Source organism: Vreelandella titanicae BH1, assembly GCF_000336575.1.
Taxonomy (GTDB): Bacteria; Pseudomonadota; Gammaproteobacteria; order Pseudomonadales; family Halomonadaceae; genus Vreelandella; species Vreelandella titanicae.
The window spans coordinates 172,088-285,258 of record NZ_AOPO01000005.1 but is presented as its reverse complement, the minus strand read 5'-3'; the positions used below and the strand labels follow the sequence as shown (position 1 = coordinate 285,258).

Genomic DNA, 113,171 nt, shown 5'->3' with positions numbered 1-113,171 from the left:
GCCCGGCACCGGCGATTTTGTGCTTGATAAAAATCGCTGACAGAGCAGGGGTAAAGGTCAGCGCCATTAACGCCGAAATGGCCACCGAGATCGCCACGGTAATTGCAAACTGCTGGTAAATCTGCCCGGTAAAGCCGCCCAGGAAAGCCACGGGTACAAACACGGCTGCCATGATCAACGAGGTCGCAATCACCGGCCCGCCGACTTCTTTCATCGCCCGAATAGTCGCGTCGCGTACACTGATATCGTCCTCTTCACTCAGCACGCGCTCGACGTTTTCCACTACAAGAATGGCATCGTCGACCACTATCCCTATCGATAGCACCAAGGCAAATAGCGTCAGCAAGTTGATTGAAAAACCAAACATGTAGAAGCCTGCGAAGGTACCTACGACCGCAACCGGCACCACCGACATGGCAATCACGGTGAAACGCCAGTTCTGCAGGAAAATAAACAGAATGACGATAACGATCAGAAAGGCTTCAATAAAGGTGTGGAGCACCGTTTCCACGGAGGCATCAATAAACAGGGTGGTATCATAAGGGGCAACATACTCAAGCCCGGGCGGGAAGCGACCGGCTAGTTCCTCCATGGTATCCCGCACACCCTGCGCAGTTTCCAGCGCGTTAGCACCGGGCTGCTGGTTAATAATAATCGGCGTCATGGTTGAGCCGTTCAAACGCGCATCAACCCCGTAAAAAGATGCCCCAAGTTCAATACGCGCGACGTCTTCCAAGTGTAGCGAAGAGCCGTCGTTATTGGTGCGTAGGTAAATATTACGGAAGTCGTCGACATTATTAAGGCGGCCGCCAGCGGTAATCGTATAGGTGTACGCACGCGGCTCACTTTGCGGCGTCGATGCCAAATTGCCCGCAGGCACTTCAGTATTTTGTGCCCTAATCGCGCTGGCCACTTCACTGGGCGTCAGGTCGTACTGGGCCAACTTATCCGGATCCATCCAGATACGCATGGCAAACTCGCCGCCGCCCAACACCTCGGCATTACCCACACCCGGCACCTGGCGCAGTTCATCAAGCACGTTAAGGGTCGCGTAGTTCTGCATATAGATGTTGTCGTAGTCGCCATCAGGCGAGGTCAACGCGATAAACATCAAAATCGAGTCAGAGCGCAGCTCAACGGTGACACCTTGTGACTGCACGGCCTCAGGTAACTGCGAAAGCGCTCCCTGAACCCGGTTGTTGACGTTGATGGTGTTAATGTCGCCGTCGGTGCCGATGTCAAACGCCACGCTTAAGCTCATGAGGCCGTTATCGGCGCTGTTGGAGGTCATATAAAGCATGTTCTCAACGCCGTTAATGGCTTCGGCGATGGGAGCCGCCACCGTTTGCGCAACGGTTTCAGCGTCCGCCCCAGGGAACTGCGCTTGCACCGATACCGTCGGCGGCACCACGCTGGGGTACTGCTCAATCGGTAGAATACGCATGGACATCACGCCCACCAACGTCACGATAATCGCCAATACCGTGGCAAATATCGGGCGGCTGATGAAGAAGTTAGAGAAGTTCATTATTGCGCACCCTCTTCTCCTTCAGCGGGCTGGTCATCACCTGCCCCCTCTTCCATTGTCTCTGCCGCTTCAGACTGCTGTTGGACCTCTTCTTGCTCCACATCTTCAACGATGTCCTCAGCGTTACCAGCAAACGGCTGAGGGTCAATCACCATACCCGGCTCTAAACCAGCGGGGTCGCCGACCACTACACGATCTCCTGGCTCAAGCCCCTCACGAATCAACTGCCATGGGCCAGCCACTTCGCCCAATGAAACAGTCCTTTCGCGGGCTTTGTCCTCGTCATCCAGGACAAACACTTGCGGGCCCATTAGCCCTTGGGTAACGGCAATTTCCGGGACTGCCATCACATCAAAACGCTTCAGGCCCTCGATGCGTACACGTACAAATTGGCCGGGCAGTACGGTCGCCTCAGGGTTTTCGAAGGTTGCGGATGCCTGCACGGTACTGGTGCCGCTATCGACTCGTGAGCCCAGGAAGTCCAAATGCCCTTCTAATTCGGAATCGCTGCCGCCACTCACGCCAGGAATGCTCAACCGCGCACGAATATCCGACGTATCACCGCCGTCACTCAACTGACGACGCAGCTCAAAGGCATCCCGCTGAGGCAGTTGGAAACGAACTTCCAGCGGATCCAGCGGGGTGATCGTAGCCAGCCCCGTACCCGAAGTCACCAAATTGCCCACGTTAACTTGGCTCAAACCGATCATGCCTGAGACAGGAGCCGTCACCTGGGAATAGCCTAAATCCAGGTTGGCACTGGTCAAAGCGGCTTCTGCTTGGGCGACGCTCGCCTGAGCTACTCGTTGGTCGGCCAACGCCTGATCATACTGCTGGCGACTCACTGAGTTTTGGCTTAATAACTGCTCGAAACGCTGGGCATCACGCTGGGCGCGGGCAAGCTCGGCACGAGCGCTCTGTAAATCGGCTTCACGCTGATTGACCGTGGCCTGGTAAAGATCGGGCTCGATGGTGTAAAGACGATCCCCCTCCTCCACCAACTGGCCGGGTTCAAAGTGGCGTTCCTCCAGAAACCCATTGACTCGGGCCACCAAAGTGACTTCATCATCACTGCGTAGCAGTGAGGGGTACGACTTATCCAACGGTATATCTTGACGCACCATTTCGGCCACTTCGACCTTATGAGGTGGAGCTTCTTGCTGGGCACCCTGTTGAGGCGCCTCGGCTTGTTCTTGACCGCAGGCTGAAAGTGCCAGCGCAGCTACTAGCGTCACCAGACTCGCTCGGCGTGAGTGAATCATCTTCTTCATACGTTGCATTCCCATATATCTTTTTTAAGGTGACCGATAGCACATGCGCACCTGAATCACTTCCAACCGACAAGCCATTACGTGCCAGGTTGGGGCGGTGCACCGATGTTGAGCGCGGACTCATAGCGGTCGTTGCCACCGCTTTCGGGCAAGGTGAAATTCACCTCATCGCCGGTTAACCACGCATTGACTTCTTCAATGGCGTCTACATCCAGGCGCCCGGCCTGCTGACGCAGTGAGAGCAGGTTAACGACATAGTCGTAGCGAGCCTCGGCGTAGTTGGCGATGGCGTTATACAAATTCTGCTCAGCGTTCAAAACGTCCACGATGTTACGGGTGCCGACTTCGTAACCGGCGCGCGTCGCTTCCAGCGCACTTTGGTTGGATACAATGGCCTGCTCGCGAGCCTCGACAGTTTCCACATCGTTGCTGACTTGAGTGTACAGAGAGCGAACCTGTTGAATTGACGAACGACGCTGGGACTCGAAATCATACTGGCTGCTTTCAAGTTGATAAGTCCCCTGGCGGATGCTGGCGCTGGTACTGCCGCCGGTGTAGACGGGTAAATTAGCGCGTATGCCTACTTGGCTAGAGGAGTCATTTCCAGTGGTGTTATCAATATCACTGTCGCCATACTGATAGTTGCCAAAGGCTGAAAGGGTGGGCAAACGACCCGCACGGGCAATTTCCACACCGCTGCGTGATACCTCAATCCCCGCCTGTTGCGCCAATACCTGAGGATTGCGCTCAATGGCTTGCTCTACCCAGTAGTCGCGGTTGCTGGGTTCCGGGAGGGCGATTGGCATACTGTCGCCCAACGCTTCAATACTGGCGTAGCGCTGGCCGGTCAGCTGCTCTAGTGCCTCAAATGCCACCTGCAGATTACTCTCTGCGGCAATGCGATCAGCACGGGACTGGTCAAAGGTAGCCCGGGCCTCTTCGACTTCGGTAATCGCAATCAAACCGACCTCAAACTGTTCGCCTGCCTGTTCAAGCTGACGGCCAATGGCTCGCTCTTGGGCAAAACGCGCTTCGAGGACTTCATAAGCCCGCAAAATATCAAAATAGGCGCTGGCCACGTCAATTAATAGCTGCTGTTCGGTAGCTGCCAGCAGGTATACCTGCTGGTCAATCTGCCGCTCGGCCTGAGTGACTTGGCGGCGCGTGACCTCATCATAAAGCGCTTGGGTGGCTTCGAGGGTGAGCGCTACGGTGTTGTAACGGTCATCACCAGCGCTCACATTACCCGTTCCAGCCCCTGTTCCCGCTCGGGATGAACCCTGACTTTCATATTGCTCGTTATGCGCCACGGTGCCCGAGGCGTTAATTTGGGGGAGTAACCCACCGCGGGCAACGTCTCTGCCTGCTTCAACACCCAAATACTCCGAGCGCGCCGAAGCAAGCTCAGCGTTATTATCCAACGCATCACGGGTAATCGTGATGAGGTCGGCGGCTTGAGCAGGCAATACAAAAGAAGCAGTAAATACCGCTAACAGTAGGGGTCGTAAAGGGGCATTGACTGCCCAGTGTGCCAGTCGCATGGGATTGCCTCTAGGTATCAGCGTCAGATGGTAAACGCGCTTAGTCTCTCAACCTGCTTGTCCTGCAGAAAATTAAGCCACTCGCACGTTAAGCCATTCAGAAAGATGAGCATTATAGTTACATTCATGTATGTATGCTAGCCTTGAACAATCTATAAATATGTGTGCAGCCTGTTGTCAAGTCGCATCCAACTTACCTTAGTCCAAAGCATGGTGGTTTGGCGATTAATGCGGCGCTCTTTTACGAAATTCCCGCGCATCGATACCCCATTTAGTTAGCCGCGAGGCCAGCGTAGTGGGTTTAATACCAAGCAGTTCTGCCGCGCCCCCGGTCCCAGAAATTTTACCTCTCGCCTGTTCCAGAGCGGCAATCGTGCTCGCCCGCCGACGTTGGCTCAGCGCCTGCTCAGTCAGCAGCGTTGCTTTACTTTGCTCTCCGCCGGTGTGGCGCAACGTCGGCATTGGTTGAGCACGCCCCATCGAGCGCGACGGCTCTCCCGATAGCAGGTCATCAAACATTAAGCGTCGATCCTGGGTCACGATGACTTGGCGCTCGATGATGTTTTCCAGTTCACGAATGTTGCCTGGCCATGGGTAGCGCTGCAGAATCTCCAACTGGGCGGGGGGAATGCGCACTCCCGGCTTATTAAATTTCAGGCAGGCACGCTGTAAAAAGTGCCGCGCCAGTAGCGGCACATCCTCAATCCGCTTGCGCAGCGGTACCGAATCAATAGGAAACACATTGAGTCGAAAATAGAGATCTTCACGAAAGTGGCCCGCATCGATCATGTCGCGCAGTTCGCGATTGGTGGCGGCAATCACCCGCACATCCACTTCGCGGGTACGGTTATCGCCTACGCGCTCAAATTGCTGATCCTGCAGCACCCGCAACAGCTTACTCTGCAGCTCCAGGGGGATTTCACCGACTTCATCCAAAAATAACGTGCCGCCGTGAGCAAGCTCAAAACGCCCTGGACGATCCTGTACCGCGCCGGTAAACGCGCCTTTCACATGGCCAAAAAACTCGCTCTCAAACAGATCACGGGGAATAGCCGCACAGTTCACGCGGATCAGCGGTCGATCGCTGCGCGTACTCCCCGCATGGATGGCGCGGGCAATCAGCTCTTTACCGGTGCCTGACTCGCCGCTAATCAACACGTTGGCGCTAGTGGGCGCAACCAGCTCAATCTGCTGAATCAGCTTGGCCACTGCCGGACTATTGCCGACAATATCGCGATGATTTAGCTCCGCTTTTATCTCTTCCTGGAGGTACTCATTTTCCAGTTCGAGGCGCTGCTTGAGTGACTCCACCTCAGCAAGGGCATCGCGCAACTGCTGCTCAGCACGCTTGCGCTCACGAATATCACGAAACAGCACCACCGCCCCGACCAAACGCCCCATTTCAAAAATCGGTGTACTCGTGTACTCAACGGGAATTGCCTCACCATTTTTGTGCCAGAACACCTCGTTATCGACATGATGCACCTGACCATCGCTAAACGAGGCGTGAATAGGGCACTGCTGCACCGGGAAGTGACTGCCATCGGCGTGGGTGTGGTGGAACATCAGGTGAGCGTCGTGGCCCACCATATCCTCGGTACTCCAGCCCAGAATTCGCTCGGCGGCAGGATTAACGAAGGTTGTTTTGCCTTCGGCATCCAGACCGTAAATCCCCTCGCCCGCTGCGCCAAGAATCAGTTGGTTCTGCTTTTCAATCCGCTCGAATACCTGCTCGACCCGCTGCCAACCCACCTCACCCTGGCGGTGCTGGCGGCCTAATTCCGCTTTTGCTCGCCGCTGCTCAGCTTTATTGCGGTCTATAAGCGTCAGCAACAGCTGTGAAGAGTCGTCGATACGCTGAGCATAAACCTCAACTCGATACGGCTGGCGCAGCATATCTAACATCACCAGGTCATCCGACCAGGCCGCTTTGTGTGTTAGCGCTTCATCGGTGAAGCTCACCCATAGTGACAGCGAAGCACCCAAGCGATGGCTAAACGGTGCCTCCAAAGGCATTGCTTCATCAATATTGAGCAGCGCGCAAGCGGCATAATTCGCAGCGAGCAGTTGGTCGGCAAACGGATCGACCAAAATCATCGCCAGAGGCGAAAAGCCACCCATCAACGCAAAAGCGTGATGACGTTCAGGCTCATCCATTAGTGTCGGTCTCAAATGAGTTGTCCCATCACCATTCAATTACCGCGCCAGTTACGACATTTCGTCACTAAAACAACGAAATATCGTAGTTTACGATATTTCGTAACACCTTAAACGCTCCAAAAACATCCTCTAAAAAATAAATTAATCCATTCAAAACAAAATATTAGAAATCATATGCGCGAGTTGGCACACAAATAGCACTGGATGGGTGGATAGTGCGATAGCGCCACACGCTTAATCTCTTTTGCACCAGGACGGCGCAGCCATCGGTTTTATTGCTCCTATCAGGAAACACTAAAACTCTTGGGTTAGGCGTTAATTAACCGAAATGACACAGGAGACATATTTATGTCTTATCTAATGCCCAGTGAATTTGTCACCAAGTTGGTGGATCAGGGTGAGTCAAAAGTCTATATGGGCACCCGGGATACGCTTATCCGCGCCTTTATGGCAGGAGCGACTCTGGCGTTGGCGGTTATTTTTGCCATCACCATCGCGACGCAAACAGGCCACTTTTTGATTGGGGCACTACTCTTCCCCGTGGGCTTTGTGATGCTCTACCTGATGGGCTATGACCTGCTCACCGGGGTTTTTATGCTGGTGCCAATTGCATGGCTCGACAAAAGACCCGGAGTGACACTGCCGCGCATGCTGAAGTGCTGGGCTCTGGTAGGGCTTGGCAACCTTGGGGGCGCCCTATTTATCGCCACCTTCGGCTACCTGAATTTCACCATGGGCGGCACAGAGGAGATCAACGCTGTCGGCCAAACGATGATGGCCGTTGGTGAAAGCCGCACGGTGGGTTATCAGGAGGCGGGGCTTGCCGGTTGGATTGTGCTTTTTCTGAGAGGCATGTTCTGCAACTGGATGGTATCCATGGGCGTGGTAGGTGCCGCCATCTCCACAACGGTTTCCGGCAAAATCATGGCCATGTGGATGCCGATTATTGTCTTCTTCTACCTTGGTTTTGAGCACTCAGTGGTCAACATGTTTCTGTTCCCAATTGGCCTCATGCTGGGCGCTGACTTCACGCTGTATCAATACATTATGTGGAACGAAATCCCCACGGTACTGGGTAACCTGGTAGGCGGCCTAACCCTGGTTGGCTTGGTTCTCTATACCACCCACGTCCGTACTCAGCCCAAAAAGGTGCTGTCTTGATCACAGCCTAATAGGCCAAAGCCCCCTTTATAGGAGAAACCCTAATGGATAAACTCGAAATGCGTCACACCCTGCTCGCCGCCAAAGCGCGTAAAAAAATGAGCTGGGAAGATATTGGCAAAGCGGTCGGCATGTCGCCGGTATGGGTGGCTTCCGCCTGTTACGGCATGAACAGCGCCAGCCAAGAGGTTGCCGCTAAGCTGTGTGACACCCTTGGCGTGGAGAGCGATGCGGCAGAAGCCTTAGTGGCCTTTCCCACTAAAGCCTGGGATGAAGCGATCCCCCAGGATCCATTTATCTACCGCCTCTATGAAGTCGTTGGTGTGTACGGTGAGACCCTAAAAGACGTGGTGCAGGAGAAATTTGGCGACGGCATTATGAGCGCCATCGATTTCACCATGGAGGTCGACAAAATCGAAGATCCCAAAGGCGACCGGGTACTATTAACCTTGAATGGTAAGTTTTTGCCCTATAAATCTTGGTAAAACCTAAATCCTGGTAACACATAGGTCCTGGTAAAAACATAAGCCCTGGTAAGTCAGGCGAAGGACTCAAGCCTCGCCACGCAGCGTTCAACCGCAGAACGATAGCCGGCACCGAACAGCACCAGGTGATTCAACAGTGGGTAAAGCTGAAACAGAGCTTCACGCCTCGGCCAGCTGGTCGGGGCGTCGCCGTTCCAGTAGGCGTCAAAAAATGCCTCTCCCGGCGAGCCAAATAGCGTCAGCATCGCCACGTCCACTGCCGGGTAGTGGCGATACACTGCCGGATCGATGATCGCCGGCCCTTTTGTAGTGAAGAGTACATTCCCTGACCACAAATCACCGTGCAGCAAGCTGGGCGGCGCATCGGGCAGCCAGCGCTCCAAATCGTGGGCCAAGCGTTCGATACGGCCACGCAGCTCGCTGTCCAATAGCCCACGCTGGTGGCACGCCTCACACAGAGGGAGCAAGCGGCGCTCGCGCTGGAAAGCTCGACCGTCGCTGAGCGGGGCATTCGGCTGGGGTGTGCGCCCACAAGCGTTATCCTGATGCCAGCCGTGGGCATCGCCAATCACGCTGTGCAAACCGCGCAGCCCTTCACCAAGCGCTGCTTCGCTCTTCTGCCCAGCGGGCACGGTGTCCAATGACTCCATGATCAGCCAGCCTTCTGCCAAACCTAACACCTCTGGCACTACCAGCGATGAACAGGCGCCACGCAACGCACGCAGCCCTTCGGCTTCGCCACGCAGCCGCGCCGTATCGTCGTGTTTAATCACCACCTGCCCCTGACGGGTCTCCAGGCGGTATACAGCAGCAATGTCACCCCCACTGAGCGACTGCAAATCGCCAGCGGGGGTTAATTCGATAGATTCCAACAGTTGGCTCAGGGTGGCATCCATAAGGCTTTCTCCCTGTACCCGAATGTATAACTGCGTCGGGGTTAGGGGCCCCTAACCCCGACGCGCTTAAGCTATGGGCTAGCTTATATTTCAGCCTAACCGCTTATCGATCAGGCTCTCTAACTCAAGCTGGTCGTCGTGGAAGCGGCGGATGCCATCGGCCAGCTTGTCGTTGGCCATGGCATCTTGATTGTGGCCCCAGCGGAAAGCGGCTTCGTTCAATGGCTCGGTAGGCTTGCCACTGCCCTCACTCGCTTGGATTTGCGCAGCAACGCTGCCTTCGGTGGCATCCAGCTCTTCCAGTAATGCAGGCGAAATGGTCAGCCGTGGGCAGCCTGCCAATGCAAGTACCTGCCCGGTATTACGGAAGCTTGCGCCCATTACCACGGTGTCGTAGCCGCCCTGGTTGGCACGCTGGCAAACGCCTTGAACAAACTTAACGCCCGGGTCGTTTTCCGACGTGTAGTCGTTGCCGGTCTCTTTTTTGTACCAATCGGTCACGCGGCCTACGAAGGGTGAAATCAGAAACACCCCGGCATCGAAACAGGCCTGGGCCTGGGCATCGCTGAACAGCAGCGTCAGGTTGCACTGAATACCTTCGCGTTCGAGCACCTCGGCGGCGCGAATGCCTTCCCAGGTAGACGCCAGCTTGATCAGCACGCGGTCACGTGACACGCCACGGGCATCGTACAGCTCGATTAACTCGTGGGCCTTGGCAATGCTGGCCTGGGTATCAAACGACAAACGGGCCGCCACTTCGGTGGAAACACGCCCCGGTACAACGGCGGAAATTTCACTGCCCATGGCCACCGCCAAGCGGTCAACGGCATGCTTGACCTGCTCTTCACGGCTGCCAACCGAGGCTTTTACATTGCTCAGCTCTTCGTCGATCAGCGCTTGATAACCGGGCAGACTAAACGCCTTGAGCAGCAGTGACGGGTTAGTGGTGGCATCCTGCGGCTGATAGCGGCGAATAGCCTCAAGATCACCGGTGTCGGCGACGACAAGCGAATGTTGCTTTAACTGTTGCAGCTGGCTGGTCATAAAATCTCCTTGGTATGCGTTTAAGCGCCGCCATGGCGTTGTTCAAGTGCTGCGCAGTAGCGCATATAAATCGGTTGGTACGCGGCCACTCGCTCAGGATGGGGGTCAGCAAGTGACTGCGCATCCAAGTGGACTAATCTTTCACACAACGTTTCCAGGGTTACGCCCTCTGAACGCTGGTCGCACCAGGCCGCCTGTATTGCGGCGCCAAGCGCGGCCGCATCGGTAATCTCAGGACAAATCACCTGGGTACCGGTAATGTCCGCGACCATCTGGCGCCAAACGGGGCTGTTAGCGCCGCCACCGATCAAACGAATCTGGCTGGCTCCGGCGGTTAAATCGCCCAACAATTCCAGCCCATAGCGTAGCCCGAAAGTGGCCCCCTCCACCACGGCCCGGCACAAATTAGCCTGGGTGGTATTCAGACTGGTCAGGCCAAGAAAGTCCGCGGAGGCGTCGGGCAACATCGGCACTCGCTCACCGTTGAAAAACGGCAATACGGTAACGCCCTCGGCGCCTATCGGCGCGCTGGCTACTTTTTCGCCAAAGGCTGCCAGATCCAAGCCAAACAGTTCGCGCACCCGCGTGGTGGCCGAAGTAACATTCATCGTGCAGATCAGCGGCAGCCAGCCACCGGTGCTGGAACAGAAGTTGGCGACCATGGCGTTATCGCATTCAACAGGGTTAGCCGAGTAAGCGCAAACGGTGCCGGAGGTGCCCAAACTCAGCGTGATCAGCCCTGGAGTAATATTGCCGGTGCCAATGGCGCCCAACATATTGTCACCGCCGCCGGAGGAGACGACAACCTGGTCGCCAAGCCCAAGCTCGCGGGCCACGGCCGGGCGTACAAAGCCTACCGGTTCATGGGCTTCCAGCACCCGGGGCAATACCCGCGCCGGGTCTAATTCTGGGGCCATCTCGGCAAAAACATCCATCTGCCAGCAACGCTTACGAGTATCGAAGTAGCCAGTACCGGAGGCGTCGCCCGCCTCAGTGACCCGTTCGCCGGTGAGCCAGAAATTAAGGTAGTCGTGGGGCAGCAGCAGGCTCTCGATGCGCCGATACGCATCCGGATGATGCTCGCGCAGCCAAACGATTTTAGACGCGGTATAGCCGGTTTGTAGCACCAGCCCCAGCTTCTCCAAACAGCCCGGCTCGCCGCCCAGGCGGGTAACTAAATCGGCATTCTGGGCGCTGGTCTCAGTATCGCACCACAGCTTGGCGGGATAGACCGGCACGCCTTCGCCATCGAGCGCGACCATGCCGTGCTGTTGGCCTGAGACACCAATGCCGCGCACTTGGCTAGCCGATACAGCGGCTTTATCCAACGCGGCAAAAAACGCCGCTTTCAATGCGGCTAACCACTCCGCAGGCGCCTGCTCCCGGCGGCCATTTTCGCCCTCTTCCAAGCGGTGAGGACGGCTTGCTTCAGCGAGAATCTTGCCTCGCTCAACGTCTACCACCACTACTTTGGTACTTTGGGTACCGCAATCCACCCCGATATACATCACACTGTTCCTTTGGACGACGCCAGACCCTCTAGCGTAGCGCGTGCGCCACGTTCGTGCAGTGAACTAAGGGCCGCTAAATAGGCTTCAACAAAGCGAGTGCTGTCGATTAAGTCACCAAACAGCTCGCGGTTTTCGATAAAGGCCGTTGGCCGTTGGCGGTTCTCGGCAGCAATCGCCATTAACGGCGCTTTCAAGCGATCGACGATATCAATGGACTGGCCCTGCTCGTCGACCCCTTCAGCGTAGCGCGCCCAGCTGGCCACCACGGCGGCGCTGCGCTCTATTTCTCCACCCTGGGCCAACTGTTGGCGAATCACCGGCACTAACCATTTAGGAATGCGGTCAGAGCTCTCGGCGCAAAGCCGTGCCAGGGTATCTTTGATTTGCGGGTTGGCGAAGCGCTCAATCAACGTTAATCGGTAGGTTTCCAAATCAACCCCCGGTACCGGCTCCAAGGTCGGCGTGCCCTCTTCGCGCATATAGCCCAGTAAAAAATCAACGAATAGCGGATCTTGGCACACCTCATGGGCGTAGCGGTATCCGGCTAAATAGCCAAAATAGGTCAATGCCTGGTGACTGGCGTTGAGCAGGCGCAGCTTCATCAGTTCGTAGGGTTCGACATCCTCCACGACTTGGACACCCACTTTATCAAACGCCGGACGCCCAAGGGGGAAGTGATCTTCCAACACCCACTGGGTGAAGGGTTCGCAGACTACCGGCCAGGCGTCCTCTACGCCAAAGCGCTGACTCAGTTCATCAATATCCGTGGGCGACGTCACCGGAGTAATGCGATCCACCATGGCGTTGGGAAACGCCACCTCACGGGCAAGCCAAGCGCCTAACTCGGCGTCCCGCGCCAGGGCATAGGCGCCAAACATGCGCTTGGCCACGTCGCCGTTGCCTTGAATATTATCGCAAGACATCACGGTAAATGGCGGGATACCCCGCGCACGGCGGCGGGCGAGCGCTTCCACCACCAGCCCGAAGCTGGTGGTGGGCTGGGTGGGGTTAGCAAGATCGGCGCGTACCTGGGGGTTATCGAGGTCGAATTCGCCGCTCACCGGGTGAAAATTGTAACCGCCTTCGGTCACCGTCAATGACACAATGCGAATCGCCGGATCAGCCATCTGCTCGATAACTGTCTCAGTGCCTTCCGGTGCAAACAGGTAATTCACCATACTACCAATGACCCGTGGCTCATACTGGCCATCGGGGTGTTTGACCACCAGGGTATAGAGATAGTCCTGCGCTGCCAGTGCCTGCTGCATGCGTTTGTCGCCGGGCATCACGCCCACACCAACAATGCCCCAATCCAGCGCTTCGCCCTGGTTCATCAATGCATCCAGATACATCGCTTGGTGGGCGCGGTGAAAGCCGCCTACCCCAATATGTACGATGCCGGGGGTGAGCGTCTTGCGGTCATATTGAGGTTTGGCAACGTAATTAGATTTGGCAACATCGTCGGTTAGCTTGCCCAGGTTGTGATTGTTAAGTCGGGTCATGGGACTCTCCAGCCAAGGCCTTCTTGGCGCGATGGGGTGAATAAAGGCAGGTAACAAGTGACGCTATCAATGGGTTAACACAAAGGGGCTAACACAAAGTACTAGTACTAGCGCCAGCGCTGGTCAGGCGTTAAACAGCAACTCTTCACTAATTGAGCATTAAGCATATCTTTGTGGTGGGTCCGCTCCAGCGCACCGGTGCGATCCTGGCCCATCTCAAGCCAGCGATTGATCAGTCGATCGACCAACACGACGTCATCAACGTCTAGATATAGCGTCCAATCGAACAGCGGTCGCAGCTCACGCCAGGGGGAGCGGTCAAGCAGCAAGTAGTTGCCCTCGACAATGACGATGCGCTGCTCAAGGGTGATTAGCCGTCCACCGGCACGGGCTAGATCCAACGGGCGGTCAAAAACCGGTACAGCTACCGGATGACCCCCTTGGCGGATGCGTTCGAGGTCACAGCGCAGCCCCTCTACATCGAAGGTATGGGGCGCGCCTTTTACCGGCACCTGCTGCTCGCCCAGCACAGCGTTATCGAAGTGGTAGCCATCCATGGGCACTAGCCCAGCTTGGCCCGGCAGGTGCTGATTAATGGCATCGCAGAGCTGAGCACTGCGATAGGATTTCCCCGCCCCCGGCGGCCCTGCCAGCGCGACCAGGTAGCGTGAGGCGCCTTCGGCGGCGCGAATAATCTGATGGGCTAAAGTATCAAGATCAGGGGTCATGGCCACCTCAGCTCATCCAGTTGCCGCCATCGACATTGAGTGTCTGGGCAACAACGTAATCACTGTCTTGGCTGGCCAAAAACAGCGCCGCACCGGTGTGGTCTTCGGGAAGCCCCATACGCCCAAACGGCACCGCCTCGCCCACCAAGCGCTTCTTCTCACCGAGCGGGCGGTTTTCAAAACGGGCAAACAGCGCGTCGACCTCTTCCCACATCGGCGTATCCACCACGCCCGGGGCGATGCCGTTGACGTTGATGCGGTGTTTGATGAGATCCAAACCACTGGATTGGGTAAGGCTGATGACAGCCGCTTTGCTGGCGCAGTAAACGCTTACCAGGGCTTCACCGCGGCGACCTGCCTGGGAGGCCATATTGATAATTTTGCCCCCCTGACCACGGGCCACCATCGAACGGGCAACCGCCTGCAGGGTAAAAAACATGCCTTTGGTATTGACCGCAAACTGCTTATCAAAGCTTTCCTCGGTCACCTCAAGCACCGGCGCCATATCAAAGATGGCAGCGTTGTTGACCAAAATATCGATACCACTGAAGCGCTCTATTACCGTTTTGACCATGGCGTCAATCGATGTCTGATCGCAGACGTTCAGCTCAACCCCCATCACTTTTTCGGCAGGCGCCTGTTGCTGCAGCGTCGCTAAAGCATCATCAATAGCGCCCCGATCGATATCCGCCACAACCACGCTGGCGCCTTCGCTTAAATAACGCTGGGCAATGGCTAGGCCGATGCCCCGCGCGCCACCGGTAATCACCGCGATTTTATTGGTTAGTTTCATCGTTATGCTCTCGTTAAGGCGAACAGCTGGAAGCCTTGGCTTGCCACTCGTCCACCAAGGCTTCCAGGCCGTGCATATGCTCTAAAATACGCCAGGCACCGACTTGAGTAAGGCGCGCCGCTTGATCAACATCCACATGGCTGGCGCCGACAAACCCAATCACGCACATACCTGCAGCACGGGCGGCCGTCACCCCGGCCACGCTATCTTCTACCACTAGACAGTCACGCGGCACTTGGCCTAAATGGGATGCCGCCAATCGGTAGAGTGCGGGGTCGGGCTTGGGATGCGCTACCTGATCAGCGGTAAAAATGGGCACCTCGCCAAACGCATCGGCCAACCCTGTGCTTGCCAGTGATGCCAATACGCGACTGCGTCGACTGTTGGAAACCACCGCCTTTTCCAAGGTAATGCCACGAATCGCCTTGTCGGCTCCGTCTATAGCTTTAAGCTCCTGCGCCAAGCGGGCCTCGATAGCGGTATCTACCTGTTCGGTGGCATCAGACGGCAGCGTGTGGGCGCTTAACGCTTCGAGATGAGCGAGAATAGCCGCCGTGGTCATCCCCAGCGCTTGGCCTAGTTCCTGGTCGATATTCAGATCGGGCAGCCAGCGGGAGAGATACTCCACCAGCGTACCTTCAGCCAGCGCCTCGCTGTCGACCAGCACGCCATCACAGTCAAAGATGAGTGTCCTCATGCAGGCTCCTCAGAAGGCGAACCGGGCGCGCGGTTATCGTGTCGGGTTAGCCCTGCCAAGGGGTGCTGTTGCAAGCTGGGCAAGGCCAGGCCGCCAGCGTCAAACAGGTGGGCGCGCTCGGGGGCAAAGCCGAAATGCACCGTATCGTTGACCCGATAGGCCACGTCGCCATCGGCCATAATCGTGATGAGTTCGTCGTCCATCTGGACATAGAGCGAGGTTTGGCCACCTAGCCGCTCCAGCACTTTGATCTCGCCGCTCAGGGGCCCCTGCTCTTCGAGCACTAAGTGTTCCGGGCGAACACCCAGCTCAAGAGGGGCGTTGGCCTCCAGGTGCTGACCGTCCACCGGCACGCTGCGTTCACCGCCGCCGGGCATACGAATCCCCACGCCTTCAGGCGAAACGCTGGTCAGCGTTACCGACAGAAAGTTCATTTTCGGCGAGCCGATAAAACCTGCTACAAAGCGATTGCGCGGATGATGGTAGAGCGCCATGGGCGAGCCCACCTGCTCGACCACACCGTCGTGGAGCACGACGATTTTATCCGCCATGGTCATGGCTTCGATCTGGTCGTGGGTGACGTAGATCATGGTGGCGTCCAGCTCATCGTGCAGACGCGCCAGCTCGATACGCATCTGCACCCGCAGCGCGGCATCCAGGTTGGAGAGCGGCTCGTCGAACAGAAAGATGCTGGGGTTACGCACAATCGCCCGACCAATCGCCACCCGCTGGCGCTGACCGCCGGAGAGCGCTTTGGGCTTGCGGTCTAACAGCGGCTCCAGCTGCAGAATTTTGGCCGCCTCCAGCACCTTGGCGCGTCGCTCTTCCTTGGGCACCCCGGCCAGGCGCATGCTGAAGCCCATGTTGCCCTCGACCGTCATATGCGGGTAAAGCGCGTAGCTCTGAAACACCATGGCGAGGCCACGGTCGGCGGGGCCAACGTCATTGATGCGCTGTCCGTCGATCAAAATATCACCGTCGGTCGCACTTTCCAGCCCGGCGATCATACGCATCAGGGTCGATTTACCGCAGCCGGAGGGACCAACGAAGACCACAAACTCTCGGTCATTGACCTCAAGATCGATGCCCTTGATCACCTCGGTGTCGCCGAAACGCTTGGTAATATTGTTCAGTTGTAGTGTTGCCATGAGGAATATCCTTTACTTGACGGCACCAAAGGTCAGGCCACGTACCATTTGTTTTTGGGTCATCCAACCAAGTATCAAAATCGGCGCAATCGCCATGGTGGAAGCGGCGGACAATTTGGCCCAGAACAGCCCCTCAGGGCTTGAGAATGAGGCGATATAGGCGGTTAACGGCGCAGCACTTGAGGTCGTTAGGTTGAGACTCCAGAACGCCTCGTTCCAACTCAAAATGACCGATAGCAGGCCCGTTGAGGCGATACCCGGCAGCGTGAGTGGCAGCAGCAGAAAGAACACTTCCTGGAAGGTGGAGGCGCCGTCCATACGCCCTGCTTCAAGAATGTCTTTGGGCATATCCTTGAAGAAGGTGTAGAGCATCCACACCACAATCGGCAGGTTCATCAGGGTATAGATGATGATTAACCCGGTGCGGGTGTCGAGCAGCCCAACGTCACGGAAAATGAGATAAATCGGCACCAGCACACCCACCGAGGGCAGCATTTTGGTAGAGAGCATCCACAGCAGCGTGCCTTTGGTGCGTTTAGTGGGCAAAAAGGCCATGGCGTAAGCTGAAGGAATCGCAATCAGCAGCGCGAAGAACGTTGAGCCAAATGCCACCGCAACGCTGTTGAGCGCAAAGCGTGCATAGCCGGAACGCGCGTGCACATCCTGGTAGCTCTCTAAGGTGGGCGAAAAAATCAGCGAGGGGTCGGCAATCGCCGCTGTTTCCGTTTTAAAGCCAGTCAGGATCATCCAGAAAATCGGAAAGAAGATCACCAGCGCCACCGACCACCCCAAAAGTGTCAGCAAGATGCGCTTGCTTTGCGTCGACCGCCACCCTGACACCGAGCGTGGCGCTGCGGTTTTGGAACTTAATGTTGTCATCGAAGTACTCCCAAGACACAAGTGCCGGTCTAATCTTCCAGGTTCTTGGCTACCATACGAACCAGGAAGATCGCCACGATATTGGCGAGAATGATCGCAATCACCCCACCGGCGGAGGCAGTGCCTACGTCAAAATCCAGCAACGCACGAATGTAAATCAGGTAAGCCAGATTGGTCGTCGCCAAGCCAGGCCCACCGGAGGTGGTGACGAAAATTTCGGCAAAGATGGTCAGCAGGAAGATCATCTCAATCATGATCACCACGCTGATGGCACGCTTTAGATGCGGCAGAGTGATAAAGAAGAAAATCGCCACCGGCCCCGCGCCGTCCATCCGCGCCGCTTCCACCTGATCCTCATCCAGCGACTGCATAGCAGTGAGCAGAATCAGCAGTGCAAACGGCAGCCACTGCCATGCAACGATGATCACAATTGACGTTAGCGGCAGCGAGGAGAACCAATCGACAGCGGGCAGGCCAATGGACTCAGACAGCCACGCCAGCACCCCGTTAGAGGGATGCATCATCATGTTTTTCCACACCAGGGCACTCACGGTGGGCATTACAAAAAACGGTGAGATCGCCAGCACACGAGCGATCCCGCGCCCCGCAAACTCCTGCTGAAACAGCACCGCCAGCAGGGTACCGCCCACCACGGTAATCGCCAGTACCCATCCCACCAGCAGCAGCGTGTTGCCCATAGCGGCCCAAAGGGCAGGGTCGGTGAGAAGGTATTCATAGTTTTCCAACCCGGCAAAGCCAGTCATACCGGGCATTAGCAGGTTATAACGCTGGAAGGAGAACCATAGCGTCATACCCAGTGGCACAATCATCCAAAGCAATAGCAACGTTACAGCAGGCGCTTGAAGCGAAAGCGTCCGTAGCCCGCCGACCGTCCGGCCAGAAGCACGTGTTTTATTCATGGAAATACCTGCAGAAACAGTGTGGGGGCAATGCCTGCCGGGTTAGCCAAGGCAGGCACTGCGGGTCACATCAGTCTAGATAACCGGCACGCTGCATGGTGCGTTCGGTGGCACGCTGAGCACTGTCTAGCGCCTGCTCCACCGTGGTGTCACCGGTCAACGCCGCGGCAATGGTTTGGCCTACCTGAGTGCCGATCGACTGGAACTCTGGAATGCCCACAAACTGCACGCCCACATAGGGATTGGGTTCCAGGGTGGAGTCGGTAGGATCGGCGTCTTGAATAGCCTTCAGCACGAAGTCTGCAAAGGGGGCTGCTTCGGTGTACTGCTCATTGGCGTAGGTCGACTCACGAGTACCGGGGGGGACACTGGTCCAGCCTTCGGTTTCACCGACCAGCTCAATGTACTCTTGCGAGGTCGCCCAGGTAATAAACTCAAGCGCCGCTTCCTGATTCTCTGAAGAGGCTGGGATAGCTAGCGCCCAGGACCACAACCAGTGTGAGCCTTTGGGTGTTTCTGCCACGGGTGCTGGGGCAAAGCCTAAGCTGTCCGCCACATCGGACTCATTGCCGTCATACAGCTTGCCCGCTGCCGAGGTGGCATCTACCCACATCGCGCAATTACCGCGGGAGAACAGCGCCAGGTTTTCGTTAAAGCCGTTGGAGCTAGCGCCTGGCGGGCCGTAGTCGTTGAGCAGATCGACATAGAACTGGATAGCGTTGACCCAGGCTTCAGAGTTGAGTTCAGGGTTCCACTCTTCGTCAAACCAGCGACCGCCGTAGGTATTCACCAGGGTGGAAACAAAGGCCATGTTTTCGCCCCAACCTGGTTTACCACGCAGGCAGATCCCTGCTACCCCCTCTTCACTGCCGTGCAGCTCGCCCGCCCACTCACGCACCTCTTCCCAAGTGGGCTGATCGCTCATTTCAATACCCGCTTTCTCAAACAGATCCTGACGGTAGTACATCATTGAGCTTTCGGCGTAGAAAGGCAGCGCATGCAACGTGCCATCCAAGCTCAAACCATCGCGCACTGAGGTCAGTAGATCGTCTTCGTTATAGTCGTCGGGCAGGTTATTCAGGGGAGACAGCCAGCCGCGCTCTGCCCAGATAGGCACTTCGTAAGTGCCGATGGTCATCACGTCGAACTGGCCGCCATCGGTGGCAATATCGGTGGTCATCCGCTGACGTAGCACGTTCTCCTCGAGCACCACCCAGTCCAGGGTGATATCGGGGTGAGCTTCTTCGAAAGCCTCGGTGAGGCTCTGCATGATCACCATATCGTTGTTATTGACCGTAGCCACGGTAATTTCGGTTTGCGCCTGGGCATGGCCCGACATGGCAATGGCGGCCGCTAGCGTGGTAACGGGCAAGTGACGTGCGAGTCGCATAAAGCACTCCTATGGGCTGGTATTGGCATTGTTGTCGCCTTGATCTTATTGATCATCTATCGAACAAATGATCGTACGTAAGCCCAAAAAAAGCAAAGCCGATTAGCTTAGACTTTACGCTAATTCATTACCCCTAACGCATGTTGCAGTGCACCCACTTAGGTTTTAAAGACCTAGAGCGGTTTGAAAGCCCTAGAGTGCTTCAACGATCTGCCGAGCAGCCACTTCGTCAGTCACCAAGCCCTTCAGCCAGCCGCCGCGCAACGCGGCGTGAATCGCCGGGGCTTTTTCGCGGCCACCGGCAATCGCCACCATATGATGCTTACCAAAACGTTCCAGGGGAAGGCTGGTAACTCGCCGCGTAATCGAACAGTCGATCACCTCGCCGTCACGGTTCAGCGGCCAGCCTAGCAACTCCCCTACCGCTTTCAGTCCCAGCAGTTCATCCAGCTCGCTTTCGCTAATAAAATGGTCTTGAAACAGCGTGGCCTGGCGGTCGATGCGCCCAACGCCGATAAAGGCAGCTTCTGACTGCCGCGCCACATCGGCAATCGCCGTAAAGAGACGCTGGGCCAGCATTGCCTCTTTTTCAGCCAGCGACTCTGCCACCACCGGCGCGGGCAGTAAAAAGCGCTCACCACCGGTTTTATCCGCCATCACCATTACTGCATCGTAGCGGTTGGCCGAACCATCTCGGGCGACATTACCCACCAGCGACACAAAGCGATGCTGGGGCCGCTCAACACGACTAAGTGCTTCCACCGCTGCCCGCACCGAACGCCCGGTGCCTAGCGACAGAGTCAACGGTTCGATGCGTTCAACCAGCTGCGCAATGCGCTCGGCAGCGGCGACTGCCAGGTAGGAGGCGGCGCCGTCGGCTGCGTGGCTATCGGCAGGTACCACTTCACAGAAGGTCAAGCCAAAGTGATCACGCAGCGTGCTGCCCAGCGCCATACAGTTAGAGATAGGATGATCAATATGTACTTTGACTAACCCCTCCTGGCGAGCCAACGCCAATAAACGCTGCACACCGGGTCTTGAGACACCCAGTTGGCTGGCGATCTCATCCTGAGTCATTCCACCTACATAGGACATCCACGCGGCTCTGGCCGCCTGATCCAGCTTTACCTCAAATTTATCCATAGGATGGCTCATCTAACAGTCGTGGGTAAACGTCATAAAAGCATCATCATACAAAGCCAAGCCCGCGACCAGTAGTCGCCTATCCGCTAACATAGCCAGAGTTCAACGTTTCACACTGGATTGATCGTTTGGAGGTACAGTATGTATAAGCTCGCATTTTTTGTCCCCGTAGAAGATGCCGAAAGCGTTAAGCAGGCGGTATTCGAAGCCGGAGCCGGGCGTATAGGAGCGTACGAACACGCCTGTTTTCAAACCCGAGGCACGGGGCAGTTTCGCCCAACGGAAGGCGCCCACCCGCACATCGGCTCGGTGGGCAGCTTGGAAAAGGTCGAAGAGTTCAAAGTCGAACTGCTCTGCGATGAAGCGCACATTCACGGCGCCATCGCGGCCTTGAAGCTTGCCCACCCCTACGAAGAAGTCGCTTATGATGTGTGGCAACTCGCCGACCTATAACCAGACTTTTAAATAAAGTATTACGCACTGCCAAAGTAACGCTCACGATCTTCTGGCGTTACCATGCTGATATGCAGCGGAAATTCATTGCGGGGGCGGTCGGCGTAAAAATGCTTGAGGGTGCGTTCAATCGTCATGAAGGCCAGCTCATCCCAAGGGATTTCATGCTCTTCGAACAGCGCGACTTCAAGGCTTTCCGGCCCGGCGCTGAAGCCGCCGACTAGCTCGGCACGAAAAATCATATACACCTGATTGATATGCGGCAGGTCAATCAGGGTGTAGAGGTTGGCCAGTTCGACCTCGGCACAGGCCTCTTCACGGGTCTCTCTGGAAGCTGCCTGCTGGGTTGATTCGGCATTTTCCATATAGCCGGCGGGCAGTGTCCAGTAGCCTTTGCGCGGTGAAATCGCCCGCTTACAGAGCAGTACTTTACTACCGCTGACGGGCAGCGTGCCGGCCACGATGCGAGGGTTCTGGTAGTGAATCGTGCCGCAGGCATCGCACAAGTAGCGAGGCCGGTCATCGCCTTCCGGGACGGCAAAACGTACTTTATCACCACACTGGCTGCAAAAGTTCATCGCGTATTCTCAACGGCTAGTGAATAGAAGCCTCGACGCGCTTGACGCCAATGACCGCTGCTGGGTAAAAGAGAACAAAGTAACGGGATACCCCATGTTAGAGAAACTGCGTAAACAGCTGCAACAGCTGACTCCTCAACGCTTGGATCACATCGTGATGCCCGAGGCCGCCGTGCTGTTGCCGATTGTCGAGCGCCCAGCGCCTACCTTGCTGTTTACCCGGCGGGCCAGCCATTTGAGCACCCATAGCGGCCAAGTGGCGTTCCCAGGCGGCAAGCGCGAGCCCTTTGATAGCGACCTTTACGCCACGGCACTGCGCGAGGCAGAAGAGGAGATTGCCCTCGACCCCGCTCTGGTGCAACCCCTGGGGCGGCTGTCGGACGTTATTTCGCTGCACGGTATTCGCGTTACCCCCTGGGTGGGCATTATTCCGCCGGATTTACCGCTGATTGCCGACCCCGGCGAGCTAGACGCTATTTTTGAAGTGCCGCTAAGTCACTTTCTAGACGATCACCGCACCCATACCGACGTGATTACCGTGGATGGCGTTGCCCACTACGTGCCCAGCTATCATGTGGACGGCCATGTGATCTGGGGATTATCTGCCATGATGCTGGTCGAGTTACTGGCCGAGGGCTTCGGTATGCCAATTGATTTATATCAGCGCCCCCAGGGGCCGCTGCGCCACCACCCTGAGCGCAAAAACCGCCTATCGACACCCTCGACAACCGTTTCCAGTTCGGCGCCATCGAGATCCAACCAATGACACCCAGTGTTGCTACATCTTCACCTGCGCTTCAGCCCACGACGCAGGTCGCTCTTGTGGATGCGCTGGTTGAACAGGGCTGGTATGTGGGCCGCGGGGTTATTGACCTGGAGCTATGCGGCGCGCTGAATAATGAGCTTCTACACCGGGCGGCCTATAACGGACTGGATGAAGCGGGCATTGGCCGCGGTCAACAGCACCTGCTGCGTAAAGATATCCGCGGTGACGCTATTCACTGGCTTGATCGAGAAAGCGCTGCCCAGCGGCGTTACTTAGACGCCATGAGCGAGCTACAGCAGGCGCTTAACCACGCGCTGTTTTTGGGCTTATTTGAGTACGAAGCCCACTTTGCCCACTACCCGCCCGGGGCTTTTTATCAGCGCCACCTGGATAGCTTTCGTGGTCGCGCTAACCGCGTGATATCCACGGTCGGCTATTTGACGCCGGACTGGCCCAGCGACGGTGGCGGTGAGATGGTGATCTACCATCCGGACGACCCCTGCCAAGAGGTCGCCCGGGTGGTACCCGAAGCGGGTACCTTCGCCTGCTTCTTGTCTGAGACCATTCCCCACGAAGTACTGCCTACTCGCTGCCCGCGTACCAGCATCGCGGGCTGGTTTCGGCGCAATGCATCGCTGGGTGGGGTGTTGGATCCAGCACGCTAGCGCTGCACGATCGTTTAGCTAATCGGCACAATCTGGCCATTCGCTCGCTCTAATATTTCACTTACCTGCTCGTAGTTGGCGCTGGAGGCACCACTACCGTCATGCTTTTCAATTAAGCCAACAACGTTTAACAGCGTTTCCATACCAAATACTTGTTCATCCGTCGCAGTGAAGGCTTGTATGTAACGCTTCCCCCCTTCACCCCAGCCGACTTTGATTGGTGAATCGATAATATTGACCTGGGTGCCTACCGGTACCCGCCAGAAGACCGACTCAATATCTTCCGGGTGCATTCGTATACAGCCACGGCTGGCACGCATACCGATGCCATCTGGCTGGTTAGTGCCATGGATCAGGTAACCGGGAATATCCAGCAAAATAGCGTATTCACCCAAGGGATTATCGGCGCCAGGGGGAACCACCGCAGGGGCTGGGTCGCCCTGCTCGGCGGCTTCACGACGAATCGACTCAGGTGGATACCAGGCCGGGTTTTCAAGCCGCATGGTGGTTTCGGTAATTCCCAGCGGGGTGTTATAAGCATCCCGCCCGATACCAATAGGGTATGTTTCGACCCGCGGCGTCTCGCCCTCTGCTACCTCGGGGTAGTAGTAAAGGCGTAGCTCTGCCACGTTAATCACAATGCCGCTACGCGTCTCATCGGGAAGAATATACTGCCCGGGGATCGTCACCTCGGTGCCTTCTCCCGGTACCCAGAGGCTGGTATCCGGGTTGGCCATACGAATCTCTTCGTAGCCCACGTTGTGTGCCCGGGCAATATCCAGCAGCGTATCCTCTTCGGTCGCCGTGACGGTATACATCTGGCCCACCATATTGCCCTCTTCAGGCAGCAGAAAATGCCCTTTGGGCAGCTCGCTGCTATCGGCCACTGCGCTTGAGGCTAATAGCCAAGCGCCTAGCGCAACGCTACTGACGCAGAGCTGCTTAATAATCTGCAAAGGGTGGGAAGTCATGGTCTGGGGTCTCCTTTTTATGCGACCTCACTTTTATCAAACCAAGAATAAAAAGTGAGCCATTTGGGGACGAATATGAACACTGAACGAGGGCGGGTCAACTCGACAGACTGCCGCACGACGGCGCGGTGTAGGCCCATGAGGGCGGAACAGCAGCGGTTATGTTACTTAAAAGTTTCACTTGAAAGGTTGTATTTTTGAACACAGCGACTAATCTGATAGTCGTCTTGGCGCAGTGAAGCGCAAGATAGCGTCAATTATCCTAGTGCATTAAATAACCAGGGTAATTAACACACTTAGGAATAATAGTATCGGCGTTGCTATCGCTTATTTTAGACGAAGCCAATACCGCCACTATTGATTTATTCGGGTTGTTACGCGGAGTCGTTAAGCCCAATAAAATCGCAAGGAGCAAGCAAAATGAAAACGATCAAACCCGCTATTCTAGGTACGCTCATGGTTCCGGCCTTTATGTTTGCCGCTGGCAGTGTAAATGCTGAAGAGAGTACCACCATGGAAGCAACTTACCTGACGGAAACGCCAGAAAACACTTTCCATGCTGACGCTTTAACCGGCAACCAAGTCAAAAGCAGCGTCGAAGATGACGAAGATATCGGCACCATCACTGATCTGGTAATCGGTGAAGACGGCCAAATCAATGCTGTTGTTGTTGGCGTTGGTGGCTTCTTAGGTATGGGCGAGAAAAACGTCGCTATTGAATGGGACTCGCTTGAGCTGACCAAAAACGAAGATGACGATGATTATGTCATTACCGTTAATGCGTCAGAAGATGCGCTAGAAGCAGCTGAAGAGTACAATCGCAACGAAGACGAAGACAACAAATAAGCACCAGTCAGCAAATAAAAGCCTTGGCAATTGCCAAGGCTTTTTTAATGCCTATAACTTAAAAAAATACCTAAGAGGCTAAAATTAGTTTAGTCAACAAAATGGCTCGCGCACACTGTTTATACGCGAGCCATCTCTATTAAAAAACTATCTTCTTATAAGCAAATCACAGTCTAAAAAAAATTTAGGCCTTCAGTTTAGCCGTCATGCTAATATCCGCATTAAGTACTTTGGAAACTGGGCAATTCGCTTTAGCCGTTTCCGCTGCTTCCTGGAATGCGGCGTCGTCAGCGCCACTGATCTCAGCCTCCACGTCCAGGTGAATTTTCGAGATACTGAACCCAGCATCGCTTTGGGAAAGAGTCACTTTGGCGCTGGTTTCGATGGCGTCAGCGGTATAGCCTTTCTCGCCCAAAATCATTGAGAGCGCCATTGAGAAACAGCTGGCGTGCGCTGCGCCAATCAGCTCTTCGGGGTTGGTACCTTTTTCATCTTCAAAGCGCTTGCTGAAGGAGTACTTGGCATCTAAAACGCCACTTTCGGTTGAAACGGTGCCTTTACCATCCTTGAGACCACCTTCCCAACGTGCGCTAGCTTTACGATCCATGAACAACTCCTTGTGTGTGCGATTATGCATAGACATGTTATCAGACAAGGCCTAACGGCAGTTGCCGCTCGACCACCTAACCAGCGTAGCTGATTTTCTCCTGTTCTGCCGAACCCGTGCTTCAATCACTTCCATCCCCTTCTATTCGGCCTTAAGCTAGTTAGCTACCTAACTGGATCACCTCTTGAACGTTAAGGACTCGCCATGTCGTCGGCTGATGCGCTGCGCTTGCTACTGCTCTCTTCGCTATGGGGCCTGTCATTTATCTTTATGCGCGTGGCCGCCCCCGAATTCGGTGCAGTGCCTTTAGTGCTGGTGCGCATGGGCATTGGCGCGCTGCTATTGATGCCGCTGCTGATCAGCCTGCACTACCTGAGACTCATCTGGCAGCATAAGGGGCCGCTGCTGTTTTTAGGGGTAGTCAATCACGTACTGCCTTTTTCACTGCTGGCACTTGCCACCACGCGCCTTGAAGCGGGCTTTACCTCGCTGATTAATGCCACCACGCCGATTTTCACTGCACTAATTGGTGCGCTATTCTTCGCTACCGCGATACAGCGCCAGCAGTACCTAGGACTTGCCTTGGCACTCCTGGGTGTTTATGTGCTCTCTGCCGATCGGCTCGATTTTGCCCTGGGCGGCGACGGCTGGTTCATTTTGGCCGTTTTAGGCGCCACGTTTTGCTACGGTATTGCGGGCAACTACTCAAAAACACGCCTTGGCCATCTACCAACCCGTGTGCTGGCCGCAGGCAGCAGCGCCATGTCGGCGCTGGTGCTGATGATTCCCGGCATATTGCTGTGGCCAAGCGAACCCATTAGCCCACTGGCGTGGGGCAATGCCTTGGCCTTGGCTGCGCTTAGCACCACGCTGGCTTTTCTGCTCTACTTTGGCTTACTCGCCAGCGCGGGCGCTACTGCCACCTCAACGGTCACTTTTCTGGTGCCGGTGAGCGCGCTGATATGGGGCTATCTGCTGCTTGGCGAAACGCTCAACCTTCAGATTATCGCCGGTATGGTGATAACCCTTATCGGCACGGCGATTGCCACTAAGCTGCTGCGCATTAAGCGTCGCGAGTCGCCGCCGCCAGTCTATCCCCCACACGAATAACGCTGCCTGCGCCTTCAAGCAGCGTGGCATTTTGGCCAAAATGCGCGCCTTTAAGGTTGGGTTGCGTATTGAGTTCAATCAAGGTTTTTAGCGGTTCAGCAGGGGCAGGCACTGCCGCCGTATGCTGATCGATGGTGGTGATTTTGCAGCGCTTACAGGGCTTACGTAACGCTAGCTGAAAGGTGCCGTTTTGCTGAGTCAACGTTGCCCAGCGATCTTCCGCCCACGCCTCGTCACTCTCTACGACGATATTAGGCCGAAAGCGGTTCATGGGCACAGGAGCATGCCCGCCTGCCACTAACGCTTGATTTAGAGCGTCTAACGACCCCGTAGTGGCAACCAAAAAAGGGTAACCGTCGGAAAAGTAGGTATGCGCCGCCCCGCCATCAAGGAAATCCTCTTCAACGGCACGGGTAAACTCGGTAGCAAAGCGCACCATGCTAAACCCCTGAACCTGCTCGCCTAGGGCGGCGACCAACCAGCGCGATACTTCATCGCTCTCCGGCAGAGCTTTGCAGTGGTCATTCCACACGCTGACCAGGCGCAAATTTCCCTCTGGCTCGGCCAGCGGTACGCTCATAGGCTCGACGTTAGGATGCGACAGCACCAAGTGCTCATCGGTCAGCGCGACCTCAACGGTGGCAAGCGCCGGGAGTTGGCGCTGGGTCACAAAACGCTGCTGCGCGTCTACCAGCATCCAGCGGCGATCCCAGGCTAGCCCGTGCTCTTGCAGCTCGCTTTGAGTCACGCTGATACCTTTTAGCGATTTGACGGGGTAAATATTGAGTTGAGTAATCTGCACGACGGCCTCGCGACAAAAGTAAAAGGCTACTTTAGTCATTTACGCCGCTAACGGCTACTTGATAACGCGCTCTATAAGGTCATCCCCACTTCAATACGATAGCCCAAATCAACCACTTTTTGGGTCTGCTTCTCACCGCGAAGCCGCGCTAATAGCTCCCCCGCAGCTGCTTCACCGATGGCCTGACGGGGGGTGACCACACTGGCTAGGCGTGGTGTCATTACATGGCCTACATCGTGGCCGTGGAAGCCCGCCAGCGCCATCTGCCCTGGTACGTCAATGCCCCGCCGCTGACACTCGAAATATGCCCCAACCGCGACGTCATCGTTGGTGCAGAACAGACCATCCGCCGTGGAGTAGTCAGTGATCACCTGTTGCAGCAGCGCCGCTCCCACACTGTAAGAGGAGCGCTGGGTGCTCTGCAGGGTAACGGGCGTCAAGCCGTGCTCTTCCATGGCACGGCGGTAGCCCTGTTCGCGCTGGCGAGTACGCTCATCCAAACGTACCGCCAGATATATCACCTGGCGCCGACCCCGTAAGATCATCTCGCTGACCATGTCGTAGGCGGCTTGAACGTTGTCGTAGCCCACCGCCTGTTGTAGCGGGGGGCGGTGGGTGTCCATGATTTCCACAATTGGAATACCGGCGGTTTCCAGCATTCGCAGGCTGCGCGAAGTATGGTCACGATCTGACAGAATAATGCCGTCGACATTATAGGAGAGCAACGAGGCCAGGCTGCGTTCTTCAAGCTCGGGGCTATAGCCATAGTGAGAAAGCATCAGGTGATACCCCGCCGGCTCCGTCAGCGTTTCGATACCGAGGATAACATCGGCGAATACCTGGTTGGTAAGCGATGGTACCAGCACCCCGATAGAGTGGCTGGTCGATCTGGAAAGCAGATCCGGCGCACGGTTGGGAATATAACCAATCTGTTCGGCAATCGAGAAGATGCGTTCGCGCAGGCCTTCCGAGACCGTTTCAGGGTCACGTAGGCAGCGGCTTACCGTCATTTTGGTAGCCCCTACGTGGTCGGCAATATCCTGCAGGGTGGGACGTTTTTTCTTCAAAAAGTAACTGCCTTATTCAAGGTGTAAGCATTGAGGTCTTCCCTAAAGCTGACCCCAATGCTTATTTTTCCTTTAACTTACTTCCTTTAAATGGGCGAGCGGCTGGGCGTCGGTAGCGTGGCAGCAAATTGCGTAATGATCGCTTGGGGCGATAAGGCAATCGAGGCATTGAAGGCCTCCTCTTCACTGGGCGGTTCCAGGTCGGCCAGTTGACTGGCTAACATGGTATCGCCTTTGAAGAAGTGTCCAGCCCGGGTTTCAAGCCGTTCAAGCAGTAGCTCCCGGCTGCCCTCTAAATAGAGAATCTGCAGCGCTGGGTCGCCTTGCCGCAGCCGATCACGGTAGCGCTGTTTTAATCCGGAGCAGGCAATCACCAGTGACTCCCCCCTTGCCCGATACTCGGCAAACAGCGCCGCCAAGGTGTCCAACCACTCACTCCGATCATCGTCGTTGAGCGGCTTGCCACTGGCCATTTTGGCCACGTTGGCGGGTGAGTGATAGTCATCACCATCGATAAACGTGGCACCCAGAGTCAACGCCAACTGGTGACCAATGTGCGACTTTCCGGAGCCGGACACGCCCATCACCAAAATACGATGCGAGTGGGTCTTCACTGCGGCTCTCCTATTCATTACCAAGAACCTTAATTGCCGCGCACGGCGGTAAGATCAGGCAGCCAAGTCACGATGCCAGGGAAAGCGATCAGAATTACCAGCACGACTAAGAGCGCCACATAGTAAGGCAGCATGGCTTTGACTAACGACTCCATGGAGACTTTACCCACACCACAACCTACGTAAAGGCAGGTACCTACCGGCGGGGTTAGCAGCCCAATGCCCAATACAAACGCCATCAGTACGCCAAAGTAAGCGGCATCAACACCTACCGAAGTCACGATCGGTGCCAGCATGGGCGCCATGATGACCATGGCCGGCGTTAAGTCCATTACGAAACCTACCAACAGCAGCAAAGTCGCCACAATCAGCAGCAGCATAAACGGATCTTGAGTGATCGCTTGCACTTGGCTGACCAGGGTTTGTGGCACCATATTGATGGTAAGGAACCAAGCAATAACCGTCGCAAACGCTAGCAGCATCATCACCATGCCGGTCAAACGAGCAGTGCGAATCAGCATACCGCCGAGCTCTTTGATCTTGAACTCACGGTAAACCACCAGCGAAATAGCCAGCGCATAAAGCAGCGCCGCCACGGCCGCTTCGGTGGCGGTAAATACGCCGCCAATAATACCGCCAATCACGATGACCGGCAGAACAAGTGCAAGCCAAGCATCTTTGAAGGCTTTCCAGAGACGATCCCAGCGGAACTGCTGCACGCCGCCGCCATCCTTTTTGGCAAGAATATAGGTGGTCACCATCAGCGCAAAGCCAATCAACAGCCCTGGAATGATACCGGCTATAAACAGGCGGCTAATCGAGGTTTCAGTGACGATGCCGTACAGAATCAGCGGGATGGAGGGCGGAATAATAATTCCGATCACCGACGACACGGTATTGATTGCGGTAGCATTAGCTGCGGTGTAGCCCTGCTCTTTCATAGAGGGAATCATCATCGCACCAGTAGCGGCCGTATCGGCCACCGCTGACCCACTGATGCCGCCAAAGAACATCGAACCGGTAATGGCAACCTGCCCTAGCCCGCCGCGCATAAAGCCGACCATAGCGCCAGCCAGTTCCATCAAGCGACGAGCAATACCGCCATTACTCATCACCTCACCGACTAAAATAAAGAACGGAATGGCGAGCAGCGGAAAGCTGTTCACCCCACGAATCGACTGCTCGATCATAATCGACAGCGGAATATCTGAGAGTACCGCCATGACCAGCGCCGCCACGCCTAAACCAAAGGCAATGGGCAGCCCAATAACGATAGAGACCAATAAAATGGCCAGGAAAATCCATAGCATGATTAGCGCTCCCGCTCAGAGTGGCGAATAACGTTAAGGCTGACCCACATTCGCCACACCGCTACCACCGCAATAAAGATGACACACAGCACCAGAGAAAGGCTGATAAAACTCAATGGCACATCCATAATCGCTGAGCGCCCGCTTGAACGCGACAGCACTTGGTAGCCACCCCAAATCATTACCACCATTAGGCCGGTAATAATTAGGTGCTGCAGTAAATAGAGCATGTGTGCCAAGCGCAGCGGCAAGCGCCGTACTAAGGCATCAACGGCAATGTGCTCGTAACGGGAAAACGCCGCAGCGGCCCCGATAAACACCAGCCATATAAACAGCATGCGCGCCAGCTCATCGGCCCAGGGCAGTGAGTAATTAAACAGCGCGCGCCCTACCACGTTGCAAGAAACGGACACAATCAACGCCACTAAAATAACGCCGATAAGATACTCCATACCTAAGGTTAGCCAGCGGAACAGTGCAGGGCCTTGGCGGGTATCGGTATCGATTTCCAGCAACTTGCGATTGGGGTCATCCAGATACACCGATGGATCTTCAATCGGCGTGGGGGTATTTGGGGGTGTAGAGGAGAGTGACATAGGAGCTCCAGAAGCACTGACACGTTGGGCAGGCTCGATGGCCTGCCCAACGGTGCGCTAAACGTAAGGTTTAGTTGCTGCTCTCTTCAACGATCTTTTGAATGTCGGCGATCAGGTCTTCGCCAATACGCGGCGCCCACTCTTCATAAACCGGTTGAACGGCATCTTGGAACGCGGCTAACTGCTCGTCGTCCAGGCGAGTAATTTCCATTCCTCGCTCTGCTAGCTGATCCCGAGACCAGTCATCATACTCAGCAGACAGCTGAATTTCATATTCAGCGGACTGGCGAGCGGCTTCCAGCACCAACTCTTGATACTCAGGCGCCATGCGATCCCAAGTACGCTCGGAAAGCATCATGATAAAGGGAGTATAGACGTGGCGTGTTTCAGTGCCATAGTCCTGCACTTCGTTGAAGTTAGAGGTCAGGATGGTGCTCCAGGGGTTTTCCTGACCATCAACCACGCCCTGTTCCATGGCGGAGAACAGCTCACCAAAGGCCATTGGCGTGGGGTTGGCACCTAAGGCTTCCCAAATCGCTAGGTGTACCGGGTTTTCCATGGTACGAACGCTTAAACCGCGCACATCTAGACCTGCAACGTCATCAGGACTAGCCACCGGTCGAGCGCTGTTCGAAAGCTGACGATAGCCATTTTCAGAGAAAGCGAGTGCTTTCAGACCGGTGCCTTCAAAGGCGTCCAGCATGTCCTGGGCAACATCGCTCTGCATGACCGCTACAGCGGCTTCACGACTAGGTAGCAGGAAGGGCAGATCAAAAGCGGCCAGTTCTTCAACGTAACCAGTGGTGGCTGAGCTCGACGGATAGGTCATATCCAGCGTACCGGTTTGCAGCATCTCCATCATTTGAACGTCGTCGCCTAACTGACTGTTAGGGAAAACGTTAACAGTGATGCGGCCGTCGGTGCGCTGCTCCAGAATCTCACCAAAGTATTGGCTGGATAGGTACTGCGGAGAGCTTTCCGCCAGGCCGATCCCCATGCGCAAAGTATGCGAGCCGTGGTCGCCGACTACCTCGCCTTCAATTTCAGGCGGATCAGAGAGCTCCGGGCTTTGGGCATGGGCCATACCAAATGTCAGGGTGGTCGCGCCGACTAAGGTCAGCGTGTTGCGCCAAATAGAGGTCATAGCGTTGTCTCCAAATACTCATTGTTGTTAATGACTGGGTTGTTAATAGCTGAGTCGTTAATAGCGATGTTGTTAATGGCCGATTCAATGAACGGCAATTTGTTACCGGTAACATTGAGTATGCGAAGGCTAGCTACCCGCCTTGTGCGTGTCAAAACAAAACTGCCAACTTACGACCAACGTCTAGGGATAGCCACTAACTGCTTCCCGCGCTACATTAGGCGATGTATTTCGGATCGGAACCATACTTGTGCAACCATCTTGTAGCGAATTAGAGCTCGATCACCAACTTTGCTTTGCGCTCTATTCAACCTCGTTGATGATGACCAAAGTTTATAAACCCTTGCTCAAAAAGCTGGGACTTACTTACCCGCAATACCTGGCGATGCTAGTGCTGTGGCAAAACGATGGCATCACGGTAGGCACAATGAGTAAGCGCCTACTAACCGATCCTGGCTCACTGACGCCACTGCTCAAGCGCCTTGAAGCCGATCAGTTGTTGAATCGCAAACGCAGCCACGAAGACGAACGCGTGGTCGAGCTTTATCTCACTGAAAAAGGCAAAGCGTTGCGCGAACAGGCGTGCCATATTCCAAGCTGTGTGGTGCATGCCAGCGAGCAATCGATCGAGGCACTGACCACGCTGAAAGAGGACTTAGTGCGGCTGCGTGATAGCCTGCAAAAGAACCAATAGCCTTCGCTTTCTAGCGCAGGGCATAGAGATTTATTTACCATTTATATTGCGCGCAAAATAAAGCTGCGCTAAGTTAATAGCGCAGATTCATAATGAAAACACCGACAGGAGATACAGAATGACGACCACTATTGAAAACGTTGTTTATCGTGCCCACGCCACCGCTACTGGCGGCCGTGAAGGTCAGGCCAAATCGTCCGATGGCGCGCTGGATGTTAAACTCAGCACGCCCAAAGAGCTGGGCGGCGCAGGCGGTGATGGCACCAATCCTGAGCAGCTATTTGCTGCTGGCTACTCGGCCTGCTTTTTAGGTGCGCTTAAGCATGTCGCTGGCCAGGAGAAAGTAAAGCTTCCTCAGGATACGAAAATTGATGGCCACGTAGGTATCGGCGCCATTCCTACCGGCTTTGGCATCGAAGTCGAGCTAAAAATCAGTCTGCCCGGCCTTGAGCAAGACGTTGCCCAGCAGTTGGTCGAGAAAGCCCATGTTGTCTGCCCCTACTCCAATGCCACCCGTGGCAATATTAATGTCACCCTGACACTGGTCTAAGCGTCGTTACCTAGATTAATCATTTAGTGCCCACGCCACCGCTCTCTGGGCATGCAGAGCGGTGGTGTCGTAAAGGGGTACCTTGGTATCACGCTGGCCCACCAGCATGGCGATTTCAGTACAGCCTAAAATCACCGCCTGGGCGCCATGAGCATGCAGGGAGTCAATGATTGCCAAGTAGCGCTGCCGCGATACATCTTTTATACGGCCCTGGCAGAGTTCATCAAAGATCACCCGATGAATAGTGTCGCGCTCAGACTGATCGGGCACCACGACTTCAATACCGAACTGCTTTTCTAAGCGGCCAATATAAAAGTCCTGCTCCATGGTAAAGCGCGTACCCAATAGGCCAACGCGAGTGATTCCGTCGGCGGTGAGCTGTTCAGCCGTGGCATCGGCAATATGCAGCAGCGGAATAGTCACTGCCTGCTCAATAGCGGGCGCCACTTTATGCATGGTGTTGGTGGCAATCAGCAGGCAGTCGGCACCCGCGCGCTCGACGCTTTGGGCAGCGCTGGCCAGCAATTCACCAGCAGCGTGCCAATCGCCCTGCTGCTGGAGCGCTTCAATTTCGGCAAAATCGACGCTAACCATCACGATCTTAGCCGAATGGAAGCCACCTAGCGCTGCTTTTACGCCCTCATTTAAGGCTCGGTAGTAGCCTTGGGTAGATTCCCAACTCATACCGCCTAGCACACCAATAACACGCATCCGCCACCTCTTTGAGAAAATGCACTACTTTATTATCAGGCTAAGCACTAGCTAACCCTTGTAGCCGCTTTGTCACCGATAGAATATTTATAGCGAGGAAACTAATGAGCGACAACACCTATACTCCCCCGAGCGTTTGGAAGTGGGAACCTGGCAACGGCGGTAAATTTGCCAATATCAATCGCCCAATCGCAGGCCCTACCCATGACAAGGCGCTGCCGGTAGGCAAACACCCTCTTCAGCTCTACTCCCTTGCCACACCCAACGGTGTCAAAGTCACCGTGATGCTGGAAGAGCTGCTGGAGAAAGGCGTAGCAGGCACCGAGTACGACGCTTATCTGATTCAAATTGGCGAAGGCGGTCAGTTCAGCAGCGGCTTTGTCGAGGTGAACCCCAACTCCAAAATTCCCGCACTGATGGATCACTCTACCAATCCCCCCCAGCGGGTGTTTGAGTCTGGCGCAATCCTGCTCTATTTGGCTGAAAAATTTGGCGAGTTCTTACCCAGCGACCCGGCGAAACGCACCGAGTGTCTCTCCTGGCTGTTCTGGCAAATGGGCAGCGCACCGATGTTAGGCGGTGGCTTTGGCCACTTTTACGCTTACGCACCGGAAAAGTATCAGTACCCGATTGACCGCTACACCATGGAAGTAAAACGCCAGCTTGATGTGCTTGACCGCCACTTGGCGGAAAACCGCTTTATGGCGGGTGATGAGTACACCATTGCCGATATGGCGATTCACCCCTGGTATGGCGCACTAGTGAAAAATCGCGTTTACGAAGCGGCTGAATTCTTGGAAGCCCATACCTACAAGAACGTTCTGCGCTGGACAGAAGAGATTGATGAACGTCCCGCCGTTAAACGTGGCCGTATGGTCAACCGCTCTTTTGGCGAGCCGCACGAGCAGTTGCATGAACGTCATGATGCCAGCGACTTTGAGCTTCGCACACAAGATAAGCTGGCTGATAGCGAGTAATTAGTCACCCAAAAAAGGGCCTACGCTTGAACTCTCAGCGTAGGCCCCGGTGCAGCATCAATACTCCAAGCCGAGTTCTGTTTAACGAGAAAAACTAAACTGACTCAATCCGCGAGTTATTCAACGCGTAATTCCAAACTCGATAGAAGTAGAAAATATACCCTAAACCAAAGGTGACCAGCGAAATCAACATCCATAGGATGATATGGCCGATATTGCTGAACAGGTTGATATCGCAAACCATTTTTCGCTCGACGCCAGTGCTGGCATCAACTAGCGATGTGCGATTGATGACAAACCGCGCAAACGAATAGGGAAAGAAAAATAACGCTATGCCAAACGTGATAATACTCAACACCACCCAGACAAGTAGATGGCCAATGATATCTAAAATGGAGAGGTCTGCTTTGATCTTCACAGGTTGCCCTTAGTATGCGTGGAAAGCGGCAGAGAGTAACACCGCAAGCCCCAACCGTGAATTATAAATTAATATAAATTAGGGAAGCTGTCGTTTACTCTCCCACCACTCGGCATAGGAACTGTTATGGGGCGCCAAACCGCCTTCATCGGGGGCGTCATCATCCCACCATACCGGGCCACGCTCTCCGAGGGCTTCTTTGGCGTTCTGCACCATGTTGCGGGCTTGGCGAAGCGCATCTTCATCGTCTTGCTGCTGGGCTGTCCTAACCGCCCGGCGGGCTTTCATCAATGCTTTGATATGGGTTCGCTTTTCGTCTTCATCTAAACGCGGGTCAGTGCAGCGCCAAAGCCGATTTTTGGCGACAAAATAGCGTCCATCGGGAGTGTGAGGATACTTGTTAGCCATAAGCAATACTCCTTTCCCGTTGGGCGCTTCTACTCACCTCATTTCACCTAACCGTTTAGAAGCGCTTAGATAGCGTGATAGAGCCGAATTTATCCTGCTCTTCCTGGCCGTCAAATTCACGTGAGCGCTGAACTGCCGCGTAAGTGACTTGCCAATCTTCCCAGGCCAGCGCCAGCCCTGCTGATACGTCGCCTACCCACTCTTTGCGATCAACCGAGTGGCTATTTCTAAACGTATTGCCGTCAAGCGTCAGGTTTTGCGCCATGTAGTAACCGTCTACGCTGGCAAACAGGTACCACTGCCACCCCTCTTTACCGGTCATGTGGTAGCGGCTACCAGGGCTTGGCGTTAGCGTAGGAATGCTAGGCGCCTCATCACCCCAGCGAACGCTATACCCGGCGCTTGCATAGGTGTAAAGGTTGCCCAAAGCGGCGCTAACGCTGGGGCCATGGACAAACTGCTTACCCATCAAAGGGGAGCTATACCACCACTGGCGACGCATGGCGACGTTGACGATGGCTTCATCGCCAAGCTGGTTATCCCAACCGCTGGGGCGGTCGCTTTCGGTGATGCGGTGCACTTCACGTTGAATGCTATCGGCAAGCGACGAAGGCCCTACCAAACCAATATCCAGGTGCAGGTCAGTCGCTTGGCGCCAATTGCCCATGGGCACGTCTTCGTAAAGTGAGATACCGCCGTAAACAATCCCAGCGTAGGGACGATCATCTTCAATCAGTCCACGCTGCTCAATATTGTTTGGCGTATAAATCTGATGCACCAAACGAAAAGCTGCCATATCAGCGCTGCCAATAAGGCTGTCGGGCAAAGCGGTAGCCAAGCGTTGCGTCCAGCTTTGTGCTTCAGGCTGAAACGTCCAATTGAGCTCAAAGCCACTGGTAAAGTGGCCATCATCGCTGCTGGCCATGCCATCATTTGCGTGCTTAATCGAGAGGACACTATCGTCGGCTTGTGCCAGCGTTGACAGCAGGGTTACTACAGCCACTAGCGGTAGCAGCTGCCATCGTAGAGGGGGGGTATCTTTCATTGCTCGTTCCTTGAGATTGTCCTGGGGAGTGTTTTTTGGGGCTGTGTTTTGAGGCCACTTTTGAAGAACATCAACAAACATTGTTGATTGTATGTAATTGTGCAAAAAGATAGCAAGCATACTTTTACTGTCTTCTACAGAAAAGAGCTAAGTCACTAACATCAAAGGGTGGCTTGTAGGCCACCCCTTCTGCTGTCATTTGTTTAGATTTATTAGCGTAGTCGACTAGAGTAAAGTTGGTAGGCTAATGACTTAGTTGAATCACTATCTGTCGCGCAGAAGCCACTGCGGAGTGATTTCATGTTGGCCGTTTTCATCGGTAATAAACAGCGATCCTTCGCTGATCATTACTGCCCAGTTAATCGCCCGAGGCAGGTCTTTAGCGATAATCGCTAGGGCCTCTTGTGGCAGCCCCGCCACATGCACATTTTTCAGTGATGCCACGCTGGGCAACACTTTACTCTCCCATTGATCTACCCGGCCGTAAGCAAGTAGCGACACGCGCTCTGCCCTACGTGAGCACCAGGTAATCCGCTCGGCATCGGGCAAACCCACTTCGATCCAGTGCAGTAGGCGACCGTCTAGGCTTTTCTCCCACAGTGCCGGTTCATCTACATCTGAAAGCCCACGCCCGAAGGCCAGCGTCTCGCTGTACCACAACACATAAGCAAGCAAGCGCGCGGTCATGCGCTCTTCGGTCTCTGACGGATGGCGAGCCACGGTAAAGCGCAGCGTTTCATACACCCCGCGATCCAGATCGGTCAGATTGATATCAACTTTGTAGGGCGTTGCGCTAAGAGCCATGAAAATGTCCAAACGAAATTTGCGTCAGTGTACCCGATGCCGGGTGTCCCTGGTGAATAGTCTGACAGGTCAAGCTTTGCGGTAATCGGCCGTTACGCTGCCGTTTTTCAGCGTATCGGCCTCGTGCATGGGCTCATGCCATGGCTCTTCGAGCGCGGCTTGATACCACGCTTGCATTGCTGGCAGCGCTAGCAAGCGCTCGACATATGCCTGGGATTTTTCATGAATCGGCAGGTTGAATGTCTGCACGCGAAACGCCACAGGCGCATAAAACGCATCTACTGCTGAGAAGTGCTCACCCGCTAAAAACGGCCCGCCAAAGCGCTTAATCCCCTGCTGCCATAGCGCATCCAAGCGTGCCACATCGGCCTTAAGATTGGCCGATAAGCTATTCAATTCCACCCGCATACCGCAGTTCATTGGACACTCGTCGCGCAGGGCGCTAAAGCCGCTGTGCATCTCTGCTGTGGCTGAGCGCGCCCAAGCGCGGGCGGTTTTATCACTCGGCCAAACATTAGCGTGCTGCTCGGCCAGATACTCGATAATCGCCAGGGAGTCCCACACCGCCTGCTCGCCTTCATCCGCCACATCCGCCACATCCACCAAGCAGGGCACCAAACCTGAAGGTGAGAAGCGAATGAAGGTGGCATGGCTTGCACCCAAACCACCCTCGAACGGCATCAGGTGTTCGTTAAACGGAATCTCCAGCGCTTTCATCAGCACCCAAGGGCGCAGCGACCAAGAAGAGTAATTCTTGTTGGCAATATAGAGATCAAACATGCAGCGCTCCTTATGTGGGAAATCGAATTAGCCGATCAATTAGGCAGCCACCTTAACGTGCTGCCTGAGCCAGTGTATTACCGCCTAATCCCATTAATACGCCACCGCCAATGCGCTGTATGAGCTGGGAGGAGCCATGGGATTTTTTTAGCCACTCACGCAACGGGCTGGCCAGCAGCACCACAACAACATCCGCTGATGAGAACAGCACATTAGTGGCGATACCTAACCAGAGCAGTTGCCACGCTACCGGCATAGCGCTCTCGGGCTGCACAAATTGAGGCAGAAACGCGACAAAGAAAAGCGCGGTTTTAGGGTTGAGCACCTCCACCAAAAAACTGTCGCGAAGCACGCGTTTAGTGGTTGCCAGCGGCACCTCATCATTATGGGCACGAATGCCCTGCTGCCATAGCCTCAGCCCCATCCAGAGTAAATAAAGCCCACCGATGATTTTCATGGCGATATAAGCAGGCGGAATCGCTGCAAACAGCAGCGCCAAGCCCAATGCGGCCGCCACCACATGAACGTAGCAGCCCATATGCACACCCATGACCGCTAACCATCCTGCTCGTCGGCCGCGCCCCAGGGTTTGCGCTGCGGTATACAGCATTGCAGGCCCAGGGAGATAGGCGAAACCCAGCGCGGCGAGGATGAATGCGGCCCATTGCATATTGGCGATTCTCTTGAAGGTAATGGTTAGGTTTCGAGAATAAAACGGGGGTGACGTAAGCGCCACCCCCTAAATAAGTAAAGCTGGAATGAGGCGTGGTTTAGAAGTTAGGTTTACGCTTTTCAACAAAGGCTGACATGCCCTCTTTCTGCTCGTCACCGGCAAAGCAGAAGGCGAACAAGCTGGTTTCCAGTGCCAGTGCACTATCCAGATCCTGATCCATTCCATCGTGAACGGCCTGCTTGGCACCACGCACTGATTGCGGGCCGTTGCCTTTGAGTTGCTTGGTAAGCTCCTCAGCGTAGCTTTCCAACTCCGCTTGCGGCATCACGCGATTGACTAGGCCGATACGCAGCGCCTCTTGGGCATCGATTTTGCGCCCGGTAGTCACCAGGTCAATCGCCATGGCAGGGCCAACGCGACGTGGTAGGCGCTGGGTGCCGCCAAAGCCGGGGATGACGCCCAGCAGTACTTCAGGCTGGCCGAATACGGCGTTGTCACTGGCTACGGCCCAGTCGCAGGCCAGCGCCAATTCGCAGCCGCCGCCAAGGCAAAACCCGTTCACCAGCGCGACCACCGGCACGGGGAGAGTCTCTAGGCGTTTAATAGTACGCAGCGCTTGGCTGGCGAAAGCTCGCGCTTCTTCGGGCGTTTTTTCACGCATTTCAGTGATATCAGCACCCGCGACGAAAGACTTCTCGCCCGCACCGGTAATCAGCACGGCGCGCAGGTTCGGGTGAGCCTCAAGCTCTACTAAGTGCGCTTCCAGTGCGGCAAGCACTTCGCTGTTTAACGCATTCAGTGCTTTGGGACGATTGATGGTCAGACGCACCATCCCATCGTTATCAACCTTTTCGATCACTGCTTCGCTCATGGCGGACTCCTTATTTGATTTGTTATGGAACATTAAAGTGAACACCACTCAACCCTAGCGAACGCTTGGTTGAGTGGCAATCACTTCTTTACACCGCACTCTTCCCTTCAGTACAAGCTAATCGTAAGAGTAGAAGCCGCGCCCACTTTTACGGCCTAGGTAGCCCGCTGCGACCATGCGCTTAAGCAGTGGGCAAGGACGGTATTTGGGGTCGCCAAAGCCCTCTTGAAGCACGTCCATAATCGCCAGGCACACATCCAGCCCGATTAAATCCGCCAGTGCCAGCGGCCCCATGGGGTGAGCCGCGCCTAGTTTCATGGCGTTATCAATCGCTTCGGGGGTCGCGGTGCCCTCCTGAACAATAAACGCCGCTTCGTTGATCATCGGTACCAGCAGGCGATTCACTGCAAAGCCCGGCGCGTCACCTATCGGTACAGCGGTTTTCCCCAGCGCCTTAGCGAGGGTTTCAACCTCGGCTACGGTAGCGTCTGAGGTTTGCTCGGCGCGAATCACCTCCACCAACTTGAGCACTGGCACCGGGTTAAAGAAGTGCATGCCCACCACCCGCTCGGGGTGCTCGCATACTGCTGCCAAGCGGGTAAGCGATAGCGACGAGGTGTTGGAGGCCAAAATCGCGGTACTGCTTAAGCGGCTTAGGTCGCGAAACAGCCTCTCTTTGAGCTCAGGCTGTTCAGGGGCGGCTTCAATAATCACCGCGCAGTCGCTCAAAGTATCCAGCGTGGTAGTGATGGAAAGACGCTCCAAGGCTGCGGTTTTATCTGCCTCGCTGATCTTTTCTTTCGCCACCAGCTTGGCTAAGCCTTTGTCGATATTCGCCTTGGCGCGGCTTAACGGTTCCTCAGCCACATCGTAAAGGTGCACCTGATAGCCACTGACAGCCACTACTTGGGCAATTCCCTGCCCCATGGTACCGGCTCCTACAACGCCAATAAGTTGGTCGCTCATGCACGCTCTCCTCTATCTATTATCACCACTATCTATTATTACCACTGGGGGGGTTATCAATGCTGCTTAGCTTCTTCGCGCAATACGAATTTCTGAATCTTGCCCGTTGAGGTTTTCGGGAGCTCGCTGAAAATGACCGTTTTGGGCACTTTATAGCCCGCCAAATGTTCGCGACAGTGAGCAATAATGTCAGCTTCGGTGACTTCGCCGTAACCGACTTTGAGCTTCACAAAGGCACAGGGCGTTTCACCCCACTTCTCGTCGGGCTTAGCGACCACCGCGGCCTCTTCAACGGCGGGATGGCCATAAATAGCGTCCTCCACCTCGATGGTGGAGATATTTTCACCGCCAGAAATAATGATGTCCTTGGAGCGGTCTTTAATCTCGATATAGCCATCCGGATGCCAAACCGCCAGGTCGCCGGTGTGGTACCAGCCGCCCTCCAGCGCCTGCTCGGTGGCTTCCGGGTTCTTTAAATAGCCCTTCATAACGTTATTGCCGCGCATGAGTATCTCACCCATGGTTTGGCCATCCTTGGGCACTGGCTCCATGGTGAGCGGATCAGCCACGCACAGCGCTTCGAGCATGTGGTAGCGCACCCCCTGGCGGGCTTTAATTTTGGCTCGTGCTTCCAGCGGCAATTCATCCCACGCTTCCCGCCAGGCGCAGACGGTTACCGGCCCGTAGACTTCCGTCAGGCCATAAACGTGGGTTACCTCAATGCCCAGCTTCTCCACCCCGGCGATCACCGAGGCAGGCGGCGCGGCACCGGCGGTGGTGACTTTGACCGGATGATCGAACTGATGCTTATCTTCCGCAGGCAGGTTCACGAGGCCATTAAGAATAATCGGCGCCCCGCTGAAGTGGGTGACCTTCTCTTCGGCAATGAGCTGCATGATCTTTTTAGGATCGACGCGACGCAGGCAAACGTTAACCCCGGCGTTGGCGGCAATCGTCCATGGGAAGCACCAGCCGTTGCAGTGGAACATCGGCAGCGTCCACAGATAGATAGGGTGATGGGGCATTGCCCACTCCATGATATTGCTCACCGCATTTAGGTAAGCGCCGCGGTGGTGGTAGACCACGCCCTTGGGTTTGCCGGTGGTGCCGGAGGTGTAGTTGAGCGAGATCGCATCCCACTCATCCCCAGGCAGTTGATAGGCAAAATTGGTGTCGCCCTCGTTAAGCAGCGCTTCGTACTCAATCTCGCCAATGCCCTGGGTCTCGCCGAGAAACTCCACATCGGCGACATCGATGATCAGCGGCTTGTGGGTTAGCTTGGCAACGGCTTGCTGGATGACCTCGGCAAACTCGGGGTCAACCAGAATGGCTTTCGCCTCGCCATGTTCCAGCATATAGCTGATCGCCTCAGCATCCAGGCGAATATTCAGCGTATTAAGCACGCAGCCGGCCAGCGGCACGCCAAAGTGTGCTTCAAACATGGCGGGGATATTGGGCAGCATCGCCGCCACTGTCTGACCCGGCTGAATGCCCCGCTTTTCGAGCGCCGAGGCAAGCTGGCGGCAGCGCGACCAGGTTTCGCTCCAGGTGCGTCGCGTACTGCCATGTACCACCGCCGGGTAATCGGGATAGATCGACGCCGAGCGCTCGATAAAGGTCAGCGGTGAAAGCGGCACGTGATTGGCAGCAGTTTTGGGCAAGCCTTGCTCAAAGGTAGCGGTCATGGTCGGCTCCTGACTTTTGTTGATGTTATTGAAAGCGTTCGTTTTAATGTCTTGTTTAAAATGGTTGTTTTGATCGCTTAGAAACAGCGCCGCCGCCTCAAGGGGCGGCGGCGGCGTGAAGCTGAAAATTAGCGTTAGTGAACCTCAAAATCGCTTAAGCACTGCATACCCGCCTCAATCACCGTGCGCTGGGCGCGGCCTACCGGCAGCCATTGAGTGATGGCAAATTCGGCGCTGCGCATCTTGGCAGTATAGAAGGGATCATCACTGCCGTTGTTAAGGGCAGCATGGGCGCTGAGAGCCGCCAGCCCCATCTGCCAAGCACACAGCACGTGGCCCGCCAAGTTCAGGAACGGCGTTGCGTAAGCCTGCACCGCATCTGCGCCGGTTTCAGGGTCACTGCCTTGTTCCAGCACAATTGCCTGGGCAGCTTTCAAATCCTCAAGCCCTGCGGCCAAACCACTGCCCAACGCTGACAAAGCGGGGTCGGCATTGAGTTGCTCCACAGTGGCGGAAACGTCGTGAAGCAGCGCGGCGAGCGCTTCACCGTTATCACGCTGGAGTTTACGCCCCGCCAAGTCGAGCGCTTGAATGCCGTTGGTACCTTCGTAAATCGGGGCAATGCGGGCATCGCGCAGTAGCTGGGCAGCACCGGTCTCTTCCACATAGCCCATCCCACCGTGCACCTGAATCCCCATGGAGGCGATATCCACTGCCTGATCGGTAGAGAAGCTTTTGATCACGGGAATCAAAATATCCGCGCGGGCCTGGGCGGTTTGGCGGGCATCGTTACTTTCAGCGCGGCGGGCGGTATCCAACTCTGCGGCGCAGTAGAGCGCCAGGGCGCGCAGCGCATCGGTGCGGGAACGCATGGAGAGCAGCATGCGGCGCACGTCTAAATGATCGCTGATACTGCATTCAGCGCCGCCACGGGTTTTGGGAGAGCGCCCTTGGCGACGCTCCAACGCATAGGCAAAGGCGTGCTGGCAGGCACGTTCGGCCACGCCAATACCCTGAATACCGACTTTGTGACGCGCCTCGTTCATCATGGTAAACATATGATTAAGGCCACGCCCTTCTTCGCCAACAAGGTAGCCAATCGCCCCGCCGTTTTCACCAAAGCTCAGGGTGCAGGTGGGCGAGCCATGAATGCCCAGTTTGTGCTCGATAGAGGCGCAGGTGACGTCGTTGCGCTCGCCCAAGGAGCCGTCTTCATTGATCAGGAACTTGGGTACCAGAAACAGGGAAATACCTTTGTTGCCTTCCGGCGCATCGGGTTTGCGGGCTAGCACAAGATGGATAATATTTTCGGCGGCATCGTGTTCGCCCCAGGTGATATAGATCTTCTGGCCGCTGATGCGGTAATGGTCGTTTTCAGGTACCGCGCGAGTGCGTACTTGGGAGAGATCCGAGCCCGCTTGGGATTCGGTCAGGTTCATAGTGCCCGTCCAGGTGCCTTCCACCAGTTTGGGCAAGTAGGTCGCTTTGAGCGCATCGCTACCGTGATGGGCCAGCGCTTCGATAGCGCCAGCGGTCAGCATGGGGCAGAGCCCCAGCGCCATATTGGCACCGTGAAGCATCTCCTGCACCGCACTGGCAACCACTTCTGGCAGGTTCTGACCACCTAGTGCTTCTGATACACCAATACCGTTCCAGCCACCCTCGACATAAGCCTGGTAAGCCGTCGCGAAGCCTTCTGGCGTCGTCACACTGCCATCGGAGTGGCGCTTGGCCCCTTGCTGATCACCAATCTTATTAAGCGGGCCCCAAATGTCACCGGCCAGTTTTGCGGCCTCTTCGAGTACCGCCTCGACCAAGTCTGGCGTGGCCTCTTCAAAGCCCGGCAGGCTAAGCGAACGGTGCGCTAGCAGCTCTTCAAGCACAAAGCGCAAATCGCGTACCGGTGCGGCGTAAACATTCATAGCGAACCTCGGGCTGAAAATTAAACAATTGTTTGAAAGTGTACCCTTGATAGTAGTAACACTCTCTTGCCCACACCATTAGCCCAAGGTATCACCCGCTATGATTAGCGTCCTCACCCGTCTTTACTTTCGCTCACTTGCTTGCTCCACATCATCATAATAAGTGATATGGCTCTCATCTTCCGCAGGCGGCCCTACCACCGGTTCAGCGGCGTCGACGTCCCATACGGCATCTGAGAGATCCTCCAAGTGCTCGTGCTCCAGTGCCCCCTGCATCAACTCCTCGGTGACCACCAGCTCAGCACCAGCAGCGGTCATTGGCGTAGTCGGCGTAAAGGGTGCCACAGGCACAGGCGCCGGACGCACGCTACGCCGCCAGGAGAAGAACATAACAAAGAACAGACTTAGTGAGCCGAAGGCCCAAAACAGACCCGCATCGCCCATCGCGGTCATCACCGGAGAAATCATTAGCGGGCTGATCGTGGCGCCAATGGAGTTGATCAGCAACAGGCCCTGGCTCATACGCACCAGCGCCCCTGCGGGGGCGCGGTCGGCGGCGTGGCTCACCGCCACCGGGTAGAGCGCAAATACCCCACCGCCAAGCAAGAATAGCAGTACCGCCAACAGCGGCGTAGAGAGCGGCAGCCAAAGCATCGCCGCCGAGATCAGCACGCAGAAACCGCTAATGCCAATCAGTACCATTTGTCGGTCATGGCGATCCGACCAACGGCCAATCGGGTACTGCAGCAGCATCGCGCCCATAATCACCACCGCCATCATCTGCCCCACCTGACTGACACTCATGCCAATACGCTGTAAATAGAGCGGGAGCAGTGTGTACGCTGCGGCTACCACCATCCCAGAGCCTAAACTACCCATCACACCGGTGGGCGTCAGGGTGATCAAACGGTGCGGGGGAAGCGGTTCGGCGTGCTCCATAATCGGTGACACGCGAGGAATCATCGCCATAGGTAGCACAGAGAGCGAGGCCAGTAGCCCAATCACCATAAAGGGCGCAGTGACGCCCATGGCGTTGGTAACACCCAGCAGCAGTTGGCCCAATACACCGGCGGCGTAAAGTGAAATCATATAAAGCGCCAGCAGGCGGCCGCGAACCTTCTGGTCGCCTGACGTGAGCAGCCAGCTTTCGATAACCAGATAAACCCCAACCGTGGCCCAGCCGCCGATAAGGCGCAGTACAAACCAGGCCCAGGGGTCGAAGAACAAGCCTTGCAGCAGCACCGTGACGGCCACTAATGAGGCAAAACTACCGTAAGCGCGAATATGGCCAATGCGCAGCAACAGGCGGTCATTCACCATTGCGCCCAACGCTAAACCGATAAAGTAAGCCGACGAGACAATACCGATGACCGTGGCCGACTCACCGGCAGCATCCAAGCGCACGGTAATTAAGGTGGCAAGAAAACCGTTGCCAATCCCGAGAATGAAGAGCCCTAACAGGGGCGCCAGCGCCATGGCTAGCAGTTGCCGCGACATGAAAACCTCGTCTTGCCTAAAAGTGGTGAAACAAAGGACTGAAAACAGGCGTAAAAACGCTACTAAGCGTGTTCACAGGAACCGTCATCTCACCTGGCACATCGAGTCAGGCCGGGATAGCGGCGCGCAATTATTACCCCAAAGGGGGCAAAGTCAATGCTTTTCTAACGTTATAATTATTCACGTTAGCGTTTTGTGTAGAATAACCGTGTCTGGCCCAGGAAATTCCACTACTAAACTATTCTTTTGTGCCCACCAACGGAAGGTCTCCTCACTAAAAAAGCTGATATGGGTGGGGTCGCTAATATAGTGCCAGCGGGCAAAAGCCTCCGGCGAAGTGACGCGCTTGGTCATTAAGCCCAGATAGCCACCTGGCGAGAGCTGAGCCGCCAACTGCGTAAGCACCTTGCCGGGCTGCGCCAAGTGCTCAACAACTTCTGTGGCGGTGATAAAATCATATATTTGTGTCAAAACTGAGGCATCGGGGGCGTAAAAAAGGTCGTAAATAGCCATCGAGTGCCCCTGCTCTGCGAACATAACCGACAGCGTCGGCCCTGGCCCTGAACCAAAATCAAGACCGCGGGCGTTGGGTTCGAGCTTAGCTAACAGCGGGGTAAATAAACGCCCTAAAAAGCGCCGGTATCCCGTATCATGCGGCGAGTTTTGATGTTTATCGTATTCGGCCTTTTCTGCAGCGGCGCTTAAATGCTGCTCGGGGGGGACAAATACCAGCTTGCACGTGGCACACTGGTAGTAGTCACGACGCCGATCCCGGTGGTAGGGCGCAGTAGTGGGCTCCACACAGAGCGGACAGCAGCGCATCATCGTATTCTCTGGCTTATCGTTACGTATTAAGGAAGGTGGCATGCTATCAGGTCTGGATCATCTTGTTGTAACCGTGACCGATATGGGTCGCGCAGTCGATTTTTACTCACGCGTTTTGGGCCTAGACGTGCGCTATCGCGATGCCCAACGGGTCGATTTAATGCTCGGTGATACGGCACTTCGCCTACATCAAACCGACACCGATATTGCCCCCATTTCAGCCACACCCACCCCTGGCAGCCTGGACTTATGCCTGCGCTGCCAGCTGCCGCTGGATGAGTTCAAGCAGCATTTAGATGCGCTGGCGATAGACGTAGAGCTAGGCCCCGTCGCCCGCCAAGGCGCCACAGGCCCGATTGAGTCGATTTATCTGCGTGACCCGGACGGTAACCTGCTAGAGATTTGCCGCCCCTCTTCGCGTTAATGCTAAGTCTAATGAATCAAGGTATTATATATCGCGCTTAAATAGCGCGCACTGATGTGCCAAGCACCATCACCCACTTCAGCATCTATACAATTGAATGAAAGGAAACGTTATGCTTGATAACGAAAGTGAATCCCCACTCGACGGCCAAGTCGTAAGCGAAGAGCAGAGCTCCCAGCCCGACACAACCATGGCAATGGTTATTTATGCGCTCTATCTGGCCAGTTTTATCCTTGGTTTTACGTCGATTATTGGTGTGGTCATTGCCTATGTCTATAAGGGCAAAGGCCCTACGTGGCTGGACGAGCACTACCGCTACCAGATCCGCACCTTCTGGATAGGATTGGTGTACGGCATTATTTTCTCGATATTGCTCTTTGCAGTGATCGGTTTCCCACTTTTGCTGGCGCTAGCCGTGTGGTTCATTATTCGCTGTGTTAAAGGTTTCAAAGGGCTGCAAGAGAAGCGCGCACCTTCCAATGTAGATACTTGGTTGATTTAACGATGACACCACAGGGGGCTAATAACGCTAGGCGTTTTTCCAAAGCCAGTGCGATCAGTTGGCTGTGGCGTCAACTGTCACGCTGGCCGCTTGCGCGCCTGTGGCGTATTTCTTCGGCGCTCGGCCCCCTGGTTTACCGCTTTAATAAGCGTGAGCGTTGGGTAACCGATCGCAACTTAGCGATCGTTTACCCAGACCTCTCCATTGCTGAACGTAAAACCCTTGGTCAGCACAGTTTACACCACTCAACGGCTACGATGTTGGAGCTGGGCCACGCCTGGATGGCGGAACCAAACAAGGTAGAGACCAGCATTTTAGCGGTGCACGGTCGCGACAAGCTCGATAACGCCCGCACCGAAGGCCGCGGCGTGATTGTGCTTGCCCCGCACTTCGGCAACTGGGAGGTGCTTAACTTTTGGCTCTCGAGCCATTTCCCTTTCACCGCCATGTACGAGCCACCCAAAATCACCGCCCTCGATCCCGTCATTCGTCATGGCCGCGAGCGTATGGGGGCAAGTTTGGTTCCCACCAACCCCCGCGGCGTTGCGGCATTACTTAAAGCGCTTAAACGCAGCGAAGCGATTGGCATACTACCTGACCAGGAGCCCGACTGGGGCAGCGGCGTTTTTGCACCCTTCTTTGGTCGCGAGGCTTACACCGCCACCCTGCTGCCGAAATTGGTCGCCCGCACCCAGGCACGGGTAGTCACCGGCGTCGCGCTACGTATTCCTGGTAAAGGGTTTGAGATCCATTTTCTGGATGCCGACGAGCGGGTCTATAGCGACGATGATGTGCAGTCTGCCACAGGCGTCAATGCCAGCGTCGAGAGTGCGATTGCCTTGGAGCCTGCACAGTATCAATGGGAGTACAAGCGCTACCGTAAAGTAGTGCAGGAGCAGCAAAATCTAGCCAACTTTCGCGACTATCGTCTTTATTAGGCTGAAAAAGAGAGAACTGATGGCACAACCCCCTACACCCCGCGATGAGATACGCGCTCCGCAGATTATCTACGCGCTTTACTTAGCGGGTATTGTCACTGCCAATATCACCCTGCTGATTGGCGTAATCATCGCCTATGTTTATCGTAAAGAAGCGGCGCCCTGGCTGCAGCAGCACTACCGGTATCTGATCCGCACCTTCTGGATCGGCACGCTCTATGCCGGCATCGCCTTTTTACTCAGCATTGTGATAGTCGGCACCCTGCTCTGGCCGCTGCTAGCGGTATGGCTAGGCGTGCGCTGCGTACTCGGCTGGGTCGATGTTCGCAAAGGGCTAACACCGGCACGCCCTAATAGCTGGCTTTGGTAAGCCGCAAGTCATTCCGCCCTTCACTCATCACCATCCTCGGTGTAAACATCATTTAACTCTCCAAAATCGGCTTGTAGCCAGTGGCGTAATTGGCTCATTCTAGGTGCGTCGCGCGACTCTTCGAGCGTAGGCAACGTGCCGGGAACAAAGCCACGCTTTATAAAGGGCGCCAATAGCTCAGGGTCGCCACTAATAATATGCACCGGTACTGCCGCGCTGGCATCGTCACCGGTAATCAACGGCGCGGCTTGATGATCCCCCAGCACTATCATCAAGGTATTATCATCCACTACACGTTCAGCCCAGCGGCCGGTGACTTTCACAGCGTAGTCCACCGACCAGGCGTAGTGGTCACGAATGCGCTCAATGTCCTGCCACAGCACTTCTGGTGGGTCACCGGCATCCTCCCAGGGGGCAAAAATACGCCCATCGCCAATGGATGACCAATTGTCCAGTACCGGCAGAATCGGCGTCCATGGGGCATGGCTGGAGATCAGTGCCAATTGGGCAAACACCGGTGTCTCACCTAGCAAGTAGCGCTGGGTGTAATCGAGAGTGAATTGATCCGGCATGGTTACCCAGTTGAGAGCAGGCCCGGCGTAAGCGATATCTTTCGCTGCGGCAATTTCATCGAAACCGTAGGCCTCCCCTTCCGGCCACGCCAGGGTAATGGCGGGCATCACACTGAGGGTTCGCTGACCAGTGGCACGAAAATCATCGATCAAAGTGGAGTGGCCGCTGTCCAACATCAGCTGATACCACAGCTGGTTGTCGATCCAGCGGCCGCTGAGGGCTGTCGCGTGGGCTAGCCATGACTGCCCACCACGAATGGGTGAGGCCAACATGCCAGAGACCACGTGGAGGTTATGCTCCCCCAGGCGCTGTTGCATCTCGGCTAGAGTAGGCAGTAGAACGTCGGAGTAACGTGGGTTTTCCAGCGCCGAGATACCGTAGGACTCAATAAAAGTGAGCAGTACATTGCGCCCCGCCACCCCCGGTAGTGGTCGCGCCTCCATTGGTGCGGCCTCCAGCTGTGCAGTAAAGGCGAGGCGGGCGGCGTGGGTATCGGTAATTTGCTGCCACTGAAAACGCGTGGTGTCCACCGCTGGCAAGCGCGCGCTTTCTATCAGCCGTACTCCATTGAGTTCAAGCGCCGCACCGGTAGTGGCAGTGGCCAGCAGCGTTAACGCGACCACGCCAGGCAGGCGCTTAACAGAGTAGGCAACGGGTGGCATCATCAGGCGTGCCAAAACCAGAGTGATGGCTATCAGCAGGGCAACCCCCAGCAGCATTGCGCAAACTGCCAACAGTTGACCTACATTACCTACTAGCAGGTGATAAATTGAGCGCAGCAAAGGTATATCAAGATAAAGATTAAGTGGCCGGGCAAACGCCATTTGGGTGGCGGCTGTGCCTAGATTCGCGGCGGTTGCCAACATCACCCAACTAACGAGTCCGATGGACACTATGCGGCGCGTTTGGCCGACAGGAAGCAGCAACATGAGCGGCGCAATGATAAGCGCCTCCCAAGCGAGCAAATATGAGCTGATCTCGCCAAAACGCCACCAGAGCGGCGCGATGAGTAAGAAATTCAGCGTTAGAAGCATTAGTAATAATCGACTCATCGCATCCCCATAGGTGCCTACTTTAGCTTACAGTGTCAAAGGTACAGTCTGTCAGCGCTTGGTCTCGTTGAGTAGCTGTACCCAATCGCAAGATAAGAGAGCAAGGAATAAGGCTGCTGAAAAGCGCAACAATCATGTACTGTAATATTTTATCGTATAGTTGTTGTGTAAAAATTTCACGCTTTGCTTGGCTTTAGGCCATGCGCTTTGCAGGCCCTCACCGGAAAGGATTTCGCCCATGCGTTGTAATCAAGTTGGTAGGAAGCCGGTTGCCAAGTGGCGGCCTGGCAAATGGATAGTGTTAATTGGCTGCGCGCTGACCTTGCCAGCGTTGGCCGCAGACGATGCGCACTTCAGGCAGGTTATTGAACGCGCCAAACAGCTTGCTCAAGAAACCTACCAAGCCCCGGAAGAGACCTTACCAGAGGTATTGCGTGAGCTTGACTACGATACCTACCGGCAAATTCGCTTTGATCCCGAACACGCCTACTGGAAAGACGAGAGCCCTTTTAACCTACAGTTATTTCATAGCGGCTTTCTGTTTCAAACCCCGATTGCCTTGAACGTTATCGAAAACGACACGGTAACGCCCCTGCCCTTTTCAGCAGAGGACTACACCTACGATGGCAATGCCGCCGCACTGAAAGAGCAAGACTTAGCCGGCAGCGGCCATGCGGGGTTTCGCCTCCACTACCCTCTTAACAGCGATGACTACGCCGACGAATTTGGTGTATTTCTCGGTGCCAGCTACTTCCGCATTGTGGGGCGTGACCAGGCTTACGGACTCTCTACCCGCGGGCTGGCGATCGATACCGCCTCACCAGATGGCGAAGAGTTTCCGGCATTTCGCGAGTTTTGGCTCTATAAACCCGAGGCTGATGCCGAACAGATTGAACTGCTGGCGTTAATGGATAGCCCCTCGGTCAGCGGCGCCTATCGCTTTGTTATCCAACCCGGTGAGAATACTCAGGTCGAGGTCGAAGCGGAGCTGTTTGCCCGGCAAGATATTACCAAGCTGGGCGTTGCACCGCTCACCAGTATGTTTACTTATGGTGAGGCAAGCCGCGAGCGGCCGGACGATTTTCGTCCACAGGTGCACGACTCCGACGGCCTACTGATACATGCCGGTAGCGGTGAGTGGATCTGGCGCCCGCTGAGTAACCCATCTCACCTGCATACATCCGCCTTTGTAGACGACTCCCCTCAAGGCTTTGGATTAATGCAACGGGAACGGGATTTTAACCGCTATTTGGATACCGAAGCCCAGTATCACCGTCGCCCCAGCCAATGGGTTGTCCCGCTGGATGATTGGGGGCCGGGCCACGTGGAACTTGTCGAAATCCCTACCCCCGATGAGACTCACGACAATATAGTCGCCTACTGGGTGGCGGACGACACCCTGGATGCCGGCGAATCGCGCCGCCTGCACTATCTCACTCACACGCTGAACACTCAGCCTGATGCGCACAATCTTGGCCGCGCCATTCGCACTCGTCATGGCAATGCGGCGGTGCCGGGGCAAGCGGACTCTGCCTCACAAGGCCAGCGCCAGTTTATTGTCGACTTTCAGGGAGGTGCCTTAGAGGAGCTCACCGCTGACCAGCCCGTCGAGTTAGATATTAGCGCCCAACACGGCGAGGTACTGCTCCCCCAGGTCACCGCGCTGCCCAACAATGGCTGGCGAGCCAGCTTCCGGCTACCCGCCAGCGATCAACCCAGCGATGTTCGCCTAAGGCTCACCTTAAACGGCGAACCAGTTAGCGAAACCTGGAATTACGTGTGGTATCCCGATGACGAATAGCACTTATCAAGCCAACCTTATCTCGCCAGCGCCTGTGTGGATCAAGGCACGTCCATTCAGAGAGCCCAACTAATGCGGCGCATGGCGCTACGACGACTGCGCAGCGCGGGTGGGCTAGCCCGCTCGCTGTTTATTTATTGGCGGCCTGGGCGTCAGCGTGGCCTGCAGCGCCTCTATCAGCCTTTCATACAACCCGGCACCGTTGCCTTTGATATTGGCGCGCATCTAGGCGACCGTAGCGCAGCTTTTCATGCGCTCGGCGCCAAGGTGGTGGCGCTGGAGCCCCAGCCCGACCTCGCCAAATGGTTTAAACGCCTGGTAAAACCGCCGACCATTACCCTGCTGCCGATGGCGGCGGGCCCTACGGTGGGCTTTGCCGAGATCGCGATCAGCCCCAGCAACCCGACCCTTTCCACCCTGGCCACCGAGTGGCGGGAGCAGATCGGCGAACGCAACGCAGGCTTTAGTCAGGTACGGTGGGAGCAGCGTTTACGGGTGCCAGTGACCACGCTGGATGCGTTAATTGACGAGTATGGCGAACCCAGCTTTATAAAAATCGACGTTGAAGGCTTTGAGGCGGAGGTTTTGGCGGGGCTAAATTGCCCGGTGGCCGCGCTGTCGGTGGAGTTTGTGGCAGGTGCCCTGGAAATAAACGACGCCTGCGTGAACCACTTAAGCCGCCTTGGCGAGTACCGCTACAACGTGGTAGCTGGTGAGCAGCGCCACTTTCGCTGGGCCGAGTGGCAAACGCCACAAGCGGTTAGCGAGTGGCTAAGCGCAGGGGCCGAAGGATTGCCTTCCGGTGACCTGTACGCCTGCCGCTCGGATCATCGATTACTTCTGAATGATGCTTAATACCTAAAGGCTTCTCATTTTATGATTCACCACTGGCAAACCCTCACCGCTCCGCAGTTAGCCGAGTTCGCCCAATGCGACCCTGTAGCGGTACTGGTGCTCGGTGCCATTGAGCAGCACGGCACTCACCTCCCTTTAGCCACCGACTTGACTATTGGTGAGGGACTGCAGGCCGCTATGTTGGAGAAGCTGGATACTCACCTGAACGTAATCTGCCTACCGCCGATTGCGGTGGGCGCCAGCGACGAGCACGCCAATTTTCCCGGCACGCTCAGCCTACCCGCGCCGCTGGCCATTGCTACTCTTGAAGCCTACGGCGACAGCTTAGCCCACGCCGGCATTCGCCGCCTGGTGCTGATTAACAGCCATGGTGGTAATAAGGCAGTGATGGATTTGGCAGGGTTAACCCTGCGTCGGCAGCATGGTATGCGCGTGGTCAAAGCGACTTACACACGGCTACCACCGCTAGAGGGCGCGATTGCCTTTGAAGAGTTGCGCTACGGCTTACACGGAGGACTGCTCGAAACCGCTATGATGCTCTATTTAGCGCCAACGCTGGTGCAGCTGGACGGCTATCAGGCCACCCCGCCTGCAGCGCCCCAAGGCGATGCATTAGTGAGCGCAGAAGGTGCTGCGGCTTTTGCCTGGCTGGCAGAAGACTTAAGCACCCAAGGCGTAGCGGGCGATGCCAGCAAGGCCAGCGCTGAACTAGGCGAGCAGCTGGTTCACCACTATGCCCGCCAACTGGCGGCCGTGGTGACGGAAACCGCCCACCTACCACCGCTAACCAACCTAGGAGCCTGCCTGACTTAACACTGATCTACTGCGAATCCCGGTATTTTGGCCAAATTTATTCGATCGATTTCGTTAAATAGCGCGCTATTCGCCTCAATCGATCGATAAATTTGGCTCAAAATCCATGCTTCTCGCGACGATCGGCCAAGCCAGACAGGCTCCTAGCCCGCTGCACCAGTGGAAGGCAGCTTTAGCTCGCGACCGTTGTGCGTTTAACGCTGGCCACTGAGCACATCTTCCAAGAAGTGCCCGCCTCGGGTGGCTTTGGCATTTAGATAGCGCTGGTTATGGTCGGTAACGCTGCCGTAAAGCGCCTGGCGTGAGACCACCTCGATACCGCCTTGACGCAATGCCTCCATCTTCAAGGGGTTATTGGTCAGCAGTTGCACCTGGTCAATGTTAAGCGCGTTAAGCATATCCACCGCCACCGCATACTGGCGCTCATCGTCACCAAAACCGAGTACTTGATCCGCATCCACGGTATCCAGGCCACCATCCTGTAAGGTGTAGGCGCGTAGTTTATTGGCTAAGCCAATGCCCCGGCCCTCTTGAGCCAAATAGAGCAGCACACCGCCACCCATGGCTTGAATATCCGCCACGGCGTTGCGTAGCTGCTCGCCGCAGTCGCAACGCAGACTGCCGAACAGGTCACCGGTTAAACACGCCGAGTGCAGGCGTAGCGGCACCGCGCCTTCCCAGCGCTCCGGTTTACCGATCACCACAGCAACGTGCTCACGCAGGCCGTCCGGCTCACGGAAAAGCACAAAGCGGCTGTCGGCAGCATCCTCGAGGGGGATATTCGCTTCGCTCACCCGCTTGAGCATGCCCGGCGCCCCGGCAAGGCATTGTGTAGCGTCTTCAGCGCTGACTTGCAGCAGGCGTCCTTCTGCCAACTGCTGCTCAATGGTCGCTGTAGCCTCTTGGCTAACAAAAGCGCAGAGCGCTGCGGGAATCAGCAGGGCTCTGCGCATCAGCGTCACGGCGCCTAGTTCGGCTATTCCGGCGGGCTTTAACCCGCTCAGTAACCCACCCGCAGGTTGTGAAAGCGTTTCCGCCGTGGCCAAGCCATTCAGCTCATTGGTGCTAATGTGAGCTACCAGCGGTAGGCTGGCGGCCTCGGCGGACAAGTTCATGCCCATCGCCGTCAGGCGGTGACGAGTAAGCACCAGCGAAGGCCGCTCGCCTGCTAGCAAAGCCAGCGCTTCGACCGATTCACTGCCTTCCAGCGCCTGCACGAGCAAACGCTGCCCACTGGCATTCACCACCACTGGCAATCCACGGCGGATGTCGAAAATAGCGCGTTCAATCTGGTACATGTAGGCCTCCTGGCTTCCTTACGAGGGGGATGGCGCATGCTTGCTCTAAACAACTTGCTCTCAACTGACGAGAGCCCGCATGATGAAGCGGATTTTCTAGCACGGAGGCGTCATGCCCGAATCCCATGTCAACATTATTGCGCTGTCCGATGCTTGGGAATGGCTGTTGGCGTTGCGTCATCGGCGCTCTTGCGATGTGGCGATCACCTTGGCGCCAACCGGCGAGTGGCAAACGGCTAAAGCGATCACCGCTGAGGCGCGAGAGCTGCTCGATTGCCTGACCCCGCTGGCCAGTCGACCGGCGTGGGTGGTGGCGCAGCTGGGACAGAGTATGGATGGCCGCATTGCCACGGAAAGCGGCCACTCCCACTACATCAACGGCCATGAAAGTTTGGTTCACCTGCATCGTCTGCGCGCTTTGGTCGACGCAGTGGTGGTCGGCGCGGGTACCGCCAGCGCCGATAACCCGCAGCTGACCGTGCGCCATGTTAGCGGCACTAACCCGACGCGGGTGGTGCTGGATCCACGCGGCCGCATTCCCAGCGACTTGGCACTGCTGAACACCGATAGCGCCCCGACGCTGCATATCGTGGGGTCTGACGTAAGGTCTGAGCTGCAGGCAACGACGAGCCTGGCCCACGTTGAACGTTGCGTACTGCCCCTGAACGCCAGCGGTCAGTTCGCTCCCCATGGTGTTGTCACCCTGCTGGCCAAGAAGGGCCTGCCGCGGGTGTTGATAGAAGGCGGCGGCATTACGGTGTCTCAGTTTATCGAAGCGGGAACTGTTGATCGACTGCATCTGCTGGTCGCCCCGCTGCTGATCGGCTCCGGTAGGCCAGGGCTGCAAATGACGCCCATCGAGACCCTTGAGAGTGCGCTGCGCCCGCCCGCGCGAACTTTCCGCTGCGGTGACGATACGCTGTTCGATCTGCGACTGCGGGATACTACCGCCTGAAGGTTGCGCTTTTTCACGACGACTCAGCGCCACCCAGATACCCGGTAGGCTCGCCAGCAACACCAGCACCCCGTAAGCCAATGACACCGCCACGCCTTGAGCGGGTGGCAGGCCGACCAGCGCCCAGACCCCGGCAGCGGCGCCTTCACGCAATCCCCATCCGGCTACCGAAAACGGGATCAGCATGGCCAGTAGCAGTACCGGTGTCAGCGCCAGCACTTGCAGCGACGGTAGCTCAACGCCAATCGCCCGAGCCGCACAGACCATTACCAGACCATAGCTCAACACAATCACCAGAGACGAAAGCAACTGCTGGGGCCACACGCCGTGCCGCAACAAACCACGCCTTACATCGCGCGCCAGGGCTTGGCACCAGCTCGGCAGCCTTGTCAGCCCATGGCTAAAACGTTGGCGCAGCAGCAGGCCGCTGGCGATGAGCGCCGCAAGAGCGGCGAATGCGCTTAACCCCACCGCTGTGATCACTGACTCACCCAGCGCGGCATGCCAGAGCGGTGAGAAAAGCAGCGCGGTTAGCGTTAGCATCACCACGGCGACCTGCCCCGAGGCGCGCTCAATAATCACCGCTCGCCAGGCGCGCCCCCTAGACTGCGCTTGAGTGGCATGGCGGTGCGCCCGCCCGGCGTCGCCTAATACACCGCCGGGCAACAGCTGATTGACCAGTAGGGCCAGGTAGTACTCCCGTAGCGCGTAAGCAAACCGCAGCGGTACATCAATAAGACCCGCGGTAAACTGCCAGCGCCAGGCGCAAAGCATGATCTGTAGCGTGCTGATGGCTAACGCCAGCACGACCCACTCCGCGGAGAAACGTTGCACCTCCGCCACAATCGCCTGGGGCTCCACCCACAACGCCACCGCACCCAGCAACGCTATGCTGACCACCATGCGGCGTAGCCATGGGCTTCTCCGCGCCAGCTTTTTATAACAAGCCCCCAGTCGAGTGAACATACCTTGATCCGGCCCCATAGGATTAGGCCTCTTCCCTGGGGTTGGCAAACAGAGGCGTAGCAAACAGGTCGCGGTGCCCCACCCAAATACCCAGTTCGCCATTGGCCACCGCTTGCTGGCGCTGCTGTAACCAGGTGGCAATACGCGCCGCCGCTTCCGGGGCTTGCTCGGTGGCAGCTTCGGCCCAGCCTTCGAGTAGCGCCATCATTAACGGCTGCTGTTCTTGACTGCCAACAGCGAGCTGCCACGGTGTTTCAGCTTGTTCAATGCGATAATCAGCCCTCTCTAACGCGACAACTAATGCCCCGTGCGCCTGCCCGCCTAGTGCATCACCTAAACCTTTATCGCGCTGCTGGTGAGCCATAAACATCGCCTGCAGCCAGCGGTCTTCGTCATCCAGCACCGGCGCGCCTTGAGGGTCAATAAAGTGCCACTCACCGGTCACGCTTAGCGCTATCAGCAGCGCCTGCTGCTGCCCGGCAATGCGGGTCACCAAGGCATCGATCCATTGTTGGGAGACCAGATCTAGCAGCGCCGATGCGGTGACGAGGTGCGCGTCGTCAAGTGGCACCTCGGCAAGCGCCTCCAGCGATATGCAGTACGTCTCAATGGCCACGGGCTGCCCTTGGCTATTGCTTAATCCGGCAGCACACTGGCGCGCCTGGGCTAACAAAATGGCGTCGTGATCGATCAGCTTCCAGCGCTGGTGGCCATTCAGGCGCGGCGCCAGAAAGCGCATGTTACTGCCCCGGCCGCAGCCAAGATCCACTATCAGCGGCGCCGGAGTACGCGCGCTCAGCCACTCCGCGGCAAGCTCAGCCAAGGGCTGGCTACGGGAATCGACATCAGCCGCCTCCCGCAGCGTCAGCCAGTCGGACGCAAACTGGCTGCCTGGGCGCAAATTTGGAGAATCGGCGGGCGCAGTTAACGCCGTGGCAAACTTGGCCCCCGCTTCTTGCCAGTCGCTTAACGCTTCCCGGGCCTGGGCCGCTCCCTGGCGCAGTTGGTGGCGTAGTTTGTCGTCATGGCAAAAACGGCTGAGGGCATCTTGAAGCGCGTCGACGTCACCCGGTTCAACGCTCAAACCAGCGCCTGCAGGCAAGGTATCGCGAAGCGCACCACCGGTAGTGGTAATCACTGGCAGGCCGTGGGCCAGGGCTTCGGTGACCACCATGCCGTAGCCTTCATACCAAGAGGGCAGTACCAGCGCATGGGCGCTGCGATAGGCCGCTTCCAGCGTAGCGCCATCGCACTCGCCGTGAAGCCGTACGCTGTCTTGCAAGCCGCTCTGATCAATCAGTTGCTGTACACGCTGGGTAAAAGTGGCATCCCGGGCGCCACCGTAGCAGTCGCATTGCCAGTGATCGCCACTAACGCCCGCCAATGCCTTTACCAGAATATCCTGCCCTTTGCGCGGCGTTAACGTTGCCACACATAGCAAACGTAGTAGCTCACCCGGTTCTGCTGCGGAGCTGATCGGCGCCTGGGCAACACCCGGCTCAACCACAGTGACACTGGGATTGAGTGGCATTTCATAGTGGGCCGCCAGCTCCGGTAAGCGCCGGGCGGTAAAGTGGCTGGTGACGATAATCCGCGCCACGTGGGCAAGCGCGTTTAACTCACTGCGATGAAAGCGCTGCTGATCAGCCTCATCAAGACCCAACTCATCGCCTAAGGGGTGGTGCAGCAACGCTGTGATTTCCAGCCGCTGGGCATGTTGGGCAACCACCTCCGGCAGCGCTCCCATGGCCAGGCCATCAATCACCACCGCCGCCTGATCGGGAAGCGACGCTAGGGCCTGAGTGAGCGCTTCTGCTGCCTCGGCATCCGCATCAGGAAACGTGCCAGCCAAGCCGACGACGTCAATTTCCCATCCCTGGTCACGCAGGGCCGAGACAATTTGGGCGTCGTAAATATAGCCGCCGGTACGCTGAGCAGGGTCACCGGCAACGATAAGGTTAAACCGCTTACTCATAGAGCGCCTTCATAGCTTGCCCAGGCTACATGGGATTCATGTAGCTTGATCTCCATATGGGTAATCCCTTTGGCGGTGATGCCCATTTTGCCCTCACCAATCGCCTTGGCGAGCTGGTCAAAGATCACCTTGGCCATGAACTCGGTGGTGGTATTTTTACCCGCGAACTCGGGCACTTCATCCAAATTACAGAAGTTGTAACCTGCCAGTACTGATTTTACCGTTTCGCTGGCAAGGCCGATATCGATCACCAGGCCGTCCTCATCCAGCTCGGGGCGCTGAAAAACCACATCGACAACATAGGTAGCGCCGTGGGTACGCTGGGCAGGGCCAAAGATCTCACCATTGAAACTGTGGGCGATCATAAAGTGGTCACGGACACATAAACGAAACATAGAGACTCCAAATGATAAGAAACCTCTGATTAACTATTGCGCTCGACCATACGGCGTTAAAAATCGCCTCAAAATGCTCATTTACAACCCGTAAACTCCGCTTTTTCGTTGATTTTTGCCTTGTCTGGCCTTCGCTCATTACGTTAATCAGAGGCTCCATAAGTAAATAGGTTATGAGGGGTAGCGCAGGCGGTGACAGAGCTCAACGCTACCACGGCCAAACAACTGAGGAGCAAGCGTGGGCAGTTGTGCAAAGTCGCTTTCACCGCTGATTAGCGCATCCAACCGCTCGTCTACCAGCAGGCTCAGCGCTAATTGAAGGCGGCGCTGGTAGTCCCAGCGTGGGCGTAACTTGGGCGGCAGTTGACCCACCTGGCTGGCCTTGAGCGTCAGCCGCTGGGAGTGAAAAGCACCGCCTAACGGTATCGCAATATCCCCCTCGCCAAACCAGCTCATTTCGATAATGCGCCCTTCGCTGCCCGCTAACGCCAGTGCTTGGCGCAAGCCGGCGGACTGGCCGCTGGCGTGGATCACGCAATCTTGGTCATGAAGGGCTTGTTCGGGAGTACAGAAGGTCACGTCCAACTGCTCGGCAAGCTGGCGACGTTCAGGGTTAATATCGACTAACTGAACGGTAACACCAGGCACCTGAGCGCACAGGTACGCTACCAGCGCACCGACGACACCGGCGCCCATAATAGTGATTCGCTCACCCAGCATCGGCTCGGCGTCCCACACGCCATTGATGGCGGTTTCCATATTGGCCGCCAAGACGGCACGTTTAGCAGGCACATTGGTGGGTACTTCCAGCACTGCCGAAGCAGGCACAATGTAGTGATCCTGGTGGGGAAACAGGCAAAAAACGGTTTTATCCAGGAGAACGCTTGGCCCCTGCTCAACGCGGCCAACGCTGCAGTAGCCATATTTGACCGGGGCAGGAAACTCACCCGACTGGAAGGGAGCCCGCATGCGCGAGAATTCGCTTTCAGGCACACGACCATTGAACACCAACGATTCGGTGCCGCGGCTGATACCACTGTATAAGGTACGTATATGCACCTCATCCTGGGCGGGAGGACTTAGTTGTTCACGCCTCATCTCGCCTTGTGCTGGGTTGGTCACCCAAAAGGCGGTGGCCCAGGTTTTTTTAGCGGCATTGGGAGCTTTGCCAACATCGTCAAGCGCCGACATGAGCGTTCCTTTTCGTTACGAGCCCACTTGATTCGGGCTCTCTTTCATTCCGTTGAATGTGGCGTGGCACCATTGCGCTGCAAGTTAGGGGTAAGAGACACGCCGTGTGTCTCAGCCCCCGAGTATAATGTGTGGCCATGCATTGCATGGCCTTAGGCAGAACAGTTTTCAATGGTTCACCATCTTCAGCGTAGCGGGTGAAAAGAATATATTCGATTAACCATTTGGAACAATTGAAACTAACCCGTCTATTTTTTGATCTTATGGACAACACTACCTTCTTCTACAAGAATGGTACATATAAAAATAGTTGCATCATTTATTTCAACTGCGGATAGCGACGCCGCTTCGTGAGCCACCATGCCGCTTTTTTCCAACGCTTCTTCTTACACCCTGCCTAAGCGTCTCTATGGCGCTGCAGAACTACTGCTGGGCAGCTTGCTGCTAATTGCTGTAGGCAAAGGCTTACCACTTTTAATGGCTACTCCGGCCAATTGGTGGGTGGCCTTTGCCTTCTACACGTTTATTTCCGCTCTGGTCATCATCTTCTGGCCCCACGGCGCACTGGGTTGGGCTAACCGGGTCACGTTGGTGCGTGCGGTTGTGGTTTCATTAGTGGCAGGTGCGCTCGCCGCCAATGCCTTTGTAGGGGCAATCTGGCAATGGCTGGCGATCGCGGTGATCGCCCTACTGCTGGATGGCGTTGACGGCTGGATAGCCAGGCGCACCAAAAGCCACACCCGATTCGGGGCGCGCTTTGATATGGAGTTGGATGCCCTGCTGATTTTGCTACTGTGCGCAGGTTTGTTGCGGCTGGAATCACTGGGGTTTTGGGTGCTGTTGATAGGCGCAATGCGCTACCTGTTTATCGCCGCCAGTTGGCAGTTCCCGTGGCTTTCAAAGCCGCTGTTTGCAAGCTTTCGCCGTAAAGCCGTTTGTGTCTGGCAGGCGGTGGCGCTACTGCTAGCATTAACGCCACTAACCTCCCACCTTGTTGCCAGCCTTCTCGCCGTTAGCGCATTGATCTCTTTAACCTATTCGTTTGGCTTTGACGTTTGGTGGCTATACCGCAAATCAAAGCATAGCGAGCGAAGCTAGCACTCCAATCCCAGGCGCTGGTGCCATTCAGCCAGGCTTTCATCCGGGTATTCGTCGAAGCATTTATCTTGGAAATGCCCATTGACCTCGACCCAATCGGCCCGGCTTCCCAACATCATGTGCGTTTTCCGGGGAGGGGTCGGCAAGTCCGTATCAATCGCCGAAGCGAAAGGGTGTACCAGCTCGGGCCATTCGGGGTCATAAACCCACAGCGACGATGCACAGTGCTTGCAGAAATGCCGCTCTCCCGTGCTCTGCTCCCCCTTAATGAAGGCGCGGTAGACAGTAATATGCTCTTCGCCGCTAACGTTGAGCGTTTTGCTTTCTCCACTGAGGTTGATTGCGTACCCACCCCCGCCAGCCGTTTTGCGGCACACAGAACAGTAACAGCGATTAAAAGGATAGGGGTGGTTTGACTTCACACTGAACGTCACTGCCTGGCAGTGGCATGATCCTTTGAGCAGCATAGTTACCTCCGTTTGCAGCGGTTACCCAAGACAAATATCAAGGTGCGACTGCATGAACCGAGTGCGACCTTAAGTGCTCTCTTTAGTACTCTCTTAAGTGCGCTCTCAGGCTCTATCTTAATATCTTAGCTTAGCGCATAGGATCTACGTCGCTTTCAACGGGGATAATTGACGCTGTTTGTGAGTCAATGCATCAGCGTTCAGGCTTTAAGGCTTGGAGCAATTCAGCCACGGCCATCTCCCCTTCGGGCTCGTCAAACGCTTGTGCCAGCGAAGCTTGTACATAGCTCAAAAAACGAATGGCGGCGGGGGGTAAACGGCGTTGCCGTCTGACCACAAAGTGCCAACGACTTTTCAGCGGAAAGCCCGGCAACGGCAGCTCTTGGACGCCGTTGGGCGAATCTGCAACAACGTGGCGAGACAGCACCGCTAGACCCATGTTTGACGCCACCGCTAGCCGAATAGCCTCGTTACTGGCGATCTGCTGGGTAGAGCGTAGCTCAATACCCGCACTGTACAGCCAGGCTTCAAAGGTATGCCGAGTCGCAGAGCCCGGTTCGCGCAGCAGAAATCGCTCCTCTTTGAGTGCGTCCATGCTGAGACCTTCTACGCCTGCCCAGCGGTAATGCTGCGGCCCCACCACTACCAATGGATTGCTCAGAAAAGGCGCGGCTAACACATCGTCATCAATGGGCGGGTGGCTAAATACGTAGATATCATCCTCATGGCGCTCAAAACGATTGAGCATCTGCTGGCGATTACCTATCTCCACCGTGACATCTACCTGGGGGTTAGCCTGACCAAACGGCCCTAACAGCCGTGGCAGTACATATTGCGCGGTGTTCACCAAGCCGATACTGAAGTGCCCGCGCCCTCCGCGGTTGTACTCCTCCAGGTACTGACTAAACACATCGGCACGGCTAAGCAAGTCCTGGCTGAGTTGATAAAGCGCCTGACCAACCTCAGTGGGCACCAAGCGCCCTTCCTCGTGGCGCACAATCGGTTCACCGACAATTTCTCTCAGCCGCTTTAGCTGCTGAGACACCGTGGGTTGGGTCAGGTGGAGCCGATTTGCCGTGGCCGTCAGTGAGCCTGTGCGAACCACGTCGGCATAGACCTGTAGCAAGCGAAAAGTGAGTTGTCGTACTTTCATAGCCACCCCATAGATAATCATCTATGACTATATAAATCTTATTTGTTTTCATCAATCTCTTTGGATCGCTAAAGTAACAGCTTTAAAACCCATCAAGGAGATTGTCCGTGCCGGATATTGTGGTGATGTTTTTTGTGCTAGGTGTGGTTGCCGGTGTGGTGCGCTCCGATCTCAGTATTCCCAAAGCCGCTTATGACATATTGAGCTTACTGCTGATGCTGACTATTGGCCTTAAAGGCGGCATGGCGCTGCATGGCAGTTTGAGCATATCGCTGCTGGTCGAGTTATCTGGCGTCACTCTGCTGGGGATCATCATTCCACTGCTTATCTTTCCGGTGGTTCACTATTTAGTACGGCTATCCATCGCCGACAGCGCCAGCCTTGCAGCCCACTATGGCTCCGTTAGCGCCGGTACGTTCGCCGTGGCCCTGGCGTATACTGAAGCGCATAGCCTAATAACAGGTGGGCAGGTGACGCTTTACCTGGTACTGCTCGAACTACCGGCCATCATGCTGGGCCTGTTGCTCTACCGGCGCTTCAGCCGTAAAAAGGCCGCTGACACAACGTCAGAGCCGATCAAAACTTCCGGGCTGTGGCACGAGACTCTGACCAATCGCGGTGTAATCCTGTTGGTGGGCGGTGTGCTTATTGGCTGGCTATACGGCCCAAATGCAGGTGAGTCAGTCACCGGGCTGTATACCAAAGCCTTCCATGGCATTCTGGCGCTGTTCCTGTTGGAGATGGGCTTGGTCGCGGCAGAAACACTGCGCAGCCTGCGGTGGGGGCACAGCCGTCTGATTATATTCGCGCTCGCGGCACCTATCGTGCTTTCCTGCTTTGGCCTGCTAATGGCGTACTGGCTAGGGCTACCCGCTGGATCAGCGGTTATTCTAGCCAGTCTCTCCGCCAGTGCCTCTTACATTGCCGCCCCCGTTGCTATTCGCGCCGCCATTCCAGATGCCAACATTGGCCTTGCCATGCTGGCATCTTTGGGGCTCACCTTCCCTTTTAACGTGTTAATGGGCATACCTCTCTATCATCAACTTTGGGCATGGCTGGTAGGGTGAGGTGAAGTGTCCAATGTAGCGCTATGATGGCTGACCAATGGGCCAGACAGTTTACGCAGCGCCACGTAGAACACCGGCGTGAGGAACAAGCCAAACAGGGTGACGCCGATCATGCCGGCAAACACCGCAGTTCCCAGCGCCGCCCGTACCTCGGCGCCTGCGCCGGTGGCAACTACCGAAGGCAACACCGCCGCGGTGAAAGCGATCGAGGTCATGATGATCGGCCGCAGGCGCAACCGGCAAGCTTCCAGGGCCGCTTCCACTACGCCCTTGCCCTGCAGTTCCAGCTCCCGGGCGAACTCCACGATCAGGATGGCGTTCTTACAGGCCAGGCCAATCAGCACCACCAGCCCCACCTGCACGAAGATGTTGTTGTCACCTCCGCCAAACCAGACACCAATCAGCGCCGCGAGCATCGACATGGGCACGATCAGAATCACCGCCAGCGGTAGCGTCCAGCTCTCGTAGAGGGCCGCCAACACCAGGAATACCAGCAGGATCGACAGCGGGAAGACCACTAGAGCCGCATTACCCTGGGTGGATTGCTGGTAGCTCAGGTCGGTCCACTCCAGCGCCATGCCCGGGGGCAGCACCTCTTCCGCCAGGGCGTTGATGGCATCCATCGCCTGGGCGGAAGAAAGCACGCGGGGGTCAAATTCGCCGGCCAGGTCTGCTGCTGGGTAGCCGTTATAGCGCAACACCGGATCCGGGCCGAAGGTCTGCGTGATGTTCACCATCGTGCCGATGGGTACCATTTCCCCCTGGTCATTACGGGTACGCAGCCGGGCGATGTCCTCCACGCTGGCCCGGAAGGGGGCGTCCGCCTGGGCGATCACCTGCCAGGTGCGCCCAAAGCGGTTGAAGTCATTCACATAGGTCGAGCCAAGATAGGTCTGCAGGGTGTCGAACAGTTCGGTCAACGGCACGCCCTGGGCCTTGGCCCTCAGCCGATCCACCTCTGCATCCAGCTGCGGCACGTTGGATTGATAACTGCTGATCGGAAAGCCCATTCCGGGCGTTTGCGCAATCGCGCCCTGGAGTTGATTGACCGCCTGCTGCAGCGCCCCATAGCCAAGATTGCCGCGATCCTCGATAAACAGCTGAAACCCCGACCCATTGCCCAAGCCAAGAATCGGCGGTGGCATGAAGGAGAACGCAAAGCCTTCTTTCAGGCCGCCAATGCCCTGATTAATGCGGGCGTTTATCTCCGCGGCGCTAAGGCTGCGCTCACCAAAGGAACTGAGGGTAAGAAACGCCACTCCGGTGTTGGAGGTGTTGGTGAACTGCAGCGCGTTAAGGCCGGGAAAGGCAATGGCGTGCTCCACGCCCTCGGTCTCCATGGCAATATCCACAACATCCTGAAGCATCTGGTCGGTTCTCTCCAGAGACGCCCCTTCCGGCAGGATGACGCCCGCAATCAGGTACAGCTTGTCTTGCACCGGGATAAACCCGGGCGGCACTGCCTTGAACATCACGCCGGTACCCAGCAGCAACAGCGCGTAGACCACAAACACCGCGCCACGATGCTTCAGGGAACGAGCCACGCCGCCCTGGTACTTGTTGGAGCTGGCGTTAAAGAAGCGGTTGAAGGGACGGAAAATCCAGCCGAACAGCTTATCTATCACTCGGGTGAGTCGATCTTTGGGCGCGTCATGGGGCTTGAGCAGCATCGCCGCCAGCGCGGGCGACAGGGTCAGCGAGTTGACGGTGGAGATCACCGTGGAGATGGCAATCGTCACCGCGAACTGGCTATAAAATTGACCGGTCACCCCCGACAGGAAGGCCATGGGAATAAACACCGCACACAGCACCAGCCCCACGGCGATAATGGGCCCGGAGACTTCTTTCATGGCCTGATGAGCAGCGGCCTGGGGCTTCAGGCCCTCCTCGATGTTCCGCTCCACGTTTTCCACCACCACGATGGCGTCGTCCACCACGATACCAATAGCCAGCACCAGCCCAAACAGGGTCAGCGTGTTGATAGAGTACCCCAGCAGGTAAAGCGCCCCAAAGGTGCCGATCACCGAGACCGGCACCGCCAGCAGCGGGATAATGGAGGCCCGCCAGGTCTGCAGGAACAGCGTGACCACCAACACTACCAGCAACACGGCCTCCAGTAGGGTGGCTATCACTGACTTTATAGAGTCATTAACAAAGATCGTAGTGTCGTAGACCGCTTCGTACTCAACACCTTCAGGGAACTGCTCGGACAGCTCCTCCATGGTAGCGATCACCTGCTCTCGGATATCCAGCGCATTGGCACCCGGTGCCTGGAATATTCCCACACCCACCGCGTTGTTGCCGTCCAACTGCGAGCGCAGCGTATAGTCCCCGGCGCCCATTTCCAGCCGGGCCACATCCGAAAGCCTGAGTATCTCGCCGTCCTCGCCGCGCTTCAGCACGATGTCGCCAAACTCCTCTACTGTTTCCAGCCGCCCTTGGGCGTTGATCAGGGTAAGAAAGTCACTATCTTCAATGGGCTCAGCTCCCAACTGCCCGGCGGAGACCTGTACATTTTGTTCACGCATGGCCCCCACCACATCACTGGCCGTCAGGCCACGGGCAGCTATTCGATCAGGATCGAGCCACGCCCGCATGGCGTAGTCCCCTCCGCCGAAGATTTGCGCGTCCCCGATCCCTTCGATCCGGGCCAGCCGGTCACGGACATTCAGTCGCACATAGTTGCGCAGGTAGAGGGTGTCGTATTCACCGCTGGGCGAGGTCAGGTGAACGACCATCAGAAACGTTGGCGACTGCTTCTGGGTGGTGACGCCTTGCCGACGCACGGCTTCCGGCAGCCGGGCTTCCGCCTGGCTGACGCGGTTCTGCACCCGAACGGCGGCCTGCTCAGCATCGGTACCAGGGCGGAAGGTGACGGTCATTTGCAGCACACCGTCAGAGCCCGCCACGGACTTGAGGTACATCATATCCTCAACGCCGTTGATGGCTTCTTCCAGTGGCGTGGCGACCGTTTCGGCGATCTCCTTCGGGTTAGCGCCGGGGTAGACCGTGCGAACGACCACTGATGGCGGCACCACGTCGGGGTACTCGCTAATGGGCAGGTTGGGTATGGAGATCAGCCCCACCGCCAAAATAATGATCGACAGCACCGCTGCAAAAATCGGTCGATCCACAAAGAAACGCGAGAAATTCATGGCGGTCTAGTCCTCCCTGGCAGCAATGGCGGGTTGGGCGTCAGCAGCCGGGGCGGCGGGCACCGTTTGGGGGCTCACTTCCATACCCGGCATGAAGACTTTTTGCACCCCGTTGACGATCACCCGGTCGCCGGCAGCAAGCCCTTCGCTGATGACCGTGCGTTCATCCACCCGGCGCCCTGTGTCGACCTGGCGACGCTGGGCGAGGTTGTTCTCATCCACCACGTAGACGTAGCGGCGATCCTGGTCGGTCAGGACCGCCTTGCCATCCACCAGCAACGCTTGGTCCAACCGCGCGACCGGCATTTCGACCCGCGCAAACTCCCCGGGCCGAATGCGGCCATCCGGGTTGTCCAGCACTGCCCTGAATTGCAGGGTACCGGTGTTGGGGTTCAAGCGGTTGTCGATAAAGTCCAGGGTGCCTTTGTACTGGCGCTGCGGGTCGCCGCCCAGCTCGATATTCAGGCTGTTCGACGCGTCACCGGTGAGAAGTGTCTGGCTGGCAAACGCGGCCTGCTCGTCGGCCTCAAAGTAGACGTGGATCGGATCAATGGTGACCAGCGTGGTCAACAGACTCTGGTCGGCGCTGGCCAGGTTACCGCGAGTGACCATCGCCCGACCGACGCGGCCACTGACCGGTGCTGTAATGCGGGTGTATTCAAGGTCAAGCTCGGAGGTCTGCAACGCTGCCTCGGCGGCATCGACCATGGCACGAGCGTTACTCAGGGCCGATTGACGCTGGTCATGCACTTCCTGGGAAATGGCCTGACGCCCCAGCAACACCCGGGCGCGTTCAGCTTCACTGCCAGCCTGAGCCTGCTGGCTCCTGGCCTGGGCAAGATCCGCTTGGGCGGCGTTAACACGGGCCTGGTATGGGCGTGGATCGATCAAGAACAGCAGATCTCCCAGCTCTACCAGCTCTCCCTCCTCGAAGGCAACTTCCTGGATATAGCCGCTGACTCGCGACCTTAATTCAACCGTTTCAGCCGCTTCCACCCGCCCGGTGAATGACTCACTCAACACCACCGGCTGAGCGGTCACTTCTGCCACCTCGACTTCTGGGGGTGGCGGGGGCGATGCAGAAGCCGCCTCCTCACTCTTGGCTTCGCAGCCGGTAAGCAAGGCCATCAGCAGCAGGAACAGGAATATCGCCCGGCTGCTTGCAAAGCGGGTTCTTAGAGACAGACTTCCCATGATTACTTGCTCCAGTGGCTATCGGACGCCGATAGCAGCATTCGTTATATAACGCCTCACCGCGTTGGCGGTTGGCATTTAATTAGTCGGTTCAGCACGATCCATTTCGACATTGCCCTACGGCTTCCACCGTGAGGGGGAGTCTCAGACCGGTAGCGTTCTTGAAAGACGCTCTGGTCATACGGAGGACAGGCAAGCCCGCAGCACCAGGCTGCGGGCTTAGCGCCTATCAGACGCTACCTACAATAGGCGGTACGAGCGCGAGGGAGGTATCGTGTTCCTGCGGAAAGCTTGCCTGTTTCTGTCACGGGCAGAGAGCGGCCCAATAAGCAGGCCCAATCAAACAAACGAACGATTTTCAGACTTGCACAGCATGACGGTCAGGTGACAGCTGATGCGGGTTGTCGATTTCTACGGGGTACTTGCCTGATCCTGCAGAATCAAATGAAAAAGCCTACGATTTATAAATCGAAGGCATATACTGCGAACTAATAGGGAGGAAAGCCATTGACCACTATCTTGCCTGAGCAGATTGTCCAGCTCAGCGACAACCTGTCGCAACAGTTAATCAGCGTTGCCCGTCGCTGGAGCCCACTTGAAGAGCTTCAGGATACGGCGATTGCCGAAGTGCAACTGGTGCGCGCTGACGCCCCTACCAGCTTTCACTGTGCGGTATACGAGCCGTGCCTGTGTTTTGTCATTCAAGGCAGCAAGACCGTGCTACTAGGTGACAAGGAAATCGTCTACACCGGGCCCAGCTACATGGGTAGCGCCGTTTACCTACCGGTGGTAGGCAGGATTGACCATGCCACCCCGGAAAAGCCCTACTTGGCGGTAAAAGTCTCGGTGGATCCCCAGGAGGTAGCAGGACTGATACTGGAACTGGGCGACACAGCGCCGCCCGCGGGAAATGATACTATCTGCTCCGAGACGGACTGCGGATTAAAATCGGCCCCCATGGATGCACGCATGCAGGGTGCACTTTATCGATTGTTGAGCCTGCTCGACTCCCCGGAAGACATCAAGGTGCTTTCCCCCTTGGCCCGTCGGGAGTTGATCTATCGGGCACTCATGGGTGCCATGGGGCCTCACATGCGCCGGTTTGCCGCCTCCGACTCCCAGGCCAACCGGATTGCGCGGGTCATCTATGCGCTTAAAGAGCGCTACACGCAACCCCTCAAGATCCGTGAACTGGCAGCAACCGCCAACATGAGTGAATCGACGCTTTACCATAGCTTCCGGCAAGTCACACGCATGTCGCCCCTGCAGTACCAGAAGAAACTTCGCCTGCACGAGGCCCGACGACTCATGCTGGCCGAGGGGCTCGAGGCGGCTACCGCCAGCTACCGGGTGGGTTATGAAAGCCCTTCCCACTTTAGCCGCGAATACAGCCGCATGTTCGGTGCGCCACCCCGAGCTGATGTTATTCAACTGCGGGCAGCGGGAACAGCACCGCAGACTGCATGACTTCCAGTGTGATCGGCTTCTGGTTTTCCCGATGATTCTGATAACGGCTATTTAGTCTTTTATAACTTCAAGCCACTTAATATTGAATTATTGCAACTAAATCACCAGCAACAATAACGCTATAGATGACTATAAACCCTTAACCTTAAAAGCACATCACAATGTCATTAAACATGACAAACACAATAGGTTCACATCTTTCGCACAAGCCGCAAAAAGTATATTAAAAGCAAACAAAATCAGCTAACACACACATTGTTAGCCAAGGCTATATTAGTTCACTATTACAAACTTTATTTTTAAGACTCTGTCTTGTTTGTTTAATAAATCGTGGTAGGATTCATCGCTATTGAATACCCGACTTTTACACTCAAGCATAGTATTACTACTCTGCCACTGGGTAAATGTGCGCGGTACTTTTCCAGCGAGCGAGTTCACACTCCATGACACCGATTACCCTGCTGTTTCTGGCCGTATCCATGTCGGCGGATGCCTTCGCCGCCTCCATCAGCAAAGGCGCCGAGCTGCAAAAGCCACGGTATCGTCACGCCATCGGGATTGGCCTGGTCTTTGGTGTGATCGAAGCCATTACCCCGGTACTCGGCTGGGTAGCGGGCAAGGCATCTCAGCAGTATGTGCAAGCCTGGGATCACTGGGTGGCCTTTACCCTGCTGACGCTTATCGGCCTTCACATGATGCATGCCGGGCTCAAAAAGGAAGATAAGATAGAGCATCGCAAACAGACGCTCTGGTTATTGGTGTTGACCGCCACTGCTACCAGCATTGATGCCATGGCTGTGGGCGCCAGCCTCGCCTTTATCGATGCCAATATCATCGCCACCAGCCTAGCTATCGGCCTCGCTACTACGGTAATGGCCTCTGTAGGCACTTTTCTGGGCAATAAGCTTGGCAAGTTCGTCGGTCACTGGGCAGAACTTATCGGCGGTATTGTGCTAATCGGAATTGGCTTAGCAATATTGGCCGAGCACACAGCTTTTTTTAATGCTTAACCAGCAATTTATAACCTTGACCTCTTTTAAACCTGAAAGTCCTTCTTAAGCGATTGAGCTTTTACACATGAAGCTGCCGTAAAAGAAAAGCTTGAGAAAAATCTATTTACTTAACTAAAGACTAAAGCTGCGGTAGCTGGTCAGCCAAGTGGCGTAATTTATCCGGATTACGCACAACGTAAAGTGCCTGGATACGACTATCCACGACCTCCAGCGTCATGACCTGAGGTAGCCCATCGTGTTCGATCGTTAACCACCCCGGAAGCCCATTGACAATTACATGACTTACCCAGCAAGGGTTGGATGACGTCGACTTGTGGGCCAAGCCTGCAAAGAACCGGCTTATTTTATCTGCGCCGATAATGAGTCTGCGTACAGCAACTCTCTTGCCGCCTCCATCGGCATGCAGCGTCGCGCTGCCGCTCAACAAAGCCTTCAATTCGGTGACGTCGCCACTGCGTGCTGCTTCAAAGAAGCGTTGGGTCAGTTGGCTGTGCTCTCCAGCCGCCACCTGATAGCGCGGGCGTGCGGCCCGCACCTTTTTTCGAGCCCGGCTGGCAAGTTGGCGACAGCTTGTTTCACTACGTTCGAGGCTGATGGCGACCTGACCAAAATCCAGACCGAACACATCGTGCAGTAGGAACGCAGCCCGTTCCAAAGGCGACAGTCGCTCCAGCGCCAGCATCAGGGCGAAAGAGACATCGCTGGCTAGCGCCTCGGGGTCTACCGGAGTATCCAGCGTTTCCACCAGCGGTTCAGGCAACCAGGGGCCCACATAAACCTCACGTTGTCGATGAGCGACCCTAAGGCGATCAAGACAAAGCCGGCTGGTGACAGTGGTCAGGTAGGCACGCACATCGTTCACCGAAAGGTGGTCAGTATCATGCCAGCGCAGGTAGGCATCCTGTACCACATCTTCCGCTTCGCTCACCGACCCCAGCATTCGATAGGCGATACCGGTCAGATAACGGCGCCAGTGATTAAACTGGCGCGCGAATTGTTCCGTCATGGTGCCTGACTCCCGCTACTCAAGAACGGCGGTCGCGTCAACTTCAAACAACATACCATCCAGCGCTAACCGCGGTACCGGCACAAGTGTTTGCGCAGGCAGCGCATCGCCAAAGGTCTCCTTCACATAGCGGGTCATAACCTCCAACATCGAAGGATCATAATTGACGACATAGGTGTTAATACGAGTAACCTGTTGCGGGCTCGCATCAAGTTCTTGCAACACAGTTCTAAGGTTGCGATAAGCTTGAGCAACTTGATCCGCAAACGACTCAGGCAGTACTCCCTGGGCATTTTCGCCTCCCTGACCGGCAATGTAGGCAACCCGGCTGCCTCCGCTGGCAACCACCGCGTGGCTATAGCCGTTAGGTGCAGGATCATAAAGTTCATCAGAATTGACGATGGTTGTTGTCACTCCACCTGCGTGAGCTGTGTTCAGCGCCATAGCGATAATTCCCCATTTAAAGCGTTTTATGATGCAACAAAACATACCACTAACCCTCAGCTCTGATTACTGAAGGTTTTGGATTTCGTTCGGATGAACCGAACGAAAACCTACACTAATGCGGTTCCAGACGTTAATCGCCCCAATCAGTAATGTGAGGTCAACGAACTCTTTCTCGGTAAAATTCGCTAGGCCCTGCTCGTAATCCTTCGTTGGTGCGCCAGTGCCAGCCAACCTTGTCAACGCCTCGGTCCAGGCCAACGCCGCCCGTTCCCGTGGCGTATAGAGAGTGGACTCGCGCCAGGCAGACAGCAGGTAAAGGCGTGCCTCGCTCTCACCCGCTGCGCGGGCATCGCTGGTGTGCATATGCAGGCAAAATGCACAGCCATTGATCTGAGAGGCGCGTGTTTTAACTAGCTCAATCAGACTAAATTCCAGTCCACAGTGGCGAACGTACTCCTCTAGCTTAGTCATCGCGGTAATGCCCTCTGGAGAGGCTTTAAAGGCGTTCAGGCGTGTTTCCATTGTCTTGCTCCTCTGTTTTATATGGAGTGGAAAGCTATCCACCGGTCGTTCTACAGAGGTAGACGGAACAGCCTTAATGTTTGTGACATGGTGAGAAATAATTTAGAAAATAAAACGCCTGGGAGACGAGGAGTACGCCAAAGCATTGGCTAGTGGCCAGGGCATTTCGGATACTTATCGCTATCTCCCCTACCCTGTGGGCCACTCAATCACTCTCTTTTCCAACGGCTTTCACATGCCGTAGAGTAACGGCTGATATCAACGCAAGCGCCAAAAGGGTGGCGCCACTTACTGCGGCGGCCATATTCATACCTTGCGTAAACGCAGACTGTAATTGCTCAAGTTCCCTCTGGGAAGTCGTTCAGCAACTTCATCGGGCGTTGAAGCAAAACTTTAACCATTACATAGTCTCTGCTTCACGTGCCTCACTCGGCGGGTGTCCAATAATGCGTTTGAACGCGCGACTGAATGAGGCTTCAGAGTCATAGCCAAGCCGGTTCGCGGCCACGGCGATGCGCATATTGTCCCGCGCTATCCACTGTCGAGCCTGAAACATCTTTACCCGCGCCACATACTTGGCGGGAGTCACCCCTAACATCCGGCTGAACTTATCGTTAAAGCTTGAGCGCGAAGCTCCCATGACATCCGCTAACTCGGCGACTGACCAATCGCGCTCCGGCTGCGTATGGATGGCTACCAGCACCTTGCCGAGTTGTGGGCAGCGCACGGCTGCAATCCAGCCGCTAGAGTCGCTGCAGGCACACTCAATCCAAGCACGAATAATAGTGGCGGCCAGCACATCGGCCAAACGGGCAAGTATGCCGCAGGCACCGATTCGATCCAGGCTAATTTCTCGCTCCATTGCCTCCAATAAGGCAGGTACCGAGGGATCACGTTTAGCCAAATCGCTAGCGCGCATCATGTCAGGCATTATCGCAATCAGAGGGTGTAGCGGGTCGAGATTGAAGTGCATGGCGCCACAAAAAAGCACATCCGGCTCAATATCACTCTCTTTTGACTCACTGTTCACCAGATAAATATTCTCGGAGACCGGCCTACGAGCCAACGTAGCCTTATCCACTGCAGGCACGTCCTGCGAGCTGGCCATTACGTAGGACGCTCCACGCGGAAAGAGCACCGCATCGCCAGCGTTCAGGTATGTCCACTCGGTTGTCTCGGTACGCAACCAACACCCGCCTTGAGCCACAAAAAGAAAAAGTGCTGCTGGCTGGGCAGAGGTTGCGACGGCCCAAGGGGCGCGCAGCAGGCAGCGCCCATACTCCACGCCCTCAAGGCGCAGGCCGAGCAGAATTTCAGTTAAGGTGTCGCGCATATTAATGAACCCGGTTTGGACAAATAGTCATTCTTTACGGATTTTATATCATAGAAAAGCCAAACCCTTAATTTTACACTGCAGCTTCAACTAACACTTTAGTAGGCCTGCAATGAACGACACTACTTGCTCCGCCAGCCCGTCATTACTAACGGCAACACCCACCGCTGAACCTACCTCAGCCAATTGGATGGGCATTGTCAGCCTCGCGCTGGGGGTTTTTGGTTTAGTGACTGCCGAATTTTTACCGGCCAGCCTGCTGACGGCCATGGCAGCGGATCTCAACATCTCCGTTGGCGCCGCGGGCCAAGCGGTCACTGCTACTGCTGCAGTGGCTGCGCTTGCCGCGCTAACAATCCCACTCCTGACCCGCAATTTTGATCGTAGGTTTGTGCTGCTTGGTTTATCGCTGCTGCTCGTCGTTTCCAACGTCCTAGCGGCAACGGCGAATAGCTTTTTTGTATTAATTATTGCTCGAGTGTTGCTGGGAATTGCCTTGGGAGGGTTCTGGTCGATGGCCGCCGCACTGGCAATGCGTATGGTGCCCGACAATCTGTTTGCACGCGCCATGTCTATTGTTCTGACGGGCGTATCTGTCGCTACTGTTTGTGCAGCCCCTCTGGGCGCCTATATTGGTGGTCTCTGGGGGTGGCGCAGTGCGTTTATTGCAGCTGGTTTCCTTAGTCTAATAACGCTCGTGACTCAGCTTTTCGTCATTCCTGCCATGCCGCCAAAAGACAACCCAAGCCTGCGCATTCTCGGCCAACTGCTCACACGCACGCAGGTTCGCGTTGTGCTACTAGCCGTAGTGCTGATGATTTCAGGCCATTTTGCCGGGTTTACTTATATACGACCGCTCCTTGAAGAGGTGGCGCAGCTATCCGTCAGTGCAATCTCTGCGGTACTGCTCGGCTTTGGTATTGGTGGTTTTTTTGGCAATTTCGCCGGTGCATTTATCGCAGAACGTAGCGAGCGCAACGCCATTATCTTTGGTGGGGCACTCATTATTGCGATCACCATTACGCTACTGTTCGCGGGTAGTTCGGCCAGCGTTACTGCCGTGTCTATCGCACTTTGGGGATTTGCTTTCGGCGCTTTTCCCATCGGATTTCAAACCTGGATAGTTCGTGCCGCGCCGGATCAAGTTGAAGCTGCAGGGGGCTTGATAGTTGCCGCCTTTCAGGTTGCTATCGCCAGTGGCGCCATAGGCGGTGGTATATTAGTGGATTACCTCGGCGCTTTAGGTGGCCCCCTATTAGCCCTGATCACTACCACCCTGGGAACCCTGCTTGTGCTGTCATTTGGGCCACGCTCACAAAGCCCGGCCTGATAGCAAGAGAGCCGGGAGCAGTGAAACTTCCCAGCTCCTCAGTTGACTAGACCACCCAGCGGAAACGCGGTGACTCAAGCGTTACATGCCTCTTGCTGTTCCCGTTACCCACGGTTCATCACCGTTCAATATCGCACAGGAAACTCTCCAGAATGGCACGGCTTTGGGCCAGTTTGGCTGCTTTCTGATCGGCAAGCTTAATTTGTTCGTGCAAGACATTGCGTAGTTCGTCACAGGGCTCGAAGACTGGGCCCTCCCCTCTCACACACGGTAGGAATTGCTTGATGGTTGCCAGAGTCATGCCTGCTGAACCGAGCAGTTTGATCCGCTCGACAGTGCGAATCTCACCCTGCCCGTAATGACGGTACCCATTGGTGGCGCGCGTTGGCTTAAGCAAACCTTCCGCTTCATAGTAGCGCAGCATACGAATACTCACTCCGGTGCGTTTAGCCAGTTCACCTATTTTCATTTGCTCTCTTGACTCTTACAGCACTGTAAGGGTTTAGGGTAGTGATTCCTCACTGCAAGTTCAATCAGGAGTCACTGCTATGTCCACTAACGCCAGCAATTTTCAGGCCCATATTAATGGGCAACCAGCCACTCTTTCAGAGCTGATACCCCTGGCCTTTGCAGGGTTTGCCCATTTCACGGCCATGCAAGTACGAGATCGAGAGGTCAAAGGGCTAGATCTTCATCTTGCCCGCCTGCAGAAAGCGTCAAAAGAGTTTTTTGGAAAGATGCTTCCCGAGGAGCAACTGGTCTCCTACATCAGAACAGCTATTGATAAAGGCCCGAAAGACCAGTCATTAACGGTTACTCTCTTCTCCAGCCACGGTGAATTCACCGCGGCCAGCATGGATGCAGAGCCAGACGTGCTCGTCCGTAGCAGCGCACCGGCTAATGGCCCTAAAGGGCCGTTGAGGCTGAGTAGGGTAGATCACGAGCGACCTCTGGCTTCTATCAAGCACGTTGGTGAGGCGGGCAAAACCTACTATCTACATCAAGCTCTGCGCCAGGGTTTCGACGATGCAGCCTTTGTCGACCGCCATGGGCGATTGAGCGAGGCAACCATCTGGAACCTTGCCTTCTGGGACGGTGAGACGGTGATCTGGCCACAGGCAACGATATTGCAGGGCACCATGATGGGTATTGTTCAACGCCAACTGAACCGCCTCGGTATTGCCCAGCGCCACGAGGAGATCACCATTGAGCGTCTTCAGGAACTGCCCGGTGCCGCGGTGATGAATTCATGGACACCTGGGATCGCAGTCACTGCCATTGCTACCACTGCTTTTGCAGAAATAACCCCGTTCATCAGTCTGCTTCATAAAGCCTACCAAGCTGAGCCCAACAGTGTGTTGTAGGGGGTCTTTCCATATAGCGCGGAATCTGAGACAACACCATCGATTTTCCAGCGTTGTCTCAGCAAGCTCTTCGGCAAAGAGCACTGCACATTGCCCCCCGCCACCACAAGAGTGAACACGGCCTTTCCGTTCAAACGTTGCAATCAACAGACCAGTTGCTCGCTCAATGCTGGTAAGCGCACCTTTATTTAACAAAAGGCTTTCAAGGGCCTGCATGTAGGCTCGCTTGTATGTGTTGAATTGCCATGCCTTACTCACTCTTATAAGGGTAGATTTAGCAAACACAATGTGAAATTTAATTAACTTTAGACTTAAGCCAATCGACAAAGGCCTGCATTTTGGCGCTATGCTGCCAACTTTGGGTCGGGATGTAGTAACACAGCATTGAATCAACGCCTTGATACGACATTGGCTGCAATGTGTTAGCTTTCACAAAGTCAGAAACCAGAGTCTCTGAACAAAACACCAGCCCTTTCCCAGCAATAGCTTCATACACGCCATAGAGCTCCTGATCAAAATATCTTATTTCAAAGTTTGGAAGAGACTCCCCATTTTCCATTAACCAGCTTTCCCAAGGTGAATCCGGTAATTTACTATTCTTCCATTTAGTCAGGTAGACAATAGGAGGCTTATCCGCTGTGATAGAGTTGATAAAAGAAGAGCCTCCATACACGTTAAAACGTTCTTTTTTCAATAAGCTTGACTCATCAACACGGGTTACGTCTCCCAAACGGATAGAGAGGGCATTAATTTTAGATGCCACCACTTCACCTGTTGATATTTCAACATCAATATTTTGATAGATTTTATTGAAATCATGTAATAACGGAATTAACACCAGGGCAGCAAAGGATGAAGTGGTATCAACATTCAGTCGTGATGCCCCTGACTTTATATTATCTAGCGCAGTCTGAATTTTCTGCAGACCTGCTGTTGTTGCCTCAGCGAGCTGGTGCCCCTCTGAAGTTAATATCACTTTTCGGTTTTTTCGGTTAAACAGCCGCACTCCCAACCTACTCTCAAGGTTGCTGATGTGGTGCGACACACCTGCTGGCGTTATCGACAGCTCCTCAGCGGCATCTTTAAAGCTCCCCAGTCGAGCTGCTGCTTCAAACACCTTAATCGCTTGCAATGAAGCCTTCACCGCCAGCCTCCCATTTTGGACTCAAACTCGTTTCTCAATAGGTAAGTTTTACTCATCTATCGAGCCAGTTTATTCATTTGCCGCAGTATTGGCAAAAAGGCAGCATAGCCACTCCACATCACTATCCGTCGAGCCCACTATGCACACATTACTTCATATAGACGCCAGCGTACGCAAGACGTCCAACCCAAACCCCGACCACAACTCAATATCAAAGCGCATTGCTATGCAGTTTGTTGATAAATGGAGGTCTGCTAAAAGTACAGATAATTACATTTATCGTGATATTGGCTTAAATCCACCAGCTTTCATTGACCAAGACTGGATAGGCGCTGTGTTTACTCCGGATGACCGAAAAAGTTCTGAGCAACGCGAAAAACTGGCTTTATCAGATCAGCTATTTAACGAGTTATCTCAAGCGGATGTCATTTTAATATCTTCACCTATGTACAACTACGGCATGCCCGCCCCTCTTAAAGCATGGTTCGATCAGGTAATGCGTATAAATAAAACATTTAGCTTTGACTTGGCTCGTGGCGACCATCCTATAGAGCCACTTTTGTCTGGAAAAACACTTATTTTAGTGACCTCATGCGGAGAATTTGGGTTTGGGCCAGGAGGTGAACGTGAGCATATGAATCACCTCGGGCCACACATTAAAACATTGGGCAGATACTTGGGTGTCGAGTCATTTTATGAAATAACGTCAGAGTACCAAGAATTTGGGGACGAAAGGCATCAGGAATCAGTTGCTAATGCGCTTAAAAATGCAGGATTACTAGCGACTGATTTGGCTAGCAAAGCATAAATCCTTAAGCAGTAGTAGGGCAGTGCAATATGCGCTGCCCTGCTTAAAAGCTATTAATCTTGAACAGTAATACAGAAACTGCAACGCTAACCTGCCGTTTTAGGTGGGCTAAACGCTTTACTGTAATAGCCAGATGGATCGAAGCAGCAAACGCGGCGCTTTCCAGAAGCAAGCATGTCGCAAGCATCGAGAATCCGCTTCGCTCGAGTCTTGGACTGCTTGGCGGACGTAATCCAATGAATCCAGTCCAGGCGAGCAATCGTCGTGGTATCGCTCCAAACGGCTTGAGCTTCTGGAGACTCTGCAAGGGCATCCTGCAAATCAGCGGGCACCTCGGGTTCAGGCTCCTGCTCTACGGGCGTAATCTCAAAGGTGACATCGTCGCCACTGTTAACGCCTGCCGATTCAAGCAGCTCTTTACTTACCCGCAACCAATGGCTCAATTGGCCGTCCGGTTCAAGAGTAGCCTGGAAGGCATAAGTATTGAGAGTGCCCTCTACCGTTGTCCTGCCTCGCCGTGGGAGCTTCTCACTCACGCTTTTGGGCAGCACGACAAAAGCCCATGAATTATCGCTATCCTGCTTGGCGGGCCGAAGAAGCGTTGCTTTAAACTGAGATGTCATAGCTCTTTGTATCCTATTTTTAGTGTGGCAATTAACAGTACTCCAATCAAAAGGGGCAGCCCCTCCTTCAGAACGGGCTGCCTGTGGCATGCTGCTGCATAGCTCAAGGCCCCTAATCCTGATTATAGTCAGAGTGAGGCCCTATATTCAGACGCGATTTATTGATACTCCACCATCTGCCAATAGTGCCGTTCCGGTCGTAAAGCTGGATGCATCTGAAGCCAGGTAGAGTGCGGATTGAGCAATCTCTTCAGGCTTTGCCGTCCGCTTCATTGCATGTAGGTTGGCTACGAACGCTAATGCTTCGGGAGTGTTGGCAAACTCCCTGGCTGCAGCAGTATCCGTGCCTCCCGGTAGTAGCGCATTCACTCGAATGTTATCAGAGCCATATTCACAAGCGAGTACTTGCGTCAGCCCGATTAATCCCGCTTTACTGGCCGCATAAGCAGCCATGCCTGGCATTCCAGCGCTATAGCCAACAAATGTTGAAGTGAAAATTAACGAACCACCGCCACTCGTTAGCATGGCCGGCAGTTGATACTTAGCTGCCAGAAAAGCGCTCGTTAAATTGGTCGTGATCACCTGATTCCAATCGGCCAACGACATCTCGGGCACCGGCCCCATCGCACCTAAAATGCCTGCGTTGTTAAATGCCGCGTCCAATTGACCAAACCTCGCGAGCGTCTCGTCAACGAGCTTTCTGGCGAAATCCTCATCACCTACGTCGCCAGCAACCGCTAACGCTTGGCCACCCTCCTCTTTTATAGCGTCGACCAACGCATCCAGCTCTGCCTCTCTTCTGGCAGCTACCACTACAGTAGCCCCCTCCTTAGCGAAAAGTCGGGCAGTCGCATAACCGATGCCTGCGCTGGCACCAGTAACAATGGCGACTTTATTTTCGAGTACTTTCATCTTTGTGACCTCCATCACTGTTCAAAAGAAGGAACAACCCTCCACCAACAGCGAAGATCATAAGAGGTCGTTTACCCAGCGCCGACCCGAAACTTGCTATATTACGCGGGTACGCAGATGCTGATTACATCAGAGTCCTGTTATGGCGCAGCGAGCCGTTGCTTATACTGCTCCGGAATAAGTCCACGATGTAACTAAAAGGTGTCGGCTTATATGGGTCATTACAACGAAAATTTGGACGGATGTTTAGTCTATTCTACTCTTTGATAGAGATATAATTACCTATTTACTTTTCTTGACTCTGGCCTTACCCTTCAGGCGTTTCGCCCGCAATGCAGTTTCATAAGCACGATCGGCCCATTCCCTGGCATGAACTGGATTTTCAAAGATTTCCTCGGGTGCAGCGTAATAAGCCATTTTCACCCTTTTACCCCTCTTCTCGTATTCAAACTGCTCCATGCCCAATTCGATAAAGGAGCCTACCGAACTTTCATCCGCTTTGAGGTAAAGAACATCATCGGCGACGAGCGCAAACATAAGACCATCGCGATAAACGCCATATCCTCCAAACATGCGCTTAGTTTCTATTGCACCAAATAGCGCAAATACGTCGCTGAGGTTTGCGATAAATTCGCTGGTAGCTTTCATTACCCTAAAATCCGATTTCAGCCGCACTGCATAGCAGCATTGTATGGAATATTAAGACTGGAATGGACTGACTTCGCTTTAAACGAAAGTTGAGTCAAAATCATTCCAGCTCAGCAAGCCGAGCTATTACTAGATCTCTTAATAATTTTTCATCAACTTTCCAGTCACTAGGAATTTGAAATAATTTTTTCTTAACAACGTATTTCTAAGCCTGAGTGAAATCCAGAATTTCCTTTACCAATTCATCAGGCGTCTCTTCAATAATCAAGTGTCCGGCATCCTCAATATAGTCATAAGACCTGGCAAGTTCCCAATCACTCATGAGCCACGCCTGTTACCAGCGTGGACATATAGCTTCCCCGGTTCTGAATATAGGCCAACAGGCGCTCAGGGTAGTCAACGGTGACAGCCTGCCGGATAGACTCGCGAGATCGCAGATGGCCTTGCCAGCGCTGAACGTTCCCCGCTTCCCGAGACAAATCCAGCCCTATTACCGAATCAAATACGTCAAAATACCTGAAAATCGGGCCATAAACGGCATCGATGATCCGAAAGTTATGTCCGGAAAAATAGGGGCCATTGCCCAGCCGTTCATCCAGTTGTAAAAGCCGCTTCCGTAACATCGCGAGCGCGGCACTGAACCTCTCCTGTGTCGGGGCGTTATAGAGTTGAGCGATGCTGCTCAGCAGGCCGGATCCGAATTCGATCCAGGCGCGATGATCGGCACGCTCCAATGGATCTTCCGGATGCAGTGAGCCCGGAGTAACCTCATTCAGGTATTCGCAGATCACAGCAGACTCGAACAAGGACTGCCGTGCTCCGACCACCAGTACCGGCACCTTTCCCAGCGGGGAAATTTGCCGGAACCAATCCGGCTTGTCGGCCAGGTCGATGTCCGTGCGACGGTAAGGAATTTGTTTCTCATGCAGCACAATGACCGAGCGTTGTACGTAGGGGCAAAGTACATGGGTGATGAGTTCGAATTCTGGGCTCATTGGTGAGGCTCCTTGTGGTGAACAAAAGATTGTCGGGCGTTGAGCGCATATTGTCCGTCGCCCAGACACAGCTGAACCACGGCCATGGCGGTCAGAAACAACGGGTACTCCCAGCCACCTCCGGTATTGGTAAAAAGCCAGCCATTGCCGGCATGTACCCAGGTAGCGCCCAACAAGACGGGTATTACCGCTAATGCCCATACCCGGCTGTGCCAGCCTGCGATGAGGCCTGTTCCGGCCAGGACTTCGATCAGGAATACCCCGTACGCCAGCAGGCCAGGCAGGCCGACACTGTCAAAGAATTCGGCGGTACCGGGCAGAGTGAAGACCACCATTTTCAGATAGAGGCTGTGAGCCAGAAGCACCAACCCGAGTGATAGTCGCAGTATCAGGGCGGCCAGTTGGGGGGTTAATCTGTCTAACATCTGCGTTCTCCTTGGCATTGGTTTCGGGTTCAATATCGCTCTTGCATCTGGCGAATGGAATTCGCGATACCAGCAAGTTAAAATTGCATTTTTGCAAACACTGGGAAAACCCTGATGGACTGGAATGCACTGAAGATATTTCTCGCCATCGAACAGGCGGGGTCTCTGGCTGGCGCGGCTCGGGCGCTGGGTGTGAACCATTCGACCGTGTTTCGCCGGTTGAACACCCTCGAGAAGGATCTGGGCTCCCGTCTGTTCGAACGCCAGTCCGGCGGCTATGCGCTGACACCTCTGGGGGAGGAGCTGAGAGATATCGCCAATCGCGTCGATGGCGCCTTCAACGATATGGAGCGTCACATTGCGGGTCGCGACGTGCAGCCGAAAGGTAAAGTACGGATCACCGCGCCCAACAATCTCGCGTACAGGTACCTGCCGGATTATCTAGCCGACTTCAATCGGAGCTATCCGGATATCAAGGTCGAATTGTTGGTCAGTAATCTCGAGGTCAATATGAACAGTCGGCAAGCGGACATTGCAGTTCGCGTTACCGATGCTCCGCCAGAGCATCTAGTTGGCCGACAAGTGCGGTCTATAGGTTGGAGTGTTTACGGCAGTGCGGCCTACAGGGAAAAATACGGCTTTCCGGGCGACTTGGACGCTTTACAGCATCATCGCCTAATTGGTGCCAGCGGTGGTATGCAGCACTTACCGGCTTTCGTCTGGGTGGAACGCAATTTGGCGCAGTGTGTGTCGGCGCGCAGCGACGACCTGGTGGCTATGTCTTCACTAGCCCAGAGTGGCCACGGCCTGGCCCTGTTGCCGAACGATCAGCAGAGACCAGAACTGGAAGCCCTGTTCGCTTTACCGCCAGGCAAGACATCGAACCTGTGGCTGCTAACTCACCCGGACCTGCGCCAGGTGGAACGCATCAAGCTGGTGATGCGCCACCTGGCAGACGACTTTGCCGGAGACCATCGTCTGTAATCTCGCGGAAAAGCGAAGAGGGCCGAAGCGGCGTTGGGCAGGATGACGCCGGGGATCGATATTGATGGCCTTGAAATCGAGGTTGCGGGCTACCTTCTCAAGGGCAGAGGCCATACAGGCACCAATACCGTGGCGCCGGTACTGCGGTGCGACCATACCCCACTCACCCACGGCGAAAGATGTCTGTGTGTTGTGATGGACTCTGACTTAAGCGCTACAACACCGCAAGGTTCCGAGCCGACAAATGCCACGAGGACGACAGGCAATTGATTGCGGTTTGAATACGCCATAAAATCTCGGCGCGCATTACCGGGGCTACCTACGCCATAATATCCAGGCCATTCTGTTTGGAGCAGCCGCTCAAGGGCGAGCCCCATTGTTAATTGCTTTTGCTCTCAACGTGCTTCTTAACATTGTTAAGAATACCGAGCCAACCCTGCTTTTGCAGATCCGCTGAATATTCATCTTCAACTTCAAACGTTTCTATGAGCTAAACGCTATGCTGTGTTTCTATAAATTGCACCTCAACCGCTCGGCCATCTTCAAGCCTATAGTGAATCGATTTATAGGGGTTATTCTATGAATCCAGGCTTACAGGCCTACATCAAGCTCCAAAATGCATCGACCAGCGGGTTTTTTAAGTTTTTCTTTAACGTAAACAAGCCAATATCGTAGGGTTCCAGCTCAGGCTTCACATCAAGCACCCGAATACGATCCTTCAATGGGCTGTTATCGAGCACAATTTTTGGCACTACGCCAATGCCGAAGCCCAAGCTCACCATACTTACAATCGCCTCATTGCCCGTGACCTGTGCATAAATGCGCGGGGCAATATCGCGTTGGCGAAACCATTCGTCCACGCGAGTTCTTGAGACACCGCTTTCAGATAAAATCATCGGGATATTCGCCCACTCTCCGGGTGCGGTTGGCGAGGTCGTGGGAATATTTGGCACTTGCTGCTCAAGTGGTGCGATAAATAACAAAGGCGATGTGGCAATGGGCTTGAATGCTAACCCGCGAGGTAAGTTTGCGGGGCGTGCCGCGATGCTGAGGTCTTCTTTACCGTCCAGAACATGCGCAATCGCGTGTTCTGGATCCCCCGTGCGCAGCTTTATTTCAATCGCAGGATAGGCGATACGAAAGCGACGCAGCAGCTCGTACAGAAAACTGTAGCTCGCGGTGACTGAACCGTACAAGCTGATTTCACCGCTTAATTGATCAGAGTTGTCAGTTAACTCATGGCGGATCAAGTTCCACTGGCTGCTGGTATCGCGCGCGTATTTAAGAAATTTCTGGCCTTCCTGGGTCAATGCCACGGTTCGATTGTCGCGATTAAACAGCGGTACACCCAGCTCGTCTTCTAAATGACGAATGTTGCGCGACAGCGCAGAAATGCTGATATGACACTCATCGCTGGCGCGTCCGAAATGCAGCGTTTCTGCCAGGGCAAGGAATTGTTTTAAAAGTTTAATATTCATAATAAGACCGACGCTCCGCGACTGCGCTTGTGGCGATGTCCGAATACTAACCGACAGTTGCGAAAAATGGGACGTGTTATTGCAAATATATCAATTTAAGAAAGAGTCACTCTTCTATACATTACCTCTCATCACATGCTCTTACTGACATGGCGCTAGCGTTTCCCCCTAGCGACGGTGTCACCTTTTTAATATCGGTGTACCTTACACCGACACATTGATCATAAAATTAGGATGCTAACGATGGCTAACTATTTCAATACGTTACCGCTACGCGAGCAATTGGCTCAGCTAGCGCAATGCCGCTTCATGCACACCGCTGAGTTTGCTGATGGCGTCGAAGCGCTAAAAGGCAAAAAAATGGTGGTTATCGGCTGTGGCGCACAAGGCCTTAACCAAGGTTTGAACCTACGTGACAGCGGCCTAGATGTTTCTTATGCACTGCGTCCTGAAGCCATTGAGCAAAAGCGCCAGTCCTGGAAAAACGCCACTGAAAACGGTTTTGTGGTGGGTACTTACGAAGAGTTGATCCCAACCGCAGACGTTGTTTTGAACCTCACCCCTGATAAGCAGCACACCTCAGTAGTGAACACGGTGATGCCGCTGATGAAGGAAGGCGCTTGTCTGTCTTACTCTCACGGTTTCAATATCGTAGAAGAAGGCATGAAAATTCGCGACGACTTAACTGTCATCATGGTGGCACCGAAGTGCCCTGGTTCTGAAGTTCGCGCTGAATACGTGCGTGGTTTCGGTGTTCCCACCTTGATCGCTGTGCATGAAGACAATGACCCCAAAGGCGAAGGCCTTGCGCTCGCCAAAGCTTACGCAGTAGGTACTGGCGGCCATAAAGCGGGCGTGCTGATGTCCTCTTTCATCGCGGAAGTTAAATCCGACCTGATGGGTGAGCAAACGATCCTTTGCGGCATGCTGCAAACGGGTTCCCTGCTTTGCTTCGACAAGATGGTCGAAGAAGGTATCGACCCGGGCTATGCCTCACGTTTGATTCAATACGGCTGGGAAACAGTCACCGAAGCGCTGAAGTACGGCGGCGTGACGAACATGCTAGATCGTCTTTCTAACCCAGCAAAGATCAAAGCGTTCGATCTTTCTGAAGAGTTAAAAGACATCATGCGTCCGCTGTACAACAAGCACCAAGACGACATCATGAGTGGCCACTTCTCTAAAACGATGATGGAAGACTGGGCGAACGATGATGCGAATCTTCTAAAATGGCGTGCAGAAACGGCTGAAACGAACTTCGAGAAAACACCCGCTGGCGATGTAGAAATCTCTGAGCAAGAGTTCTTCGACAACGGCATTTTGATGGTCGCTATGGTGAAAGCCGGCGTTGAACTTGCTTTCGAAACCATGACAGCGGCGGGCATCATCGCTGAATCGGCTTACTACGAGTCGCTACACGAAACGCCGCTCATCGCGAACACCATCGCGCGTAAGAAATTGTACGAAATGAACGCGACTATCTCTGATACGGCGGAATACGGTTGCTACCTCTACAACCACGCCTGCGTGCCGTTGCTAGCAGACTTTATGAAAGGCATCAAATCCGACGTGATCGGTAAAGGGCTTTCGCTAGACGACAACGGCGTTGATAACGCACGCTTGATCGAAGTTAACACCGCCCTTCGTTCACACCCCGTAGAAGCCGTTGGCTCGGTTCTTCGTGGCTATATGGCTGACATGAAAAAAATCGTTTAATTGCCTGATTAAACGATAGACGTTCAGGTTATCAAAACCTAAGCCATCAAAAAAAGCCGAGATATCATCACGATATGCTCGGCTTTTTTAGCTCCTGTCTCGAACAACTTCTATCGGACAACGTAAGGAAGACTGTAATGGATCCGTTACCCCTCCTAGACAATATCCACCTATCAAAAGCGACGGTTAGCTTTGATGATCGCTTCACGCTAAGCGAGATTGATTGGACCATTACGTCAGAACAACATTGGGTTATCACTGGCCCCAATGGCGCGGGTAAATCCGCCCTAGCGGCTGCGCTCGCGGGCATGGGTGACATTCAGAGCGGAAGCATTCAAGGCCTTCCCAACAACGTGGAAATCGTCTCTTTTGAAGCCCAGGCAGAGCTCATCGCCCAAGAGTTGAAGAAAGACGACGCCGACATTATGGACGTCATTTCACTCGGCACTCCCGTCAGTGAAATGATTTTCGACCATTGCCAAGACACTGAACTTGCCCAATCCCTGGTCGAAAAATTTGGCCTAGGGAAACTGCTCGATCGCGCGTTTCGTAAACTTTCCACCGGCGAAACGCGCAAAGTCATGTTGATTCGCGCGCTGGCCAACAAGCCTGATTTACTTATTTTAGACGAGCCCTTCGATGGCCTGGATGTCGATACCCTCGCCATGCTTCAAGCACATCTAGCGTCTATCATCGACACCGTTCCCATGGCCATGGTGTTGAATCGCTTTGATGAAATGCCGGACTTCATAACCCATGTGGCCTATCTAGACAAAGAGCGTGGGGATAAACAGAGTGGCGACAAAGGCCGCTTGAAGCTCACGGTAGACCGTCAGGACGACGCCGCCTTCAATGAGCTCTACCAGTTACTGCATTTGAAAACCACTGACCTAAGCGTGCCGGAGGCCGACCCCACCAATAAGCTACCCACTCTCGACCCGAGCCAGCCATTAGTAAAACTAACGCAAGCGACCATCCAATACGGCGACACCGTGATTGTCGATAAGCTCGATTGGACGATAGAACGGGGCCAGCATTGGCAACTGAGCGGCCCTAACGGTAGCGGCAAAACCTGCGTTTTATCGTTGATCACCGGCGATCATCCGCAGTGCTATACCAACGATATTTTCGTGTTTGGTTTCCAGCGCGGTAACGGCGAAAGCATCTGGCAGATTAAACAGTTTATCGGCTATGTATCCACTAACCTGCAGTGGGAATACCGGGTTAGCACCAGCTGCAAAAACGTGATTATTTCCGGTTTCTACGACAGCATCGGCATGTACACCAAGCCCACTGACAGCCAGAAAAAAATTGCCGACCAATGGCTCGAAATACTGGGCATGCAAGACCGCGCCGACCAGCCGTTTAACAAACTCTCGTACGGCGACCAGCGCCTGCTACTCATTGCCCGCGCCATGGTCAAACATCCGCCCCTGTTGATTCTAGATGAACCTTGCCTTGGCCTGGACGACATAAACCGCCAACTGGTCCTCGCCCTGATCGAGAAAATCTGCCAGGGCTCAGAAACCACCGTGCTCTACGTCAACCACCACGCGGAAGATCAGATAACAGGCATAGAGCATTATTTAGGACTGGAGAAAAATAACTAATTTTCAAATAGTTAAGATCATTAACTATACTGAAAAATGGCCAGCCAGCTAGTCTTTTTTGTCTATCGTTACCTCAATTGATTTGCTATCGCCAGCAAACCATTTCTGAACATACAGAGTGCCCACGATAGGCGCCGTTCCTTCATCAGGCACTTCTTTATAGCGAACGCTGTTTTTGGTTTCTTTCTCGTATTCAAACATAACTACTTTCTTCGCCATGAAACATATCCAGTAAATAATAATTAGGACTTGGGCGACTAATGTCGCTCAACAGGCTTGTTAGGTTTTGGAACTAATCAGTCTCAAAGCGAACGGTTACTTTCGATCCGCACACCTGAGCGACGCAACGCGCATAGCCTTCAAGAGATCATCGACCTTGTGATGATATAGATCAAGGTCTACGTTGGATGCAGGCGCAGCCTGTTGCCGTGCCTTCACGCATCACACGGAGGTGAATATTGTTAGCAAGCTCAGGATCCACGCCCAGTCGCAGACACTGCCCGGTAGCAAGGCCGCCTTCGTCAGCGGCCAAACGATCCACCCCAACGGTGGCACCATCGTCAATGGCTGAGGCGAGCGCCCTCTTGATCACATAAGGATATGGATGCAATGAACCACGGCACAAAGCCCCATGACACCGATCAAAAGCCCCGGCGCTGGCTCGATAGCGCCACCCACCCTTCTGGCTGACCCGCGAAGGGCTCGCGCTGTTTGAGTTCCACCGCCAGGCGCGACTGGACTCCGGCGGCTTCGCACCGCTCGATGGTGACGGGCGCATACCCGACGACGCCGTGGCCGACACCATGCTTACCGCGCGCATGGCGCATAGTTGTGCCTTAGCAGCGCTACAGGGCGTGCCGGGCGCTGCCGCGCTGGCCGAGCATGCTATTCGCGCGTTGGAAGGTAAGCTGCACGACGAGCAACACGGCGGCTGGTTCGGCGCCGACCCCGCCACCAGCGACGACCGCACCAAGCAGTGCTATATCCATCACTTCGTCGCCCTCGGTGCCGCCACTGCGACCCACGCCGATATTCCCGGCGCGGCTGCTCTGCTCGAAGAGGCCATTGGGGTGATCGACACCCGCTTCTGGTCGATGGATGAGCAAGCTTTCGTCGAGAGTTTCAGTCAGGACTGGAGCGAACTGAGCGACTACCGCGGCGGTAACAGCAACATGCACGGCGTAGAGCTGTGCTTGGCGCTAGCCGATGTGCGCGACGAACCGCTGTGGCTTGATCGGGCGCTGGCCATCGTCGAACGACTGATTCACCGCCACGCGACTCCCCGGGAATACCGCATCCTCGAGCATTTTCACGGCGACTGGTCGGAGTGGCCGGAACACAACGCCGACCGCCCTGACGACGGCTTCTACCCCTATGGCGCTACGCCGGGGCACGGCTTTGAGTGGTCGCGTTTGATGCTGCACCTGGAAGCATCGCTGCAATCCCGCGGCCGAACGGTTCCTGCCTGGCTGTTCACCGACGCTGCGGCGCTATTTGACGCCAGCCTGCGCGACGGCTGGAATACCGACGGCGCCCCGGGGCTGGTATATACCGTCGATTGGGAGGGTAACCCGCACTCCCTGCGGCGACGCCACTGGACCCACGCCAAGGCGGCGGGCGCGGCGGCCGCGTTCCTACAGCGCACCGGCGAGGCCCACTACGAGCACTGGTATCGGCAACTCTGGGATGCGATCGACACCCTCTTTATCGATCGTAAACGGGGCGGCTGGTACCAGGAGCTCAGCGGTGAGTTGCAGATCGACCCCGCCGAAGGCGACGTCAAACCCGATCTCTACCATGCCTACCAGTCCACGTTGCTGCCACGGTTGCCCTTAGCCCCCAACCTAGCGTTAACCGTCCACCGGTTGTAACTGGTTGTAATAAATAGTGCAACGTTCACCCGAGGTGGTCCCCCCTCAGTCGCCGTGCCTGTCGTGGGCCCGGCTTTTTCAGTTTATTTCAGTCATACCAGTGGTGGATTACGCTCAGCGAACTGGCCGTTCCAATAGGGATAATAGGGGTAAGGTGGAGTTACCGCGCTCGCCACGTCTAATCGTGCAATCTGAGACTCATCAAGGCGCCAGCCAACCGCACCAAGATTCTGCCGTAACTGGGTTTCGTCCCGGGCACCTATCAAAACCGATGACACCGTCGGACGGCGCAGCAACCAGTTAATCGCTACCTGGGGCACGCTCTTGCCGACTTCGTCAGCGATCTCGAATAGCACGTCCAGTACCCGGTACAGTCTTTCATTCGGCACAGGTGGCGCGAATCCTTCGGTCTCGTGAAGACGGCTCCCGACGGGCAGTGGTTGGCCGCGACGAATCTTACCGGTCAGGCGGCCCCAGCCCAGCGGGCTCCACACCAGAGCACCCAGGCCTTGATCCTGCCCCAATGGCATCAGCTCCCACTCGTAATCTCTGCCCACCAGGGAGTAATACGTCTGGTTCGCCACGAAGCGCGCATAGCCATAACGCTCAGCAACGCTTTGGGACTTCATCAACTGCCAGCCAGAGAAATTGGACGCCCCCAGGTAGCGAACCTTGCCAGCCCGCACCAGATCATCCAGTGCGGACATCACCTCCTCCACCGGGGTCATGGCATCGAAGTGATGCAGTTGCAGCACATCGATATAATCGGTTCCCAGCCTTTTTAGTGCGCGCTCGGTGGCGCGGATCAAGTGGTGTCGAGAGCTGCCCACGTCATTGGCGTCATCCCCGCTGCGTAGTGACAGTTTCGTGGACACGATCACCCGGTCACGACGGCCTTTGATCGCCGCACCAAGGATCGCTTCCGATGCACCATCGGAATAAACATCTGCGGAGTCGAACAGATTGACCCCAGCGTCCAGACATATATCGATCAGCCGCTTCGCTTGCGCAACATCGGTATTGCCCCAGGCACTGAACAGCGGCCCCTTGCCACCGAAGGTGCCGGCCCCGAAACCCAATGCAGGCACCTTGAAACCAGACCGCCCTAGATAACGATATTCCATCACACTCACTCCTGTTCGCAGGAAATTGCCGGGGCGGGCCGAAGGGACTCGCCATGCTCACGTTTGATGGCCCAAACGGCCACCGCCAGTCCGGTAAGAGCAACCAGTGCGGCGGCGCCAGGCACGGCGGTAAAGCTGCCGCTGCGCTCAATCACCACACCGCCCAAGCCCGCACCAATGGCATTGCCCAGATTGAACGCACCGATATTGAAGCTGGACGCCAGGCTGGCCGCGCCTTCCGCCCGGTTAAGTACCCACAGTTGCAAGGGCGCCACCGTAGCGAAACCGGCCATGCCCAGCAGGCCGACGAAGACCACCGTTGTCCACTGATAGCCGAGCGCAAAAGGAAACAGACCCAGCACCGCCGCCAGCACTGCCAATGTGATAATCAGGGCCGGTGCCAGCCCCCGATCCGCGAGACGCCCGCCGAGCAGGTTACCGACGATCATGCCAACGCCGAATACCAGCAGAATCAGCGACACCGCATCCTGGGAGAAACCGGCGATGCCGGTCAGCATCGGCTGGATGTAGGTAAACACGGTGAACACCCCGGCGATGCCAAGCGCTGTCATCAGCAACCCCAGCAACACCGTGGGTCGACCGATCGACGCCAGACTCTTTTGCCAACCCAATACCTCTCCGTCACCGCTGTCGCGAGGCACCATGAGGGCGATCACCAGGGTCGCCAGTACGCCCACACCGGTGATTGCCCAGAAGGTGGTGCGCCAGCCATATTCGTGCCCCAGCCAAGCGCCAGCGGGCACGCCCAGCAGCGTCGCCACGGTCAAGCCGGTGAACATCGTGGCGATGGCACTGGCCCGTTTGTCCGGCGCCACCAGGCCAGTGGCGACCACCGAACCGACGCCGAAAAAAGTGCCGTGTGCTAGGGAGGTCGCCACCCGGGCAACCATCAGCATCGAGTAGTTCGGAGCCAGCGCGCAGGCCAGGTTGCCGAGGGTAAAAATAACCATCAACGCCACCAGCACCTTCTTGCGAGGCCAGCGGGCACTGGCAATGGTGAGCAACGGCGCGCCCACGAACACACCCAGGGCATATCCGGAGATCAGCAGGCCCGCTTGGCGGATGCTCACATCCAGATCGGCGGCCACTTGCTCCAGCACCCCCATGATCACGAACTCGGTGGTGCCGATGCCGAAGGCACCAATGGTCAAAGCGTAGAGCGCCCAGGGGATCGGGCGCGAAGAGGTTGAAGTCATCATCAAAACGTCCATCAGGGAATGATGAGGCGAATGCTAGACCTGCATCACCCTCCTTGATACCTTTAGGATCTTTAATGACTTTCAATATTTTATTGATAATGAGACCATCATGGATCGTCTAAGCGACATCGCTCTCTTTCTTCGCGTGGTGGATCTGGGTACGATCAGCGCCGCCGCCCGCAGCCTTGACCTCTCGGTGGCCGTGGCCAGTCAACGTCTGCAGCGGTTGGAAAAGGGCCTCAATGTACGACTACTGCACCGCACAACCCGACGCCTTCACCCCACCCCCGAGGGGTTGGCGCTGGCGGAACAGGGCCGCGATCTAGTGGAGGGGCTGGAAGCACTCACCCAGGATCTACGCAGCGGCGCCGACAACGTCACCGGCACCCTGCGCGTCACCCTACCCCACTCCTTCGGGCGTCAGTACATTTCGCCGCTGTTGCCCGAGTTCCTTAACCGTTATCCCCGGCTGGATCTGTGTGTCGGCCTGACTGACCAAGTAGTGGATCTGGTGGGCGAGGGCTACGATCTGGGCATTCGCATCGGCATTCTGGAAGATTCCAGTTTGGTGGCGCGACGCCTGGCCGACGACGAGCGGGTACTGTGCGCCTCTCCCGACTACCTGAAACGCCACGGCACCCCACAACACCCCGGCGACCTGGCCGATCACCAATGCCTGGTACTTTCCAGCAGTCGGCGTCGGCAGGACATCTGGCATCTCACCGACAAACAAGGGCAAAGCGAGGCGGTACAGGTAGGCGGCCGCATACGCAGCAATCAGGGTGAAATGCTCACCGAGGCGGTACTCGGCGGCCTGGGCATCGCACAGCACTCGGTGTGGCACATCCACGAATACCTGCGCAGCGGTCAATTGAGCGTGGTATTGCCGGATTACCGATTAACGGAAACCGGTATCTACGCGGTGATGCCCCAGCGGCAGCTGGTGCCGCCTCGGGTAAGGGCGTTTGTAGCGTTTCTGGAAGAGCGCCTAGCTGAACATCCTGTCTGGGCGTTGCGACGGGAAAATCAGTAAGTGTCAATAATCCGAAGAAGCCATTTCCGCGCCTCCGTTTCCTCCCTCAGTGCGATGGCTGCTAAAAATAACCACATGGTATGGAGGCTCGGGGGCGTTAGCATTTTTTGTCATAGCTCTCTTTAGACATTTTTAACCTGTCGAAAAGGCTTCAGTGAGACACGCCACAATTCGATCAGCGCACACTCTTAAGGAATCAAGATCGGGGTCATAGATGGTGACCTCCGTGCCAACGCATTTGGGTGATGAGAGAGGTTGCGTTAGGAGAGTGGTGATCACTATAAGCTATGGCCCTCCAGCAAACACTTGGCCCCCCCCCAAGCTACGGGTATTTATTGATATTATGGTTGAAGAGCTTTTTAAGGCTTAGTTTTTTCGGTTCCTTATAAGATTGCAAACCGAGGTGATCAGACTGAGCTTCAGGTTATACAGCTACTATAGATCTGCTTTGAAACGAAAGAAATTTACTGCCACCTAAGATGCGATCCTCGACATATTTCATACCAATTTTTTCGGCTACGCGAGCTGACGCAATATTCTGTGGGTCTATATCCGCAACTATGCGAGGAAGCCCAACGGTGTTGAGCCCATGCTCAAGAATAATCTTCGCTGCCTCTGTAGCGACCCCTTTACCCCACGCATCCCTGACTAAGCGCCAACCGATCTCTACTTCAGGCTTTAGCACATGGTAAGGAATTAAAAGAACCCAACCGTAGAATTTTTCTGTTTCACGATCACGGATCGTCCAATAGCCCAGCCCAGAGGGATACACTTGCTCAATCCGCTCAACCACAAAGCTTCTATGAGCGCTAGGCTTATGCCAAGGCCCCTGGACGAACCGCGTTACCTCTGGATCACGATCCATTCTCAAACACTCTTCGAGATCACTTAGCCTCCGTGGCCGGAGCGTTAGATGATTGGTGTTAAAGGAGGGTTGCGTATTACGCTGCATAACAAAGCTCTAGATAAAAGCGGCCCCGGGGCAATCCTCACTCCTCGATTTCATTTGGAGGGAAGGTGTTCTTAAATTGCCATTGATTGCAAACTAACGCTTGAACAGAACGGCCTTTGAAACACATGCACAATCTGCAAAAAAACGCCTCACTTCAATGGTTGTTTAGCTCACATATGAGTTTCAGCCGCCATACTCGTCGTGGCGGCGGTTCCACACATACGGCTTCGTCTGTGGCCAACCTTCCGGTGAGTCCTCCCAGGTTTCCTGGCGACCAAACGGCGTCAAATCCAGGTATGTCCAGTGGCTACCTAAATATTCGACGCCACGGGCACCGGTAAAGTAGGTACGATAAATGTCGTTTCCATCGCGGAGGAAGACACTCGCGCCATGCCTTTCGCCCTCCTCTGTCGTTGCGCCGACATCCTCGTTGAAGTCGCTTCCGTAAGAGGAGTACCAGGGAATCGTCCAGCCCATGCGCGTCTTATATTGATTGATTTTCTCTAGCGGAGCGCGTGACACCATTACCAGCGAAGTGTCACGTGCATGGAGGTGCGCCGGGTGCGTCATGGCATCGGCCACCCACGAGCACCCATCACACCCCGCCTTCCAATCGGGGGCAAACATGAAATGGTAAACAATCAGTTGACGTCGCCCAGCGAACAAGTCAAGGAAGGACACACTGCCCTCATCGCCCTGGAAGACATAAGGCTTTTCCATTTTCACCATGGGTAGCTTGCGCCGCTCAGCGCTCAAGGCATCGCGTGCCCGAGTGTGTTCTTTTTCTTTAATGAGCAATCGGTTGAGTGCCGCCTCCCACTCTTCAGGGGAGACAACTTGCGGTAAAGGGTGTTTAGTTGTTGGCATATTTGGCCCTTCTTCTTTAAAGCCCGTTTGTTCTCGCTCCGCAGAAAGATCTAATTCATGGGTTGATACCAATAGCCGACTCAGTGCTTGAGTAGCACCATAGTCACCTCCCTTTCGGTAAGGGTCAGCGCTTCTATCAATGCGGGGTGGCAAGGCACGTTTCGATGGATTGCCGCATGGAACAAATTAGCGCCTGGAACTCCCCCTGCTTCCCCTGCCATTGGTCGACGACCTTTCCGAGGTAGCCTTGCTTAGCGTAGTCCAATAAAGCCGCATCTTCCTTTGCCAGCTGTTCCTTTGCCCACTCTGCTGCCACATCTTTTGAAGCAATATCACCCGTTGCTACGGTCAGCCACATGCGAGACAAGGTTAAGAGCACATTGCGTTCATCACCTGCTGTCTCTGCCAGCAACGTAGGCAAGGAATCACGAATCGCTCTTTGGACATCAGCCATTGGCACTGGCTCAAACACCTCAGCGGCGTTGATCCCATATAGCGGCAGGCTGTTATCGATCACCTTTTTCAGCACAATCGCCAGATCAGGATCACAGGCTGGTTTCGGGATGTGCCCTGCCTCGAACTCATCCCGCAACCACTCACCGTATATAAGTTCCGCCCGCGCGGGAACCGCCAGGGCACAACATCAGAGATCGTGATGACCGTCAGCTCTACTGGCCTGGTAGCTTGTGCATTGCCAATCGTGCCAGAGACCTTCATCAGCTGCGCAACCAGAGCCTCCCTCTGCTTACAGGTTGGTGAGTCGCTCACTGCCACCAGAACATCAACATCGCTGTTACGCTGTAAGCCATCGGCAACGGCAGAACCAAAAAGATAAATACCCACAATCGACTCGCCAAGCACGTCTTCCGCGATGGATTGCGCTTGTTGTGCTTCATATGGAATCACGGGTCACACCACTTTTGCTGGAATGTAGTTTCCTACACTGACGAAATGCGGCGATGGTAAAAATCGAACCAGATAGAGAGTGTTTTTGAGTTTTTAGGTGGCCCAATATCTTCATCAAACATAAGCTTATGACCTCGGGTGTTACTACCCCAAACTCATGCAGGCCCCACGGTTTATCAGTGATTCTCTAAAAGATATTAACTCCACGACGCTGATAGTCGTGAACAATCTCGGCGAAACCTTCACAATCTACATAGCCAAAGTAGGAATGTTCTCACGCATCACGAGCAGATAATTCATCAGGACAGTGGCCTAATGAAAAACAAGCTGGACAAGTTCATCGGCCACGGGACTGAGCTTAACTGTGGCCTTGCCTGGCCTGTGCACGCCGACTTTTCAGAAAAAGCCTAGGCATTAGTCTGACTCTATAGGCAACAGATTTTAAACGTCCCCTGTGAGCTCGTTAAGACGCTCTGTTTACTCATGGCCCAAGCAAACCCTGTGACACCGCAAAGAGTGCGAAGAGAGGAATTGCCACGACCGTTGCGGCCGCATCAAATGTAATGGCAACTGGCGTTGCGATAACACGCCCGGCTGTATCGATGGGGCCCCTGGGCATGCTCATACTGACTTGATACTCCTTTTCGAGCTTTTCAAGCGGCAAGCTTCCTTCAATGGTATATCGCTCGCCTTTAATCTCCCGTATCAACTGGAAGCTATCGGTGACGGGGTTTTTCGTAAAGCCCAATGCGGTTAATTGACTGACAAGCTCGGCTGAAGGGTTCTGTTCATGCAGTGTGAGCTTAATGCTGCCGGTCACCACATTGGAGCTAGAGAGCGAGAAGCCGCTAAATTCGGGAAGAAACTCAACTTCTCGGCTAAGCATCAGCGCCTGGCCAAGTTGCTGCTGAGAGGGAAACAAAAAAGCTTCACGCCGCGTGGTGACCACTAAATCGTTCGTTTCTTTATTAACGTAGAAGCCGTTGACGGCCATCACTCTTTCTGGCTTGGGCTCCCAAAGTTTTGTGGTGCAGCCCGCTAAAAAAATACATAGAACGATCACTACTCGATACATGCTTCACTCCTGGTTATGGCTCATGTCAGTCCAAGTAAACTTTACCTGACCAGAGCTTTAAAAAACTAGGTTTTTTATAAGTATAATTTAATATAAACCTGAAATGGGAGGAGAACGACTCTTCGTCGCTATGATCAATCCTACGGCGCACCAGCTCCTCGCTATGTTTCGACTGCCGACAACCGCACATACTCCGGAACCCTTTCCTTGAGCAAGGTGATGAGTTCAGGCTGCATTAACTCGTAGTGATCGGGAATATCCAGGCAAACTAACCTTTTCCCCTTGAGTAAATCCCCGTACGTCTTGGCGACTTCATCCCGATGGCTCTTTTCCATCACTAGAACGATGTCAGCCCACTCAATTAAGCGCCAAGAAACCGGCGTTTTAGCACTCGAACTTGTTCCAGCTCCGATTGCTTGAACACCGGGGTAAGCTGAAAAGATACGTTCAGCCGTCGGACTGCGGAGTCTATTTGCGCTGCATATAAACAGAAGATTCAAAGCTCCTCCCTGGCCTGGCTTTACGACGCGCCTAAAGCACAGCATAATTAATTAGCAGTATTTCGAGCCATCTATCTTTGCACTTTGCAACCTTTGTAACTTTCTCACGTTATTATAGTTGCTTAGTGCTAGTTAATTACTTAGAGCCCGTTAGCTACTTAGAAGAATTACGGGCCCCACGCCGCCACTCAATCGTAGAAGAGCTTTCATGGAAGATAATCGCCTAAATACCCTGGACCCGGCTACCAGTCTGGGCTTGATTTTTCTCGCCTTTGTACAGGGTTGTGCGCTCTATGCGCTGCATTTGGCTATCGACCATGAGTACTGGCTGGTCGCCGACCAGCGCTGGCTTAAGGCGCTCTACACCGTCGCAGTCGCCTTGCCAGCGTTTTATCTGATCAGCATCGTGCGACTGCGTGATCGCATCAACTTCCTACCGCTGCTGCTGGCTCCCCTACTGTTTTGGCTGGGCTGGCACCTTGGCTGGGTTGAGCAGGTGCCCGAGCCGCAGCAGTGGGGAGGCCACCCGTTTACCTTTGCCTTTTGCATGGCCGTAGGAACTGCCTTGTTTATTCTTGCGCTGTTCTTTCGTAGCAGCGCCGCCAGTGGCACTTGGCCAAAAACCTATCAGCCCATGCTGAATTACTCATGGGAGCATGCCCTGACAATCGCCCAACTAGGCCTATTCATTGGAGTTTTTTGGAGCTTGCTATCTTTGTGGGCAGCGCTCTTTTCAGCCATTGGCTTAGACTTTTTCAAAACATTGTTCCAAACACCCGCTTTTTTCTATCCAGTCACCTGGCTGGTGATTGGCATGGGGCTGGTGATGGTCCGCAATCGCTTTCGTTTTATCGCGAGCGTAAGACTGATGTGCGAAGCGCTTATCAAGGCGCTACTGCCGCTGGTTGCTTTAATATTATTGATGTTCTTTGCCGTGCTGCCCTGGACCGGCCTGCAGCCGATATGGGATACCGGCAGAGCCGCGCAAATACTTATGGCGCTGATGTTGACCCTGCTGCTGTTCTTCAACGCCGTTTTCTATCAAACCGATAACAAGCTGCCCTATCCTATATGGTTACGCAGCGCCGTTATGCTCGCCGTCGTATTGCTGCCGATAGGTAGCCTGCTGGCCGCCTGGGCGCTCTGGCTACGAATCGACCAATATGGACTCAGCTTGGATAGGCTCTGGGCGGCACTGCTGCAAGTGCTAACCGCGGCCTTTACCTTCAGCTATAGTTTGATTCTGCTTTGGCGACGGCAAGCAGCAGTACCCAATCTACAGCGCGCCAATGTTGGCCTGGCCCTGCTGGTGGCCGGGGCGCTGATCGTGGTTAATACGCCGCTGGCGGATATGCGCCACTGGGTGGCCCAGCATCAGGTCAAGCGGTTGATAGACGGACGCACCACTGTGGATGCTTTTGACTACCGCTATCTACGCTTTCACCTCGGCCAGCCGGGCAGTTTGGCATTACAAGCACTCGCTGACAGCGAGTTTGCCCAATCGCGACCTGAGCTGATACGGCGTATTGAGCTCTCGCTAAAACAAACCAATCGCTGGAACCAGGATCCACTAGTGGATACCCACAACCTGGATGATGTCGCCCATCAGTTTAGCGTGAACCCTGAAGACGCCACGCTACCCGAGCCATTGCTCGCCTTGTTAATTGAGCAGGGCTCAGCCTGCCTAAGCCAAGTTGAACCCTGCCAAGCGTTTCAGGTAAGCAATGAGCATGAATTACAATGGCTTATCTACGCGTCCTACAGCTCGCATGGACAGGTCTATACCGAGCACAATGCAGGCTGGCAGCATCTAGGCACGCTGACTGAGTTAGGCGCAGCGCAGGATGAAAATGCTGACGGCTGTCGAAATACCAAACCGTCAACCGATTTACAGCCCATACCAGGGTCGTTAAATGCCTACCAGAGTGGCAACTGCCTATACAGCCTGCGGCCCACCCTCGAAAGCGTCAGGCAACAAATACAAGCCCGCGCAGAGTCAAACGATGCTCGGATTAATTAAGGTGCCGGCTCCCCGCATTGTCGAGGGTTTACGCGGGGGCTAAAGCCTTACCTCTACGGCTGGATCAGTGCCGGGCTCTAACTGCTCACCGACCCAGAGCTGATGCAATCGGGTTTTGAGAATATCGCCAGGCCCAGAGATGAATTTAGGTTGTCCGAAGTGAGTCATCACTTCGTGCTGGCGCTCTAGTGCACGACGATCCTGCGAGACCACTGGGGCCAGGAACAACCGAATGGCCGCTTGTTTAAGCCAACTTGGCGCCAACCCCTTGGGCGTCGAAAAACGTGCGAAAGGCGTGAAACTACTTCCTGTCGCTGGTGTGAAAATGGCGGTGACACACAGGGTTAGCTTGGTCTCACCTTCCCAGCGCGCTTGAACCGTAGTGGGCGGATAATAGCGCGATACACTGCGCGAGCGGTCGCGCTCCAAAAAGCGCGACATCAGACCATAGTCAGGCTGGGTTTGCTCGATGGCCATATCGATCCCGTCGCCGTGGCTGGTAACAATCAGCTCCACTGGCAAGCGTCGATCCCGGCGACGAATAAAACCATGATGCAGATGATTGGTGTGGAACGGATCCATCACATTTTCAACCGCATCGTAGGCGCGCCCCACCCAGGTACCTTGTTGCCACCAGAAATGATCAAGTTCAGGGTTGCCAAAATCAGTCGGTAACACGGGCTCGGGCGGTGCCGCGTCAGAAAGCGCCACAAAGATCCCGCCGTGCCGTTCGACTACGCGCAGTGCGTCGGCCTTCAGCTTTTGATCATGGGCCGTATCGATCAGACAACCGGGCACTTCGATACAGGTTCCATCGCTTGCGAAGCGCCAGCCGTGGTAAGGGCACTCGAGTGCCCCCTTGTGCACACGCCCTTCAGAAAGTGGGTAATTGCGGTGCGGGCAGCGATCGACCAAGGCGCCAATCCCCTCTTCGCTGCGAAAGAGTGCAATCGGTGTATCGCAACACATGACCTTTTGCGCTTTGCCGCGTTTCAGGTCTTTCGATAAGGCAACCATGTGCCAGGCATCACAAACTGACTGGGGAAATGTCATTAAGGCAGCTCCTCACCATTCCACTCGATATCGTAAGTGGCGGCAGCATTAGTCGAGATATTGTGTTTGAACCCCGTCAGGGAGAAGGAGGCGGCGTCGCAAAGCGCACCAAGCAAAGGCCAGCGATCGCCAGGCCGAGACACCACGTCGTGCCCGGTAGCAACGCAGCGCCACCAATCGCGCATACGCGCACCACGCACCGCCTGCGGCAGGCCAAATACGACCATTGCCGGGCCAAGATAAAGAGTGCGTGGCGCGGCCTCAGGTGCGGCGATCCCGTCACCGATTGCATGGGCAAGATGACCGGCACCAGTGAGCAAATGCACACCGCTGGTCGCGCGCGGATTGCACTCAAGCAAGTAAGCAACGCCAGCTTCATCGAACATTGCATCGCAGGCGAACTGCCCATGAATGGCGGCACACTGCGCCAGGCGAGAAGCTATTTTGCGCAGCGTTTCGCGATGGTGGTCAGCGACAGGTTCGAAAACATAGCCAGCCCCTCCGCCCAGGCGCCAGCTGGAATGGTAGGCAGCAAAGGCAACCAGCTCTCCCCGATGCGCCACGCCGTGAAAGCAGACTTCTTCGCCGTGGATACGCGCTTGTGCCATCCAGGGGTTGTCGGGGCTGGGTGTAATAGCGGACAACGCACGCCGGCCTGGGGCGACCAGTGCGCTATCACCAAATCGGCTAAAGCGCGGTTTGAACACCCACTCGCGACTTCTGCTAGCGAAGCGAGTCAAGTCTTCTACGGAGTCTATCGGATGGCTTTCTGGCACGGGCAGGCCCCATTCGCCACAGTGGCGCGCAAAGGCGAGCTTGTCGTGTAGTTGGCGTAACGTGGCAAGGTTAGGCACAAACAGGCGCTCACCCAATCGGCACTGAAGGGCAGGCGCCGCAAGATGGAAAACCTCCTCGCAGGTCGGCACCACCCGCTCGAAACCGAAGGTATCGACTAGCTCGACAATACGCGCGCGGAAGGCTGCGCCCTGCTGCCGGGGCGCAGGATAGCGGTGAACCCGCGCAGGGGCTTTCGACCAGCGCGCCATACGCACCGGTACGCTGTCAGCCAGATGCGGCTCCCATCCGGCGGCGGCGAAATCCCGGGCAATATCCAGCGCGGCAACCGCCCGGGCGCCGGTAATAAGCACGCGTCTAGCCATCACGCCACACCACTTTACGGCGCTTGGGGCCGCTCCACGCGCTTAGATCATGAAAGACCTCAACCGGCACCGGCAAATCCCATGCCTGGCTCAGCGCCTGTGCAGCCGTGGTTGAAATCGTGGCTGGGCAAAGCGGTGACAGATGCAGCACGGCGCGCTCAGGCCCCGCTTCGGCCTGCCAGATTTTGTCGCCCCCCAGCACCGTCTCAAGCGCGGCTACCACTTGGGGTGGCGTAACGCTCTGATCTGCAAAGCGCCAGATATCGTTCACCCGGCCTTGAGGCGCATGGATGACGCGACCCGCAAAACCGCACGGGCAGGAACAAGCGTCGAGCTCAAGATAATCGTCACCGCGAATACGGACTATTGGTTGGCTGGTGCGGCGAAGATCGGTAATGATCGGTCGATAGCCGGGCGTGCCGGGAACCGGCTCAAGCTCGATAGCCAACGCATGGTCGTTGAGATGCAGCCGGCCGTTGGCACACTCAGCGGCCAGAAACCCTTCGGTCGCTTGGTATATTTGACGTGGCCTTACCCCCAACCGCTCGGTAAAGAAGTGGCACTCAGCTTCACCGGCCGGTTCGCTGCCGGAAAACAGATGCTGCAGCGAGGGGAAATGCGCCCCTGCTTGGGCAAAGGCTGCCAGCCGATAGGGAGGTGCGATCAGGATCGTCGGCTCGAATTGCGCCAATTCCTCAATGCTCTGTTCAATCGACGCTTCGAGGGGGAAATGGGCAAACGTAAACCGCCCTCGCCCAACATCGCTGTAGAGCGCATTACTGGCGCGCAAATGCAGGGCGAGCCGTTGGCGCTTGAGCCAAGCACGCGCCGGTAGCAGTCGGGCCAGGCTCTGGCCGATGTAGTCGGCACGCTCTGCGGGGCTGGCGAGAAATAGCCCTCGCGCACCGCCTCCCGTTCCGGTCGACCAGCCTGCCGACAATTCGCCAACGGCTGTGCCTTGCTCCGCGGCGGCGGCCAACCCGCGCAGTTCCTCATCGCTCATGCCTAGGCTATTCCAAGCGCCGTAATCAGCACGAAGATCCTCGATGTCAGTGACCGGAAACTCCGCCAGATCACGACCGGCATATCTTGCCAGTGCGGGAGTACGGGCGATGACAGGCTGCAGCTTGCGCCACATATTGGCTCGCCGCGCAGCCAGTTGCCCCGACGACAGGCTCAGCGCACGCCGCGTTCGTATCCACGCGGCTAAGACCCGGTCAGTTCGCATCATGGCCGCCAAAGCGCTTGGCACTGGCAGCGCAATGCGAAGGTAGGATGACCAAGTCGCCATTGCAGCACGCCGCCTCGCTCAACAGGTTTAGCGTAGCGCGATAACGCAGGGTATCGCCGAGAAGTGCGGTGGTAAGCCGCGGCGGCGGTCGGCGCTGCGTGATTGACTTGCCAAGCCACACCGCATCGGCAGCCAGCAAAACCTGGCGATCATCGGTGGTGCGCAGTGCCAGCCCCCAGTGGCCGACGCAGTGGCCGGGCAGTTCGACGGCGATCAGGCTACCATCGCCCAGGATGTCGCGACCTTCGTTAAAGGGCGCAAATCCGCTGGGTAGCGCCACTGCTGGAGCATCTTCGAAAAAGCGAGCATTGGCATCGGCCGCCTGAGGAACCAGCGCAGGCAGCAGGCCCTGGCGCACGCGGCTAAAGCGACCCGGTCGGCGCAACTCGGACAGGCCCGCACGGGCGCAATAGACCGGCCGCTGGGCAAGGTGGCTCATTCCCGCGACGTGGTCGCCATGAAAATGCGAGATGATGGTGCCGACAATCGCACTGTCTTCAATCCCATGGGTCGCGAGCCAGGCGCTCCACGCCTGCTGTGCATCGATTTTGACCGGCGTTGTCCAGCGATAGAACCGCTCGGGAAACGTCTCGGTTGCATCGATAAAAGCAGGATCATAGCCGGTATCGAACAACAAAATACCCCGCGTCGGGTGATCAATCACCCCCACCATGGCGGGAAAATCAACCGCACACAGGCTCCCACCTGAGAGAGTGGCGATCTCTGGATGTCGGCATAAACCGCGTTCAAGCCAACGGAGTCCGACGCGGATCATGGCTGCTCTTCCTTCGTGGAGAGCTGCCTCGCTTCGGCCAGCAGGGTTGCCAGTGCATCATGCTGGGGTCGGTAGCCGAGTAATCGCTGAGCAGGCTCGAGATCAAAGGTCTGAGAGTAGGCCAGCGTCGCCAGCTTGTAGCGTGTCAGCATCGGCTCGCGGGCGGCGCGCATCAGCAACGCAGAGTTTTCACTGAGCACAGCAATAGCACGCGCCAAGCCAACCGGCAGCGAGACCAGTTGCGGTGTTTTGCCTAACGCATCGGCGAGCTTACCAGCCACCTCTCGTACCGCAATAGGGTTACCTCCCGATATGTTGATTGCCTTTCCGGCAAGCCCGACTGCCTGCTCCTCAGCGGCGCAGATAGCCCATGCGGCGTCGCGCAGATCGGTCAACTCAATTAGCGCCCTGCCGCCACGCGGAAGCGGCATCCGCTCGCGCCCCGCCAGTTCGGCCAGCTTGGGCAGGATCACCTGATCGCCCGGCCCCACCAGCGCCCGCGGGCGAATGGCGCAGCAGGCCATGGCGTCTTCCCGCGACGCAAGCACGCTGCGTTCCGCCGCTAGCTTGGTACGTGCGTAGTGGTTAAGTGGCTGAAGCGCGGGGCCGTCATATTCGCCGATGGCTATCCGGTCACGATACGCAGCAAAAATTGACGGCGAAGACACAAACACGAAACGCTCAACGCCCGAGCGGCTGGCCGCTTCAAGCAGTTGTTCGGTCATACGAATATTGTGGATCTCAAATGCTCGCCGGGGGCCCCAGCTGGCCGATAAGGCGGCGGCATGAATCACGCTATCGACATCCTTTAAGAGCCCGCGAAAATCAGCTTTTGGGTGGGTAAGATCCTCCCTAACGAACTGCACGCCGAGTGACGTTATCGCCTCGCCCGCCGCCTGCGAACGCCCTGTGGCTCGCACAGCATGTCCGCGTTTTAGCGCCTCGCGCATCAGCGCCATGCCCAGCCCGCCGGTCGCCCCGGTGATAAGGATGCGCCGTTGACTCATAGTTTGAGCACCATGGCACTGGCACTGATCCCCGCGGCGGTGCCCAACAGCAGGATATAGTCACCCGGCTTGGCGACCCCCGTCGTGAGTGCGTGGGCGAGCACGCTCGGGATTGAGGCGGCGATCTGGTTACCGGTCGTTGGGAAGATATTGACCACGCGGTCACTGTTGGGCGCGAAAAGCCGCTTGATATGCTCGACCCCTGGCCCACTCGCCTGGTGGCAAATCACGCAGGCAAGATCATCCTTGCTTATTTCCGCCTGAGTGAGCGCACGCTCAATGACGCCAGGCAACGCTTTGGCAGCGGCCTTGAAGATGCCAAAGGCGTCCATCTCGAAATAGGAACCGGCGACCAGCGCCTGGTAACCTTCAGCGATGCGCAACTTTGTGCCGCCCGCGCGAAGCTGCGCTAGCGCATGGTGAGCACCATGGGTAACCGTAACGCTTGAGCGCATTCCGCAGGTTGGGTCTGACGTCGCCTCAATCGCCAGCGCCGCTGCGCCATCGCCAAAGATGGACCGCGTTTTCGGCTCCTCAGGGTTAAGCCCTGCCGACGCGATGTCACTCGCAAATACAAGCGCGCGCCGCCAGCGCCCGCAGGCAATGCCCATGGCGGCGATATCCAGTGCCACCATAAAGGATAAACAGGTCTGGTTAACATCAAAGCTAGGCACGCCGGACTGGCCAAAGCCGAGTCGGTTCTGGACTAAAGCGGCTGTAGACGGAATCGGTTGCTCCATAACGCCACAACCGCCAATGATGACGTCGGGCGGTGTATTGCCCCAGCCAGCGCGGTTCAGCGCCTCACGGGCTGCCTCAGTCGCCATCATCGAGGTGGTCTCATCCTCGCTCGCGACATGGCGCGCAGCGATGCCAAACTGGCGTTCTGTCCAGCCGGCCGATTGACCTTGACGCTCGTCCAGGGCGCGCGAAGTTAACAGGGTGTGAGGGCGATAGCTGCCCCACCCGGCAATCGTAAAGTTGCTAATCATATGTCCAATTCTAATCGATTCGCTCTCATACTCTAATAAAGCTTAATATCAATCAATTAGAAATTAGACGATGTTCATTTTATGGCTAACTTGGTGGAGCGCGTAAAGGAGAGCCAATCACACGCTAAAAAAGCTCGTGATTTGCGGATAGCTGTCTGCTGCTTACGTTTGTTAAATTCCAGTTGCACCGACCGTGGCGAGGCCCAGGGAAAGAGCCAACACCGCTAATAGCCTCACCCACCACAGAGTGAACTGCCTGCGAAACAGGTTTATAACAAACAGCATACTTCCTACTATCCCAACTAAAACACCTACTCCAACGACTATCGCCCCTGGCTCGCCACCGAGAAAGTAGGCGCGCATTATTTCGGGAAACAAACTCCAGGCAAAAGGGATGAGCAAAGCAACTGCAATACTTGCTAAACCAGTAACTAATGCCGCGACTTCGAGCCTAAACATAGCACTCCAATATATATTTAATGCCGCTTCTCACGGGTGGCAAAAACGCGGAAATGTAGAAGCTATGGTATTCGATACTTGACCAACTGTTTTGGCGCAAAGACTTTGCGCTGAAACTAACGAAGCGCGACGATGAAAAAAGCGAACCAGGCTGAGAAGTGCGCCACCTGACGGTGCGATAGGTTGTATGTCTTTATGATTGCATTTTCTATAAGTCGGATTCATGGTCATAGCATATAACGTAGCTTTGGCATCTGGCGCATGGATTGTGTATGCGGCCACAAAGGGCTCGGTGTCTCAATTAAACATAACCTACGCCCCTTGAGCAAAGCACCGCTTATAGCCTTCCAGCTGTCAGACCGGCGGCACCATCGTCAATGGCTGAGGCAAGATCCCACTCGATCACATAAGGCATGGCTGCGATGAACCACGACACCGATCAAAAAAACCGGCGCTGGCTCAATAGTGTCACCCATCACCACTGGCTGACCCGCGAAGGGCTCGCATTGTTCGAATTCCATCGTCAGGCGCGTCTGGCCTCTGGCGGTTTCGCAGTACTCAATGGTGACGGGCGCATTCCCGACGGCGCCAGCGCCGACACCATGCTCACCGCACGCATGGCGCACAGCTGTGCCCTAGCGGCGCTACAAGGTCTACCAGGCGCTGCAGCAATGACCGAGCACGCCATTCGCGCTTTGTCTGGCAAGCTGCGCGACGAGCATCACGGAGGCTGGTTCGGGGCCGATCCCGCCACCAGCGACGACCGCACTAAGCAGTGCTATACCCATCACTTCGTCGCCCTCGGTGCCGCCACTGCGACCCACGCCGACATTCCCGGCGCGGCTGCTCTGCTCGAAGAGGCCATTGGGGTGATCGACACCCGCTTCTGGTCGATGGATGAGCAAGCTTTCGTCGAGAGTTTCAGCCAGGACTGGAGCGAACTGAGCGACTACCGCGGCGGTAACAGCAACATGCACGGCGTAGAGCTGTGCTTAGCACTAGCCGATGTGCGCGACGAACCGCTGTGGCTTGATCGGGCGCTAGCCATCGCTGAACGGCTGATTCACCACCACGCAGCTTCTCGGGATTACCGCATACTCGAACATTTTCATGGCGACTGGTCAGAATGGCCGGAGCACAACGCCGACCGCCCCGACGACGGGTTCTATCCCTATGGCGCCACGCCGGGTCACGGTTTCGAGTGGTCACGGCTGATGCTCCACCTGGAGGCAGCGCTTGAATCTCGCGGCCGCGCAGCTCCTTCTTGGCTATTCGCTGACGCTGCGGCGCTATTTGACGCCAGCCTGCGTGACGGCTGGGCCACCGACGGCACCCCAGGGCTAGTGTATACCGTGGATTGGGAGGGTCGCCCAAACTCCCTGCGGCGTCGCCACTGGACTCACGCCGAAGCACTGGCCGCCGCTGCCGCGTTTCTACAACGCACCGATCAGGCCCACTACGAGCGCTGGTATCGGCGGCTTTGGGATTTCATCGACACCACCTTTATTGATCGCGCGCGGGGCGGCTGGTATCAGGAGCTCGACGGTAAGCTGCAGATCGACACTGCCGAAGGTGACATCAAGCCCGATCTCTACCACGCTTACCAGGCCACACTGATACCGCGGCTACCCTTGGCACTCAACTTGGCGTTGGCTGTCGAGAGGCTGTAGTAGCTCAACCTTTACCCGAACTGATCGTATTATGACCACCTGAGGTTAGCTGCCAGGGTAGTGGTCACTGTGGCTAACCTAGCTATTTTTCGACTGTCGCTAATCGTACATACTCTGGAACTCTTTCCTTGAATAATTTAATGAGTTCAAGCTGCATTAACTCATAGTGATCCGGAGTAGATTCAAAGCTCCCCCTAGGCCCGGCTATACGGCCTGCCTGAAGCGCAGCGATGACTTTGACGTATCGAAGCGGAGGCATTCGAGTGACGCGCCTGGCTAGCTGCTCCTAAGCATGTACGCCCGATGCTTCCGCTCTTCTCGCATGATATAGAGGACGAGAACCCACCTCTCATCCATTTACCCAACAACCAGGAGGAGAACATGCAGACAATCAAACTAGGCGGAGAAAGCGTACCCCGTATAGGCCAGGGCACCTGGCATATGGGCGAGAATGCCGGACAACGGCAGGCTGAGGTCAGGGCGCTGCGTGAAGGTCTGGATCTGGGCATGATGCTGATCGATACCGCAGAGATGTATGCCGAGGGCGGTGCTGAAGAAGTCGTTGGCCAAGCAATCCGTGGCCGGCGCGATGAAGTGTATCTGGTCAGCAAGGTCTACCCGCACAACGCCAGCACCAAGGGTGTTCAGGCTGCCTGCGAGCGCAGCCTGCGCCGATTGGGCACCGACACTATCGATCTATACCTGCTGCACTGGCGCGGCCAGTACCCGCTGAGCGAAACAGTGGAAGCCTTCGAACGGCTGCGTGAGCAGGGCAAGATCCTGCGCTGGGGTGTGTCGAACTTCGACATTGACGACTTAGCAGAGCTCAGCGAGCCAGCTTGCGCCACCAATCAGGTGCTCTACAACCCCGAAGCACGCGGCATTGAATACGACCTGCTGCCCTGGCAAGCACAGCAAAATATGCCGCTCATGGCCTACTGCCCCATCGGGCAAGGCGGCGCGCTACTGCATGATGCCGCCCTGCAACGCATCGCCGGCAAACACAGCGCCACCACCGCGCAAGTCGCCCTCGCCTGGGCTCTGCGCCACCCTGGTGTGATTGCTATTCCTAAAGCCGTGAAACTGGATCACCTCAGACAGAACTTTGATGCAGATAACGTCAGACTCGACGAAGATGATCTGGCACAGATCGATGCCGCCTATCCTCGCCCAATGCGCAAGCAGTCTCTGAAGATGGTGTGAGTAAGAGTCATTAACGGCCCAGCACTGGAGTGATGTCATGTCACTGCCCGCCCCACAACCAAACGCCTGGATTCGCTTTCTCGCCCACCTGCTGTTTATTCTGGCGGCGTGGACGCTGTTCATTAAATACCTGTTTCCCATTGGGTACGGGCTGGCATACGGCGAGCCCTGGGCAAGGCATATCTATTGGGATCTATGGCCACTGGCGCACGTTTGGCTAGGTTGGGCGCTGCTCGAACGGCCTAGCTATACGCGTGCATTGGCGGTGGGCATGTCCGTCATTGAAATCCTCGTCATCTGTACCCTGTTCGTCCGTTTTCTCGCCGACCCTGAGTGGTCGATCTGGCGTACCAACTGGTTTGTGAATAAGGTATTTGTGCTGACATGCTTTGTGCTGGTGTTGGCTGCCACGGTGCCGATTCAAAAAAACCTGAAGGAGCGACCGCTATGAAGCATCACATCAAGCATCGCATCACGCGCAGACAAAGCCTTACGCTCATCGGCACCACGCTCACCGCCATGACGCTCCCAACCGTATCACTTCTTGCCAACACGGGCGGGATGCAACAGAAGACCTTTGCGGGCACGGACAAAACGCTGCCATTATCGGCATGGGCACTTGGCGAACATTCAACGTTGGCAGTGATCCGAAGCTGCTCGATGTGCGTACCGAAGTAGTTAAGGCATTCTTCGAGCATGACGGCGGACTGATCGACTCTTCGCCCATGTATGGCTCGGCGCCTCCAACCACCGCAACTGAAATGCAGTGCCCTCTTTATTAGTCACTAAACAGGCTGCCGCCACCGCCAAACCAAACGATGGGCATTAAACATCAGCAGGTTGCCACTCACAATCATTGCTAACCCTATAAGTGCATCCGCATGCCACTGGTAACCCTCGAACACCGTTGACAGCGCCAGCGCAACCAAAGGAAACAATACCGTCGCATAAGCCGCCTTACCGGCACCAATACGGCCGACCAGCATAAAGTAGGCACCAAAGCCTCCCACCGATCCTATTACCGCCAAATAAACCAGGGCACCTAGATATCTCGGTTCCGCTGGCAGGCTGAAACTGGCTCCCTGAGCCCAGGCAATCAGCCCCATCAACATCCCCCCATACAGCATAGCAAAGGCGTTGGTGGTGTTGATTTTCAAGCCGCATCGCTGGTGCCTGACCGACACCATGTTACCCAGCGAAAACCCGTAGGTACCCAGCAACGTCAAACCAATGGCGCCCAGCAGTTCCCACGTAGCCTCAACTGTGACCAGATCCTGCCAGAAAATCAGCGCCATGCCCGGCAGACCAAGGGCCAAAGCCAGGTAAAATACCCGCGGAACCGGTGTGCGAAAGAACAGGTAGCCATTGGCCGCATTAAACAGTATCGACATAGAAAACAGGATGGCAATTAGGCCGCTGGGCAGATAACCCGCAGCGGTATAGAAGCAGTAGAAATTCAAACCAAAGACACAGCCCCCCTGCAACAGGCAGAAAAGATGATCCCTGGTATGCAGAGCCTGGCGTCGGCGCAACAATGTAAGCCCGGCCAACAGCACCAGCGCGGCGATGAGAAAACGATAGAATACCGAGACCGGCACCGCCACCTCGCCCACTTGCCAAGCGATAGCCAGCCAGGTCGAGCCCCAGATAAGAACTGTTGAGATATACAGAAGACTATTCATGGCTTGCCATTCCCAGAGTGGTTAGTGTCAGCCATAGTATCGGCTCACCCCGGCTGGCTAGCTTGCCTGCGTTTGCGCCAGTTTGTCTATTCTTGCGGTTGAATGGTTTGCTGAATTGAGTTTCGTGCTGAGCCTGAGTACTGTTAACGCAGTTCCCAGGAGCCGCCCATGTTCACCGACACTTTGAGCCACTATCCCAGGATGAAACAGACGCAGGCGCGTCTAGTAAGTAGCACCCAGCTAAAAAATGGCATGGCGCTGGCCCGTTGGAGTAACCAAGAAGACCGTATTGAGAAAATTCACTCAAACCACCACACTCTGAGCGTTTATCTGAACGGCGCGGAGAACTCCCTACGCAGGCAGGGATCACAAACCATTGCCAGCGAGACCAGCAATAGCGTGTGTTTAATGCCCGCCAATCTGATCACAAGTTGGGACGTGCATGGGCCTATCTCACTACTGCATTTCTATTTCAGCGACACTCACCTGAGTCAGTTGATCGAACAGGTATGGGATAAAGATGGCCGAAGCGTGCAACTGGACGAAATCGACTTCGCCCAGGATGCCCTGCTCACTCAGCTGTTTTGCACCACCCTTGGCCAGAGCAACTGGCAAGACCCGCTGGATCAATTAGCGCTGGATTCCGCCACCCAAACGGCATTGATACACACCCTACGCCACTATAGCCAGCACCGACTGCCAACTCTGCGCCCAACCGGTGGACTACCTGCGTGGCAATTAAAACGAGTGGTGGAGTTCATTGAGCATCACCTGAACCAACCCCTTACGCTGGCATGCATGGCGGGTATCACTGGCTTAAGTGACTACCACTTCGCCCGCATGTTCAAACAAGCCACTGGTTACCCACCACATCGCTATGTGCTGCACCGTCGTCTTATCCGGGCGCAATACTTGTTGGCGGAAACATCGCTAAATATGACTGAGATCGCACTACGCTGCGGTTTTGGCTCCAGCAGTCATTTCAGCAACCGCTTTCGCGCAGAGACAGGTGTCAGTCCTACTGAGTATCGGACGCAACAACGTAGCTAGGATTCTTACGAAGACTGCCTGCTACCCGCCCCGCTTTAGGAC

Annotated in this window: 112 protein-coding genes and 2 pseudogenes (1 of these 114 cut by a window edge); 36 read left to right on the top strand and 78 right to left on the bottom strand. The window is 55.5% G+C overall.

Translation table 11 applies throughout. The annotated features are described in order from the left end of the window. From HALTITAN_RS12110 to HALTITAN_RS12095, 4 genes are all read right to left on the bottom strand, one after another. On the bottom strand, positions 1-1,528 hold the beginning of the coding sequence (locus tag HALTITAN_RS12110) for an efflux RND transporter permease subunit (protein WP_027959768.1). It extends 1,661 nt beyond the left edge of the window; only the first 1,528 of its 3,189 coding nucleotides appear in the window; the start codon lies at positions 1,526-1,528; its stop codon lies beyond the left edge, outside the window. Then, entirely contained in the window at positions 1,528-2,799 is a 1,272-nt protein-coding gene (locus HALTITAN_RS12105; RefSeq protein ID WP_039859346.1) for an efflux RND transporter periplasmic adaptor subunit, read from the bottom strand. Before HALTITAN_RS12105 ends, HALTITAN_RS12110 begins: the two co-directional genes overlap by 1 nt. 77 nt (positions 2,800-2,876) lie before the next feature. Further along, entirely contained in the window at positions 2,877-4,340 is a 1,464-nt protein-coding gene (locus HALTITAN_RS12100; RefSeq protein WP_009287284.1) for a TolC family outer membrane protein, read from the bottom strand. Between the two features lie 225 nt (positions 4,341-4,565). Then, positions 4,566-6,497, bottom strand: coding sequence for a sigma 54-interacting transcriptional regulator (locus tag HALTITAN_RS12095; protein WP_051052014.1), 1,932 nt, complete (start codon positions 6,495-6,497; stop codon positions 4,566-4,568). A gap of 351 nt (positions 6,498-6,848) precedes the next feature. On the opposite strand from HALTITAN_RS12095, the gene HALTITAN_RS12090 reads away from it, so the two are divergent. Continuing rightward, a complete protein-coding gene (locus HALTITAN_RS12090; RefSeq protein ID WP_009287282.1) occupies positions 6,849-7,661 on the top strand; it encodes a formate/nitrite transporter family protein in 813 nt (270 codons plus the stop codon). A 44-nt stretch (positions 7,662-7,705) separates the two neighbouring features. Next, the gene (gene cynS, locus HALTITAN_RS12085) at positions 7,706-8,146 is read left to right on the top strand and encodes a cyanase (protein ID WP_027959771.1); all 441 of its coding nucleotides are present in this window, start codon (positions 7,706-7,708) and stop codon (positions 8,144-8,146) included. Positions 8,147-8,199: 53 nt separating this feature from the next. Here cynS and HALTITAN_RS12080 read toward each other — a convergent pair whose 3' ends face one another. The 12 genes from HALTITAN_RS12080 to HALTITAN_RS12025 all read right to left on the bottom strand — a co-directional run bounded on the left by HALTITAN_RS12080 (position 8,200) and on the right by HALTITAN_RS12025 (position 20,797). Continuing rightward, positions 8,200-9,042 carry a fructosamine kinase family protein gene (locus HALTITAN_RS12080; protein WP_009287281.1) on the bottom strand — a complete coding sequence of 281 codons (843 nt, stop codon included), beginning with the start codon at positions 9,040-9,042 and terminating at the stop codon, positions 8,200-8,202. Positions 9,043-9,132: 90 nt separating this feature from the next. Next, positions 9,133-10,086: a transaldolase gene (tal, locus tag HALTITAN_RS12075; protein WP_009287280.1), complete on the bottom strand. Its 954-nt coding sequence runs from the start codon at positions 10,084-10,086 to the stop codon at positions 9,133-9,135. 20 nt (positions 10,087-10,106) lie between these two features. Then, positions 10,107-11,594 (bottom strand): xylulokinase, encoded by a 1,488-nt coding sequence (xylB, locus tag HALTITAN_RS12070; RefSeq protein WP_039859305.1) that lies wholly within the window; start codon positions 11,592-11,594, stop codon positions 10,107-10,109. Further along, the gene (locus tag HALTITAN_RS12065) at positions 11,594-13,099 is read right to left on the bottom strand and encodes a mannitol dehydrogenase family protein (protein WP_039859304.1); all 1,506 of its coding nucleotides are present in this window, start codon (positions 13,097-13,099) and stop codon (positions 11,594-11,596) included. Before HALTITAN_RS12065 ends, xylB begins: the two co-directional genes overlap by 1 nt. A gap of 107 nt (positions 13,100-13,206) precedes the next feature. Beyond that, the gene (locus tag HALTITAN_RS12060; protein ID WP_039859344.1) at positions 13,207-13,827 is read right to left on the bottom strand and encodes a nucleoside/nucleotide kinase family protein; all 621 of its coding nucleotides are present in this window, start codon (positions 13,825-13,827) and stop codon (positions 13,207-13,209) included. 7 nt (positions 13,828-13,834) lie between these two features. Further along, positions 13,835-14,620 (bottom strand): L-iditol 2-dehydrogenase, encoded by a 786-nt coding sequence (locus HALTITAN_RS12055; protein ID WP_039859303.1) that lies wholly within the window; start codon positions 14,618-14,620, stop codon positions 13,835-13,837. Between the two features lie 13 nt (positions 14,621-14,633). Further along, positions 14,634-15,317 carry an HAD family hydrolase gene (locus HALTITAN_RS12050; RefSeq protein WP_039859302.1) on the bottom strand — a complete coding sequence of 228 codons (684 nt, stop codon included), beginning with the start codon at positions 15,315-15,317 and terminating at the stop codon, positions 14,634-14,636. Beyond that, positions 15,314-16,465 carry an ABC transporter ATP-binding protein gene (locus tag HALTITAN_RS12045; protein WP_027959777.1) on the bottom strand — a complete coding sequence of 384 codons (1,152 nt, stop codon included), beginning with the start codon at positions 16,463-16,465 and terminating at the stop codon, positions 15,314-15,316. The genes HALTITAN_RS12050 and HALTITAN_RS12045 overlap by 4 nt, the downstream gene beginning before the upstream one ends. Positions 16,466-16,477: 12 nt before the next feature. Beyond that, positions 16,478-17,344, bottom strand: a complete 867-nt coding sequence (locus HALTITAN_RS12040) for a carbohydrate ABC transporter permease (protein ID WP_039859301.1) — start codon at positions 17,342-17,344, stop codon at positions 16,478-16,480. A gap of 29 nt (positions 17,345-17,373) precedes the next feature. Continuing rightward, positions 17,374-18,264 (bottom strand): carbohydrate ABC transporter permease, encoded by an 891-nt coding sequence (locus tag HALTITAN_RS12035; RefSeq protein ID WP_009287276.1) that lies wholly within the window; start codon positions 18,262-18,264, stop codon positions 17,374-17,376. A gap of 70 nt (positions 18,265-18,334) precedes the next feature. Beyond that, positions 18,335-19,654, bottom strand: a complete 1,320-nt coding sequence (locus tag HALTITAN_RS12030) for an ABC transporter substrate-binding protein (protein WP_009287275.1) — start codon at positions 19,652-19,654, stop codon at positions 18,335-18,337. Between the two features lie 192 nt (positions 19,655-19,846). Then, positions 19,847-20,797 carry a sugar-binding transcriptional regulator gene (locus HALTITAN_RS12025; protein WP_039859300.1) on the bottom strand — a complete coding sequence of 317 codons (951 nt, stop codon included), beginning with the start codon at positions 20,795-20,797 and terminating at the stop codon, positions 19,847-19,849. A 141-nt stretch (positions 20,798-20,938) separates the two neighbouring features. On the opposite strand from HALTITAN_RS12025, the gene HALTITAN_RS12020 reads away from it, so the two are divergent. Next, positions 20,939-21,250 (top strand): YqfO family protein, encoded by a 312-nt coding sequence (locus tag HALTITAN_RS12020; protein WP_022520501.1) that lies wholly within the window; start codon positions 20,939-20,941, stop codon positions 21,248-21,250. A gap of 20 nt (positions 21,251-21,270) precedes the next feature. Here HALTITAN_RS12020 and HALTITAN_RS12015 read toward each other — a convergent pair whose 3' ends face one another. Continuing rightward, positions 21,271-21,828, bottom strand: a complete 558-nt coding sequence (locus tag HALTITAN_RS12015) for an NUDIX hydrolase (protein WP_022520502.1) — start codon at positions 21,826-21,828, stop codon at positions 21,271-21,273. A 94-nt stretch (positions 21,829-21,922) separates the two neighbouring features. Here HALTITAN_RS12015 and HALTITAN_RS12010 point away from each other — a divergent pair, with 94 nt between their 5' ends. Together HALTITAN_RS12010 and HALTITAN_RS12005 are read left to right on the top strand one after the other, a co-directional pair. Continuing rightward, a complete protein-coding gene (locus HALTITAN_RS12010; protein ID WP_022520503.1) occupies positions 21,923-22,594 on the top strand; it encodes a CoA pyrophosphatase in 672 nt (223 codons plus the stop codon). After that, on the top strand, positions 22,591-23,259 hold the full coding sequence (locus tag HALTITAN_RS12005; protein ID WP_009287272.1) for a 2OG-Fe(II) oxygenase: 669 nt from the start codon (positions 22,591-22,593) through the stop codon (positions 23,257-23,259). The genes HALTITAN_RS12010 and HALTITAN_RS12005 overlap by 4 nt, the downstream gene beginning before the upstream one ends. 14 nt (positions 23,260-23,273) lie before the next feature. On the opposite strand, the gene HALTITAN_RS12000 is transcribed toward HALTITAN_RS12005, so the two are convergent. Further along, on the bottom strand, positions 23,274-24,230 hold the full coding sequence (locus HALTITAN_RS12000; protein ID WP_009287271.1) for a L,D-transpeptidase family protein: 957 nt from the start codon (positions 24,228-24,230) through the stop codon (positions 23,274-23,276). A 420-nt stretch (positions 24,231-24,650) separates the two neighbouring features. On the opposite strand from HALTITAN_RS12000, the gene HALTITAN_RS11995 reads away from it, so the two are divergent. Continuing rightward, entirely contained in the window at positions 24,651-25,076 is a 426-nt protein-coding gene (locus HALTITAN_RS11995; RefSeq protein ID WP_027959780.1) for a PRC-barrel domain-containing protein, read from the top strand. Between the two features lie 184 nt (positions 25,077-25,260). Here HALTITAN_RS11995 and HALTITAN_RS11990 read toward each other — a convergent pair whose 3' ends face one another. Continuing rightward, the gene (locus tag HALTITAN_RS11990) at positions 25,261-25,683 is read right to left on the bottom strand and encodes an OsmC family protein (RefSeq protein WP_027959781.1); all 423 of its coding nucleotides are present in this window, start codon (positions 25,681-25,683) and stop codon (positions 25,261-25,263) included. 204 nt (positions 25,684-25,887) lie between these two features. Between HALTITAN_RS11990 and HALTITAN_RS11985 the strand changes: the two genes are divergently transcribed. Continuing rightward, a complete protein-coding gene (locus HALTITAN_RS11985) occupies positions 25,888-26,793 on the top strand; it encodes a DMT family transporter (RefSeq protein WP_027959782.1) in 906 nt (301 codons plus the stop codon). On the opposite strand, the gene HALTITAN_RS11980 is transcribed toward HALTITAN_RS11985, so the two are convergent. The 6 genes from HALTITAN_RS11980 to HALTITAN_RS11955 all read right to left on the bottom strand — a co-directional run bounded on the left by HALTITAN_RS11980 (position 26,747) and on the right by HALTITAN_RS11955 (position 32,326). Then, positions 26,747-27,595: an MOSC domain-containing protein gene (locus HALTITAN_RS11980; protein ID WP_027959783.1), complete on the bottom strand. Its 849-nt coding sequence runs from the start codon at positions 27,593-27,595 to the stop codon at positions 26,747-26,749. The two genes, HALTITAN_RS11985 and HALTITAN_RS11980, sit on opposite strands and share 47 nt — an antisense overlap. 71 nt (positions 27,596-27,666) lie before the next feature. Continuing rightward, positions 27,667-28,662 carry a gluconate operon transcriptional repressor GntR gene (gene gntR / locus HALTITAN_RS11975; RefSeq protein ID WP_009287270.1) on the bottom strand — a complete coding sequence of 332 codons (996 nt, stop codon included), beginning with the start codon at positions 28,660-28,662 and terminating at the stop codon, positions 27,667-27,669. Between the two features lie 86 nt (positions 28,663-28,748). Then, positions 28,749-29,276: a gluconokinase gene (locus HALTITAN_RS11970; RefSeq protein ID WP_035538563.1), complete on the bottom strand. Its 528-nt coding sequence runs from the start codon at positions 29,274-29,276 to the stop codon at positions 28,749-28,751. Between the two features lie 29 nt (positions 29,277-29,305). Further along, positions 29,306-30,586, bottom strand: a complete 1,281-nt coding sequence (locus tag HALTITAN_RS11965) for a TRAP transporter large permease (protein ID WP_009287268.1) — start codon at positions 30,584-30,586, stop codon at positions 29,306-29,308. Positions 30,587-30,588: 2 nt separating this feature from the next. Next, positions 30,589-31,182 (bottom strand): TRAP transporter small permease, encoded by a 594-nt coding sequence (locus tag HALTITAN_RS11960; RefSeq protein WP_009287267.1) that lies wholly within the window; start codon positions 31,180-31,182, stop codon positions 30,589-30,591. A 70-nt stretch (positions 31,183-31,252) separates the two neighbouring features. Continuing rightward, positions 31,253-32,326, bottom strand: coding sequence for a TRAP transporter substrate-binding protein (locus tag HALTITAN_RS11955; protein WP_009287266.1), 1,074 nt, complete (start codon positions 32,324-32,326; stop codon positions 31,253-31,255). 250 nt (positions 32,327-32,576) lie between these two features. On the opposite strand from HALTITAN_RS11955, the gene HALTITAN_RS11950 reads away from it, so the two are divergent. Continuing rightward, positions 32,577-33,020, top strand: a complete 444-nt coding sequence (locus HALTITAN_RS11950; RefSeq protein WP_022520513.1) for a MarR family winged helix-turn-helix transcriptional regulator — start codon at positions 32,577-32,579, stop codon at positions 33,018-33,020. A gap of 118 nt (positions 33,021-33,138) precedes the next feature. Next, the gene (locus HALTITAN_RS11945) at positions 33,139-33,570 is read left to right on the top strand and encodes an organic hydroperoxide resistance protein (protein WP_022520514.1); all 432 of its coding nucleotides are present in this window, start codon (positions 33,139-33,141) and stop codon (positions 33,568-33,570) included. A gap of 15 nt (positions 33,571-33,585) precedes the next feature. On the opposite strand, the gene HALTITAN_RS11940 is transcribed toward HALTITAN_RS11945, so the two are convergent. Then, entirely contained in the window at positions 33,586-34,281 is a 696-nt protein-coding gene (locus HALTITAN_RS11940) for an aspartate/glutamate racemase family protein (protein ID WP_009287265.1), read from the bottom strand. A 104-nt stretch (positions 34,282-34,385) separates the two neighbouring features. Between HALTITAN_RS11940 and yghU the strand changes: the two genes are divergently transcribed. Continuing rightward, the gene (yghU, locus tag HALTITAN_RS11935) at positions 34,386-35,258 is read left to right on the top strand and encodes a glutathione-dependent disulfide-bond oxidoreductase (protein ID WP_039859299.1); all 873 of its coding nucleotides are present in this window, start codon (positions 34,386-34,388) and stop codon (positions 35,256-35,258) included. 94 nt (positions 35,259-35,352) lie between these two features. Here the strand turns inward: yghU and HALTITAN_RS11930 are convergent, their stop codons facing one another. The 12 genes from HALTITAN_RS11930 to HALTITAN_RS11875 all read right to left on the bottom strand — a co-directional run bounded on the left by HALTITAN_RS11930 (position 35,353) and on the right by HALTITAN_RS11875 (position 47,152). Continuing rightward, positions 35,353-35,676: a DUF6693 family protein gene (locus HALTITAN_RS11930; RefSeq protein ID WP_022520517.1), complete on the bottom strand. Its 324-nt coding sequence runs from the start codon at positions 35,674-35,676 to the stop codon at positions 35,353-35,355. 78 nt (positions 35,677-35,754) lie between these two features. After that, positions 35,755-36,084, bottom strand: a complete 330-nt coding sequence (locus HALTITAN_RS11925; RefSeq protein WP_027959788.1) for a hypothetical protein — start codon at positions 36,082-36,084, stop codon at positions 35,755-35,757. A 55-nt stretch (positions 36,085-36,139) separates the two neighbouring features. Continuing rightward, positions 36,140-37,129 carry a lipid A deacylase LpxR family protein gene (locus HALTITAN_RS11920; RefSeq protein ID WP_039859298.1) on the bottom strand — a complete coding sequence of 330 codons (990 nt, stop codon included), beginning with the start codon at positions 37,127-37,129 and terminating at the stop codon, positions 36,140-36,142. Between the two features lie 264 nt (positions 37,130-37,393). Next, the gene (locus HALTITAN_RS11915) at positions 37,394-37,933 is read right to left on the bottom strand and encodes a YaeQ family protein (protein ID WP_039859297.1); all 540 of its coding nucleotides are present in this window, start codon (positions 37,931-37,933) and stop codon (positions 37,394-37,396) included. A gap of 69 nt (positions 37,934-38,002) precedes the next feature. Continuing rightward, complete coding sequence (locus HALTITAN_RS11910; RefSeq protein ID WP_039859296.1) at positions 38,003-38,713, bottom strand: glutathione S-transferase family protein; 711 nt, start codon at positions 38,711-38,713, stop codon at positions 38,003-38,005. Positions 38,714-38,765: 52 nt separating this feature from the next. After that, complete coding sequence (locus HALTITAN_RS11905; protein WP_027959792.1) at positions 38,766-39,383, bottom strand: LysE family translocator; 618 nt, start codon at positions 39,381-39,383, stop codon at positions 38,766-38,768. Between the two features lie 100 nt (positions 39,384-39,483). Continuing rightward, on the bottom strand, positions 39,484-40,257 hold the full coding sequence (locus tag HALTITAN_RS11900) for an enoyl-CoA hydratase-related protein (RefSeq protein ID WP_027959793.1): 774 nt from the start codon (positions 40,255-40,257) through the stop codon (positions 39,484-39,486). 117 nt (positions 40,258-40,374) lie between these two features. Then, positions 40,375-41,223, bottom strand: coding sequence for a 3-hydroxybutyryl-CoA dehydrogenase (locus tag HALTITAN_RS11895; protein WP_009287260.1), 849 nt, complete (start codon positions 41,221-41,223; stop codon positions 40,375-40,377). 56 nt (positions 41,224-41,279) lie between these two features. Then, a complete protein-coding gene (locus tag HALTITAN_RS11890) occupies positions 41,280-42,908 on the bottom strand; it encodes an acyl-CoA synthetase (protein ID WP_009287259.1) in 1,629 nt (542 codons plus the stop codon). A gap of 134 nt (positions 42,909-43,042) precedes the next feature. Further along, entirely contained in the window at positions 43,043-44,830 is a 1,788-nt protein-coding gene (locus HALTITAN_RS11885) for an acyl-CoA dehydrogenase (RefSeq protein ID WP_009287258.1), read from the bottom strand. A 123-nt stretch (positions 44,831-44,953) separates the two neighbouring features. Further along, a complete protein-coding gene (locus tag HALTITAN_RS11880) occupies positions 44,954-46,327 on the bottom strand; it encodes an MFS transporter (protein ID WP_009287257.1) in 1,374 nt (457 codons plus the stop codon). Positions 46,328-46,507: 180 nt separating this feature from the next. Next, positions 46,508-47,152 carry a class I SAM-dependent methyltransferase gene (locus tag HALTITAN_RS11875; protein ID WP_039859295.1) on the bottom strand — a complete coding sequence of 215 codons (645 nt, stop codon included), beginning with the start codon at positions 47,150-47,152 and terminating at the stop codon, positions 46,508-46,510. Between the two features lie 40 nt (positions 47,153-47,192). Here HALTITAN_RS11875 and HALTITAN_RS11870 point away from each other — a divergent pair, with 40 nt between their 5' ends. From HALTITAN_RS11870 to HALTITAN_RS11855, 4 genes are all read left to right on the top strand, one after another. Continuing rightward, positions 47,193-47,576, top strand: a complete 384-nt coding sequence (locus tag HALTITAN_RS11870; RefSeq protein WP_022520529.1) for a VOC family protein — start codon at positions 47,193-47,195, stop codon at positions 47,574-47,576. 112 nt (positions 47,577-47,688) lie between these two features. Beyond that, a complete protein-coding gene (locus HALTITAN_RS11865) occupies positions 47,689-48,078 on the top strand; it encodes a DUF4870 family protein (protein ID WP_022520530.1) in 390 nt (129 codons plus the stop codon). Positions 48,079-48,080: 2 nt separating this feature from the next. Further along, positions 48,081-49,016, top strand: coding sequence for a lysophospholipid acyltransferase family protein (locus HALTITAN_RS11860; RefSeq protein ID WP_039859294.1), 936 nt, complete (start codon positions 48,081-48,083; stop codon positions 49,014-49,016). Positions 49,017-49,035: 19 nt separating this feature from the next. Further along, positions 49,036-49,386: a DUF4870 family protein gene (locus HALTITAN_RS11855; protein ID WP_039859293.1), complete on the top strand. Its 351-nt coding sequence runs from the start codon at positions 49,036-49,038 to the stop codon at positions 49,384-49,386. A gap of 20 nt (positions 49,387-49,406) precedes the next feature. On the opposite strand, the gene HALTITAN_RS11850 is transcribed toward HALTITAN_RS11855, so the two are convergent. Continuing rightward, on the bottom strand, positions 49,407-51,011 hold the full coding sequence (locus HALTITAN_RS11850; RefSeq protein WP_009287254.1) for an alkaline phosphatase family protein: 1,605 nt from the start codon (positions 51,009-51,011) through the stop codon (positions 49,407-49,409). Positions 51,012-51,249: 238 nt separating this feature from the next. On the opposite strand from HALTITAN_RS11850, the gene HALTITAN_RS11845 reads away from it, so the two are divergent. The 3 genes from HALTITAN_RS11845 to HALTITAN_RS11835 all read left to right on the top strand — a co-directional run bounded on the left by HALTITAN_RS11845 (position 51,250) and on the right by HALTITAN_RS11835 (position 54,480). After that, positions 51,250-52,812 (top strand): OpgD/OpgG family glucan biosynthesis protein, encoded by a 1,563-nt coding sequence (locus HALTITAN_RS11845; RefSeq protein WP_051052011.1) that lies wholly within the window; start codon positions 51,250-51,252, stop codon positions 52,810-52,812. Positions 52,813-52,884: 72 nt separating this feature from the next. Beyond that, a complete protein-coding gene (locus tag HALTITAN_RS11840) occupies positions 52,885-53,667 on the top strand; it encodes an FkbM family methyltransferase (protein ID WP_035538567.1) in 783 nt (260 codons plus the stop codon). A 21-nt stretch (positions 53,668-53,688) separates the two neighbouring features. Continuing rightward, positions 53,689-54,480, top strand: a complete 792-nt coding sequence (locus tag HALTITAN_RS11835) for a creatininase family protein (protein ID WP_009287251.1) — start codon at positions 53,689-53,691, stop codon at positions 54,478-54,480. A gap of 194 nt (positions 54,481-54,674) precedes the next feature. On the opposite strand, the gene ribA is transcribed toward HALTITAN_RS11835, so the two are convergent. Beyond that, positions 54,675-55,778 (bottom strand): GTP cyclohydrolase II RibA, encoded by a 1,104-nt coding sequence (gene ribA, locus HALTITAN_RS11830; RefSeq protein WP_009287250.1) that lies wholly within the window; start codon positions 55,776-55,778, stop codon positions 54,675-54,677. A 112-nt stretch (positions 55,779-55,890) separates the two neighbouring features. Here ribA and HALTITAN_RS26045 point away from each other — a divergent pair, with 112 nt between their 5' ends. Beyond that, complete coding sequence (locus HALTITAN_RS26045; protein ID WP_161463351.1) at positions 55,891-56,733, top strand: dihydrofolate reductase family protein; 843 nt, start codon at positions 55,891-55,893, stop codon at positions 56,731-56,733. Between the two features lie 60 nt (positions 56,734-56,793). Here HALTITAN_RS26045 and HALTITAN_RS26040 read toward each other — a convergent pair. From HALTITAN_RS26040 to HALTITAN_RS11810, 4 genes and pseudogenes are all read right to left on the bottom strand, one after another. Next, positions 56,794-57,636: pseudogene (locus tag HALTITAN_RS26040) on the bottom strand (lysylphosphatidylglycerol synthase transmembrane domain-containing protein); the annotation flags it as partial. 85 nt (positions 57,637-57,721) lie between these two features. After that, on the bottom strand, positions 57,722-59,674 hold the full coding sequence (locus HALTITAN_RS11820; protein ID WP_039859292.1) for a glycosyltransferase: 1,953 nt from the start codon (positions 59,672-59,674) through the stop codon (positions 57,722-57,724). Further along, positions 59,671-60,069: a 6-pyruvoyl trahydropterin synthase family protein gene (locus HALTITAN_RS11815; protein WP_027959807.1), complete on the bottom strand. Its 399-nt coding sequence runs from the start codon at positions 60,067-60,069 to the stop codon at positions 59,671-59,673. Before HALTITAN_RS11815 ends, HALTITAN_RS11820 begins: the two co-directional genes overlap by 4 nt. Positions 60,070-60,240: 171 nt before the next feature. Continuing rightward, positions 60,241-61,260 carry a zinc-dependent alcohol dehydrogenase gene (locus HALTITAN_RS11810; protein WP_009287249.1) on the bottom strand — a complete coding sequence of 340 codons (1,020 nt, stop codon included), beginning with the start codon at positions 61,258-61,260 and terminating at the stop codon, positions 60,241-60,243. Between the two features lie 360 nt (positions 61,261-61,620). Between HALTITAN_RS11810 and HALTITAN_RS11805 the strand changes: the two genes are divergently transcribed. Next, positions 61,621-62,358 (top strand): CDP-alcohol phosphatidyltransferase family protein, encoded by a 738-nt coding sequence (locus HALTITAN_RS11805; protein ID WP_009287248.1) that lies wholly within the window; start codon positions 61,621-61,623, stop codon positions 62,356-62,358. Here HALTITAN_RS11805 and HALTITAN_RS11800 read toward each other — a convergent pair. Then, a complete protein-coding gene (locus HALTITAN_RS11800; RefSeq protein WP_027959810.1) occupies positions 62,355-62,825 on the bottom strand; it encodes a GFA family protein in 471 nt (156 codons plus the stop codon). The two genes, HALTITAN_RS11805 and HALTITAN_RS11800, sit on opposite strands and share 4 nt — an antisense overlap. A 193-nt stretch (positions 62,826-63,018) precedes the next feature. Beyond that, positions 63,019-63,978 (bottom strand): LysR family transcriptional regulator, encoded by a 960-nt coding sequence (locus HALTITAN_RS11795; RefSeq protein WP_201764690.1) that lies wholly within the window; start codon positions 63,976-63,978, stop codon positions 63,019-63,021. Positions 63,979-64,085: 107 nt separating this feature from the next. Here HALTITAN_RS11795 and HALTITAN_RS11790 point away from each other — a divergent pair, with 107 nt between their 5' ends. Continuing rightward, a complete protein-coding gene (locus HALTITAN_RS11790) occupies positions 64,086-65,045 on the top strand; it encodes a sodium-dependent bicarbonate transport family permease (protein WP_027959812.1) in 960 nt (319 codons plus the stop codon). Here the strand turns inward: HALTITAN_RS11790 and HALTITAN_RS11785 are convergent. Beyond that, positions 65,018-68,200 (bottom strand): efflux RND transporter permease subunit, encoded by a 3,183-nt coding sequence (locus HALTITAN_RS11785; RefSeq protein ID WP_009287245.1) that lies wholly within the window; start codon positions 68,198-68,200, stop codon positions 65,018-65,020. The genes HALTITAN_RS11790 and HALTITAN_RS11785 overlap by 28 nt on opposite strands. A 6-nt stretch (positions 68,201-68,206) precedes the next feature. After that, positions 68,207-69,394 (bottom strand): efflux RND transporter periplasmic adaptor subunit, encoded by a 1,188-nt coding sequence (locus tag HALTITAN_RS11780; protein ID WP_009287244.1) that lies wholly within the window; start codon positions 69,392-69,394, stop codon positions 68,207-68,209. A 507-nt stretch (positions 69,395-69,901) separates the two neighbouring features. Between HALTITAN_RS11780 and HALTITAN_RS11775 the strand changes: the two genes are divergently transcribed. Both HALTITAN_RS11775 and HALTITAN_RS11770 read left to right on the top strand, forming a co-directional pair. Continuing rightward, entirely contained in the window at positions 69,902-70,861 is a 960-nt protein-coding gene (locus HALTITAN_RS11775) for an AraC family transcriptional regulator (protein WP_022520552.1), read from the top strand. Positions 70,862-71,304: 443 nt separating this feature from the next. Further along, entirely contained in the window at positions 71,305-71,871 is a 567-nt protein-coding gene (locus tag HALTITAN_RS11770; RefSeq protein WP_039859291.1) for a manganese efflux pump MntP, read from the top strand. A gap of 121 nt (positions 71,872-71,992) precedes the next feature. Here the strand turns inward: HALTITAN_RS11770 and HALTITAN_RS11765 are convergent, their stop codons facing one another. From HALTITAN_RS11765 to HALTITAN_RS11750, 4 genes are all read right to left on the bottom strand, one after another. After that, positions 71,993-72,880 (bottom strand): sigma-70 family RNA polymerase sigma factor, encoded by an 888-nt coding sequence (locus HALTITAN_RS11765; protein WP_009287242.1) that lies wholly within the window; start codon positions 72,878-72,880, stop codon positions 71,993-71,995. A 15-nt stretch (positions 72,881-72,895) separates the two neighbouring features. Next, positions 72,896-73,324 (bottom strand): RidA family protein, encoded by a 429-nt coding sequence (locus HALTITAN_RS11760; RefSeq protein WP_039859290.1) that lies wholly within the window; start codon positions 73,322-73,324, stop codon positions 72,896-72,898. A 66-nt stretch (positions 73,325-73,390) separates the two neighbouring features. Next, entirely contained in the window at positions 73,391-73,849 is a 459-nt protein-coding gene (locus HALTITAN_RS11755) for a carboxymuconolactone decarboxylase family protein (protein WP_039859289.1), read from the bottom strand. Between the two features lie 400 nt (positions 73,850-74,249). Continuing rightward, the gene (locus HALTITAN_RS11750) at positions 74,250-75,182 is read right to left on the bottom strand and encodes an AraC family transcriptional regulator (RefSeq protein WP_009287241.1); all 933 of its coding nucleotides are present in this window, start codon (positions 75,180-75,182) and stop codon (positions 74,250-74,252) included. Between the two features lie 112 nt (positions 75,183-75,294). On the opposite strand from HALTITAN_RS11750, the gene HALTITAN_RS11745 reads away from it, so the two are divergent. Beyond that, positions 75,295-76,512 carry an MFS transporter gene (locus HALTITAN_RS11745; protein WP_009287240.1) on the top strand — a complete coding sequence of 406 codons (1,218 nt, stop codon included), beginning with the start codon at positions 75,295-75,297 and terminating at the stop codon, positions 76,510-76,512. Positions 76,513-76,630: 118 nt separating this feature from the next. On the opposite strand, the gene HALTITAN_RS11740 is transcribed toward HALTITAN_RS11745, so the two are convergent. Beyond that, positions 76,631-76,981 (bottom strand): MerR family transcriptional regulator, encoded by a 351-nt coding sequence (locus tag HALTITAN_RS11740; protein WP_039859287.1) that lies wholly within the window; start codon positions 76,979-76,981, stop codon positions 76,631-76,633. A 79-nt stretch (positions 76,982-77,060) separates the two neighbouring features. On the opposite strand from HALTITAN_RS11740, the gene HALTITAN_RS11735 reads away from it, so the two are divergent. After that, positions 77,061-77,876 carry an aminotransferase class IV family protein gene (locus tag HALTITAN_RS11735; RefSeq protein ID WP_009287239.1) on the top strand — a complete coding sequence of 272 codons (816 nt, stop codon included), beginning with the start codon at positions 77,061-77,063 and terminating at the stop codon, positions 77,874-77,876. Positions 77,877-78,171: 295 nt separating this feature from the next. On the opposite strand, the gene HALTITAN_RS11730 is transcribed toward HALTITAN_RS11735, so the two are convergent. Continuing rightward, positions 78,172-79,020 carry a LysR family transcriptional regulator gene (locus tag HALTITAN_RS11730; RefSeq protein WP_039859286.1) on the bottom strand — a complete coding sequence of 283 codons (849 nt, stop codon included), beginning with the start codon at positions 79,018-79,020 and terminating at the stop codon, positions 78,172-78,174. A gap of 139 nt (positions 79,021-79,159) precedes the next feature. Here HALTITAN_RS11730 and HALTITAN_RS11725 point away from each other — a divergent pair, with 139 nt between their 5' ends. Next, positions 79,160-79,828 (top strand): FMN-dependent NADH-azoreductase, encoded by a 669-nt coding sequence (locus HALTITAN_RS11725; protein ID WP_027959821.1) that lies wholly within the window; start codon positions 79,160-79,162, stop codon positions 79,826-79,828. Between the two features lie 86 nt (positions 79,829-79,914). On the opposite strand, the gene HALTITAN_RS11720 is transcribed toward HALTITAN_RS11725, so the two are convergent. The 5 genes from HALTITAN_RS11720 to HALTITAN_RS11700 form a co-directional block, all read right to left on the bottom strand. After that, the gene (locus HALTITAN_RS11720) at positions 79,915-80,451 is read right to left on the bottom strand and encodes a YdeI/OmpD-associated family protein (protein WP_027959822.1); all 537 of its coding nucleotides are present in this window, start codon (positions 80,449-80,451) and stop codon (positions 79,915-79,917) included. Between the two features lie 147 nt (positions 80,452-80,598). Then, the gene (locus tag HALTITAN_RS11715; protein WP_027959823.1) at positions 80,599-81,363 is read right to left on the bottom strand and encodes an SDR family oxidoreductase; all 765 of its coding nucleotides are present in this window, start codon (positions 81,361-81,363) and stop codon (positions 80,599-80,601) included. A 282-nt stretch (positions 81,364-81,645) separates the two neighbouring features. Then, positions 81,646-82,011, bottom strand: a complete 366-nt coding sequence (locus HALTITAN_RS11710) for a TfoX/Sxy family protein (RefSeq protein WP_027959824.1) — start codon at positions 82,009-82,011, stop codon at positions 81,646-81,648. 314 nt (positions 82,012-82,325) lie between these two features. After that, on the bottom strand, positions 82,326-83,006 hold the full coding sequence (locus tag HALTITAN_RS11705; protein ID WP_027959825.1) for a glutathione S-transferase family protein: 681 nt from the start codon (positions 83,004-83,006) through the stop codon (positions 82,326-82,328). Beyond that, positions 83,003-83,431, bottom strand: coding sequence for a DoxX family protein (locus HALTITAN_RS11700; RefSeq protein WP_035538570.1), 429 nt, complete (start codon positions 83,429-83,431; stop codon positions 83,003-83,005). The genes HALTITAN_RS11705 and HALTITAN_RS11700 overlap by 4 nt, the downstream gene beginning before the upstream one ends. A gap of 114 nt (positions 83,432-83,545) precedes the next feature. On the opposite strand from HALTITAN_RS11700, the gene HALTITAN_RS11695 reads away from it, so the two are divergent. Next, the gene (locus HALTITAN_RS11695; RefSeq protein WP_039859285.1) at positions 83,546-84,415 is read left to right on the top strand and encodes a LysR family transcriptional regulator; all 870 of its coding nucleotides are present in this window, start codon (positions 83,546-83,548) and stop codon (positions 84,413-84,415) included. On the opposite strand, the gene HALTITAN_RS26365 is transcribed toward HALTITAN_RS11695, so the two are convergent. Further along, on the bottom strand, positions 84,326-84,571 hold the full coding sequence (locus HALTITAN_RS26365; protein ID WP_400668711.1) for a GNAT family N-acetyltransferase: 246 nt from the start codon (positions 84,569-84,571) through the stop codon (positions 84,326-84,328). The genes HALTITAN_RS11695 and HALTITAN_RS26365 overlap by 90 nt on opposite strands. 443 nt (positions 84,572-85,014) lie before the next feature. After that, positions 85,015-85,893 (bottom strand): HTH-type transcriptional activator IlvY, encoded by an 879-nt coding sequence (gene ilvY / locus HALTITAN_RS11690; protein WP_009287237.1) that lies wholly within the window; start codon positions 85,891-85,893, stop codon positions 85,015-85,017. Positions 85,894-86,136: 243 nt separating this feature from the next. Here ilvY and ilvC point away from each other — a divergent pair, with 243 nt between their 5' ends. Together ilvC and modF are read left to right on the top strand one after the other, a co-directional pair. Then, entirely contained in the window at positions 86,137-87,609 is a 1,473-nt protein-coding gene (gene ilvC, locus HALTITAN_RS11685) for a ketol-acid reductoisomerase (protein WP_027959828.1), read from the top strand. Between the two features lie 137 nt (positions 87,610-87,746). Continuing rightward, complete coding sequence (modF, locus tag HALTITAN_RS11680) at positions 87,747-89,219, top strand: molybdate ABC transporter ATP-binding protein ModF (RefSeq protein WP_039859284.1); 1,473 nt, start codon at positions 87,747-87,749, stop codon at positions 89,217-89,219. Positions 89,220-89,267: 48 nt separating this feature from the next. Here modF and HALTITAN_RS25750 read toward each other — a convergent pair whose 3' ends face one another. Both HALTITAN_RS25750 and HALTITAN_RS26035 read right to left on the bottom strand, forming a co-directional pair. Next, the gene (locus tag HALTITAN_RS25750; RefSeq protein ID WP_022520572.1) at positions 89,268-89,438 is read right to left on the bottom strand and encodes a hypothetical protein; all 171 of its coding nucleotides are present in this window, start codon (positions 89,436-89,438) and stop codon (positions 89,268-89,270) included. A 172-nt stretch (positions 89,439-89,610) separates the two neighbouring features. Continuing rightward, on the bottom strand, positions 89,611-90,039 hold the full coding sequence (locus HALTITAN_RS26035; protein WP_236614955.1) for a hypothetical protein: 429 nt from the start codon (positions 90,037-90,039) through the stop codon (positions 89,611-89,613). Between HALTITAN_RS26035 and HALTITAN_RS11675 the strand changes: the two genes are divergently transcribed. Then, a complete protein-coding gene (locus tag HALTITAN_RS11675) occupies positions 90,023-91,090 on the top strand; it encodes an AGE family epimerase/isomerase (RefSeq protein ID WP_231500701.1) in 1,068 nt (355 codons plus the stop codon). The two genes, HALTITAN_RS26035 and HALTITAN_RS11675, sit on opposite strands and share 17 nt — an antisense overlap. A gap of 92 nt (positions 91,091-91,182) precedes the next feature. Here HALTITAN_RS11675 and HALTITAN_RS11670 read toward each other — a convergent pair whose 3' ends face one another. Both HALTITAN_RS11670 and HALTITAN_RS11665 read right to left on the bottom strand, forming a co-directional pair. Continuing rightward, positions 91,183-92,214 carry an aldo/keto reductase gene (locus HALTITAN_RS11670; RefSeq protein WP_039859283.1) on the bottom strand — a complete coding sequence of 344 codons (1,032 nt, stop codon included), beginning with the start codon at positions 92,212-92,214 and terminating at the stop codon, positions 91,183-91,185. Positions 92,215-92,219: 5 nt separating this feature from the next. Continuing rightward, positions 92,220-93,434, bottom strand: coding sequence for an MFS transporter (locus HALTITAN_RS11665; RefSeq protein WP_236614954.1), 1,215 nt, complete (start codon positions 93,432-93,434; stop codon positions 92,220-92,222). A gap of 109 nt (positions 93,435-93,543) precedes the next feature. Here HALTITAN_RS11665 and HALTITAN_RS11660 point away from each other — a divergent pair, with 109 nt between their 5' ends. After that, positions 93,544-94,467 (top strand): LysR family transcriptional regulator, encoded by a 924-nt coding sequence (locus tag HALTITAN_RS11660; RefSeq protein ID WP_009287233.1) that lies wholly within the window; start codon positions 93,544-93,546, stop codon positions 94,465-94,467. A gap of 424 nt (positions 94,468-94,891) precedes the next feature. Here HALTITAN_RS11660 and HALTITAN_RS11655 read toward each other — a convergent pair whose 3' ends face one another. From HALTITAN_RS11655 to HALTITAN_RS11635, 5 genes and pseudogenes are all read right to left on the bottom strand, one after another. Continuing rightward, complete coding sequence (locus tag HALTITAN_RS11655; RefSeq protein ID WP_009287232.1) at positions 94,892-95,419, bottom strand: GNAT family N-acetyltransferase; 528 nt, start codon at positions 95,417-95,419, stop codon at positions 94,892-94,894. A 183-nt stretch (positions 95,420-95,602) separates the two neighbouring features. Next, positions 95,603-96,286, bottom strand: coding sequence for a DUF899 domain-containing protein (locus HALTITAN_RS11650; protein WP_027959834.1), 684 nt, complete (start codon positions 96,284-96,286; stop codon positions 95,603-95,605). A gap of 136 nt (positions 96,287-96,422) precedes the next feature. Next, a pseudogene (locus HALTITAN_RS11645) lies at positions 96,423-97,192 on the bottom strand (aminoglycoside adenylyltransferase family protein). 481 nt (positions 97,193-97,673) lie between these two features. Then, on the bottom strand, positions 97,674-98,267 hold the full coding sequence (locus HALTITAN_RS11640; RefSeq protein WP_009287230.1) for a hypothetical protein: 594 nt from the start codon (positions 98,265-98,267) through the stop codon (positions 97,674-97,676). Positions 98,268-98,428: 161 nt separating this feature from the next. Next, the gene (locus tag HALTITAN_RS11635) at positions 98,429-98,767 is read right to left on the bottom strand and encodes a low molecular weight protein tyrosine phosphatase family protein (protein ID WP_039859338.1); all 339 of its coding nucleotides are present in this window, start codon (positions 98,765-98,767) and stop codon (positions 98,429-98,431) included. 208 nt (positions 98,768-98,975) lie between these two features. Here HALTITAN_RS11635 and HALTITAN_RS11630 point away from each other — a divergent pair, with 208 nt between their 5' ends. After that, a complete protein-coding gene (locus HALTITAN_RS11630) occupies positions 98,976-100,787 on the top strand; it encodes a DUF4153 domain-containing protein (protein ID WP_009287229.1) in 1,812 nt (603 codons plus the stop codon). A 39-nt stretch (positions 100,788-100,826) separates the two neighbouring features. Here the strand turns inward: HALTITAN_RS11630 and HALTITAN_RS11625 are convergent, their stop codons facing one another. From HALTITAN_RS11625 to HALTITAN_RS11595, 7 genes are all read right to left on the bottom strand, one after another. Continuing rightward, positions 100,827-101,840 (bottom strand): aromatic ring-hydroxylating oxygenase subunit alpha, encoded by a 1,014-nt coding sequence (locus HALTITAN_RS11625; RefSeq protein ID WP_051052002.1) that lies wholly within the window; start codon positions 101,838-101,840, stop codon positions 100,827-100,829. After that, positions 101,840-103,000, bottom strand: a complete 1,161-nt coding sequence (locus HALTITAN_RS11620) for an ATP-grasp domain-containing protein (RefSeq protein WP_039859282.1) — start codon at positions 102,998-103,000, stop codon at positions 101,840-101,842. The genes HALTITAN_RS11625 and HALTITAN_RS11620 overlap by 1 nt, the downstream gene beginning before the upstream one ends. Continuing rightward, positions 102,993-104,291, bottom strand: a complete 1,299-nt coding sequence (locus HALTITAN_RS11615) for a hypothetical protein (protein WP_152419263.1) — start codon at positions 104,289-104,291, stop codon at positions 102,993-102,995. The genes HALTITAN_RS11620 and HALTITAN_RS11615 overlap by 8 nt, the downstream gene beginning before the upstream one ends. Next, positions 104,218-105,066 carry an MBL fold metallo-hydrolase gene (locus tag HALTITAN_RS11610; protein WP_039859281.1) on the bottom strand — a complete coding sequence of 283 codons (849 nt, stop codon included), beginning with the start codon at positions 105,064-105,066 and terminating at the stop codon, positions 104,218-104,220. Before HALTITAN_RS11610 ends, HALTITAN_RS11615 begins: the two co-directional genes overlap by 74 nt. After that, complete coding sequence (locus HALTITAN_RS11605) at positions 105,063-106,073, bottom strand: NAD-dependent epimerase/dehydratase family protein (RefSeq protein WP_051051999.1); 1,011 nt, start codon at positions 106,071-106,073, stop codon at positions 105,063-105,065. Before HALTITAN_RS11605 ends, HALTITAN_RS11610 begins: the two co-directional genes overlap by 4 nt. Continuing rightward, a complete protein-coding gene (locus HALTITAN_RS11600; protein WP_039859280.1) occupies positions 106,070-107,065 on the bottom strand; it encodes a 3-oxoacyl-[acyl-carrier-protein] synthase III C-terminal domain-containing protein in 996 nt (331 codons plus the stop codon). The genes HALTITAN_RS11605 and HALTITAN_RS11600 overlap by 4 nt, the downstream gene beginning before the upstream one ends. A 171-nt stretch (positions 107,066-107,236) precedes the next feature. Next, positions 107,237-107,524, bottom strand: a complete 288-nt coding sequence (locus tag HALTITAN_RS11595; RefSeq protein ID WP_027959842.1) for a hypothetical protein — start codon at positions 107,522-107,524, stop codon at positions 107,237-107,239. A gap of 422 nt (positions 107,525-107,946) precedes the next feature. Between HALTITAN_RS11595 and HALTITAN_RS11590 the strand changes: the two genes are divergently transcribed. The 4 genes from HALTITAN_RS11590 (at position 107,947) to HALTITAN_RS25560 (ending at position 111,075) form a co-directional block, all read left to right on the top strand. Next, entirely contained in the window at positions 107,947-109,194 is a 1,248-nt protein-coding gene (locus tag HALTITAN_RS11590; protein ID WP_039859279.1) for an AGE family epimerase/isomerase, read from the top strand. 381 nt (positions 109,195-109,575) lie between these two features. Beyond that, positions 109,576-110,397 (top strand): aldo/keto reductase, encoded by an 822-nt coding sequence (locus HALTITAN_RS11585; protein WP_039859278.1) that lies wholly within the window; start codon positions 109,576-109,578, stop codon positions 110,395-110,397. Between the two features lie 37 nt (positions 110,398-110,434). Further along, positions 110,435-110,848, top strand: coding sequence for a hypothetical protein (locus HALTITAN_RS11580; RefSeq protein ID WP_039859277.1), 414 nt, complete (start codon positions 110,435-110,437; stop codon positions 110,846-110,848). Beyond that, on the top strand, positions 110,845-111,075 hold the full coding sequence (locus HALTITAN_RS25560) for a hypothetical protein (RefSeq protein ID WP_039859276.1): 231 nt from the start codon (positions 110,845-110,847) through the stop codon (positions 111,073-111,075). Before HALTITAN_RS11580 ends, HALTITAN_RS25560 begins: the two co-directional genes overlap by 4 nt. 107 nt (positions 111,076-111,182) lie before the next feature. Here HALTITAN_RS25560 and HALTITAN_RS11570 read toward each other — a convergent pair whose 3' ends face one another. After that, entirely contained in the window at positions 111,183-112,079 is an 897-nt protein-coding gene (locus tag HALTITAN_RS11570; protein ID WP_009287227.1) for a DMT family transporter, read from the bottom strand. Between the two features lie 168 nt (positions 112,080-112,247). Between HALTITAN_RS11570 and HALTITAN_RS11565 the strand changes: the two genes are divergently transcribed. Further along, the gene (locus tag HALTITAN_RS11565; RefSeq protein WP_009287226.1) at positions 112,248-113,129 is read left to right on the top strand and encodes a helix-turn-helix domain-containing protein; all 882 of its coding nucleotides are present in this window, start codon (positions 112,248-112,250) and stop codon (positions 113,127-113,129) included. Positions 113,130-113,171: the final 42 nt, after the last annotated feature.

Coding starts and splice junctions, on each gene's coding strand:
- HALTITAN_RS11995 (WP_027959780.1), top strand. CDS start 24,651: ATGAAAACGATCAAACCCGCTATTCTAGGTACGCTCATGGTTCCGGCC.
- HALTITAN_RS11875 (WP_039859295.1), bottom strand. CDS start 47,152: ATGATGCGCTGCTGTCCGCTCTGTGTGGAGCCCACTACTGCGCCCTAC.
- HALTITAN_RS11725 (WP_027959821.1), top strand. CDS start 79,160: ATGCACACATTACTTCATATAGACGCCAGCGTACGCAAGACGTCCAAC.
- HALTITAN_RS11745 (WP_009287240.1), top strand. CDS start 75,295: ATGAACGACACTACTTGCTCCGCCAGCCCGTCATTACTAACGGCAACA.
- HALTITAN_RS12065 (WP_039859304.1), bottom strand. CDS start 13,099: ATGACCCGACTTAACAATCACAACCTGGGCAAGCTAACCGACGATGTT.
- HALTITAN_RS11710 (WP_027959824.1), bottom strand. CDS start 82,011: ATGAAAGCTACCAGCGAATTTATCGCAAACCTCAGCGACGTATTTGCG.
- HALTITAN_RS11840 (WP_035538567.1), top strand. CDS start 52,885: ATGCGGCGCATGGCGCTACGACGACTGCGCAGCGCGGGTGGGCTAGCC.
- HALTITAN_RS12060 (WP_039859344.1), bottom strand. CDS start 13,827: ATGACCCCTGATCTTGATACTTTAGCCCATCAGATTATTCGCGCCGCC.
- HALTITAN_RS26035 (WP_236614955.1), bottom strand. CDS start 90,039: ATGCGCGCGGTAAGCATGGTGTCGGCCACGGCGTCGTCGGGTATGCGC.
- HALTITAN_RS26045 (WP_161463351.1), top strand. CDS start 55,891: ATGCCCGAATCCCATGTCAACATTATTGCGCTGTCCGATGCTTGGGAA.
- ilvC (WP_027959828.1), top strand. CDS start 86,137: ATGGCTAACTATTTCAATACGTTACCGCTACGCGAGCAATTGGCTCAG.
- HALTITAN_RS11700 (WP_035538570.1), bottom strand. CDS start 83,431: ATGTTAGACAGATTAACCCCCCAACTGGCCGCCCTGATACTGCGACTA.
- HALTITAN_RS11910 (WP_039859296.1), bottom strand. CDS start 38,713: ATGTTTGATCTCTATATTGCCAACAAGAATTACTCTTCTTGGTCGCTG.
- HALTITAN_RS11990 (WP_027959781.1), bottom strand. CDS start 25,683: ATGGATCGTAAAGCTAGCGCACGTTGGGAAGGTGGTCTCAAGGATGGT.
- HALTITAN_RS11595 (WP_027959842.1), bottom strand. CDS start 107,524: ATGTTTAGGCTCGAAGTCGCGGCATTAGTTACTGGTTTAGCAAGTATT.
- HALTITAN_RS11850 (WP_009287254.1), bottom strand. CDS start 51,011: ATGAGTCGATTATTACTAATGCTTCTAACGCTGAATTTCTTACTCATC.
- HALTITAN_RS26365 (WP_400668711.1), bottom strand. CDS start 84,571: ATGGTCGCACCGCAGTACCGGCGCCACGGTATTGGTGCCTGTATGGCC.
- HALTITAN_RS11855 (WP_039859293.1), top strand. CDS start 49,036: ATGGCACAACCCCCTACACCCCGCGATGAGATACGCGCTCCGCAGATT.
- HALTITAN_RS11925 (WP_027959788.1), bottom strand. CDS start 36,084: ATGGCTAACAAGTATCCTCACACTCCCGATGGACGCTATTTTGTCGCC.
- HALTITAN_RS11665 (WP_236614954.1), bottom strand. CDS start 93,434: ATGATGACTTCAACCTCTTCGCGCCCGATCCCCTGGGCGCTCTACGCT.
- HALTITAN_RS11800 (WP_027959810.1), bottom strand. CDS start 62,825: ATGCTGCTCAAAGGATCATGCCACTGCCAGGCAGTGACGTTCAGTGTG.
- HALTITAN_RS11815 (WP_027959807.1), bottom strand. CDS start 60,069: ATGTTTCGTTTATGTGTCCGTGACCACTTTATGATCGCCCACAGTTTC.
- HALTITAN_RS11780 (WP_009287244.1), bottom strand. CDS start 69,394: ATGGGAAGTCTGTCTCTAAGAACCCGCTTTGCAAGCAGCCGGGCGATA.
- HALTITAN_RS12095 (WP_051052014.1), bottom strand. CDS start 6,497: ATGGATGAGCCTGAACGTCATCACGCTTTTGCGTTGATGGGTGGCTTT.
- HALTITAN_RS11630 (WP_009287229.1), top strand. CDS start 98,976: ATGGAAGATAATCGCCTAAATACCCTGGACCCGGCTACCAGTCTGGGC.
- HALTITAN_RS11880 (WP_009287257.1), bottom strand. CDS start 46,327: ATGTCGCGGCAACTGCTAGCCATGGCGCTGGCGCCCCTGTTAGGGCTC.
- HALTITAN_RS11765 (WP_009287242.1), bottom strand. CDS start 72,880: ATGACGGAACAATTCGCGCGCCAGTTTAATCACTGGCGCCGTTATCTG.
- HALTITAN_RS11985 (WP_027959782.1), top strand. CDS start 25,888: ATGTCGTCGGCTGATGCGCTGCGCTTGCTACTGCTCTCTTCGCTATGG.
- HALTITAN_RS11810 (WP_009287249.1), bottom strand. CDS start 61,260: ATGTCGGCGCTTGACGATGTTGGCAAAGCTCCCAATGCCGCTAAAAAA.
- HALTITAN_RS12035 (WP_009287276.1), bottom strand. CDS start 18,264: ATGAATAAAACACGTGCTTCTGGCCGGACGGTCGGCGGGCTACGGACG.
- HALTITAN_RS11570 (WP_009287227.1), bottom strand. CDS start 112,079: ATGAATAGTCTTCTGTATATCTCAACAGTTCTTATCTGGGGCTCGACC.
- HALTITAN_RS11580 (WP_039859277.1), top strand. CDS start 110,435: ATGTCACTGCCCGCCCCACAACCAAACGCCTGGATTCGCTTTCTCGCC.
- HALTITAN_RS12005 (WP_009287272.1), top strand. CDS start 22,591: ATGACACCCAGTGTTGCTACATCTTCACCTGCGCTTCAGCCCACGACG.
- HALTITAN_RS12000 (WP_009287271.1), bottom strand. CDS start 24,230: ATGACTTCCCACCCTTTGCAGATTATTAAGCAGCTCTGCGTCAGTAGC.
- HALTITAN_RS11585 (WP_039859278.1), top strand. CDS start 109,576: ATGCAGACAATCAAACTAGGCGGAGAAAGCGTACCCCGTATAGGCCAG.
- HALTITAN_RS11610 (WP_039859281.1), bottom strand. CDS start 105,066: ATGATCCGCGTCGGACTCCGTTGGCTTGAACGCGGTTTATGCCGACAT.
- HALTITAN_RS12105 (WP_039859346.1), bottom strand. CDS start 2,799: ATGAAGAAGATGATTCACTCACGCCGAGCGAGTCTGGTGACGCTAGTA.
- HALTITAN_RS11620 (WP_039859282.1), bottom strand. CDS start 103,000: ATGGCTAGACGCGTGCTTATTACCGGCGCCCGGGCGGTTGCCGCGCTG.
- HALTITAN_RS11965 (WP_009287268.1), bottom strand. CDS start 30,586: ATGCTATGGATTTTCCTGGCCATTTTATTGGTCTCTATCGTTATTGGG.
- HALTITAN_RS11755 (WP_039859289.1), bottom strand. CDS start 73,849: ATGGAAACACGCCTGAACGCCTTTAAAGCCTCTCCAGAGGGCATTACC.
- HALTITAN_RS11720 (WP_027959822.1), bottom strand. CDS start 80,451: ATGACATCTCAGTTTAAAGCAACGCTTCTTCGGCCCGCCAAGCAGGAT.
- HALTITAN_RS11945 (WP_022520514.1), top strand. CDS start 33,139: ATGACGACCACTATTGAAAACGTTGTTTATCGTGCCCACGCCACCGCT.
- HALTITAN_RS11890 (WP_009287259.1), bottom strand. CDS start 42,908: ATGACCGCTACCTTTGAGCAAGGCTTGCCCAAAACTGCTGCCAATCAC.
- tal (WP_009287280.1), bottom strand. CDS start 10,086: ATGACCAGCCAGCTGCAACAGTTAAAGCAACATTCGCTTGTCGTCGCC.
- HALTITAN_RS11820 (WP_039859292.1), bottom strand. CDS start 59,674: ATGAGTAAGCGGTTTAACCTTATCGTTGCCGGTGACCCTGCTCAGCGT.
- HALTITAN_RS11920 (WP_039859298.1), bottom strand. CDS start 37,129: ATGAAAGATACCCCCCCTCTACGATGGCAGCTGCTACCGCTAGTGGCT.
- HALTITAN_RS12045 (WP_027959777.1), bottom strand. CDS start 16,465: ATGGCAACACTACAACTGAACAATATTACCAAGCGTTTCGGCGACACC.
- HALTITAN_RS12025 (WP_039859300.1), bottom strand. CDS start 20,797: ATGGATAAATTTGAGGTAAAGCTGGATCAGGCGGCCAGAGCCGCGTGG.
- HALTITAN_RS11905 (WP_027959792.1), bottom strand. CDS start 39,383: ATGCAATGGGCCGCATTCATCCTCGCCGCGCTGGGTTTCGCCTATCTC.
- HALTITAN_RS11895 (WP_009287260.1), bottom strand. CDS start 41,223: ATGAGCGACCAACTTATTGGCGTTGTAGGAGCCGGTACCATGGGGCAG.
- HALTITAN_RS12010 (WP_022520503.1), top strand. CDS start 21,923: ATGTTAGAGAAACTGCGTAAACAGCTGCAACAGCTGACTCCTCAACGC.
- HALTITAN_RS11845 (WP_051052011.1), top strand. CDS start 51,250: ATGCGTTGTAATCAAGTTGGTAGGAAGCCGGTTGCCAAGTGGCGGCCT.
- HALTITAN_RS12100 (WP_009287284.1), bottom strand. CDS start 4,340: ATGCGACTGGCACACTGGGCAGTCAATGCCCCTTTACGACCCCTACTG.
- cynS (WP_027959771.1), top strand. CDS start 7,706: ATGGATAAACTCGAAATGCGTCACACCCTGCTCGCCGCCAAAGCGCGT.
- HALTITAN_RS12080 (WP_009287281.1), bottom strand. CDS start 9,042: ATGGATGCCACCCTGAGCCAACTGTTGGAATCTATCGAATTAACCCCC.
- modF (WP_039859284.1), top strand. CDS start 87,747: ATGGATCCGTTACCCCTCCTAGACAATATCCACCTATCAAAAGCGACG.
- HALTITAN_RS11735 (WP_009287239.1), top strand. CDS start 77,061: ATGTCCACTAACGCCAGCAATTTTCAGGCCCATATTAATGGGCAACCA.
- yghU (WP_039859299.1), top strand. CDS start 34,386: ATGAGCGACAACACCTATACTCCCCCGAGCGTTTGGAAGTGGGAACCT.
- ilvY (WP_009287237.1), bottom strand. CDS start 85,893: ATGAATATTAAACTTTTAAAACAATTCCTTGCCCTGGCAGAAACGCTG.
- HALTITAN_RS11695 (WP_039859285.1), top strand. CDS start 83,546: ATGGACTGGAATGCACTGAAGATATTTCTCGCCATCGAACAGGCGGGG.
- HALTITAN_RS25750 (WP_022520572.1), bottom strand. CDS start 89,438: ATGGCGAAGAAAGTAGTTATGTTTGAATACGAGAAAGAAACCAAAAAC.
- HALTITAN_RS11860 (WP_039859294.1), top strand. CDS start 48,081: ATGACACCACAGGGGGCTAATAACGCTAGGCGTTTTTCCAAAGCCAGT.
- HALTITAN_RS12030 (WP_009287275.1), bottom strand. CDS start 19,654: ATGCGACTCGCACGTCACTTGCCCGTTACCACGCTAGCGGCCGCCATT.
- HALTITAN_RS11625 (WP_051052002.1), bottom strand. CDS start 101,840: ATGACATTTCCCCAGTCAGTTTGTGATGCCTGGCACATGGTTGCCTTA.
- HALTITAN_RS11670 (WP_039859283.1), bottom strand. CDS start 92,214: ATGGAATATCGTTATCTAGGGCGGTCTGGTTTCAAGGTGCCTGCATTG.
- HALTITAN_RS11960 (WP_009287267.1), bottom strand. CDS start 31,182: ATGTCACTCTCCTCTACACCCCCAAATACCCCCACGCCGATTGAAGAT.
- HALTITAN_RS11900 (WP_027959793.1), bottom strand. CDS start 40,257: ATGAGCGAAGCAGTGATCGAAAAGGTTGATAACGATGGGATGGTGCGT.
- HALTITAN_RS11740 (WP_039859287.1), bottom strand. CDS start 76,981: ATGAAAATAGGTGAACTGGCTAAACGCACCGGAGTGAGTATTCGTATG.
- HALTITAN_RS11770 (WP_039859291.1), top strand. CDS start 71,305: ATGACACCGATTACCCTGCTGTTTCTGGCCGTATCCATGTCGGCGGAT.
- HALTITAN_RS11870 (WP_022520529.1), top strand. CDS start 47,193: ATGCTATCAGGTCTGGATCATCTTGTTGTAACCGTGACCGATATGGGT.
- HALTITAN_RS11650 (WP_027959834.1), bottom strand. CDS start 96,286: ATGCCAACAACTAAACACCCTTTACCGCAAGTTGTCTCCCCTGAAGAG.
- xylB (WP_039859305.1), bottom strand. CDS start 11,594: ATGTATATCGGGGTGGATTGCGGTACCCAAAGTACCAAAGTAGTGGTG.
- HALTITAN_RS11660 (WP_009287233.1), top strand. CDS start 93,544: ATGGATCGTCTAAGCGACATCGCTCTCTTTCTTCGCGTGGTGGATCTG.
- HALTITAN_RS11640 (WP_009287230.1), bottom strand. CDS start 98,267: ATGTATCGAGTAGTGATCGTTCTATGTATTTTTTTAGCGGGCTGCACC.
- HALTITAN_RS12015 (WP_022520502.1), bottom strand. CDS start 21,828: ATGAACTTTTGCAGCCAGTGTGGTGATAAAGTACGTTTTGCCGTCCCG.
- HALTITAN_RS12050 (WP_039859302.1), bottom strand. CDS start 15,317: ATGAGGACACTCATCTTTGACTGTGATGGCGTGCTGGTCGACAGCGAG.
- HALTITAN_RS11565 (WP_009287226.1), top strand. CDS start 112,248: ATGTTCACCGACACTTTGAGCCACTATCCCAGGATGAAACAGACGCAG.
- HALTITAN_RS12090 (WP_009287282.1), top strand. CDS start 6,849: ATGTCTTATCTAATGCCCAGTGAATTTGTCACCAAGTTGGTGGATCAG.
- HALTITAN_RS11955 (WP_009287266.1), bottom strand. CDS start 32,326: ATGACCTCTATTTGGCGCAACACGCTGACCTTAGTCGGCGCGACCACC.
- HALTITAN_RS11760 (WP_039859290.1), bottom strand. CDS start 73,324: ATGGCGCTGAACACAGCTCACGCAGGTGGAGTGACAACAACCATCGTC.
- HALTITAN_RS11805 (WP_009287248.1), top strand. CDS start 61,621: ATGCCGCTTTTTTCCAACGCTTCTTCTTACACCCTGCCTAAGCGTCTC.
- HALTITAN_RS11885 (WP_009287258.1), bottom strand. CDS start 44,830: ATGAATGTTTACGCCGCACCGGTACGCGATTTGCGCTTTGTGCTTGAA.
- HALTITAN_RS11675 (WP_231500701.1), top strand. CDS start 90,023: ATGCTTACCGCGCGCATGGCGCATAGTTGTGCCTTAGCAGCGCTACAG.
- HALTITAN_RS11605 (WP_051051999.1), bottom strand. CDS start 106,073: ATGAGTCAACGGCGCATCCTTATCACCGGGGCGACCGGCGGGCTGGGC.
- HALTITAN_RS11750 (WP_009287241.1), bottom strand. CDS start 75,182: ATGCGCGACACCTTAACTGAAATTCTGCTCGGCCTGCGCCTTGAGGGC.
- HALTITAN_RS12020 (WP_022520501.1), top strand. CDS start 20,939: ATGTATAAGCTCGCATTTTTTGTCCCCGTAGAAGATGCCGAAAGCGTT.
- HALTITAN_RS11590 (WP_039859279.1), top strand. CDS start 107,947: ATGAACCACGACACCGATCAAAAAAACCGGCGCTGGCTCAATAGTGTC.
- HALTITAN_RS11715 (WP_027959823.1), bottom strand. CDS start 81,363: ATGAAAGTACTCGAAAATAAAGTCGCCATTGTTACTGGTGCCAGCGCA.
- HALTITAN_RS11600 (WP_039859280.1), bottom strand. CDS start 107,065: ATGATTAGCAACTTTACGATTGCCGGGTGGGGCAGCTATCGCCCTCAC.
- HALTITAN_RS11615 (WP_152419263.1), bottom strand. CDS start 104,291: ATGGCGACTTGGTCATCCTACCTTCGCATTGCGCTGCCAGTGCCAAGC.
- ribA (WP_009287250.1), bottom strand. CDS start 55,778: ATGTACCAGATTGAACGCGCTATTTTCGACATCCGCCGTGGATTGCCA.
- HALTITAN_RS25560 (WP_039859276.1), top strand. CDS start 110,845: ATGAAGCATCACATCAAGCATCGCATCACGCGCAGACAAAGCCTTACG.
- HALTITAN_RS12040 (WP_039859301.1), bottom strand. CDS start 17,344: ATGACAACATTAAGTTCCAAAACCGCAGCGCCACGCTCGGTGTCAGGG.
- HALTITAN_RS11655 (WP_009287232.1), bottom strand. CDS start 95,419: ATGCAGCGTAATACGCAACCCTCCTTTAACACCAATCATCTAACGCTC.
- HALTITAN_RS11865 (WP_022520530.1), top strand. CDS start 47,689: ATGCTTGATAACGAAAGTGAATCCCCACTCGACGGCCAAGTCGTAAGC.
- HALTITAN_RS11915 (WP_039859297.1), bottom strand. CDS start 37,933: ATGGCTCTTAGCGCAACGCCCTACAAAGTTGATATCAATCTGACCGAT.
- HALTITAN_RS11940 (WP_009287265.1), bottom strand. CDS start 34,281: ATGCGTGTTATTGGTGTGCTAGGCGGTATGAGTTGGGAATCTACCCAA.
- HALTITAN_RS11795 (WP_201764690.1), bottom strand. CDS start 63,978: ATGAAAGTACGACAACTCACTTTTCGCTTGCTACAGGTCTATGCCGAC.
- HALTITAN_RS11785 (WP_009287245.1), bottom strand. CDS start 68,200: ATGAATTTCTCGCGTTTCTTTGTGGATCGACCGATTTTTGCAGCGGTG.
- HALTITAN_RS11705 (WP_027959825.1), bottom strand. CDS start 83,006: ATGAGCCCAGAATTCGAACTCATCACCCATGTACTTTGCCCCTACGTA.
- HALTITAN_RS12055 (WP_039859303.1), bottom strand. CDS start 14,620: ATGAAACTAACCAATAAAATCGCGGTGATTACCGGTGGCGCGCGGGGC.
- HALTITAN_RS11835 (WP_009287251.1), top strand. CDS start 53,689: ATGATTCACCACTGGCAAACCCTCACCGCTCCGCAGTTAGCCGAGTTC.